This window comes from Citrobacter sp. VF227, assembly GCF_052950715.1.
On the sequence record NZ_JBRFVF010000011.1, the window covers coordinates 1 to 115,343 of the forward strand.

A 115,343-nucleotide genomic window follows, 5' to 3' on the forward strand; every position below is an offset into this window, starting at 1 on the left:
CTCAGAGACTTGGTATTCATTTTTCGTCTTGCGACGTTAAGAATCCGTATCTTCGAGTGCCCACACAGATTGTCTGATAAATTGTTAAAGAGCAGTTGCGACGCGCTTTAGCGCTCTGTCGCGAGGTCCCGTATATTACGTTTTCCTCATTCAGAGTCAAGCATTTATTTTTGCTTTTCTCTACGAAGTTCTCAGTGGAACCCCGCTGACCCGGCGGCTTGTAATCCGTTGTTCCGTGTCAGTGGAGGCGCATTATAGGGAGTTATTTCAGGCTGACAAGGGGAAATTTAAAATAACTTTCCGAACGCGTATTTTTTCATCAAAACTACCTAAACTGCCAGTTTTTCGAGCGTCTTAAAGCCATAACGCTGCAGTACGGGCAATAGTTGTTCAGCTTCTGTCGTCATTGCCATACAGAATGCGACATTCTCGTCGGATGATTTTGCATCTGGTGCTTCATGTTCTAATAACCAGGCCGTGCGACGCGCAATCGCAGCACCAGAATCAACCAGCCGCGTCCCCTCGGGCAGAACCTGTAAAAGCTCTTCCTGTAATAGAGGGAAATGAGTACACCCGAGCACCACTGTGTCAGGGGGTTCCGACATCCGCAGCCACGGACGCAGAATGCGGCGCAGCTCTTCCAGAGAAACTGTTTCACCGTGCAGCTTCGCTTCAGCCAGTTCCACCAGCTCGGCAGAACCCAGCATCGCTATCTGACATTCGTTTGCAAACCGCGCAATCAACTCATGAGTATATGAACGTTTCACCGTTGCACGCGTAGCCAGCAACCCCACCACGCCATTCGCCGTGAGTCGCGCCGCCGGTTTAATCGCAGGCACCACGCCAACTACCGGAAAAGCAAATTTCTCCCGTAACGCAGGGAGCGACACCGTGCTTGCCGTATTACACGCGATAACCGCAAGAGAGAGGGGATAGCGCTGCTGGACCGCAGTCACAATCTCAACAACGCGCTCAACGATAAACGCCTCGCTCTTCTCTCCATAAGGAAAGGCGACGTTATCAAAAGCGTAGATATAGTGGAGATCCGGGAGAAGACGCCGGATCTCGTCATAGACCGACAACCCACCGACGCCGGAATCAAACACCAGCACGGTGGGACGTGGATCAGAAGGTGTAGCTGCCAGACAAGGTGTATTCCCGTCCTGCAGTTGCGTAGCCATAAACTGTCTCGTAATCTTTATCGAACAGGTTGGCGATTTTACCACGAACTGTCAGCTGTGAGGTGATTGGATATGATAATCCGATATCCCATAAGCTGACGCCGCCCAATTTAACATCACGATTATTGTCAAAATCATTATCGTAACGTTTACCTATATATTGATACGCAACGTTCCAGCCCAAATCCTGGACCTGTCCGGTTAACTCATACTTAACCTGCTGTTTTGCACGGCGATAGAGCACCTTGTTTGTGTCATCATCACGCGGGTCAACGTATTGTAGCGTCAGATTATGTTCTACGGGGCCTGTCGTAAAGTTTCCGGTCCATTCCAGCCCTTTAATCGTGGCTGATTTAACGTTGACGTACTGATTATTCTTGTAGTCGATCAGGTTTTGAATTTCATAGTGGTATGCGGAAAGACGCCAATTAAGCGGCCCTGTCAATCCATCAATTCCTGCTTCCCACTGTTTAGATTCTTCCGGTTTCAGATTCGGGTTGGCAGCGATACCCGGCCCATAGGATGAGGCAAAGCGCGTCGCCCCGTATTGCTGACCCAGCGAGGGCGCCAGGAAACCAGTACCGTAAGAGAGCGTTGCACGATAACCATCAACAAACTCCCAGCCAGCTGCGGTCTGCCAGGTACCATGCCAGCCGAATTGTTCGTCATGATCTTCACGGCCCGAGGCTTCCAGCGTGACGCTCTCAATTTGTTGCTGCCCGGTCAGATAAAGTCCCGTTGTATCACGTTTATAAGCATCTGATTTCGTCGTACTGCTGGATGTCAGCTTCTCTTGTTTCCAGTCGACACCGCCGCTAATTGCCCCATGCCCAACCGCAACGTTATTTCCCCACTGAATATAGCGTTGTTCCATATTATCCAGCGTAGCGTCTCCCGCATAACGGCCGAGTTCGTTGCTATAGTTGTAATCTTTGAGATGCTGGTAGTTAGCAATAAGTTGGGAGGAGTAGATACCAGAGCTGTAACGAAGACCTGAATCCCAGGACTGCGTGTAATTCTGGGCTTCGTCATTCCCTCCAGGATTACCCCACGAACCCTGGTCATAATCACTATTAGCGGTATATCCATAACCACGGAAGAAGCCGGAGACGTTATCGCTAAATTTGTGTTGAACGCCGCCCCAGAACAGCTTATTGCGATAACCATCGCGGTCGCTGTCACCGCTGTAGGGTGAGTCGGGTTGAATGTTAAAACCTTTCGTCGTCTGGTAAGCACCAGCCGCCGTCACCATCGTGTCACCAAACCGCTTATTAACCGAGCCGTCATAGGTTTGATAACCATCAGTCCCCATACCCGCGTTGATCTGCGATTTCTCTTCATCACTCATCGTAATGATGTTAACCACACCACCGATCGCACCAGAGCCGTACACTGCTGAACGGGGTCCGCGAATGTATTCAACACGCTGCACCAACGATACCGGAATCTGGCCAATGTCGATCGCATTGCCGATGCCGGCACGTGCCATCGGCACACCATCAATCAATACCAGAACGTGACGAGATTCAGTGCCGCGAACATACAGAGAGGAACTTTTACCCATACCGCCGCTCTGGGAGATATCTACGCCTGGCAATCGACGCATGACATCGTTCAGATCTTTTGACTGCCAGCGTTGAATATCTTCACGCGTGACCACATCGGTGGGGGCAAGAACAGTATTAACAGGCTGCTGAAAACGGTTGGCAGTGACGACGAGAGTATCCGGGCGAGTGTCCTGTGCCCAACCAGAAAATGCCGTGACGGACAACGCCGTGCACAGCAATGATTTTTTGATCATTGTAAAGCATCCACAATTTAAGAAGGATGCCGCAGGTCCCACCGATAGTACGCGATGATGAAGACCAGATGCGACGTTAGCCGGCAGGTCTTCGGGCTTGGAGGCGACATAAAGAGACGATGACTTCCCGCGGCAAGCCGCAGTGTCTGCACCAGGTGCGCTCATCTCTTACCTTCCTTACCGCTGCGCGTCAGCTCCAGATTTACACTGGATTCCCTTTTAACTCACAGGACCGGAAAACGGATGCTACAGTTTGTTACAACCTGGTGTCCAGACCGCATATCACATTATCGGAAATCATCAATGACTGGACATCTGTTGAGCAATCCCTACAATCCCCGCGTACTTTTATTTTTCAGGACGCATCATGACCCCCGAACACCTTCCGACAGAACAGTACGACGCCCAGTTAGCTGAAAAAGTAGTGCGTCTGCAGAGCTTAATGACGCCATTTTATGCACAGGCTCCGGAAGTGTTTCGCTCACCGGTCAGCCATTACCGTATGCGCGCCGAATTCCGCCTGTGGCATGACGGTGATGACCTGTACCACATCATGTTCGACAGCCAGACCAAAAGCCGTATTCGCGTCGACAGCTTCCCGGCTGCCAGCGAGCTCATCAACACGCTGATGACGGCAATGATCGACGGCGTTCGCAACAACCACGTCCTGCGCCACAAACTGTTTCAGATTGATTACCTCACAACCCTGAGCGATCAGGCGGTGGTATCGATGCTGTACCATAAAAAATTAGATGATGAATGGCGTCAGGAAGCCGAAGCGCTGCGAGATGCGCTGCGGGCGCAAAACCTGAACGTCCATCTGATTGGTCGGGCAACCAAAACCAAAATTGAGCTGGACCAGGACTACATTGACGAACGCTTGCCAGTAGCAGGTAAAGAGATTATCTACCGCCAGGTTGAGAACAGTTTTACCCAGCCGAATGCCGCCATGAATATCCAGATGCTGGAATGGGCAATTGATGTCACCAAAGGGTCAAAAGGCGATCTGCTTGAGCTGTACTGCGGCAATGGCAACTTCTCGTTAGCCCTGGCGCAAAACTTCAACCGTGTACTGGCCACCGAAATCGCCAAACCGTCCGTGGCTGCTGCGCAGTACAACATCGCGGCTAACCACATTGATAATGTACAAATTATTCGCATGGCGGCCGAAGAGTTTACTCAGGCGATGAACGGGGTACGCGAGTTCAACCGTTTGCAGGGAATCGATCTGAAGAGTTACCAATGTGAAACCATTTTCGTTGACCCACCGCGCAGCGGTCTGGACAGCGAAACAGAGAAAATGGTGCAGGCGTATCCGCGTATTCTGTATATCTCCTGCAATCCGGAGACATTATGTAAGAACCTGGAAACGTTAAGCCAGACGCACAATGTTTCACGTCTGGCTCTGTTTGATCAGTTCCCGTATACGCACCATATGGAGTGCGGCGTGTTACTGACCGCAAAATAAGTGATGACCTGGCCGGGAGCGCTTCGCTTGCCCGGCCGACAAAGATTACTCCACAATTTCCTGTTTACGGTTACGCACTTTAAAACCGATCCAGAACACCAGAATCACCGACAATACAGCCGGGAAGAAGTTAGAGCCAATATCCGGGTATTCAGCGCGTACCACGGTGCTGTACAACAGAACACCGAGAATAAAACAGGCGGCAGCCAGGCCCGGTAGTCCCACAGGCATGGTGCGGTTCTGATAGCGCTGATGCAGACAATAAACCGTCAGCACCAGCGAAATAATCGGGAATACTGAGAATGGCACAATGGAGCTAAACAGCGCCGCAAATGTGCCATTGATCGATAAGCCAGCAACCAGCGCCAGCAGCAGCGTACCTTTATCTTGACCTGACTGTTTCATTGCTTGTCCTTCTCGTTACTCGGAGTGGTGCGTCATCTTTTCTTGTTCACGGCGGTACCAATAGAATGCGCCTTTCGCGATCATGCGCAATTGCAATACCAGCCGCTCTTCCAGCTGCCGACGCTGTTCAGCGCCAACATCCAGTGCTTCTGCCCCGGCGCTGAACACAATGGTTACCATGGCTTCGGCTTGCGCTTCAGTAAACGCACGAGGCATATGGTTTTCGAGTTCCAGATAGTCCGCAAGTTCCGCAATGAAGTGCTGAATTTCACGTGCGACCGCTGCACGAAACGCTGCGGAAGTCCCCGAACGCTCGCGCAATAATAAACGGAAGGCGTTGGGATTGTTGCCAATGAACTCCATAAATGTTGAGACCGAGGTGCGGATCACACTCCCACCCTTAGCAATACGCTGACGCGCCTGACGCATCAACTGGCGCAGCATCAGACCACTCTCGTCCACCATCGTCAGGCCGAGTTCATCCACATCGCGGAAATGGCGATAAAACGAGGTTGGCGCAATGCCCGCTTCACGAGCGACTTCGCGTAAACTGAGGCTGGCAAAACTACGCTCAGCGCTGAGTTGACTAAATGCGGCTTCTACCAGCGAACGCCGGGTTTTTTCTTTTTGTTGCGCTCTAACGCCCATCACGATGTCTGAATCCTTCCACATACCTTGCTGGCACTATACCAGAGATTAGGCGGTTGGCATGGCTTTGTGAATGATTGTTTACGCGCAGTTTGTGCTTCGACTTCGCAAAAAAGCACAACGATAATTGGGTTATCCTGACAACGATGTTACTATTCTGTTGCTTTTATGTATAAGAACAGGTAAGCCTGACCATGTCACATTCCTACGATTACGATGCAATAGTAATAGGTTCCGGTCCCGGCGGCGAAGGCGCTGCGATGGGTCTGGTTAAGCAAGGAGCGCGCGTCGCGGTGATTGAGCGCTATCATAACGTCGGTGGAGGCTGTACCCACTGGGGCACCATCCCGTCGAAAGCTCTCCGCCACGCCGTCAGCCGTATCATTGAATTCAATCAGAACCCACTTTACAGCGACCACTCCCGACTCCTTCGTTCTTCTTTCGCCGATATTCTCAACCACGCTGATAACGTCATAAATCAGCAGACACGTATGCGGCAAGGATTTTACGAGCGTAACCACTGCGAAATTTTGCAGGGCAATGCCCGTTTTGTTGATGAACACACGCTCGCTCTGGAATGCCACGACGGCACGGTGGAAACGCTGACCGCGGATAAGTTCGTTATCGCCTGCGGTTCACGCCCCTATCACCCTGTAGACGTCGACTTTTCGCATCCCCGGGTGTATGACAGCGACTCGATCCTGAGCCTGCACCACGAACCCCGCCACGTTTTGATTTATGGCGCAGGGGTCATTGGCTGCGAATATGCATCGATTTTTCGTGGAATGGACGTCAAAGTCGATTTAATCAACACTCGCGATCGTCTGCTGGCGTTCCTCGATCAAGAGATGTCCGACTCGCTCTCTTATCACTTCTGGAATAGCGGTGTCGTCATTCGCCACAACGAAGAGTACGAGAAGATTGAAGGCTGCGATGATGGCGTCATCATGCATCTGAAATCCGGTAAAAAACTGAAGGCCGACTGCCTGTTGTACGCCAATGGTCGCACCGGTAATACCGATTCGCTGGCGCTGGAAAATATTGGTCTGAAAACTGACAGCCGCGGACAGCTGAAGGTCAACAGCATGTACCAGACAGCGTTACCGCACGTCTATGCCGTTGGCGATGTGATCGGCTATCCGAGCCTGGCATCAGCAGCCTACGATCAGGGACGCATTGCCGCCCAGGCGTTGGTAAAAGGCGAAGCGACTGCGCATCTGATCGAAGATATCCCGACCGGGATTTATACCATTCCGGAAATCAGCTCCGTCGGTAAAACGGAACAGCAGCTCACGGCAATGAAAGTTCCCTACGAGGTCGGTCGCGCCCAGTTTAAACACCTGGCACGGGCACAAATCGTCGGTATGAGCGTCGGAACGCTGAAGATTCTGTTCCATCGTGAAACTAAAGAGATTCTGGGGATCCACTGCTTTGGGGAACGCGCGGCCGAAATTATTCATATCGGTCAGGCGATTATGGAGCAAAAAGGTGGTGGTAACACCATCGAGTACTTCGTTAACACCACCTTTAACTACCCAACGATGGCGGAAGCCTATCGGGTAGCGGCGCTAAATGGCTTAAACCGCCTGTTTTAACGCACTGTCGAAATGGCCATCCATTGATCCACGGATGGCCTCTGCCAGCTGTTCATAACGACTGCGCAGCGGCGAACCTGGACGATACACCAGGCCAATCGTCCGGCGTGGTTCAGGCTTGATGCAGGGCAGATAAACAACACCATCACGCTTACGCTCAGACGGAACAGCCAGCGCAGGCAATAAAGTAATACCGCTGCCTGCCGCCACCATGTTGCGTAGTGTTTCCAGACTGGTTGCCCGAAAATGGGTATCCTCATCAGCGCCCGCTTCAAAGCAGAAGCCCATCGCCTGATCGCGCAGGCAGTGACCATCCTCCAGCATCAGCAGTTTTTCACCCGCCAGATCGGACATCGGCACACAATCCCGGTTTGCCCATGGGTGATCTTCATAGATCGCCAGCAACATAGGCTCATCAAATAACGGCACTTCGATGAACGCTTCACTCTCTTTCACCAGCGCCAGAATGACGCAGTCGAGCTTACCGCTGTCCAGTTGCGCCAGCAGTTGATGCGTCTGCGCCTCATGGAGATACATTTCCAGTTTTGGGAAGGTCTGGTGCAACATAGGAATAATATGCGGCAGCAGGTATGGCCCCACCGTTGGGATCAAACCAATATGCAGCGGGCCAGACATTGTCTCGCCTTGTTGGCTTGCCATCTCCTTGAGCACTTTGACCTCGCGCAGCACGGTACGCGCCTGATCCACCAGCAGTAAACCTGCCTGAGTGAACAGCACCTTGCGACTTGTACGCTCCAGCAACATAACGCCAAGCTCATCTTCCAGCTTACGGATCTGGCCGCTCAGCGTTGGTTGGCTTACGTGACAGGAGTCTGCCGCTCGTCGGAAGTGACGATGTTCGGCGAGTGCCACCAGGTATTCAAGATCACGAATATTCATTATTCATCCTCCATCGCCACGATAGTTCGTAGCGATAGGTAGCATAGCAACGAACGATTATCCCTATCAAGCTTTCTGTTTAATAATGCACCACAGAAACGGAACGGTACCCCTTTAACCCTTGAAGCTACTGTCCGTTCTCATACTCGAAATAACTAAAGCCAACGTGAACTTTTGCGGACCTTGTGTCCGCATTTTTTTTGCATAAAAAAGCCCGGCGTGGCGCCAGGCTCGAATCATTACCCATCAATTTACGCCAGACGCGCCTTCGCATAGTCGATCGCCTGCGCAACCTGCAGGGGCGAAACGCCGCCTTTCGCCGCACGTTTGTCTAAGCAAGATTGCAACGAGAGGATCGGGTAAACGTCATCGCCAATGACCTGGCTGAACCGTTGTAAATCGGCAAGCGACAGAGCTTCCAGTGGTTTGCCCTGCCGAATCGCCTCAACTACCGTTTCACCCACAATATGGTGCGCTTCGCGGAACGGAACACCTTTTGCCACCAGATAATCCGCCAGTTCAGTGGCGTTAGCATAGCCCTGCTGCGCAGCCTCCTGACAACGCGGACGTTTCACCTGAATGCCATCCAGCACCAGCGCGGCCATATGCAGGCAATCCAGCCAGGTGTCGAGCGCGTCAAACACCCCTTCTTTGTCTTCCTGCATATCTTTGTTGTATGCCAGCGGGAGGCCTTTTAACGTCATCATCATGCCGGTCAGCGCCCCCTGCACACGACCGCATTTACCGCGGATCAGCTCCAGTGCATCCGGGTTTTTCTTCTGCGGCATCAGAGATGAGCCCGAAGTCACACGATCGGACAGCTCAACAAAGCCCGCTTCCCCGGTATTAAAGAAAATAAGGTCTTCAGCAAAACGTGACAGATGCACCATACCGATAGAGGCGTCGGAGAGTAGCTCCAGCACGTGATCACGGTCAGAAACGCTATCCAAACTGTTGCGCGTCGCCGAGGCAAAACCCAGCCAACCGGCCAACTGCTCGCGATCGATTTCATATGCCGTACCCGCCAGCGCGCCACAGCCTAACGGGCTAACGTCTAAGCGTTTGAGTGTGTCCTGCAGACGGCTCTCGTCACGCGCCAGCATTTCAACATAGGCCAGGCACCAGTGGGCAAACGTCACAGGTTGCGCACGTTGCAGGTGGGTGTAACCCGGCATAACCGCGTCCTGGTTATTCTCTGCCGTCACCACCAACGCACTTTGCAACTGACGATTGGCCGACAGCAATTCAATAACCGTATCTTTACACCACAGTTTAAGATCGGTCGCGACCTGGTCGTTACGGCTACGTCCGGTATGCAGTTTTTTGCCAAGCTGGCCGACTTTATCGATCAGCTTTCCTTCTACCCAGCTATGAATATCTTCGGCATCGCTTTGCAGGATCTGCTGCGGATTCGCCCTAACCTCTTCCAGCAGAGTATTCAGCGCCTCTTCCAGCTGCAGCTGCTCATCGGCGGTCAGTACGCCAACTGTTACCAACGCTTTGGACCAGGCCACAGAGCCGACAATATCCTGTTCTGCCAGGCGGTAGTCAAAACGCAACGAGTCGTTGAACTGTTTGAACCGCTGATCTGCTGCCTGTGTAAAACGCCCACCCCAAAGTGCCATAACATCGTTCCTTTATTCATTAGTTCCGCCGGGTAGCGCTGCGCTTACCCGGCCTACAGTCATTCAATAAAAACTTACGCTAAAATCCGCGTACCAATTGGCGTGCCGTTAAACAGCGCCGGAAGTTGATCGGCATGACGCCAGGAGGCGATATCCACCGGACGGCCCAGCGTACGCGCAGCATCCAGTGCCGCATTGACCTTCACGATCATGCCATCAGTAATAATACCTTGTTCAATCAGTTGTTCCGCTTTGACGGCGGTCATTTCAGCAATACGCTGACCTTTACCATCCAGAATACCACTTACGTCAGAGAGCAGGATCAGATCCGCCCCCAACGTTGCTGCCAGCGCCGTTGCCGCCTGGTCGGCATTAACATTCATCAGTAGTCCGTCTTCAGTAACGCCAATGGAGCTCACTACCGGCAGAAAACCACCTTCCAGCAGCGTGTTAATCAGCTTAGGCGAACCCGGCTGCGCCAGTCCAACATGACCCAGCTCTTTATCGAGCGGCGTCACCTTTACGCTGTCACCATCGCCAAGATACAGACCCACAGACGCGATGTGATGTTTTTTTGCCCAGGCCAGTAAGGTTTTATTCGCTGTTCCCGCCAGGGCGCCGGTAATAATGTCAATTTGATCGGCTGGCGTGACGCGCAGGCCATTTTTCTTTTTTACCGGCAGATTGAGCTGCTTCATCAGCTCATCAACCACGCAGCCGCCACCGTGCACAATGACCAGTGGACGCTGATGCGACTCACGATAATTCACCAATGCGGTAAACAGACGCTCCAGCGCCTCTTCGCTATCCAGTAAAACGCCGCCCAGCTTGATAATTAATGGATTCATTGTTGCACCTTTACATAAGAGACTGCGTTTGGGCAAAGCCAAAACGAATATTTGCGCACTGCATCGCCTGTGCTGCCGCGCCTTTCAATAAGTTATCTTCAGTTGCCACCACGATCAGGTGCTCACCCTGTACAGCGAACCCGATATCACAGAACGGTAAGCCAACCACGTTCTTCAGCGCTGGAACGCCTTTGTCATACAAACGCACCAGTGGCTTATCGCCATACGCCTGTTGCAACGTCTGGGCCACTTGCGCATGGGTTACGCCCGTTTGCAAACGGCAGGTGATAGTTTCCAGGATGCCGCGGGGGAAGTTACCCAGATGCGGGGTGAAGATCACTTCCGCACCAAGGTGAATCGCGATTTCCGGCTGATGACGATGGGTAAACACGCCATACGGCTGTAGGCTCACCTCACAAAAGCTGTTGGAAATAGCCGCCTTACGCCCCGCGCCGCTCACGCCGCTGGTGGCGTTGATCACCGGCCACTGGCTGAGATCCAGCAGCCCGGCATCAATCAGCGGTTTAAGCGAAAGCTGCGCCGCTGTTGGGTAACAACCTGGTACGGCAATCAGATTCGCGTCTTTTAGTTGGTCTTCGCTCCACTCCGCCAGCCCATAAACGGCCTGCTCCAGCAGGTCAGGGTGCTGATGGGTAAAGCCGTAATATTTTTCATAGAACGCGCCGTCGTTTACGCGAAACGCGCCCGAAAGGTCAAACACCACGCATCCAGCCTGCAGGAACTGCGGGGCCAGGTCATGACTCACCTCATGAGCCGTTGCGAGGAACACAATGTCCACCCCTGCGCTAAACTCGCTGATATCTGACATTGGCTGCAACGGTAAATCGACAATGCCTTTCAACTGCGGATGCAAATCGGAGATTAATTTTCCTGCATCATTGCTTTGCGCTGAGACGGTCAAAGCGGTTATGTTCATATCAGGATGGCGATTTACATAGGTCACAAGCTCTGCGCCGGCATAACCACTGGCGCCCACAATCAGCGTATTCAACATCGGGGCTGCTCACCTTCTTAGATTCTGTTGCCAGGTATAAGCCTTTATCACCTCACCTTACACTTGGTGGGTTTTATTATGCTTAACGTTAATGTATTTTTATTCACAAATATTGCATGAATATTGATACTATCATGACCCGAGGTGTGTCAACAATGAAAAACAATTTACCGCCATTTATCGAGATTTACCGCGCTCTGATTGCCACACCGTCGATTAGCGCCACCGAAGAAGCACTCGATCAAAGCAATGCAGGTTTAATCACTCTGCTTGCGGGCTGGTTTAAAGATTTAGGCTTCAATGTAGAGGTCCAGCCGGTTCCCGATACGCGAAATAAATTCAATATGCTGGCGAGCATCGGGCAAGGGGCTGGCGGTCTGTTGTTGGCGGGCCATACCGATACCGTCCCGTTTGATGACGGACGCTGGACGCGCGATCCGTTCACTCTCACCGAGCATGACAATAAGCTCTACGGTCTGGGTACGGCGGATATGAAAGGCTTCTTCGCCTTTATCCTCGATGCGCTGCGCGACGTCGATGTCACGAAGTTGAAAAAACCCCTGTACATTCTGGCCACTGCCGACGAAGAAACCAGCATGGCGGGTGCACGCTACTTCTCTGAAACCACCGCACTGCGACCGGACTGTGCGATCATCGGTGAACCCACCTCCCTGCAACCGGTCCGCGCGCACAAAGGTCATATCTCTAATGCGATTCGCATTTTGGGGCAATCGGGCCACTCAAGCGATCCGGCGCGTGGCGTCAATGCGATTGAGCTGATGCATGATGCCATTGGCCATATCATGACTTTGCGCGACGACCTGAAAGAGCGTTATCACCATGATGCGTTTACCGTCCCGTATCCGACGTTAAATTTGGGTCACATCAACGGTGGCGATGCTGCCAACCGCATCTGCGCCTGCTGCGAACTGCATATGGATATTCGCCCCCTCCCCGGCATGACGCTCAACGATCTCAGTGGCTTACTTAACGATGCGCTGGCCCCGGTCAGCGAGCGCTGGCCGGGTCGCCTGACGGTGTCGGAACTGCATCCGCCCATTCCAGGCTATGAGTGCCCACCTGACCATCAACTGGTACAAGTGGTTGAGAAACTGCTGGGCGCGCAAACGGAAGTGGTGAACTACTGCACCGAAGCGCCGTTTATCCAGACGCTTTGCCCAACGCTGGTGTTGGGTCCTGGCTCCATTAATCAGGCGCATCAGCCGGATGAGTATCTGGAAACGCGTTTTATCAAGCCGACGCGGGAGTTAATTACCCAGGTAGTGCACCACTTCTGCTGGCATTAACCGCTTATCGCCTCGCTAACCCTTTAGTGGTAAGCGAGGTAATTTATTAACATTTCCATAAGCAACGCTTATTTGATTCGATGTGAATTAAATAACGTAAATTGCCGCCATTTTTTCGTTTGCTGAACCGATTTCGCAGCAATTGACGCCACGAGTTTTACGTGGCTTTATAAAAGACGGCTAAAAAGTTAAGTCCGAAAAATACAGGGCTAATAATTTCAAAATGGGGTGTCTGGGTTAATGAACGAACAATATTCCGCGTTGCGTAGTAATGTCAGTATGCTCGGCAAAGTGCTGGGAGAGACCATCAAGGACGCGCTGGGAGAGAACATTCTCGACCGCGTAGAAACAATCCGTAAGTTGTCCAAGTCATCCCGCGCTGGCAATGAAGTCAATCGCCAGGAATTGCTCACTACGCTGCAAAACCTGTCTAACGACGAGCTGCTGCCGGTTGCCCGCGCGTTTAGCCAGTTTCTGAACCTGGCCAACACTGCCGAGCAGCACCACAGCATTTCGCCAAAAGGCGAAGCCGCCAGCAACCCGGAAGTGATTGCTCGCACCCTGCGTAAATTGAAAGACCAGCCCAACCTCGATGAAGCCACCATCAAGAAAGCCGTGGAGTCTCTCTCGCTGGAACTGGTACTCACCGCCCACCCGACCGAGATCACCCGCCGCACGTTGATCCATAAAATGGGCGAGGTAAACGCCTGCCTCAAACAGCTTGACAACAAAGACCTCGTCGATTACGAACGCCACCAGCTGATGCGCCGTCTGCGCCAGCTGATTGCCCAGTCCTGGCATACGGATGAAATTCGTAAACTGCGTCCAAGCCCGGTTGATGAAGCCAAATGGGGCTTCGCGGTGGTTGAAAACAGCCTGTGGGAAGGCGTGCCGAACTATCTGCGCGAACTGAACGAACAGTTGGAAGAGCACCTGGGTTATAAGCTGCCGGTTGATTTTGTCCCGGTTCGCTTTACCTCCTGGATGGGCGGTGACCGTGACGGCAACCCGAACGTAACGGCGGATATCACCCGCCACGTGCTGCTGCTCAGTCGTTGGAAAGCCACCGATCTGTTCCTGAAAGACATCCAGTTTTTGATTTCTGAACTGTCGATGGTAGATGCCACACCGGAACTGCTGGCGCTGGTGGGCGAAGAAGGTGCGGCGGAACCTTACCGTTATCTGATGAAAACGTTGCGTTCACGTCTGATGGCAACCCAGGCCTGGCTGGAAGCCCGTCTGAAAGGCGAGAAATTGCCGAAGCCTGCGGGCCTTCTTACCCAAAACGAACAACTTTGGGACCCGCTGTATGCGTGTTACCAGTCTCTGCAAGATTGTGGCATGGGTATCATCGCCAATGGCGAACTGCTCGACACCCTGAGGCGCGTGAAATGTTTCGGCGTACCGCTGGTACGTATCGATATTCGTCAGGAAAGCACCCGTCATACTGAAGCTCTGGGCGAACTGACCCGTTATCTGGGCATTGGCGACTACGAAAACTGGTCAGAAGCCGATAAACAAGCTTTCCTGATCCGCGAACTGAATTCCAAACGTCCGCTGCTGCCGCGTCACTGGGAACCAAGCAACGACACCCGTGAAGTGCTGGACACCTGCCAGGTTATTGCCGAAGCACCGTACGGTTCCATTGCCGCCTATGTTATCTCGATGGCGAAAACGCCATCAGATGTGTTGGCCGTACACTTGTTACTGAAAGAAGCCGGTATCGGTTTTGCTATGCCGGTCGCACCGCTGTTTGAAACGCTGGACGACCTCAACAATGCCGATGACGTCATGTCCCAGCTCCTGAATATCGACTGGTATCGCGGCTTTATTCAGGGCAAACAGATGGTCATGATTGGCTACTCTGACTCCGCAAAAGATGCGGGCGTGATGGCCGCCTCCTGGGCACAATATCAGGCCCAGGATGCGCTGATCAAAACCTGCGAAAAAGCCGGTATCGAACTGACGCTGTTCCACGGTCGCGGCGGGTCCATTGGTCGCGGCGGCGCACCTGCCCATGCGGCACTGCTCTCTCAACCGCCAGGCAGCCTGAAAGGCGGCCTGCGCGTGACAGAACAAGGTGAGATGATCCGCTTTAAGTACGGCCTGCCGGAAGTGACCATCAGCAGCCTGTCGCTGTATACCGCAGCAATTCTGGAGGCCAACCTGTTACCGCCGCCAGAGCCGAAAGATAACTGGCGTCATATCATGGATGAGCTTTCCGATATCTCCTGTGAGCTTTATCGTGGATATGTGCGTGAAAATAAAGACTTCGTTCCTTATTTCCGCTCCGCGACGCCAGAGCAAGAACTGGGTAAATTGCCGCTCGGTTCACGTCCGGCAAAACGTCGCCCAACCGGCGGGGTTGAGTCTCTGCGCGCCATTCCGTGGATCTTTGCCTGGACGCAGAACCGCCTGATGCTCCCGGCATGGCTGGGTGCTGGTACCGCGCTGCAAAAAGTGGTTGAAGACGGTAAGCAAAGCGAACTCGAAGCAATGTGCCGCGACTGGCCATTCTTCTCCACGCGTCTTGGCATGCTGGAAATGGTTTTCGCCAAAGCGGATCTGTGGCTGGCAGAATACTACGATCAGCGCCTGGTCAAAAAAGAGCTGTGGCCGCTGGGCGAAGAACTTCGTCAGCGCCTGGAAGCCGATATCGATGTCGTGCTGGCGATTGCCAACGACTCACATTTGATGGCCGACCTGCCGTGGATTGCCGAGTCCATTCAGTTAAGAAATATTTATACCGATCCACTGAACGTCTTACAGGCTGAGCTGTTACACCGTTCACGCCTGGCCGAAGAGCAAGGACATGAACCGGATCCACGCGTTGAACAAGCGCTGATGGTGACTATCGCTGGTGTTGCCGCCGGTATGCGCAATACAGGCTAACACCCCTCCAGCTGTCGCCTTCGTGCTACTGTACGAAGGCGACAGTAAAAACCGCTGTTACAATCATTTCATTTTCAATATATTCCTGCCTGAACATATTCACTACGTGAATATTACAACAGCGAAACACGATCCTGAGATCGTGATGCTTCAGTTCCTCTTAATGTTTAGCCGCTACTCTTGGCGCTACAATTAAAGACAGGCTCATACTATGCAATCCTTACAACTCCAGTCTAAACCCGCGTTTAGCTGGAAAGCCCTGGGTTGGGCGCTCCTCTATTTTTGGTTTTTTTCCTCATTACTGCAGGCCGTTATCTATTTCAGCGGCTATAGCGGATCTACCGGCCTACGCGACTCCCTGCTGTTCAGCTCGCTGTGGTTGATCCCGGTATTTTTATTTCCAAACCGTATCCGCATTATTGCTGCCGTCATTGGCATAGTGCTATGGGCGGCCTCGCTGGCTGCTCTGAGCTATTACGTCATTTACGGGCAAGAGTTCTCGCAAAGCGTTCTGTACGTGATGTTTGAAACCAATGCTAACGAAGCCAGCGAGTACCTGAGTCAATACTTCAGTCTGAAGATCGTCTTAATTGCGCTGGCCTATACGGCAATAGCAATTCTGCTATGGACGCGCCTGCGCCCGGTACATATTCCATCGCCCTGGCGCTACCTGGTGTCGTTTGCGCTTTTATACGGTTTGATTCTGCATCCAATGACGGTGAACACCTTCATCAAACAAAAACCGTTTGAAAAAACGTTGGATGGCCTTGCTTCACGTATGGAGCCCGCCGCGCCGTGGCAATTCATCTCCGGGTATTATCAATATCGTCAGCAGTTGACCTCGCTCAATAGCCTGCTGAATGAGAACAATGCCCTGCCACCACTGGCCAACTTTAAAGACAGCTCAGGTGACGCACCGCGTACGCTAGTGCTGGTGATTGGCGAGTCAACGCAACGTGGCCGCATGAGCCTGTATGGCTACCCGCGTGAAACGACGCCAGAACTGGATGCGTTGCATAAATCCGATCCTAACTTCACCGTGTTCAATAATGTTGTGACCTCACGTCCGTACACCATTGAAATCCTGCAGCAGGCGCTGACCTTCGCTAACGAGAAGAACCCGGATCTGTATCTGACTCAGCCGTCTCTGATGAACATGATGAAACAAGCGGGTTATAAAACCTTCTGGATCACCAATCAGCAGACAATGACGGCCCGCAACACCATGCTGACCGTGTTCTCTAAGCAGACGGATAAGCAGTTCTATATGAACCAGCAGCGTACGCAAAGCGCACGCGAATATGACAGCAACGTGCTGGCACCATTTAAAGAAGTGCTGGCCGACCCGGCGCCGAAAAAGTTCATCATCGTGCACCTGCTGGGAACGCATATTAAGTACAAATTCCGCTATCCGGATGGCCAGGGTAAGTTCGACAATAATATCGACAATGTTCCCGCTGGCCTGAGTAACGATGAGCTGGAAGCCTACAACGATTACGACAGCGCGAATGTCTACAATGATCATATTATTGCCAGTCTGATCAAAGACTATAAAGCGACCGATCCGAACGGCTTCCTGCTGTACTTCTCCGATCATGGTGAAGAGGTTTACGATACGCCACCGCACAAAACGCAAGGTCGTAATGAGGACAGCCCAACGCGCCATATGTATACGGTGCCGTTCCTGTTGTGGACCTCGGAAAAATGGCAGGCCGCGCATCCACGTGACTTTTCACAGGATGTGAATCGTAAATACAGCAGCTCTGAGCTTATCCACACCTGGTCTGACTTAGCGGGCTTCACCTACGATGGTTTCGATCCAACTCGCGCCATTACCAACCCGCAGTTCAAAGAGACAACCCGCTGGATTGGCAATCCGTACAAGAAGAATGCCCTGATAGATTACGATTCCCTGCCTTACGGCGATCAGATCGGTAATCAGTAACTCTCGCACCGGCCACTCTTAAAGAGTGGCCTTTTTTTAGGATGGCGGTTACTGTTTCCCTGTCTGCTGCCTGCAAGGGATTAACATGTATCACGACGTAAGCCATCTTCTCTCCCGCCTGATTAACGGCCCCGCACCGCTGCGCCAGGTGTATTTTGCCAGCACCACTAGCACAACACCGGAACTGGCGTATCAGGTCGATTTTCCCCGGCTGGAAATTGTGCTGGAAGGTGAATTTGCGGATTCTGGCGTTGATAAGGTGCTTACCCCCGGCGATGTCTTGTTCGTTCCGGCTGGCGGCTGGAACTATCCGCAGTGGGTCACACCGGTCACAACACTCAGCATTCTGTTCGGCAAACAGCAACTGGGTTTCAGCATCGTCCAGTGGGACGGCAAGCAATATCAAAATCTTACCCGCCAACACGTCGCACGGCGCGGGCCACGTATTGGTTCTTTTCTGCTGCAAACGCTCCATGAGATGCAAATGCAGCCGCAAGAACAGCAAACGGCCAGGTTAATCGTTGCGAGCTTGCTGAGCCATTGTCGCGATCTGCTCGGCAGCCAGATCCAGACCGCATCCCGCAGCCAGGCCCTTTTCGAAGCCATTCGCGGTTATATTGACGAGCGTTACGCTGCGCCGCTCACCCGAGAATCCGTTGCGCAGGCGTTTTACATTTCACCCAATTACCTCTCCCACCTGTTTCAAAAAACGGGCGCAATCGGTTTTAACGAATACCTGAATCATACGCGACTGGAACACGCAAAAACGCTGTTAAAGGGTTACGAGCTGAAGATCAAAGAAGTAGCACACACCTGTGGATTTGTTGACAGCAACTACTTCTGCCGCCTGTTTCGCAAGAATACTGAACGTTCACCGTCAGAGTATCGTCGGCAGTATCACAGCCAGTTGACGGAGAAAAAAACTACTCCAGAGTAAGATGTGTGTGCTGCGGCGCTGACAGCAGCTTTCGTACTGCACTCATCACCCGTTGTGGTTCACGCAGAAAAGCGCTAATGCCCGACTGCACGTATCGACTCTGCGTAAAGCGTTCCGCCCCCGCAAGTTCAATATCGGTAATGAGCAACACCGCATCAGCGCGGTTAATATCTTCTTCCGTTAAGCGATTTTCGGTTCCCAGCGCGCCCTGAGTTTCAATCTTAATGCTCCACTTCTCTTGCTGGCAGAGCTTCTCCAGCCGTTCGGCAGCCATATAGGTATGTGCCACGCCGCTTACGCACGCGGTAACCGCAACCAGATATCGTACAGGTGCGACTGTCATATTAACCTCCTGTGGTTACCTGAAAACCAGCGCGTTCCGCCATCCCACGCAATGCAGCCAACTCTTGCGCCGATGGCGCGGGCACATCTTTCATCGACCAGGGCAGGCCGAGCAGGCTGTATTTCGGTTCGCCATACCGATGAAACGGTAGCAGATGAACCTGTTTTATGCCTAAGGATGTCAGCAGCGTCAAAGCTTGTCGCAGGTTTTCCGCATTGAGCGTATATCCAGGAATTAACGGCAAACGGGGAATCACATTGATTCCCTCCCTCACTAACAGCCGCAAATTTTCAAGCACGCGCTGCAGGTTCATATTGACCACCTCGCGCGCCTGCGCCACATCCATAATTTTGAGATCAAACAACACTTCATCGCATGCTTTTGCCAGCGGAAGCAGGCGGCTGGCCGGGGCGTCACCTGCAGTTTCAATAGCGCACCTAATCCCCAGCCGCTTCAGACGCTGTAAAAAGCGGATGGCAAAGGGCGCTTGCATCAGCACTTCACCACCGGAAAGCGTCACTCCGCCACCTGAGGTGCGAAAAAAGAGTTCATCTTTCAGCACCTCGCGTTCCAGCTCATCCAGCGTGATATCACGGCCAATATGTTCAAACGCCCCGGAAGGGCATTCATCAGCATCACGCAGGCAAGGCGCACAATGCAGGCATTTACTCTCTCGTCGTACCGTTTCAATACGTGGAGAGAGAGATTCGGGGTTAGCACACCACGGGCAGGTGTGCGGACAGCCTTTAAAAAAGACGACTGTGCGAATGCCTTGCCCATCATTTAGCGAGTAACGCTGAATGTTGAAGATGCGTGCGGCTTCATCGTCGCACTGCTCCACAACCTCACAGCTGATGCGCGGTGCGACGAATGATGTCATCCTGAATCTCCTTCGACAGCTCGACAAAGAAGGCGCTGTAACCCGCCACGCGCACCACCAGCCCGGCAAAATCTTGCGGACGATGCTGTGCCTCGCGCAATGTTTCGGCATTCACCACGTTAAACTGGATGTGCTGTAGCTTAAGTTGAGTAAACGCACGCAGGAAATCTGCCAACTTGCGTAATCCCACTTCTCCTTCAAGGGTAGCTGGCGTAAACTTCACGTTCAGCAAGGTACCGTTTGAAAGCAATGTGTTATCCAGCTTACTGACCGATTTCAGCACCGCAGTCGGCCCCTGCATATCCTGTCCCAGCATCGGCGACAGGCCACCGTCTGCCAGTTGCTCTCCGGTGAAACGGCCATCCGGCGTCGCCCCCACTACCGAACCCAGCGGCACGTGAGCAGAAACGGTATACGAACCTGGCGTAAATTGCCCACCGCGCGGATTTTGGTATTTTTCTACCTCTTTACAGTAAAAACGTAGCAGTTCAGCGCTGATGTTATCCACATCATCAATATCGTTGCCGTATTTTTCAAAACGGTTGATCAACCTGGCGCGTACCTTTTCACCTTCCGGCGTGGCAAAATTGTCTTTTAATACCGACAGCAGCTCGTCAAAACTTAAGCGCTGCTGTTCGAACACCAATCCATTAAGCGCATGTAAAGAATCACTCAGGTTGGCGATACCAATACCTTGCACGCCAGAGAAGTTATAGCGTGCGCCGCCGTCGGTAATATCACAACCTTTATCCAGGCAGTCGCTGATAAACGAAGAGAGCAGCGGTACCGGCGCCCAGTCACGATGGCCGATATCGCAGATATTGCTGCCCTCCACCATTAGCGTGATGTAGTGGCTAATTTTGGCGCGAATATGCGCCAGCAGACCGTCATACGTCAGCGCGCTGTTGCCTTCGTTCTCATACAGACTGATTTCCATCACTTTCAACAGGTTGAACATGGCAATGTCATGCAAGCCGTAAGTTCTGCCCGGAATCGACAGCTCCACACAGCCGACCACGGCGTAATCCCGCGCATCCTCCAGCGATACGCCACGGTTCAGAAACGCAGGCACCACTACTTCATCGTTAAAGATCTGCGGAATACCGGTGCCAAGACGAATGGTCTCCGCCGTCTTCATCAGGAAAGGTGTATCAATCAACGCATTGGTGCGCACGCCAAGATTTGGCTGCGGCAGTTGTACACTCTGGTAAGCATCAAGGCAGAGGAATGAGAGAACGTTTACCGCGCTGCGTCCGTTCTCCGTCAATCCGCCGAGCAGCGCGGTATATCCCGTCGGGAATCCAGCGAAATAACGCGCGCTACTGGTAGAACGCAACAATACGATGTCATTGCACTTTACCCACAATGATTCGAGGATCTCCTTTAAGAAAGCCGGATCGTCCCCCTGAGTCAGTGAGGTCTGGTAGAACGGCAGCATATACTGGTCGAAACGCCCCAGCGAAAGCGAGCTGGCGTTGGACTCATACTGCAAAATAATATTCATGTACCAGAACAGCTGGCATGCCTGCCAGAAGGTTTGCGGCTTGTGCTGCATGTTGTGGCGGGAGTTTGCGGCAATGGCGAGCAGTTCCTGACGACGCTGCGCATCCGGGCAATCTTCCGCCATTTTTTCTGCCAGCAGAGCGTAACGCAGAATATGGCTTTGCGAAGCTTCAAGCAGCAGCAACGCAGCCTGATAAAAGTGGTTATCCGGCTGCTGCTCGCAGTGTTGCCGCATCTGCGATATCAGTTCTCCCAGTCCATGATTCAGCAGGCGCGGATAATCAATAATGATATGTCCCTGCCCTTTGTCCGTCTGGTTAATGCTAAAAATCTGGGTGCTGACGGCGGCTTTTACCTCATCGGTCATCTGACCGTTGATGAAATCCTTCATCGAGCGCTTTTCCCAGTACGGGTACAGCACATCACGATAGAGACGTTTATCTTCGTCACTAATATCAAAACGGTCCTGCGGACGCGTCGGGAACTGGTCCAGCTCTTTCAACAGCCAGTACGGATCCATCTCCGGCGACATTATTCCCGCCCGCGGCTTAACGGTACGGTTGCCTGCAATCAGCTCTTCATCACGAATCGAAATTTCAACGTGCTCAAGGATATACGCGGTTGCTTTCGCCCGACGCAGAATGACCGGATCCCCTTCCGTCTGCTGATGGCTGGCGGTATACAGTTGCGCGCGCTCAAGTGAGATTTCACGATTATGTTGAAACAGAGCGGCTTTCAAACGTTGGATGCGATTGGTCATGAAAAACTCCTGTGGGCAAGCTTGTTGCCTGATGGCGGCGTGAACGCCTTATCTGACCTACAGGATTAATAGCGTAGGACAGATAAGCTTGCGCCATCGGGCATTCTAAAGTTAAGCGGTTTGCGCAAGGTGTGCGCCAATCTTGTTCATGATGGCGTCGGCGCGTTTCACTGCATCGCTGATGTTGACGCGAACGATAGTTTTGCCCGCAAAACGCTCTTCAAACTTAATACCAATATCCTTGGTCAGAATGACCATGTCGGCCTCAGCCACATCCGCCGGGGTCAGTTCGTTTTCCAGACCGATCGACCCCTGAGTCTCAACCTTTACGTCCCAACCTTTGGCTTTAGCGGCGCTTTCCAACGCTTCGGCTGCCATATAGGTGTGAGCAACGCCAGAAGGACATGCGGTTACTGCGATAATCTTAGTCATGACTCTTTCCTCACTTAATTCATTTCAAAATCTAAATCCAGATCGTCCTCTTTCTGCTCGACCTGAGACACTTTTTTCCGTGCCAGACTTTTCAGTACGTTAACGCACACGGCGGTCACCACAGCACCAACGGCAACCGCCGCGATATAACCCAGTTTTCCTTCCACAACGGGCAGAACAATCAGCCCACCCCAACCGGCATAACACTGCGCGCCAAACAGGGCGGCGGTTACTGTGCCACAGGCTGAGCCAACCATAATGGATGGGATAACGCGCAGCGGATCGGCGGCGGCAAATGGAATCGCGCCTTCCGTTACGCCAACGCAGCCCATCACTAGCGCGGCTTTACCGGCTTCACGTTCTTCAGAAGAGAAATTCTTGCGGCCAATCAGCGTCGCCAGCCCTAAGCCCAACGGAGGCACGCAGATCCCCACAGCGGCAATAGCGACCACGGTATAAACCCCTTGCGACACACAAATCAGCATGAAGGCATAAGCAACTTTGTTGACGGGACCACCCATATCAAATGCCAGCATGAGGCCTAAAATAACGGCCAACACGACAATGCTCCCCTGCTGCATCCCCTGCAGCCACTCGGTCAGACTCGTAGTTAATGCGCCAACGGGTTCTCCCAAGCCCCACATCATGATGCCTGCGGTAATAAACGTGCCGACGATAGGAATAACGAAGATAGGCATTACCGAACGCAATACCTTATGTACGGGGATTTTCTTCAGATAATGGACGACAATACCGCCAATAATCCCGGCGATTAGTGCGCCGAAAAAACCTGCGCCGAAGCTGTTTCCCACCCATGCGCCAATCGCACAAGGGGCCAGAGCGGAACGCTCGGCAATGGAATAACCGATATACGCGGCAAGGAATGGCACCATCAGCGTCAGCCCTGCAACGCCAATATCAAACAGCTTCTTGAGATTAGGATCCGTTGCGGCGTCCGGTACCGCGCCCTTGCCATACAGCATGACGGAGACCGCCAGTAAAATACCACCCGCCACGACAAAAGGGATCATATGCGAAACACCGGTCATCAGGTGCTGACGGGTATTTTTCAGGATCTGCACCAACTCTTTCATAAGTCGCTCCCGGGCTGCCTACAGCCCATATCCATAAGGTTGTTGGGGAAAACAATAGGCAATCCGTAGCGACGCAAACAGTGGATAAAAAGGCCATTTGCTGGATTTTTGTAATATCAGTACAAAAATGCGATCCGCCTCATAACTTGCGGCTTCTCGGAATTTATAAGGAACACACTGACTTGTGAGGGATATCTCACTTTGATGGTTACATTACATTTATCCAGTTTTTGGCAGATTTATCACATGGCAAGCTCAGGCGTTGCCCTTTTATCCTGTAGCGAGAACTCGTTATGGGAGAGAGGCGATGGCCCTGATTGTGGAATTTACCTGTGAGCTGCCCAATGGCGTACATGCCCGTCCGGCAAGCCACGTTGAGACACTGTGCAATACGTTTACCTCACACATTGAGTGGCATAACCTGCGCACCGACCGTAAGGGCAATGCCAAAAGCGCGCTCGCGTTGATTGGCACCGACACGCTGGCTGGCGATAGCTGCAAGCTGTTGATTTCAGGCGCTGATGAGCTGGCTACCCATCAGCGACTGAGCCAGTGGCTGCGTGATGAGTTTCCACACTGTGATGCGCCGCTGGCGGAGATCAAAAACAGCGAACTGGAGCCGCTTCCCGCATCGTTGACCAACCTGAATCCTCAGCTGTTTCGTGCTCGCGCCGTTTGCAGCGGCAGTGCAGGCGGTGTTCTGAACCGGCTTTCCTCACTGGATCTCAACGCGCTGGATTCCCTCCCATCCGCGAAAGACATTGAAACCGAGCAAGCAGCGCTGGATAACGGTTTAACGCTACTGATGAAAAACCTTGAATTCCGCTTGCTCGACAGCGACGGCGCGACCAGTGCGATTCTGGAAGCACATCGCTCGCTGGCGGGCGATACATCATTGCGTCAGCACCTGCTTGCCGGAGTATCACGCGGGTTAAGCTGCGCTCAGGCGGTTGTCGAAAGCGCCGGGCATTTCTGTGATGAATTCACCCGCTCCAGCAGCAGTTATTTACAGGAACGTGCGCTGGACGTACGCGACGTCTGTTTCCAGCTCCTGCAGCAAATTTATGGCGAACAACGTTTCCCCGCACCGGGGAAGCTGACCCAGCCGACTGTCTGTATGGCTGATGAACTCACACCCAGCCAGTTCCTCGAACTGGACAAAACACTGCTGAAAGGCTTGTTGTTGAAAAGCGGCGGTACCACCTCGCACACGGTGATTCTCGCCCGCTCATTCAACATTCCTACGCTGGTTGGCGTAGATATTGAAGTCTTGACGCCATGGCTGCAGAAAATGGTTTATATCGATGGGAACGCAGGCGCGATTATCGTTGCACCAGATGAACCCGTCGTACGTTACTATCAGCAGGAAATGCGTGTACAAAATGCTCTGCGTGAACAGCAACGTATCTGGCTGACCCAGGAGGCGCGTACGACGGATGGCATCCGCATGGAAGTCGCCGCTAACATCGCCCACTCCGTGGAGGCGCAATCCGCCTTTGGTAACGGTGCCGAAGCGGTTGGGTTATTCCGTACAGAAATGCTTTATATGGACCGTTCCTGCGCCCCGAATGAAAATGAGCTATACAACATTTTCTGCCAGGCGCTGGAGCCTGCACAGGGGCGCAGCATTATTGTACGCACCATGGATATCGGTGGTGATAAACCCGTTGATTACCTGAATATTCCTGCCGAAGCGAACCCGTTTCTCGGCTATCGTGCGGTGCGTATCTATGAAGAATATGCCGCGCTGTTCACCACCCAGTTGCGCTCAATCCTCCGCGCATCGGCCCACGGTAGCCTGAAAATCATGATCCCGATGATCTCCTCGATGGAAGAGATCCTGTGGGTCAAAGAGAAACTGGCTGAAGCCAAACAGCAGCTGCGTAATGAACACATCCCGTTTGATGAGAAGATCCAGCTTGGCATTATGCTGGAGGTTCCTTCAGTGATGTTCATCATTGATCAATGCTGTGAAGAGATTGATTTCTTTAGTATTGGCAGCAATGACCTGACGCAATATCTGCTGGCGGTCGACCGCGACAACGCCAAAGTCACCCGCCACTACAACAGCCTGAATCCGGCCTTCCTGCGCGCACTGGATTTCGCCGTGCAGGCGGTACATCGTCAAGGAAAATGGATTGGCCTGTGCGGCGAATTGGGCGCCAAAGGTTCAGTGCTACCCCTGCTGATCGGATTGGGGCTGGACGAGATCAGCATGAGCGCCCCGTCAATTCCCGCCGCTAAAGCACGCATGGCGCAACTCGACAGCCGCGCCTGCCGTCAGTTGCTGAATCAGGCGATGGCCTGTCGCACCTCACTCGAAGTGGAACATCTGCTGGCCCAGTTCCGCATGACCCAACAGGATACGCCTCTGGTTACCGCCGAGTGCATCACACTGGATAGCGACTGGCGCAGCAAAGAAGAGGTCATTAAAGGCATGACCGACAATCTGCTGCTGGCCAATCGCTGCCGTTACCCGCGCAAGCTGGAGACCGATCTGTGGGCTCGCGAAGCGGTGTTCTCCACGGGTCTGGGCTTTAGCTTTGCCATTCCACACAGCAAATCTGAACATATTGAGCAGTCGACCATCAGCGTGGCGCGCCTTAAAGCACCGGTACGCTGGGGCGATGACGATGCGCAGTTCATCATTATGCTGACGCTCAACAAGCACGCCGCAGGTGACCAGCATATGCGTATCTTCTCGCGCCTGGCACGCCGCATTATGCACGAAGAATTCCGCAACGCGCTGGTTAACGCCGCCTCTGCCGAGGCTATCGCCAGCCTGCTGCAACATGAACTTGAACTTTAAAGAGGGTGTTTTTGTATGGAACTTTACCTTGATACCGCCAACGTCGCGGAAGTTGAACGTCTGGCACGCATCTTTCCTATCGCGGGTGTCACCACCAACCCAAGCATTGTGGCAGCAAGCAAAGAATCCATCTGGAATGTGCTGCCGCGCCTGCAAAACGCCATTGGCAAAGAGAGCATTCTGTTTGCCCAAACTATGAGCCGCGACGCGCAGGGCATGGTGGAGGAAGCCAAACGGTTGAGTCACGCTATACCCGGCCTGGTAGTGAAAATCCCCGTAACGTCTGAAGGTCTGGCCGCAATCAAGATGCTGAAAAAGGAAGGTATCACCACGCTGGGAACCGCTGTGTACAGCGCCTCTCAAGGGCTGCTGGCAGCGCTGGCGGGAGCTAAATACGTCGCGCCTTACGTTAACCGTATTGATGCTCAGGGCGGCGATGGAATTCGCACGGTACAAGAACTGCAAACATTGCTGGAACTGCATGCGCCAAACAGCATGGTACTGGCGGCCAGCTTTAAAACTCCGCGTCAGGCGCTGGATTGCTTGTTGGCAGGATGTGAAGCAATCACTCTGCCATTAGACGTAGCGCAACAAATGCTCAATACCCCTGCGGTAGAGTCAGCAATAGAGAAGTTTGAGCAGGACTGGAACAACGCATTTGGTCACATCAACCTGTGAGGTAAATAAAGTATGGATCGCATTATTCAATCGCCTGGTAAGTACATCCAGGGTGCCGATGTTATTACCCGTCTTGGCAGCTACCTCAAACCACTGGCAGAGCGCTGGCTGGTCGTTGGGGACAAGTTTGTCTTAGGCTTCGCCCAGCCAGCACTGGAAAAAAGCTTCCAGGATGCCGGACTGACGCTGGAGATTGCACCATTTGGCGGCGAGTGTTCACAAAACGAAATCGACCGTCTGCGCGGCGTAGCGGAAAAAGCGCAATGTGGCGCAGTACTCGGTATTGGCGGCGGTAAAACGCTGGATACCGCCAAAGCGCTGGCGCACTTTATGAGCGTGCCTGTCGCCATTGCGCCAACCATCGCTTCCACCGATGCACCGTGTAGCGCGCTGTCCGTTATTTACACCGACGCGGGTGAATTCGACCGCTATTTGTTGCTGCCGAACAACCCGGACAGGGTCATTGTTGATACTAAAATTGTCGCGGGCGCACCGGCGCGTCTGTTAGCCGCGGGTATTGGCGATGCGCTGGCGACCTGGTTCGAAGCACGCGCCTGTTCGCGCAGCGGTGCCACCACTATGGCAGGCGGTCAATGTACTCAGGCGGCGTTGGCGCTGGCTGAGCTGTGCTTTAATACGCTGATAGAAGAAGGTGAAAAAGCGATGCTGGCCGCCGAGCAGCATGTGGTCACGCCTGCGCTGGAGCGTGTGATTGAGGCCAATACCTATCTGAGCGGCGTCGGTTTTGAAAGCGGTGGTCTGGCTGCGGCACACGCCATTCATAATGGACTGACGGCAATCCCGGATGCGCACCACTACTACCACGGTGAAAAAGTGGCTTTCGGTACGCTGACGCAACTGGTGCTGGAAAACGCGCCGGTCGATGAAATTGAAACCGTTGCGGCGCTGTGCCATTCAGTTGGTTTGCCAATTACGCTGGCGCAGCTAGATATCAAACAGGATATCCCGACGAAAATGCGCATTGTGGCAGAAGCCGCTTGTGCAGAAGGCGAAACCATCCACAACATGCCTGGCGGCGCAACCCCAGATCAGGTGTATGCTGCCCTGTTGGTGGCCGACCAGTACGGCCAACGTTACCTGCAAGAGTGGGAATAACCTGCCAATAAAAATCCCCGCAAATGCGGGGATTTTTTATTCCTACCATGCCGGACCCGCGCAAGCGGCATCCGGCATCGTCTGTTACAGCAGATCGAAACGATCCAGGTTCATCACTTTCACCCATGCGGCAACGAAATCTCTCACGAACTTCTCGTGGGCATCGCTACAGGCATAGACTTCAGCCACTGCGCGCAGCACAGAGTTAGAACCAAACACCAGATCGGCGCGAGTTGCGGTGTATTTTACTTCGCCGCTCAGACGGTCACGACCTTCAAACAGCTCTTTTGACTCATCAACCGCCTTCCACTCATGACGCATATCCAGCAGATTGACGAAGAAGTCAGTGCTGAGTACGCCAGGACGATCGGTAAAGACGCCGTGCTGGCTACCATCAAAGTTGGTGCCCAGTACGCGCATACCACCCACCAGCACGGTCATTTCCGGTGCGGTCAGCGTCAGCTGTTGCGCTTTATCGATCAGCAGCGACTCGGTGGTCGATACGTCAGGACGGGCGCGATAGTTACGGAAACCGTCAGCAATCGGCTCAAGCAGCTCAAACATCTCAATATCTGTTTGATCCTGACGCGCATCCACACGACCCGGCGCAAAAGGTACCTTAATGCTGACTCCCGCAGCGCTAGCCGCCTGCTCGACACCAACCACACCGGCCAGCACGATAATATCGGCCAACGAGGCGGTATGGGCAGACTTATAAATCCCTTCCAGCACAGGCAGAACGCGTGCCGCGGTGGCATTCACATCCCAGCCGCGCTGTGGGTCCAGTGCCAGACGCGCACCGTTAGCGCCGCCACGCTTATCTCCACCGCGGAAAGTCGATGCCGAAGCCCATGCTACCGATACCAGTTCGCCCACGGACAGCCCGGAAGCAGCGATGGTCGCCTTCAGTTTCAGGATATCTTCTTCGCTTGGGTTGAAGAACGCATGCGGCAGCGGATCTTGCCAAATCAGATCTTCTTTTGGCACTTCCGGTCCGATGTAACGCGCTTTTGGCCCCATATCACGGTGCGTCAGTTTAAACCACGCACGAGCAAACGCTTCGTTGAACGCCTGCGGATCGTTCAGGAAACGGCGGGAGATTTTCTCGAACTCAGGATCGAAACGCAGCGTCAGGTCGGTAACCAGCATCGTCGGCTTACGTTTTTTCGACGGATCAAACGGATCGGGAATAATTTCTGGCGCATCAACCGCTTCAAACTGAATAGCGCCTGCCGGACTGCGAGTTTGTACCCACTCATATTTGAACAGGTTCTCGAAGAAATAGTTGCTCCATTGGGTTGGCGTCTGCGTCCAGACCACTTCCAGACCGGATGTAATGGCATCCGCACCCGCGCCGCTGCCGTAGCTGCTGGCCCAGCCCAGGCCCTGCGCTTCAATCGGTGCGGATTCTGGATCGGCACCAACATGCGATGCCGGTGCAGCCCCGTGGGTTTTACCCAACGTATGACCGCCACCAATCAGCGCTACGGTTTCTTCGTCGTTCATTCCCATGTTACCGAAGGTCGCGCGAATAGCCGCTGCCGCTGAAAGCGGTTCGCCGCTATGGTCCGGCCCTTCCGGGTTCACATAGATAAGACCCATTTCGGTTGCGCCCAGCGGCGCCTTAGCCAGCTCTTCCGGGTGACGGTGGGTCAGCCAGGCTTTTTCATCACCCCAGTTTACGTCGAGATCCGGTTCCCAGACATCTTCACGACCGGCACCAAAGCCAAAGGTACGAAAGCCTGAGTTTTCCAGCGCCACGTTACCCGCGAGGATAAACAGGTCAGCCCAGGAAATCTTCTGACCATATTTTTGCTTAATTGGCCACAGCAGACGACGCGCTTTATCAAGGCTAACGTTATCCGGCCAGGAATTTAGTGGTGCAAAACGCTGCTGTCCGCGACCCGCGCCACCGCGTCCATCAATGGAGCGATAGGTCCCTGCACCGTGCCATGCCATGCGGATAAATAATCCGGCATAGGTTCCCCAGTCAGCTGGCCACCACGGTTGAGATTCGGACAGAAGGGCTCTGAGATCCCCTTTCAGGGCAGAGTAGTCGAGTTTGCTAAATTCTTTGCGGTAGTCGAAGTCCTCACCCAGCGGGTTAGAACGGTTGGAATGTTGGTTTAAAAGATCAACGCGCAGTTGATTTGGCCACCAGTCGCGGTTGTTCGTTCCAGCTCCCGCGCTCTGGTCGTGACCGCCCTGATGAAAAGGACACTTACCGGCAGTTGATGCGTTTTGGCTATCGTCGGACATGCTCATCTATATGCTCCCTTTACAGTGTTCTGACTACGATATACACCACCAGAGATAAGATATAGTCGAAATAACCCACAGATTCGATAGCTAATTCCTTTTATATTTTGCGTTACAGAGATGTAGATCAAAATGATCAAAAAAAGCCCTCCGTAGAGGGCTGAGTATCTGTTTAGTTCGGTCTTACACCCAGTGTATGACAAATAGCGTAGCTCATCTCGGCACGGTTGAGAGTATAGAAGTGAAAATCTTTCACCCCTTCGCGGCTGAGAATCTTCACCATGTCCATGGCGATATTGGCACCCACCAACTTGCGGGTTTCCGCGTCATCGTCAAGACCATCAAACATGGTCGACATCCACGCCGGAATGCGGACGTTGGTCATGTCGGCAAATTTTTTCGCCTGCTTGAAGTTAGATACCGGCAAGATGCCAGGAATAATTTCCACATCGATTCCCGCAGACACGCAGCGATCTCGAAAACGCAGATAGCTTTCTACATCGAAGAAAAACTGAGTGATCGCACGGTTCGCACCGGCATCAACCTTGCGCTTCAGATTCAGCAAATCAGCCTGAGCACTCTTCGCTTCCGGGTGCACTTCCGGGTAAGCCGCAACGGAGATATCAAAGTCTGCAACGTCTTTCAGCAGTGTCACCAGGTCAGAAGCATACATATCCGGTTTACCGCTTCCCGGCGGCAGGTCACCACGCAGGGCAACAATATGACGAATACCGTTATTCCAGTAGTCCTGAGCAATAGTACGCAGCTCATCACGGGTCGCATCAATGCAGGTCAGGTGCGGCGCTGCTTCAAGACCCGTGCGATCCTTAATACCTTTAATAATGCTGTGCGTACGGTCGCGCTCACCAGAGTTTGCACCGTAAGTGACTGAAACAAACTTCGGCTTCAGGCTGCTCAGGCGATCGATGGAGTTCCACAGGGTTTGCTCCATTTCACTGGTGCGCGGCGGGAAAAACTCAAATGAAACGTTAATCTGACCGGCAACTTCTGCCAGGCTCTGATTCAGGGCTTCCCGCTGGTTGGCGTGAAAAAAGCTCATACCTTACCTCATCAATCTTTTGTCGTTATATGTTGTGTTGTGAACTGCTATACGTTTAGACGTCTAGATGTAAAAATGACGGAAAAGCATGCTGGCGTCAACACAAAAATCATCGCCAAAGGTGAGGAATACTCAGCCAACGTGAAAAAAATTCACATCAGTCTGAATTGATGAGGGATTGCGTCATGACTGTCTGCAGCCACTCTAATTTTTTTACGTTTTCAGGCAACATCACCAACCCCGTACTGATACGCAATTCGCTATCGGTAAGCGGCAGGAATATCACCCCCCGACGTTGGATTGCGGAAAAGGAGGCAGGAAGCAGGCTCAGACCGTCACCCTGCGCGATCCGCGCCAACAACACGTCATGTTCCAGCGGTTCTTCAATACAGGCAGGAGAGTAACCGGCACGACTAAAAATGTGTCGGGTGTAATCAAAATAGGCGGGGTTACGTTCACGTTTGAACCAGAACAGCGGTCGGTGGCTTAGCGACGTTAACGAGAGCGAAGGCAGCGCCGCTTCTGGCCAGAACGCGGGTAAGGCGACGATCAACGATTCTTGCCAGCCAAGTGGCGTGACGCTAAGCCCCGAGGTCTCAAGCGGTAGCGCCACCAGCGCGGCATCCAGTTTTCCACGACGCACCTGGCGCGCCAGTTCAGGCGAACCATGACGGACAATATGTCGCTTCTGCACATGCGTAGTCAGCTGTGACTCAAGCGCAGCAAAAACGCCCTGTTCAAACGCCGTACTTAGCCCTAAGCGCAGAGATGGCTCCCCGGCTTGCGTTAACTGACTCAACGCAACGTAGGTTTTGTCCTGGAGATCAAGCAGCGGGCGCACCATTTCAAGTACGCGCTGGCCGTCCTCCGTCAGCGTTAATCCACGGGTATGACGGACAAAAAGCGTGACCCCCAGGCGATCTTCAAGCTGGCGAATGTGGCGGCTCAACGGCGGCTGCGACATGAACAAACGCTGCGCCGCGCGGCTCATATTGTTCTCTTGTGCCACAACGGCAAAGTAACGCAGCAGACGAATATCCAGAGAGTGTAATGGCGATGTTGTCATACCGAAAAGGTATCACGGAAACAGTATTATCCAAATCATTCTACGCCCCCTATTCTCTCGCCATACGCCACACCTACGAGGGGAAAATCATGGAATCAGAACGTTTTGTTACTGGCCAGAAAATGCTGCAACAGGTAGATGGTAAAGGGGGAGAGGCCGTCGTTGAGAGCCTGAAGGAAATCGCGCCGGATTTTGCCCGCTACCTGCTGGAATTTCCGTTTGGCGACATCTACGCACGGCCAGGTCTGGATCTGCGCAGCCGGGAAATTGCCACCATCGCAGCGTTAACGGCCATGGGCAATGCCGCCCCACAATTGAAAGTGCATATTGGCGCGGCATTACACGTTGGTTTAACGCAGGATGAGATCGTTGAAGTGATTATGCAGATGGCCGTATATGCCGGCTTCCCTGCAGCTCTCAATGGTTTATTCGCCGCGAAAGAGGTGTTTGCCTCTCACAGAGGCTAAAACAACAGGCCAGCGGATTATCTGCTGGCCTGAGCTCACTATGGTTTCACATCTGCCACACGCATGCCTTTAATCTGCTCATCCGTCAGCGTATTTCCCGCTTTGAAGTAATCAACGACAGCATTAGAGACATAATAACCGCCGGAGGTATTTCGCGCTTTACCTTCGGTAAATGCCGTAAAACCATCACCACCGTCTGCCAGGAAGCTATTGGTGGCTATGTGATAAACCGTGGCGTCCTCAATCGGTTTACCGTTTAACGTTAATACGGTGACTCGCTGGCCGACCGGTTTACTGCTGTCATACTTCATCTCCAGTCCTTTGGACACCTGCAATACACCGTTGCTTAAACCCGCACCGTGCTCCATCAAGCCACGCAACTGCTTACCGGTGAGTTCCATCGTAGCCAGCTCATTTGGGAACGGGAAGGTGCTAATGACTGCACCCATCGTGATAGCACCCGCTGGGATTTCATTCCGGATCCCGCCTGAGTTAGTGAGCGCCAACTGGGTATCTTTACCCGCCGCCGCCAACAGTGCATCCGCCGCCAGATTGCCCAACGAAGAAGATTCTCCGTAAGCACGCGTCAGCTCAACCGGAGAGTTTGCAACCGTCTGTTGTACCACTTTATCGAGCTTTTTATTCCAGCCATCAATGACCTGTTTCGTCTGTGGGTCTGGCTGCCATTCATCAGCAAAAATGGTCTTCAGCTCGAAGTTCTTCACGGTCAATCGATGCGGTTTCTGCTGATAATCCAGCACCAGTTTACCCACATCAATACCGCCGCTGTCGGTAGAAAGAATCAGGGTGTTACCGACTTTAATCGGCTCCGGCGTGCCAACATGCGCATGGCCGGTAATCAGGATATCCAGCCCCTGCACCTGGCCTGCGGTCTGGATGTCTTTATCCAGCGCACGACGCACATCAGTACCACCCAGACTGGACTGACGTGCTGGAGTGCCTTCATGGATCAACGCCACAGTGAGATCGACTTTACCTTTGAGCTCATCAATATAGCGTTGCAACCACTTCACTTCATCCCGCGCTTCAATACCGACACGTCTCGCAGCGGAAACCGTATCATCAAAAGCAAATACGCCGTGCAGGCCAATCACGCCAACCTTCACACCATCTTTTTCAATAATGGTGTAAGGCTTATCCCAGAACATTTTGCTGCTGTTTTGATAAAAGATATTACCCTGCACAATGGGGAATTTCGCCTGACTCAGCTGCAGCAGCGTATTGTCCCAACCGTGATCGAATTCATGATTACCTATGGTGACAGCATCAAAATTCATGGTGTTCATGATATCGATAATCGCCTTACCCTTAGTCAGACTGCTGATGTAAGGGCCCGTAAAGTAGTCGCCCGCATCAAAAAACCAGGTGGCGCTATTTTTCGCTTTCTCCTGCTTCACCATCGTGGCGATATTGGCCCAACCGCCAATATCGCGTGCGCCATTGGCAATCCATGGGACCTTATAAGGCTCAACGTGGGCGTGAAGATCGTTGGTGTAGATAATCGTGACATCTTTTGCCGATGCCCATAACGGCAGTGATACCAGAACACCAACAGCAAGCATTTTTAACTTCATAATCAATCCCTTTCAGTCATATAAAGAATCGCTACGTTACGTTCTGAAAGGTTTTTTTATGTGAGAAAACTCACATCCAGCTGTGATAGTTGCAGGTCAAAATCAACGACCATTAAAAATCGTTGGTAATACGATGACGTCGCTGTTCACCATCAATTGCTGTAAGTCTTTTGGCTGCAAAAATCTGGGGCTGGCGAGCTCACCAGATTACAGCTGGCCAGAGTATCGGTTGGGTTATGCTGCACTGCATTGCCGGGTATGCGGCAGTTATCCCCCGTTGTTTAATGAGGAACAGTTTCGTAGCTGGTTGTCGGAATATTTAACGGATTTTGCCGCCAAAAGCGGTCATTTTTGCCCACGTTGTTATCAGCGAGAAACCATCCGCTATGGGCATAATCCCCAGGGCAGCCAACGCCTTCAGTGCCGGAGCTGCAAAAAGGTCTGGACGCCAAAGCAGCAGCCGCTCGCCACCATTGTTCCACCAGAACAAATAGCAACGGTTCCCTTAATCGTCCCTTTTCAGGGAGCCTGCACCGAGCAGAAACTTTATGTATTATTCAGTTTTGATGCTATTCGTGGCAATGTTTTGCATATTTCCAGTAATTTCACGCCCCATCTCGTAGGGGATTCATTACGATACCGCTGGCGTGACAATGTTGAACCCGAAGTCATTCATGACGATATCGTTGAGCGAGTAAGACAGCGGGAAACCCTGTTTTTACGCCGTAGCCAGTTTGATGAAATCCAGTACGGTAGCGCCATGCTCAAACGGAGCGCCAACGGCGCGGTTTTACGTCCGGTCATTACCGCACACGGGCATTTCCGCATACTAAGTCACCTCTGGCCAGAGGTAAAAACACACATTATCTCTCACGAATGTTTTCTACGCGGCGCGACAATCACCGCTTGGGCAGAATCGTTTCGTAATCGTCACGCATCGCTGTGGTTTATAGATGAAGAGATAAATGACAATAAATGCACATTACCCTGGCAACTCCGGGGTAAAACGGACCAGGGATGGTGGCAGAACCAATGGCAGATTTTGGAGCAAGGCAGTAATCGTAAAATGGTATGTCTGCTAACAGAGGGGCACGTTGAAAAAGGGATATCAATAACTCTGGCGGCAGGCCGTAATTTTCTCGACTGGTTGCGGCAACAGACGGAATTTCAGTGCAGTGCCCGTTACTCTGCCCATTCTGTTTTTCAGGCGATAAGAGCGCTGACAGGGAAATACAACGCCCTCATTGATAAACGGTAATGCTGCCGGATAGTAATACTGACGCATTTTATCCGGCAACAAAAACTACAGCAGTTGCGCCAGACGGTTGATGTCAGACTGAATCGCCCCAGCGGTAACATCACGGCCCGCGCCCGGCCCACGGATCACCAGCGGGTTGTCGCGATACCAACGGCTTTCAATGGCAAACACGTTATCGCACGGCAACAACGCCGCCAGCGGGTGCTCAGGGCGTACCGCTTCAACACCAACGCGTGCTTTTCCGTTAGCGTCAAAACGCGCTACATAGCGCAGCACCAGCCCCATTTCACGGGCCGCTTCCAGGCGTTGCACCATCTGTTCGTTCAGCTCATCGCCATTTTCAAAGAAATGGTCAATGGAGCCTTCTTCACAGTGCGCAGGCACCAGTGACTCCACGCGTACCTGGTCCGGTTCGATGTCATATCCTGCCTCACGCGCCAGGATCACCAGCTTACGCATCACATCTTTACCCGAAAGATCCACGCGCGGGTCAGGCTCAGTCAGACCCTGCTGCCATGCCTGATCAACCAGATCGGTGAACGGGACCGTGCCATCAAATTGCAGGAACAGCCACGACAACGTGCCGGAGAAGATCCCGCTGATCGACAGAATGGTATCGCCACTATCAATCAGATCGCGCACGGTATGGTTGATCGGTAAGCCTGCGCCTACGGTGGCGTTATACAGCCAGTGGCGACCCGTCTTTTCGAAGGCATCATGAATCTGGCGGTAATTATTACTGCTGCTCGCCCCTGCCAGTTTGTTGGCGCTGATGACGTGGAAGCCATGACTGGCGAAATCCAGATATTGATCTGCCAGTTGCTCGCTGGCAGTGACGTCCAGCACCACTAAATCATCATACGGATGGGCGCGCATCCACAGGAATAATGATTCCTCATCCTGTTCTACCGCCTCGTCATCAAAAAAGGCCAACGCACGGCTGGCATCCAGCCCTTCATAATTCAGCAGGCTACGACGACTATCAACCACACCTGCCAGCACAAACTCTAATCCGGTGCGCGCAGAAAGCGTGCTCTGCTCGCGGGCAAACAGCTCCAGCCAGCGTGACCCAATATTGCCTTTGCCGAACAGCACCAGACCGATGCGTTTTTCAGCACGGAAGATTGACTGATGTAGCCCCTGGATCAGACTCTCCGTCGGCCCGGTACGCAATACCGCGACCAGGCTGATGCCCTCTTCCGATTGCCAGGTAAATTCAACCGGCTGACCTTTCAGCTGTTGCCAGAAACGGTGGCAATGCAGCGGATTACGCGTCACGCCCGCCCCAACCATCGCCACCAACGCCAGCCCCTGACGCAGGCGTAGCTCACCAGGCAGGCCTGCTTCATCAAGAATTTTCAGCGCGCCGTCGGCAACTTCGGAGGTGTAGCAAAATTGCAGCAGTTGGCGGTCAGGATGCACGCCCACCGCCAGCGGACGCACTTGGGCACGCTTCAGGATCTGGTCAATATCCTTATGCGCCAGCTTAAAGTCCTGGCTGGCAGGAACCTGAAACTCAATCAGGCAGACGTCGTCATGGCTGGTCACAATACGCGCCCCGGTACCAGAAGCCAGTACGCGTTCAATACGCGTCGATCCCTGATCCGGCGTGTAGCTACAACGCAACTGGAGGTCGATATCGCTGCCGGAAACCGGCTGTAAGGTGCGGGCATGCAGAACCGGTGCCGCCAGACGCGCCAACTCGCTGGCTTCATCCAGACGCAGCAGCGGCAGCAGGCACGCATCTTTCACTTTACGCGGGTCAGCGCTATATACCCCGGCAACGTCGCTCCAGATAGTGACGCGGGAAACACCTGCCAGCGCGCCAACCTGCGTCGCCGAGTAGTCCGAGCCGTTACGCCCCAGCAGTACCGTTTCACCCGCATTACTGCGGCTAATGAAGCCTGTTACTACCAGGCGCTTACCCGGATGCTGCGCCAGCAGTTGCTGCAATAATGGGTAAGAAAGACCTTCATCCACCTGCGGCTGAGCGCCGCGTTCAGCACGTAAAAAATCGCGCGCATCCAGCCAGGCCGACTCCAGCCCTTGTTGGTTAAGAACGGCAGACATCAAACGTGCGGACCACACCTCGCCATGCCCGACGACTTCAGCATAGACGGCATCGTTCACGCCGCTGTCGAGTAACCCGGCCAGGCGTTCCAGATCGTGAATAAACGCGCCGATCAACCCATCCGCCACCTCGGGGGGTAACAAACCGCTAATAAGCTCGCTTTGATAGCGACGTAACGCCTGTTGAACCTGATGCGCAGAGAGACGATCGGTCTGGCTTAACTTCAGCCAGCTAATCAACTGGTTAGTGGTACTGCCTGCGGCTGAAACAACCATCATGTCATCGGGCTGCGAGTACTCCGCCATAATGCCTGCGACACGCAGATAACATTTCACATCAGCCAGACTACTACCACCAAATTTGTGCAGTTGACGACCCTTCGTCCCTGCCTGCGCAATCACACTCATGTTTACCCCTTGTTTGCAGCCCGGAAGCCATTTTCCAGGTCGGCAATTAAATCTTCGCCATCTTCAATACCGGTGGAGATACGCAACAGCGTTTCCGAAATCCCGGCAGCAGCACGCGCTTCTGGCGCCATACCCGCGTGTGTCATGGTTGCAGCGTGGGAGATCAGACTTTCAACGCCCCCTAACGATTCCGCCAACGTAAACAATGACAACCCGCCCAGGAAGCGACGCAGCGTTTGCTCATCGCCATCCAGTTCAAAACTCAACATCGCGCCAAACCCTTTTTGCTGGCGCGCGGCAATCTCATGGCCCTGATTATCCGGCAATGACGGGTGATACAATTTTTTCACCAGCGGCTGAGTTTGCAGATAATCCACAATCGCCTGAGCATTACGTTGCGCCACCTCCATACGCGGTGACAGAGTACGCAGGCCGCGCAACAGCAGATAACTATCAAACGCGCCGCCGGTCACACCAATATTATTCGCCCACCATGCCAGTTCAGTGACCGTTTCCGGATCTTTCGCTATCACCACACCAGCCACCACGTCTGAGTGACCGTTTAAATATTTCGTGCATGAATGCAACACCAGATCGGCGCCTAATGCCAGTGGATTTTGCAGTGCCGGGCTTAAAAAAGTGTTGTCTACCACGCTGACCGCGCCAGCCTCACGCGCCAGTTGGCAGATTTTCGCAATATCCACCACGCGCAGTAGTGGGTTGCTTGGGCTTTCTACCAGCACCAGCTTCGGTTTTTCTGCCAGCGCCGCCTGCAATGCCTGCTCATCTCCTTGATCGACAAACAGTACGCGATAACAGCCACGTTTTGCCAGACTGTCAAACAGACGATAGCTCCCGCCGTAGCAGTCGTGCGGTGCAACCAGCAGATCGCCAGGCTTGAGGAATACCGTGGTCACCAGATGAATCGCCGACATACCGGTATTGGTCAGTACCGCTCCGGCCCCCCCTTCCAGTTCCGCCAGCGCACGCTGAACGACGTCACGCGTCGGGTTACCGCGGCGTGAATAGTCATGGGCGCGAGGCTCATTAAAACCAGTAAAATTATAGGTACTGGAGAGGTGAATTGGCGGGACAACGCAACCGTACTGTTCGTCGTCATTTAATCCGCTACGCACTGCGATGGTGGCCTGTTTACGCGTCATATTGAGGAGATCCTGGCTGAGTCGGTGAAAAGTCAGGCACCAGAGTAAACATTGTCACAATAGACGTCAATACATCTGGACATCTAAACTTCTTTGCGTATAGATTGAGCAAACTGGAAATAGCCGTTAAAATTATATGCATTAGCGCACACATGCGACGGCTAACATCGTGTCACAACCGCGCCACTACGGTAAACTACGCGCAATGCAATTATGGCTCGGGCTCAGGTTCCGGCCTCATTATTACTGACAAAGAGGATTAGGTATCTCATGGCTGAATGGAGCGGCGAATATATCAGCCCATACGCTGAGCACGGTAAGAAGAGTGAGCAAGTCAAAAAAATTACGGTTTCCATTCCTCTGAAGGTGTTAAAAATCCTTACCGATGAACGCACGCGTCGTCAGGTCAACAACCTGCGCCACGCCACCAACAGCGAACTGCTGTGTGAAGCGTTTCTGCATGCTTTTACCGGGCAACCATTACCCAACGATGAAGACCTGCGTAAAGAGCGCAGTGATGAAATCCCGGAAGAAGCAAAGGTAATCATGCGTGAACTGGGTATCAACCCGGAAACGTGGGAATACTGATTGTTAGAACAGATGAGAAAAGGCGGGATTACTCCCGCCGCTTCTCGCTATTTTACTTACTGATACCATTAAGTTTATTCAATGTCTCTTCCATTTTTAGCGTCTCTTTACGGTTCAATGGATAGAAATAAATCAGAATAACCGCGGCCAAAAACAGGCATAACGCTGGTAAAAGATTCGCCATTGTATAGATGTTTTCCTGTACGATGCTGGTTTGCACAGCGCCGCCCGTTGACGAAGATTGATAACCAATGATGGCCAGCATAAAGCCGCCAATGGCTCCTGCGCACGCCTGACCAACCTTGCGGGCAAAGAAGTTCACGCCATAGACGGTTCCATCCTCACGATCGCCGGTGACATACTGGTGATAATCACAAACATCGGTCATAAACGCCCAAATCATCAGGTTGAATAGTCCGGCCCCCAACGTCGCCAGGAACAGGAAAACCAAATAGACTTTCGCGTCGGTAATATGGATGAAGTACATAATCAAATACATCGCTACTGCAAAGAGTAGCGCGCCGACGCTGGCCTCTTTTTTACCAAACCGCTTCGTGAGCCAAGATGCCGATGGCGCCAGCAGAACCAGAGAGCCAAAGGTGAAGAGCAAGGCAACGGACATGGCCTCTTTGTTATGGAAATAGTCATTAAACAGGTAAGTCATGTTGGTACCAGACAACCCCTGATTAATTACGATCAGCAGATCCACAACCACTAAAACAATCAGCGCTTTATTGCGTAATAGCCCTTTCAACAGCACTGAAACAGGCATGCTCTCTTTTTTCTCTACGCGCACACGCTCCGTCGTTAACTGGCAGGTCAATGTTAAAAAGATAAACCCCAACACCGCACAACCGATGGCGATCCAGAAGAAATGCTGCCCGGAGATCACCTGACTTCCGTCCACCAGCGTGGTGTACATCAGGATTGGAATAAAAAAGCCGGTTGCGCCGCCGCCGATAGCTGACCCAACGCTGCGCCAGGTTGACAGCGAGACACGATCTTCCGGGTTCGAGCTAATGGCTGCAGACATGGCCCCATACGGAATGCTCACGGTCGATAACAGTGAACCGTAGATAAAATAAGAACAGCAAATGTAGATAATTTTCGCCGTATAAGAAAAATCATTCACAAACGGCAGGAACAGGACGACCGCAATGATACAGAACGGGTACTTCATACGGCGTACCCACGGATTAAACCGTCCATGTATCGTCAGTTTAGAGGTATCACATAAGCGCCCTACGCCAACGTCGACAAACGCGTCAAAGAGTTTGGTCACAAAATAGAGTGAACCAACAATAACACCGGAAATACCGAGTACGTTGGTGTAATAAATCATTAAAAAACTATTTACCAGACCAAGAATAAAACAGGTTCCAAGGTCGCCACACAAATAACCAAATTTATCTCTTAATCCGAAAGGTCTGACAGCAATACTTTGATGATTTTCGATCATAGTTCCATCATTAGACATGATGTTAACTCCTTAGACACATTATTCACGCAAACTATGCGTATATACCGATACTCAGCGTAATAAACTGATATGAAATGTATTAATGGTCAGAAGTTATAACCAAGACCAACGCGATAACGAGTCTGACGATCGTCTGTGGTTGTGGTGTTATACCCCGAGGAAACGTTACCAACTTCAACAAATGGAACCCAGGAACCAATTTTATAAGCCACGCGGAAATTATATTCGTAATCATCTTTTCGGTTATTATATAAATCTTCGCTGTCGGCAATTTTATAAATGCCGTTTAGCTCAAACATCCAGTCATTGATGTTATAACCGAGCCAGGCTTCCGGACGATAGACCATACGGTCATCCTTGCCGTCGGTGTTTCTGCGCATGTATTCCTGGCGATAGCGGAACGCGGTCCACCAGTTGTCATTGATGTTGTACTGCACGCGAATATACGGTTTATAAATCGCGATGTTATCACCCGTTTCAATCGCAATACCCGGTTGCCAGATAAGACCCTGCCAGGTGAACTGGTAGCTTGCCGTATACTCGTTACCATTACTCTCCATGTTATTCCACGCATCATTAGATTGCGTGTCTTCGGAACGTGAAATAGCTTCTACTGCCACGCCGAAACCTGTGGCAAAACGATGCGACATATAAACACGATCGTAATTACGACCATCATCATAATATTCATGCCGATAATCAACATAACCCGCTTGCGCGGCCGCAGAGAATAATGGAATCAGTAATAATGCGGTTTTAAATTTCATAGCCATCCCTCTTCACACTCAATCAAGGAAATTGCCCATCTCGTTTCGCCGATAAATGGAAAAACGATGAAGGATTAAGAATAATTTTATATTTCCACAAAAGTGTATTTTAGAAAGAAGAGAGAAACCTTTGGTATTTTGCCAAGAATTGGCTTAAGTGGCAAAAACCAGAAGATGAAAATGACGAAGATCACCAGTTGAAACAATTTATCGCAAAAATAAAAACACTGTTTTATTTATTAGATAATAGACATCATTCAATACATCAATACGAACTTCAGACTACAGGTGTAGAAACAAAAAAAGCGCCATATGGCGCTTTTTTCTGACAGCTGAAACTTATTTGCTGCCTGGGATGCTGAAACGCTTGTTGAAGCGATCAACACGGCCACCGGTAGCAACATCACGCTGCTTGCCAGTATAGAACGGGTGGCACTTACTGCACACGTCCAGGTTCAGATCGTGACCGACTGTAGAGCGGATTTTCATGACGTTACCGCAAGAGCAGTTTGCAGTAATTTCTTCGTATTTCGGGTGAATATCTTTTTTCATGGGAAAACCTCGGTTTAAGGCCGCGTCGCTCTTCCAGCCCTAACGCCAGACACCACGCGATGTTAATAGTATAGGCCTATGATACAAATTCATATCAAAGGCGGCGAATCATACAGAAATTAACCTGCTCTTGCAAACTGATCCGCATTCTGTCCTTCACTAATGTGTATACTAACCCGCCAGATTTCAAGTCAGGATGATTCAATGCCCGTTGCGCACGTTGCCTTACCCGTTCCGCTACCTCGCACCTTTGACTACCTCTTGCCGGAAGGCATGAGCGCCAAAGCCGGGTGTCGAGTACGCGTGCCTTTTGGCAAACAACAGGAGCGCGTGGGTATCGTCCTTTCCGTCAACGAAAGTAGCGAACTGCCGCGGAGCGAATTAAAAACCATTCTTGAAGTGCTGGACAGCGAACCGGTTTATTCGACCTCCGTCTGGCGTCTGCTGTTGTGGGCGGCAGACTATTATCACCATCCTATCGGCGACGTACTGTTTCATGCCCTGCCGATTCTGTTGCGCCAGGGACGCCCGGCGACTAACGCGCCCATGTGGTACTGGTTTGCCACAGAAGAAGGTCAGATCATTGATCTGAACAGCCTGAAGCGCTCTCCCAAGCAGCAGCAGGCGCTGGCTGCGCTACGCCAGGGAAAAATATGGCGCGACCAGGTCGCTGAACTGGAATTTAATGACGCCGCATTACAGGCACTGCGGAAAAAAGGACTGTGCGATCTGGCGAGTGAAACGCCAGGCTTTAGCGACTGGCGTACGCACTACGCCGTTTCCGGTGAGCGTCTTCGACTGAATACCGAGCAAGCCACCGCCGTCGGCGCGATTCATAGCGCCTCGGACAGCTTTAGCGCCTGGCTATTAGCGGGCGTGACGGGGTCGGGCAAAACAGAGGTCTATCTAAGCGTACTGGAAAATGTCCTTGCCCAGGGTAAGCAGGCGCTGGTGATGGTGCCTGAGATTGGCCTGACGCCGCAAACTATTGCCCGTTTTCGCGAACGCTTCAATGCGCCGGTCGAAGTCCTGCACTCCGGATTGAACGACAGCGAACGTCTTTCAGCCTGGCTGAAAGCAAAGAATGGCGAAGCGGCGATAGTTATCGGTACGCGCTCCTCGCTGTTTACGCCGTTTAAAAACCTCGGCGTGATCGTCATCGACGAAGAGCACGACAGCTCTTATAAACAGCAGGAAGGCTGGCGCTATCATGCGCGCGACCTCGCAGTTTATCGCGCCCACAGCGAGCAGATTCCGATTATTCTCGGCTCTGCAACCCCGGCGCTGGAAACGCTGTGCAACGTGCGGCAGAAAAAATATCGCATGCTGCGCCTGACGCGACGCGCCGGAAATGCGCGCCCAGCCACTCAGCACGTGCTGGATCTCAAAGGTCAGCAAGTGCAGGCAGGACTCGCCCCTGCGCTTATCACCCGCATGCGTCAACATTTGCAGGCAGATAACCAGGTAATTCTGTTTTTGAACCGCCGGGGTTTTGCCCCTGCGCTGCTGTGCCACGACTGCGGCTGGATTGCCGAATGTCCGCGCTGCGATCACTACTACACCCTGCATCAGGCGCAGCACCATTTACGCTGCCACCACTGCGACAGCCAGCGCCCAATACCGCGTCAGTGCCCTTCCTGCGGTTCGACGCATATGGTTCCGGTTGGCCTCGGCACCGAACAGCTTGAGCAGGCTTTGGCACCTTTTTTCCCCGGTGTGCCAATTTCACGCATCGATCGCGATACCACCAGCCGTAAAGGCTCGCTGGAGCAGCATCTGGCGGAAGTACATCGCGGCGGCGCGCGAATTCTGATCGGCACGCAAATGCTGGCTAAAGGCCACCACTTCCCGGACGTCACCCTGGTGGCGCTTCTGGACGTTGACGGTGCACTGTTCTCTGCGGATTTCCGGTCGGCAGAACGCTTCGCCCAGCTCTACACACAGGTCTCCGGACGAGCAGGACGCGCCGGGAAACAGGGCGAAGTGGTGCTGCAAACGCACCACCCTGAACATCCGTTGCTGCAAACCTTGCTGTATAAAGGTTATGACGCGTTTGCCGAACAGGCGCTGGCCGAGCGACAAACGCTCCAGCTTCCACCGTGGACCAGCCATGTGATCGTGCGGGCTGAAGATCATAATAACCAGCATGCGCCAATGTTCTTACAGCAGTTACGAAACCTGATTCAGGCCAGTCCACTGGCCGATGACAAACTGTGGGTGCTCGGCCCGGTTCCCGCTCTGGCACCAAAGCGCGGCGGTCGGTATCGCTGGCAAATTTTGTTACAGCATCCGTCGCGAATTCGCCTGCAGCATATCGTCAGTGGCACATTGGCGCTGATCAATACGTTACCCGATGCACGTAAGGTTAAATGGGTGCTGGATGTCGATCCCATCGAGGGATAATCCCTCACGATGCGAGGCGGATCGTAAAATTAAAGATCCATCACACTTTTTATGAAAATTCTGTAACCGCTTCCATTAACTATCTGATAAAAATGTTTCAGATGAAGGCTATTCAAGGACGAGTCTGTGCCAGCAGCTCTCTGGCGAGGAGAAAGAGTGAAACCGAATAAGCAGGTTGCCGCCGCTACGATGAAAGATGTTGCTCTGAAGGCGAAAGTCTCAACGGCAACCGTATCCCGCGCATTAATGAACCCGGACAAAGTCTCACAGTCAACCCGTAACAAGGTTGAGCAGGCAGCCCTGGAAGTGGGATATTTACCTCAATCGATGGGACGCAATGTTAAGCGTAATGAATCACGTACCATTCTGGTGATTGTGCCGGATATCTGCGATCCGTTTTTTAGCGAAGTGATTCGCGGCATAGAAGTGACCGCCGCAGAGCAAGGATATCTGGTGCTTATCGGCGATTGTGCGCACCAGAACCAGCAGGAAAAGACCTTCCTCAACCTCATAATCACCAAGCAGATCGATGGCATGGTGCTGCTCAGCTCGCGCCTGCCGTTTGATGCCAGCGTGGAAGAGCAACGCAACTTGCCGCCGATGGTCATGTCCAACGAGTTCGCGCCAGAGCTGGAATTGCCCACCGTGCACATTGATAATCTCACCGCCGCCTTCAACGCGATGAACTATCTGCTGGAGCTGGGGCACAAACGCATTGGCTGTATCGCTGGACCAGAGGATATGCCGCTGTGCCATTACCGTCTGCAAGGCTACGTTCAGGCACTACGCCGTAGCGGAATTACGGTCGATCCGCATTTCATCGCGCGTGGTGACTTTACCTATGCAGCGGGAGCCGATGCACTGAAGCAGCTTCTTGAACTTCCGCAGCCGCCTACCGCGGTCTTTTGCCACAGCGACGTCATGGCACTAGGCGCGCTCTCATATGCCAAACGTCAGGGCCTGAAGGTGCCTGACGATTTATCCATCATTGGCTTTGATAACATTTCGCTCACAGAATTCTGTGATCCACCCCTGACAACCGTTGCACAGCCGCGTTTTGATATCGGACGTGAAGCTATGCTGTTACTGCTCGATCAATTACAAGGGCAGAACGTCAGCAGTGGCTCACGTTTACTGGACTGCGAGCTAATTATTCGGGGTACTACCCGGGCACTGACGTAAAGTAAAGTGCTTTCGGACTCCCCTGTCTGGTCAAAGGCCCGCCGCTTAAGTAACATGGCGGGCTGACGAACGAATAAATACAGCGAAACGATAGTGGCACAACGAGATTATGTACGTCGCGGCCAACCGGCACCTTCGCGGCGCAAGAAGAGCACATCACGGAAAAAACAACGCAATACGCCTGCGGTATCGCCCGCTATGGTTGCTATTGCTGCAGCCGTACTCGTGACCTTTATCGGTGGTCTGTACTTCATTACGCATCACAAGAAAGAAGAGTCCGAAACGCTGCAAAACCAGAAAGTCACCGGCAATGGCATCCCACCAAAACCGGAAGAACGCTGGCGATACATCAAAGAGCTGGAAAGCCGCCAGCCTGGCGTACGTGCGCCTACCGAACCGTCCGCTGGCGGCGAGGTGCTGAACGCCGATCAGCTAACCAATGAGCAGCGACAGCTATTAGCGCAAATGCAGGCTGATATGCGTCAACAGCCAACGCAGCTCAACGAAGTGCCGTGGAACGAGCAAACGCCTGAACAGCGTCAGCAAACGTTGCAGCGCCAGCGTCAGGTGCAGCAACAGCAATGGGCCAACACGCAGCAGCAGGCTCAGCAGCCGCGCACGCAACCACGGGTAACGGAACAACCGTACCAGCAGCAGCAAACGCGTACGGCGCAAGCAGCTCCAGTACAACAACAGCCGAAAGCACAGCCAAAACCGGCGGCCCAACAGCCGTACCAGGACCTGCTGCAAACGCCTGCGCATACTACCGCCGCTCAGCCGAAAACGCAGCCGGCCGCGCCAATAACGAATGAAACCCAGCCGCCAAAACAAACGGCGGAGAAAAAAGATGAACGCCGCTGGATGGTGCAGTGCGGGTCATTTAAAGGCGCAGAGCAAGCAGAAACCGTACGGGCGCAGCTGGCCTTTGAAGGCTTCAATTCACGTATTACCACTAATAACGGCTGGAATCGCGTGGTCATTGGTCCGGTTAAAGGCAAAGAGAATGCCGACAACACCATCAGCCGCCTGAAGGTTGCTGGTCACACAAACTGCATTCGACTCGCTACTGGGGGTTGAAACCCCTAAAATCCCCCCCATCTATACTTACATTCTGCCCCGTACGTGGTACGGGGCCCCTACGTCCGTATTTGTAAGAAGGGGTCTGCTCGTGACAACAATAGTAAGTGTTCGCCGTAACGGCCACGTCGTAATCGCCGGTGATGGCCAGGCCACACTGGGCAATACCGTCATGAAAGGCAACGTGAAGAAAGTCCGCCGTCTGTACAACGACAAAGTCATCGCGGGCTTTGCGGGTGGTACTGCGGATGCATTCACGCTGTTTGAACTGTTTGAACGCAAGCTGGAAATGCATCAGGGTCACCTGGTGAAAGCGGCCGTTGAACTGGCAAAAGACTGGCGTACCGACCGTATGCTACGCAAACTCGAAGCGCTGCTGGCCGTCGCAGATGAAACGGCATCACTCATCATCACCGGTAACGGCGACGTCATCCAGCCAGAAAACGATCTGATTGCCATCGGCTCCGGCGGTCCCTACGCCCAGGCTGCTGCACGCGCTCTGCTGGAAAACACCGAGCTTGGCGCGCGCGAGATCGCTGAGAAAGCGTTGGATATTGCAGGGGATATCTGCATTTATACCAACCACTTCCATACCATCGAAGAATTGAACTCCAAAGCGTAAGGATCCCCCATGTCTGAAATGACCCCACGCGAAATTGTCAGCGAGCTGAACAAACACATCATCGGCCAGGATAACGCTAAGCGTTCCGTGGCGATTGCCCTGCGTAACCGCTGGCGTCGTATGCAGCTCAACGAAGAGTTGCGCCATGAAGTCACGCCGAAAAACATTCTGATGATTGGCCCGACCGGCGTCGGTAAAACCGAAATCGCCCGTCGTCTGGCAAAGCTGGCCAACGCGCCGTTCATCAAAGTTGAAGCAACGAAATTCACCGAAGTCGGCTATGTAGGTAAAGAAGTTGACTCGATCATCCGCGATCTGACCGATGCAGCCATCAAAATGGTTCGCGTTCAGGCGATCGAGAAAAACCGCTTCCGTGCTGAAGAGATGGCGGAAGAACGTATTCTCGACGTACTGATCCCACCGGCTAAAAATAACTGGGGACAGTCAGAGCAGCCGCAGGAACCTTCAGCAGCGCGTCAGGCATTCCGTAAAAAACTGCGTGAAGGCCAACTGGATGATAAAGAGATCGAAATCGATCTCGCGGCCGCACCGATGGGCGTTGAAATCATGGCACCTCCGGGAATGGAAGAGATGACCAGCCAGTTGCAGTCTATGTTCCAGAATCTGGGCGGACAGAAACAAAAACCGCGTAAGCTGAAAATCAAAGACGCGATGAAGCTGCTAATTGAAGAAGAAGCGGCCAAACTGGTGAATCCGGAAGAGCTAAAACAGGAAGCTATCGACGCCGTTGAACAGCACGGGATCGTGTTTATCGACGAAATTGACAAAATCTGTAAGCGCGGCGAATCCTCCGGCCCGGACGTATCCCGTGAAGGCGTTCAGCGCGACCTGCTGCCGCTGGTTGAAGGCTGCACGGTCTCCACCAAGCACGGTATGGTGAAAACAGATCACATTCTGTTTATCGCCTCTGGCGCATTCCAGGTGGCGAAACCGTCTGATCTGATCCCGGAACTGCAGGGTCGTCTGCCGATTCGTGTGGAGCTTCAGGCGCTGACCACCAGCGATTTTGAACGTATCCTTACCGAACCGAATGCCTCCATCACTGTGCAGTACAAAGCGCTGATGGCGACCGAAGGTGTGGACATTAACTTCACCGAGTCGGGCATTAAACGCATTGCCGAAGCGGCCTGGCAGGTCAACGAAACCACCGAAAACATCGGTGCGCGTCGTCTGCATACCGTTCTTGAGCGTCTGATGGAAGATATTTCCTATGATGCGAGCGATTTGAACGGCCAAAGCATCACAATTGATGCCGAATATGTGAGCAAACATCTGGATGCGCTGGTCGCAGATGAAGATCTGAGCCGTTTTATCCTATAATCGCGTTCAATGCATTTTCATCACTGTTGATGGGGCTGATAAAGCCCCATTTTTATTGGCGCTAAATATGACTGAACAACAACAAATTAGCCGCTCACAAGCCTGGCTGGAAAGTTTACGACCTAAGACCTTACCGCTCGCCTTCGCGGCGATCATCGTCGGTACGACATTAGCATGGTGGCAAGGGTTCTTTGATCCACTGGTCGCTCTGCTGGCACTCATTACCGCGGGACTGCTGCAAATCCTGTCGAATCTCGCGAACGACTATGGCGATGCCGTCAAAGGCAGCGACAAGCCCGACCGCATAGGACCGCTGCGCGGTATGCAAAAAGGGGTTATCACCCAACAGCAGATGAAGCGGGCGCTGATCGTCACCGTGGTGCTGATCTGCTTGTCCGGTCTGGCCCTGGTTGCTGTGGCCTGTCACACGCTGGCAGATTTTGTCGGCTTCCTGGTGCTCGGCGGCCTGTCGATCATTGCCGCAATCACTTACACCGTGGGCAATCGCCCTTACGGATATATCGGTCTGGGCGATATTTCCGTGCTGGTGTTCTTCGGCTGGCTGAGCGTTATGGGAAGCTGGTATCTGCAGGCGCATACGCTGATTCCGGCGCTCATTCTGCCTGCCACCGCCTGCGGCCTGCTGGCAACTGCCGTGCTCAACGTCAACAATCTGCGCGATATCAACAGCGACAGAGAGAACGGCAAGAACACGCTGGTCGTGCGTTTAGGCGCCGTCAATGCCCGCCGCTACCACGCCTGTCTGCTGATGGGCACGCTGGTCTGTCTGGCGCTGTTTAACCTGTTCTCACTGCAAAGCCTGTGGGGATGGCTGTTTGTTCTCGCCGCTCCGTTGCTGATTAAACAGGCGCGATACGTGATGCGTGAGATGAACCCTGAGGCAATGCGCCCGATGCTGGAACGCACCGTAAAAGCGGCACTGTTAACTAACCTGCTGTTTGTCGTTGGAATTTTCTTGAGTCAGTGGTCTCTTTAACTGACAAATATCAATTAACAATTGATGATTTTGCCAACAGTACACATAGCGCGATATACTAAAAATTCTCGCAGCAACTGAACGTTGAGCCTATGAAATACGATACATCCGAGCTTTGTGACATCTATCAGGAAGATGTCAACGTCGTGGAACCACTGTTCTCTAACTTTGGAGGGCGGTCGTCGTTTGGCGGACAAATCATCACGGTAAAATGTTTCGAGGACAACGGGTTGCTGTACGATCTGCTCGAACAAAACGGCCGTGGTCGCATTCTGCTGGTCGATGGCGGCGGTTCTGTCCGTCGTGCGCTGGTCGATGCCGAACTGGCTCGACTGGCCGTACAGAATGAATGGGAAGGTCTGGTCATCTACGGCTCAGTCCGTCAGGTAGACGATCTGGAAGAACTGGATATCGGCATTCAGGCGATTGCCGCAATTCCGGTCGGTGCCGCAGGGGAAGGTATTGGAGAAAGCGATGTACGCGTCAACTTTGGCGGTGTAACGTTCTTCTCCGGCGATCACCTGTACGCTGACAACACCGGGATAATCCTCTCCGAAGACCCGCTTGATATCGAGTAAGTAAAAAAGGCCATCAGCAAATTTGATGGCCTTTTTTTCATTCATTTGATTCGTAATGAATGACTTTAATATCATACTTTTCATTTTTTTCTTCGGCAACGACGCTCATCATCTCACGACTGGCAGGATAAGTTTCGATATAAGCATTTAATTTATCCTCAGCTATCTGAAGGTCACTCTTTTGTATTCCGGTAAAAATTATTTCACTGAGTTGAAGATGGCTACCTTCATCTGAATAGCTTACAAAAAACCAGTCGCTGGATACCCTTGGAACCTGTTTAAGAGGTGTCGGTGTTAGCAGATGATAGAATAATAAATTCTGCTGTGTATAGATTTTTTCTGTAAAGATGCTCAACATGAAACAGCAATAAAGTAGCGAAATTAAAATCATAAATACAATAATAAAACCTGATTTCCTGAACTTCATATGCGGAGTTCCCGAACATAATTTGGATTCGCAACAGGTTTTATTATATCCATAAATAAAGGTAATTCCCCTGAGTAGGGTTCATGTTTCTTATTCTTATCTATTGGGTCAGGAAATAGTAACGGAATAACGCTTTTGTTTTTATACTCACCAACAGGACCATAGAAGTCCCAGATACGATAAGCCTTTTCTTTCGAACAGATCCGAAGACGAGAGGTGTAATCTGCATAATTTACAGCTTGGTAAAAACCAAATAAGTTCGATACCAAATCTTCAGCACTATAGCCACTATCCGTTAAATATACGTAAGGCCAAAAATCCTGCAAGGATTCGAAGCGATGTGACGTACCTAAGAATATCGATAAAGCAATACCTTGTAAGGTTCGTTCCGGTAATCCTCGTCGCACCATAAATCTACGATATATACCAGTATTAATATTTAGGCCATGAATGTTTTTGGACATACTTTGATGATAATTTACTTCATAAAATTCGCTATCACCACCACGAGCGCTTATCATTTCAAACCATAATCTTTCAGCCCCTGCTGGATTAGCATGGCCTAAATCAATCCATCCTAGATTCTCTGTATAGATAAGGCCATATTTAATATCACTGGTGATAAATCGATCCGAATTATCAATAATATCGTTTCTTTTTGTCATATCGTATTCTTTGAAATTTAAAAGTTACGATATCCTAATATCTACATAGTAAAAAGGCATCCATTATGGATGCCTTTTTAAAGAAATCAGAATTAGACTTCTTCCATACGACCCAGGAGGGCATGCAGACGATCCTGCCAGCCATTCTGCTGTTCTTTCAGGTTGTTGTTCTCACGCTCCAGCTCTTCACGCTGCTGCTGTGCAGTCTGAACTTCCTGCGACAGTGAGTTGTTTTTTTCTTTCAGCTCTTCGATTTCCATCTGTAACAGCGTGATGGTATCAATCGCCTGCTGTACTTTTGCTTCCAGTTTCTCAAACACTTCTAATGACATCGTCATACCTCTCCTGAATTGCAAGGCGTTGATGGATAAAAATCCTCGTCCCGATAACCGGCGACGCCTTAATAAAAACGAGCGCACTCTACTTAGCTCCGATTGTATGAAGCCGCGCCATCGCTGTCCAGCGGCATCCCGCGCAGATTGCGGTTTGCAACACTTTTCGTCTTTCTCCTGGTGACATTACTGTCATAACTCTTAAGTGTTAACGAATTGATCATTGAAATGATTCAGCTCACACTATTTTTGTATAACAAATACCGCCAGATGGCGCGATAACGCTCATTTTGTTGATGCAGTACACACATTTTAATTTCGATATTTCTCGTTTTTGAGCGTTAACGATAAATTAACAGTGTGCCTACCGGCTCCGGGGATGTCAGTGACCTTCTCGCACATAAACATTAATCTCTCTTCAGGATCCGATTATGAGTCAAACCTCAACCTTAAAAGGCCAGTGCATTGCTGAATTCCTCGGTACCGGGTTGTTGATTTTCTTCGGTGTGGGCTGTGTCGCTGCACTCAAAGTGGCCGGGGCTACTTTTGGTCAGTGGGAAATCAGTGTCATCTGGGGCCTGGGGGTAGCGATGGCTATCTATCTGACCGCAGGCGTTTCTGGTGCACACCTGAATCCCGCGGTAACCATCGCACTCTGGCTGTTCGCCTGTTTTGATAAACGCAAAGTTATCCCTTTTATTATTTCGCAAATTGCCGGCGCCTTTTGCGCAGCGGCACTGGTTTACGGGCTTTATTACAATCTATTCCTCGATTTCGAACAAACTAACCATATCGTGCGCGGCAGTACCGAGAGCCTGGGTCTGGCAGGTACTTTCTCCACCTATCCGAACCCGCATATCAATTTTGTGCAGGCCTTCGCGGTTGAAATGGTCATTACCGCTATTCTAATGGGGCTGATTCTGGCTCTGACCGACGATGGTAACGGTGTACCTCGTGGTCCGCTGGCACCACTGCTGATCGGCTTGTTGATTGCCGTTATTGGTGCTTCCATGGGTCCGCTGACAGGTTTTGCGATGAACCCGGCACGTGACTTCGGACCGAAACTCTTCGCCTGGATGGCCGGATGGGGTGAGATTGCCTTCACGGGTGGTCGTGATATCCCTTACTTCCTGGTACCGGTGTTTGGCCCAATTACCGGCGCGATTTTGGGCGCATGGGCATATCGCAAACTGATTGGTCGCCATTTACCGTGCGATGTCTGCGTGATTGAAGAAAAAGACGCGGCGGCCAACACTCAACAAAAAGCTTCGCTGTAATGTGACTACGGGACAAAAATTATGACTGAAAAAAAATATATCGTTGCGCTCGACCAGGGCACCACCAGCTCCCGCGCGGTCGTAATGGACCACGATGCGAATATCGTTGCCGTTTCACAGCGCGAATTCGAGCAAATCTACCCGAAAGCAGGTTGGGTAGAACACGACCCAATGGAAATTTGGGCAACCCAAAGCTCTACGCTGGTTGAAGTTCTGGCGAAAGCCGATATCAGTTCCGATGAAATTGCAGCAATCGGTATTACTAACCAGCGTGAAACCACCATCGTCTGGGAGCGTGAAACCGGTAAACCAATCTATAACGCCATTGTGTGGCAGTGTCGTCGCACCGCGGATATCTGCGAAAAGCTCAAGCGCGATGGCATGGAAGAGTATATCCGTAACAACACCGGCCTGGTGATTGACCCGTACTTCTCCGGTACCAAGGTGAAGTGGATCCTCGACCACGTTGAAGGCTCACGTGAGCGCGCTCGTCGCGGCGAACTGCTGTTTGGTACCGTGGACACCTGGCTTATCTGGAAAATGACGCAGGGACGCGTACACGTCACGGATTACACCAACGCTTCACGTACCATGCTGTTTAACATCCATACCCTGGACTGGGATGACACGATGCTGGATGCGCTGGATATTCCGCGCGCCATGCTGCCAGAAGTGCGTCGTTCTTCTGAAGTGTACGGCCAGACCAACATTGGTGGTAAAGGCGGCATTCGTATTCCTATCTCCGGTATTGCCGGTGACCAGCAGGCGGCTCTCTTTGGTCAGCTGTGCGTGAAGGAAGGGATGGCGAAAAACACGTACGGTACCGGCTGCTTCATGCTGATGAACACCGGCGAGAAAGCCGTTAAGTCCGAAAACGGGTTGCTGACTACTATCGCCTGCGGACCGACCGGGGAAGTGAACTACGCGCTGGAAGGTGCGGTATTTATGGCTGGCGCATCCATTCAGTGGTTGCGCGATGAAATGAAGCTCATCAGCGATGCATTCGACTCTGAGTATTTCGCCACCAAAGTGAAAGACACCAACGGCGTGTACGTCGTTCCGGCATTTACTGGCCTGGGCGCACCGTACTGGGACCCGTATGCACGTGGCGCCATCTTCGGCCTGACCCGTGGCGTAAACTCCAACCACATCATCCGCGCAACGCTTGAGTCTATCGCTTACCAGACCCGCGACGTACTGGAAGCAATGCAGGCTGACTCCGGAATTCGTCTTCACGCCCTGCGCGTTGACGGCGGTGCAGTTGCCAACAACTTCCTGATGCAGTTCCAGTCTGACATTCTGGGCACCCGCGTTGAGCGCCCGGAAGTCCGCGAAGTCACCGCATTGGGTGCAGCGTACCTGGCTGGTCTGGCAGTAGGCTTCTGGCAGAATCTGGATGAGTTGCAAGAGAAAGCGGTCATCGAGCGTGAATTCCGTCCAGGCATCGAAACCACCGAGCGTAACTTCCGTTACAGCGGCTGGAAAAAAGCGGTCAAACGCGCAATGGCGTGGGAAGACCACGACGAGTAATACGTCATTGCCGGATGGCGACTGTGCCTAATCCGGCAATCTCTTCTTGCGGGGGCAACCCCGCACACACATCAATAATCTCGCCCCCTCCCCTGTGCTACACTTCGCGCCATTCCTTTCAGCTACGAGTTTGCAATGAGACGAGAACTTGCCATTGAATTTTCACGCGTGACCGAAGCGGCCGCGCTGGCTGGCTATAAATGGCTGGGCCGCGGCGATAAAAATACCGCTGACGGCGCGGCGGTGAACGCCATGCGTATTATGCTCAACCAGGTCAACATCGACGGCACCATCGTGATTGGCGAGGGTGAGATTGATGAAGCGCCGATGCTGTTTATCGGCGAGAAAGTCGGAACCGGTCGCGGTGATGCGGTCGACATCGCCGTCGATCCTATCGAAGGCACGCGCATGACGGCCATGGGCCAGGCCAACGCGTTGGCCGTACTGGCGGTTGGCGATAAAGGCTGCTTCCTCAACGCGCCGGATATGTACATGGAAAAGCTGATTGTCGGCCCAGGCGCAAAAGGGTCCATCGACCTGAACCTGTCGCTGGAAGCCAACCTGCGTAACATTGCTACCGCGCTCAACAAACCGCTCGGCGAACTGACCGTCACCATCCTGGCAAAACCACGCCATGACGAGGTTATTGCCGAGATGACAAAACTGGGCGTACGCGTCTTCGCCATTCCTGACGGCGACGTTGCGGCCTCGATCCTGACCTGCATGCCCGACAGCGAAGTTGACGTGCTGTATGGCATTGGCGGGGCGCCGGAAGGGGTGGTTTCCGCGGCTGTTATCCGCGCGCTGGATGGCGACATGCAGGGCCGTCTGCTGGCACGCCATGACGTCAAAGGCGACAGCGAAGAGAACCGTCGCATTGGCGAACAAGAACTGGCGCGCTGTGCTGCCATGGGCATTGAAGCGGGCAAAGCGTTACGTCTGGATGAAATGGCGCGCAGCGACAACGTCATTTTCTCCGCAACCGGCATCACCAAAGGCGATCTGCTGGAAGGAATTAGCCGTAAAGGTAATATCGCAACCACCGAAACGCTACTGATCCGCGGCAAATCGCGGACGATCCGCCGTATTCAGTCGATTCACTACCTCGATCGCAAAGATCCTGATGTGCAGGCGCACATTCTGTAATTGATTTGATCAATAGAGCCTTCCAGCCCATCCGGGCTGGAAATCTTTCGCCCAACGAACGAAGATAAGGCAATCAAAGCAGACAGGAGAAAACCATGGCAGATTGGGTAACAGGCAAAGTCACAAAGGTGCAGAACTGGACCGATGCCCTGTTTAGTTTGACCGTGCGAGCTCCGGTTCTTCCTTTTACCGCAGGTCAGTTCACCAAACTTGGCCTTGAGATTGACGGCGAGCGCGTCCAGCGCGCCTATTCATATGTTAATGCGCCTGACAACCCTGACTTAGAATTTTATCTGGTGACGGTTCCCGACGGCAAACTCAGCCCTCAACTGGCAGCGCTAAAGCCAGGTGATGAAGTCCAGGTGGTGAGTGAGGCAGCTGGATTCTTCGTACTGGATGAAGTCCCTGATTGCGAAACGCTATGGATGCTGGCAACCGGCACCGCTATCGGTCCGTATTTGTCGATTCTGCAGTTAGGCAAAGACCTGGATCGCTTTAAAAATCTGGTGCTGGTGCATGCCGCACGTTATGCCGCCGATTTGAGTTACCTGCCGTTGATGCAGGCGCTTGAAAAGCGCTACGAAGGTAAATTACGCATCCAGACGGTTGTCAGCCGGGAGACAGCTGCAGACTCGCTGACCGGGCGCGTACCGGCGCTGATTGAAAGCGGTGAACTGGAAAAAGCGGTAGGGCTGTCAATGGATAAAGAAACCAGCCACGTGATGCTGTGCGGAAACCCGCAAATGGTACGCGATACACAGCAACTGCTGAAAGAAACCCGGCAAATGACCAAACACCTGCGTCGTCGACCGGGCCATATGACCGCTGAGCACTACTGGTGAGGGCTTGCCGGATGGCGTTAACGCTTATCCGGCCTACGAGTCAGCTCTGTACTTCACGTCCTGCGTATCCTTCCCATATTTATTTTCATCCTGGGTGCCAATGAACGCGCCCAGATCGATTAGCATACCGACCAGAATCAACGTCGGCACAAAGCGACCAACCGCCCATTGCCAGACGCCTGGTAACATCGCCCAGTTCCCGGCCAGCAGCATCCACGCCAGAATCATCAACAGCGCCCATGCTCCTGAACGCCCCCTATCGTGCAGGCGTTTTACCGTCACCGCAGCCGTTGGCCACAGCAGACATACCAGACAAAATGCCGCCGTCTGAATATCGAGTAATTGTTTACTCGCCAGCGAAAACAAAACCAGCATTCCAACGATCCACAGGCCTATCCAAATCCAGAAATCACGGCGCCCGATGCGCCCTTTAAATGAGAATAACCACTGCTGTATGGTCATGTAAGTTCCTTTATTATTACCTTCCAGAACAGTTTACCCTTTTGACAAGCCCGACGGTTACCGTTTTAATCGTGAGCAGTGAGAATGAAAGGTACTATTGATGAAGCAAGGATTTATACTGTTTTTATTATTGTTTTCAGCCTTAACAGCCAGTGCTGCGGCACGGGCGGAAGAGCCATCGACAGCAACCACGGCCCCCTATTTACTGGCGGGTGCGCCAACCTTTGACCTGTCGATCAGCCAGTTTCGCGAAAACTTTAATACGCAGAATCCGAAGCTTATCCTGAATGAGTTCCGCGCCATCGACAGCAGTCGCGATCGAGCAAATCTCACCCGCGCAGCCAGTAAAATTAATGAAAACCTGTATGCGTCCTCCGCACTTGAGCGCGGCACCTTAAAAATCAAAAGTATGCAGATAACCTGGTTGCCCATTCAGGGGCCAGAACAAAAAGCGGCCAAAGCGAAAGCGCTGGAATACATGATCGCCGTTATTCGCACCGTCGCGCCGCTACAGACGAAAGAACAGAGCCAGAAAAAGCTACAAAAACTGCTCGCTGCCGGCAAAGGCAAGCGCTATTACGCAGAAACAGAAGGCGCAATTCGCTATGTTGTTGCAGACAACGGTGAAAAAGGACTGACCTTCGCTGTTGAACCGATTAAGCTGGTACTATCAGAAAGTCTTGAGAAGGCGAATTGATGACAAAAAGCAAAGCCTTTCAGGGGATGAATCTCTATACTGTTTCACAGACCATGCTGCCCTCACGGGCGGCCATATTCCTTAATTCGCTGACAAGCGTGGAGAAATGAAATGCGACATCCTTTAGTGATGGGTAACTGGAAACTGAACGGCAGCCGCCATATGGTAAACGAACTGGTTGCTAATCTGCGTAAAGAACTGGCTGGCGTTGCTGGCTGTGCAGTAGCGATCGCTCCGCCGGAAATGTATATCGACCTGGCAAAACACGCCGCTGCCGGTAGCCACATCATTCTGGGCGCGCAGAACGTTGACCTAAACCTGTCTGGCGCATTCACCGGTGAAACTTCTGCTGAAATGCTGAAAGATATCGGTGCGCAGTACATCATTATCGGTCACTCTGAGCGTCGTACTTACCACAAAGAGTCTGACGAGCTGATCGCTAAAAAATTCGCTGTGCTGAAAGAACAGGGTCTGACTCCGGTTCTGTGCATCGGTGAAACCGAAGCAGAAAACGAAGCGGGCAAAACTGAAGAAGTTTGTGCACGTCAGATCGACGCCGTTCTGAAAACTCAGGGCGCGGCAGCATTCGAAGGCGTGGTTATCGCTTACGAACCAGTATGGGCTATCGGTACCGGTAAATCAGCAACTCCAGCGCAGGCTCAGGCTGTTCACAAATTCATCCGTGACCACATTGCTAAAGCTGACGCGAAAATCGCTGAACAAGTTATCATCCAGTACGGCGGCTCCGTAAACGCAGCAAACGCTGCTGAACTGTTTGCTCAGCCGGACATCGACGGCGCGCTGGTTGGCGGTGCTTCTCTGAAAGCTGACGCCTTCGCCGTGATCGTTAAAGCAGCAGAAGCCGCTAAACAGGCGTAATGCGCGTTAATGCCTGATGGCGCTATGCTTATCAGACCTACGGAATCATGTAGGCCTGATAAGACAACGTCGCCATCCGGCATTTATTACAATTTCCCCAACACATTAAACCAGGCGTAATCCAACGGCAGAAGAAGCAGATACGTTGCCGCCGCCAGCGCGATACACAGCAGCATTCCCGCCCTCGCAGGCACTTTCCCAAGCGCCATCGCTACCACAATCGGCGAAGCCTGATACGGCAACAACGGTGTGGAATAACCCAATACCTGGATCATAATCACCGACAGCAGCGGGAACCCTGTTGCATCAGCAAAACTTTGCGCCAGCGTGGTATACAGCGCCGGAACGCCGTTTGCCGTCATAATAAAGTTGAGCGCGGTGGTAATGCCAGTCAGCGCGAGAAAGCTGGTAAACGGTTTTTCTGCATCCAGTGGCATCACCTGCAGCAACGCTTCGCCCACCGCACTGCCAATGCCGGTCTGGGTAACGGTAATCGCCAGCCCCAGAATGCCCGCCACGTAAATACAGGTCCGGATATTTACCCCAGAGGAAAACTCCTCGCCATTGATAAAACCAACCCGTGGTAGCAGAGTGATAACCGCCGCCGCCAATCCGGTCCACGCGGGGCCAATGCCGTGCCAGCTTTCGCTTACCCAAAGAAGCAACACCACCGCTAACATCCAGGCCAGACGTTTTTCATCTCCGCTCATCGGTTCCGATGGCGTGAGATCGCGCGGCGCATGAGGCTTGCCAGGGAACAGCCAGCAGATAAGCGCGATGAGAACCGCACCTTTGAGCCAGCCCAGCACCGGTGTATGCAACAGCAAATAGGGAAGATAATTGAGATGGATACCGTAAGAGCCTTCCGCCGCGCCGCTCATCACCAGATTCGGGACGTTGGCGGGTAAAATCGTCGCGGAAAGCTGGAATGTCCCAAACCCGACGGCCAGCGCCAGACCATACCAGGCGCGCGTACCATCATTAATTCCGGCTCGTTTCGCCATCGCCGCGACAATCGGCATCAGTAATGCAATACGCCCCATGTTGGACGGCATCACAAACGCCAGCGCGTAACTGAGCAGCACCACACTCGCCACCATCAACGGCCAGGAATCGGTCAACCGCGATGACAGCGCCCTCGCCGCCCTGTCCGCCAGCCCCGTTTTGCGAATCGCGATCCCCAGCACAAAGCCACTAAAGACCAGCCAGAACGCCGACGATGCAAAGCCGCCAAAAATCACATCCGCTGGCGCGATTTTGGCCACCATTGCCACGGCAAAGAACAACAGCGCGGTGATAAATTCCGGCAGCAGCGACGTAGCCCAGAGCAGGATGGTGATACCAACCACCAGAGAGGGGATAAACAGAGGGTGTGTAAGCCAGATCGACATGCCTGTCTCCTGTTGTTTTTTTCAACAAGAATACGGGGACAGGCATGCGGAGTAAACGCCAGATTAGGTGGGGTTAACGCAGAATATCACATTGATGATCCTGAATTTCCTCAGCGGAGGCGAGATTGAGCGCCAGCAGATTGCGCTGGGTTGCCAGCAGAACAAAAGACTCATCGCTCTGACGCACCATCGCCAGCGCATAGCTGCCCATATGTTCACGCGCATCCGGCACCTCTTCTGCCAGCATCATAAATGGACTGCGTTGCGCCAGTTCATTTTCCGTGACGCGACGCGCCAGATATTCATGACCGCGCAGTCCACCCGGTAAAGGCAGCCAGCGAGTACTGATTTTCGCCAGGTTGTCATCAAGCTGTTGTCTGACATCGGTTCGCAGGCAGGAGATATGAATATGCAGATGATTTTGTGTACGCCCGCTACGCGAGTTAATGGTCAGAGAGACCGCTTTGTCAGGGATTTCGTGGCCGTATTTTTGGCTCATAAAGCTACGCGCCTGCCAGGCCAACCAGAAAAAGTTCGGCGTGCCTGATTTTAACAGCAGTGGGCTTTCTGTACCGTTGATGCGGTAAGTGGGCATCAACAAATATTGCAAAGGGCCATTTCGGTCTTTGAACACCGCATATCCGGCATCTGGCTTCACTTCTGCGCACGGCGCAGGATCCTGCTGCTGCAACTGGTGTGGCAGGCATTGCTGAAGAACAATCTGGCGTAATGCGTCCGGGTTGCCGGTAAATTTCCAGTACCCGATACCTGCAGCGACGGCAACAACCATTACCGCCAGAAAAAGATAACCTGCTTTTTTCATTACGCGTTTCCTGTATCCCATTGAAGGGCAAGAGTAACGCAAAACCATGACAAATAAAAAACCCGGTTGCGTTAAGCCACCGGGTCGGTAAATCACAGAATTATTTAGCGTTTGCTGATCTGATCGAACGTACCGCCGTTAGAAAAGTGCTCTTTCTGCGCTTTTGTCCAGCCGCCAAACTCTTCGTCGATGGTGAACAGCTTCAGCTTCGGAAATGCGTTTTCGTATTTCTTCGCAACGTCTGCATCACGTGGACGATAGTAGTTTTTCGCTGCAATTTCCTGACCTTCCGGGGAGTAGAGATACTTCAGATAAGCCTCCGCCACCGCTTTGGTGTCTTTCTTTTCCACCACTTTATCGACCACGGAAACGGTCGGCTCCGCGAGGATAGATTCACTCGGCGTCACTATCTCGAATTTGTCTTTGCCCAACTCGTTCGTTGCCAGCAGCGCTTCGTTTTCCCAGGCGATCAGCACATCACCGATACCGCGTTCTACAAAAGTATTGGTTGAACCACGCGCACCGGAATCCAGCACTTCAACGTTCTTATACAGGGCCTTCACGAAGTCTTGTGCCTTGGCCTGATCGTTGTTGTTGTGGTGTAAAGCGTAGCCCCATGCCGCCAGATAATTCCAGCGTGCGCCACCTGAGCTTTTCGGGTTCGGCGTAATAACCGACAAGCCGGGTTTGATCAGATCGTTCCAGTCATGAATTTGTTTAGGATTCCCTTTGCGGACCAGAAACACGATGGTGGAGGTATAAGGCGCGGAGTTATCCGGCAGGCGCTTAATCCAGTTTTTATCGATACGACCACGTTCAGCAATGGCATCAACATCATAAGCCAGTGCGAGCGTCACAACATCGGCTTCAATGCCGTTGATGACGGAGGTTGCTTGCTTACCCGAACCGCCGTGCGACTGACGGATCACAACGTTGTCACCTGTTTCTTTCTTCCAGTGCGTGCTGAAGGCTTTATTGTACTGCTCGTACAGCTCACGCGTTGGATCGTACGATACGTTAAGTAGCTGAATATCCTTTGCCAGAACGCTGGTCGATGCCAGCAATAATGTTAACCCTACGCCCCATTTGTTCATCGCCCAGCTCTCTTATGTGATGTTGTAATGAGCAAAGCGTGCCAGAAAGGCATCCAAACATTAAAGAATAAAAAAAGATTTGCTATAACTTCGAGGAATAAAACTGAGGGGTTGCCGGATGGCGGCTAGCGCCTAACCCGGCCTACAACGTGTACTCTTGTCGGCCCGGTAAGCAAAGCGCCACCGGGCAACAAAAAGCAATCAGTACAGTTTTTTCGCGCAGTCCATCCAGTCACCTTTGAACGGACGCTTCATATTTTCGATAGCGTCGATGATGTCGTGGTGAACCAACTGCTCGTTCTGAATACCAACACAGCGACCGCCGTGACCTTCCAGCAGAAGTTCGATGGCATAGGCGCCCATGCGGGATGCCAGAATACGGTCGTAAGGAACCGGGGAACCACCACGCTGAATGTGGCCCAGCACGGTTGAACGCGTTTCGCGGCCCGTTTCCTTCTCGATGTAATGCGCCAGTTCGTCAACGTCACACATGTGCTCAGTGATCGCTACGATTGCGTGTTTTTTGCCCTTCGCGATGCCGGCTTTGATTTCAGCAACCAGATCGTCACGGCTGAATTCCACTTCCGGAACCACCACGAACTCACAACCCCCGGCAATTGCAGCCGCCAGGGTCAGATCGCCACAGTAGCGCCCCATCACTTCAACGATGGAAATACGCTGGTGAGAAGAAGAGGTATCACGCAGACGGTCAATCGCTTCAACTACGGTACCCAGCGCGGTGAAGTAACCGATGGTGTAGTCAGTACCTTTGATATCGTTGTCGATAGTGCCCGGCAGACCGATGCAGGGGAAGCCCATTTCAGTCAGGCGTTTCGCCCCCAAATAAGAACCGTCACCACCGATAACAACCAGCGCATCAATGCCACGCTTTTTCAGGTTTTCGATAGCCACCGCACGGACGTTTTCGTCGCGGAATTCCGGGAAACGGGCTGAACCGAGGAAAGTACCGCCACGGTTGATCATGTCGGACACGCTATAACGGTCAAGTTGAACCATACGGTCTTCATACAAACCCAGGTAGCCATCATGGATCCCCATGACTTCCAGCCCTTCCGTCAACGCTGCACGTACAACACCACGGATTGCTGCGTTCATGCCCGGCGCATCACCGCCGCTTGTCAACACACCGATTTTCTTAATCATGACTACCTCTGAACTTGGAATGCAAAATGAAATCTGCTGCCGGAAGTCGATTCCGCATATCGAAACGATCCAACGAATATGCAGATAGTATAACAATCACTTTCTGCTGAATTGATTCAGGTCAGGCCGAATGGTGGTAATTTATACACAAAATGCTGGCCTGGTTCACTTTTTTTACAACGAATCATGAAAGCTTAAACATCTTGCCTTCCTTGGGTACGACCGAACAGGGATCCTGATGAATGATGACATCTGATCCCGGGAAACGCCGTAAAATTGCCTGCTCAACCTCTTCAGCCACTAAATGCGCCTGAACGAGCGGCAGATTATCTTCCATTTCCAAATGAATCTGAATAAAGCGGGTCGGCCCTGACTGCCGCGTGCGAAGATCATGGGCGCCACTGACTCCAGGCCATGACGTCACGATATCAATAATTTCCTGACGTTCTTCATCGGGTAAAGCGCGATCCAGCAAGGACTGCACCGCCTCATATCCCATGCGTAATGCGCTAAATAAAATATAGATGCCAATCCCAAGCGCAAACAAGGCATCAGCACGATGCCAGCCGTACCATGCCAGGCCAAGCGCCAAGAGAATTGCACCGTTCATCATAACATCAGACTGATAATGAAGCATATCCGCCCGAACGGCCTGACTTTGCGTGCGTTTCACCACCCAGCGCTGAAACGAGACCAGAATGATTGTACACACTAACGCAATGATGGTGACCGCCACCCCAACACCAGGATCTTTCATTGGCGTGGGTTGGATGAGATGCTGAATCCCGGTCAGGAATAAAAACAGCGCCGAACCGGAAATAAACATGCTTTGCGCCAGTGCAGCCAGTGATTCCGCTTTTCCGTGTCCGAACGTATGTTCATCATCGGCCGGTTGCAGCGAATAGCGCACCACCAACAGGTTGGTTAACGACGCCGCGATGTCCACCAAAGAATCCACCAATGCAGCCAGAATACTGACCGATCCGGTGTACCACCACGCAAAAATTTTGATCAAAAGTAACAGCGTTGCCATCACGGTAGCCGCGATTGCTGCCCGGCTAACCAGCCGTCCATAAGTATGATTCATAAACACTCCCGCCAGAATATGCCGCTAGTATAACGGATGAAGTAAAACAGTCAGGCAATAACCGAGTGACAAATTTTGGGCAAAAAAAACCACATCATGTGGGGGAAGACAGGGATGGAATGTTGTAGCAATACATAACACACTTAAATTAGAAATTTATTCTAATAAAAAATCTACATTACGGCCTATCTTACAGCCGGATCAGCATGATCCATACACCACCTGAATACGTTTTATTCTGAATTTTTGAGACCTCTCTATAACTCTTCCAATGCTCATTTACTTTAGATGTACGATAAACACTCAATCAACATATCTTGAGGGATTAAGATGGCGTATTACCCTAATTCTATTGACTGGCAACCGATCAAGGAAGGAGGTCTGCGTAGGCTAAGGCTTGGCGAGATAAATCTTGCAAACTCGCTCTTTGGCTTCAGCATTCTTTACCAGCAAGTTTGGGTTCATCTGGAAAGTTATCTTCCTTTTGATAGTCAAAACCCCGGCCAGGCGATGACGCCCAATGGCGAAATGTGGTTTAGAAAAATAAAATACGAAGATGATTTCTCGATGCCTACAAAACAGCCAACTCCAAATGCCCAGCATCTATTTTTACATGAAATGATGCATGTTTGGCAGCACCAATATGGAATGTGGGTACGAACACGCGGAGCGTTCTGATGGGCAGCTGATTATACATACAGTCTAAATGAGAAAAACTTACTTGATTACGGACTGGAGCAGCAAGCATCCTTAGTCAGCGATTACTGGTTGTTAAAGCATTATGGGTTTGATGGGCATAGCGATCTGTATGTTTACCGTGATTATGACCCAGAAGAACCGGTGCTGGAGTTAATTCAGAAATATGAAAAGGTACTAGGGGACTTTCCGATATGAAGAAATCGATCACTTTTCTCCCTTTACTTTTATTTCTCGCCGGGTGCCCAGGGAAAGATAGAGAGGGTGCAGAGTCCGGCGAAAGACGGGCGATCTACGTAGACAACAATCGTGTTTGCTTTACCACTGATAAAAACGATGTGTTAAACCGCTATATTCTGTCAACTAATAGTATAGAAAATAAAAAATTATTAGTTGGCGATTTTAAGCATCTCACCTACCCAAGTACCTGCTTTACGGTAAATTTAGAAAAAGGGTTAGTGTATGGCGCAAGCTATACCTTAAATGGAAAAAATCACTACTACACCTTTATCATTACCAATGATGGCATTGTGTTGGATTTAGGAAAAAGCTAAGCATTATTATCAGAGTACACGGCCCTACATAGAGGCAGTAAGTTACATTGAGGTCAGCCACACATAACAAAAGCGTTTATACGCTCCAAATATCTTCTGTAAGTAGCTGCTTGTCTTTGGTAATTCGCTGTAATTTGGGCAAAAAAAACCCCCACATCATGTGGGGGAAGACAGGGATGGTGTCTATGGCAAGGAAAACAGGGGTACTACTGGGAACGTGAGTTGCTACTACTCAATAAATTTAACGATGAGCTTTGTTTCCATTGCGCTACGTCGCGCAGTTGCTCCATTCGTTGTTCATGTTTCTCATTTAAAACCGCTTGCTGCTCGGGCGTTAACAGGCGATACATCTGATTGCGAATCCTGGCTATTTCAACCTGGCGAGCAACCTGTTCTTGCGCCATTCTTTCTGCCTGAGCGCGCACAGCGCTTTCATCAAATTTCTCTGCGGTGACAAGGCGATGCATTGTCTCCATTTCGCTAACATTAACAGGAGGCTGTTCGTGTCTTGCCTGCTGCATTAAATCTCGCATCTGTTGACGTTGATGTTCGGTTAAACTGATACCGTCAAACATGTGGCTCTGTACGCTGCGTTGCGATGAGCCATCACCCAGGTGCCAGTGATCGCCTGTGACGACTTCAGCTGCATGGCTTAAAGTACTGAATGCCAGCGTTGAGGCCATGACGGCAGCGGTAACTTTGCCCATCACTTGCTCCCAAAATCTTTTCTGTCGCGATTCAACGAGAGACAGTTTACGATTCGGGCTGCAAACATGCGTCAGGGGGTGTAAAACAACGTAAAGTCATAGATTAGCGACGCCTGATGACGTAATTTCTGCCTCGGAGGTACGTAAACAATGAATAAAATCCTGTTAGTTGATGATGACCGAGAGCTGACTTCCCTGTTAAAGGAGCTGCTCGAAATGGAAGGTTTCGATGTGCTGGTTGCCTATGATGGGGAACAAGCGCTTGAGCTTCTTGATGACAGCATCGATTTACTTTTGCTCGACGTCATGATGCCGAAGAAAAACGGTATTGATACGCTGAAAGCACTTCGTCAGACACACCAGACTCCCGTAATCATGCTGACCGCTCGCGGCAGCGAATTGGATCGCGTACTTGGCCTTGAACTGGGTGCGGACGACTATTTACCTAAACCGTTCAACGACCGTGAACTGGTCGCGCGCATCCGCGCTATTCTGCGTCGCTCGCACTGGAGTGAGCAGCAGCAGAACAGCGACAACGGTTCGCCGACGCTGGAAGTGGATGCGTTAAGCCTTAACCCGGGCCGCCAGGAAGCCAGCTTTGATGGGCAAATCCTGGAGTTAACCGGCACCGAATTCACCCTGCTCTATTTGCTGGCACAGCATCTTGGTCAGGTGGTTTCGCGTGAACATTTGAGCCAGGAAGTCCTGGGCAAACGCCTGACGCCTTTCGATCGCGCGATCGACATGCATATCTCGAACCTGCGTCGTAAGCTGCCAGAGCGTAAAGACGGACACCCGTGGTTTAAAACTCTGCGTGGTCGCGGCTACCTGATGGTCTCCGCTTCATGATAGGGAGCTTAACCGCACGCATCTTTGCCATCTTCTGGTTGACGTTGGCGCTGGTGTTGATGTTGGTGCTGATGTTACCCAAGCTCGATTCACGTCAGATGACCGAGCTACTGGACAGCGAGCAGCGCCAAGGGTTGATGATTGAGCAACACGTTGAAGCTGAACTGGCGAACGACCCACCCAACGATTTGATGTGGTGGCGTCGCTTGTTTCGGGCAATAGACAAGTGGGCGCCGCCAGGACAGCGGTTATTGCTTGTTACGACGGAAGGACGCGTGATCGGCGCAGAACGCAACGAAATGCAGATCATTCGTAACTTTATTGGTCAGGCCGATAACGCTGACCATCCGCAAAAGAAAAAATACGGTCGCGTTGAGATGGTCGGGCCTTTCTCCGTCAGAGACGGGGAAGATAACTACCAGCTGTATCTCATTCGACCTGCCAGCAGCTCACAATCAGATTTTATCAACCTGCTGTTCGACCGACCGCTGTTGTTGCTGATTGTCACTATGTTAGTCAGCTCTCCGCTATTGCTCTGGCTTGCCTGGAGCCTGGCGAAACCGGCGCGAAAATTGAAAAATGCGGCGGATGAAGTGGCCCAGGGCAACCTGCGTCAACATCCGGAACTGGAAGCGGGTCCGCAGGAGTTTCTGGCGGCAGGCGCCAGCTTTAACCAGATGGTGACGGCGCTGGAGCGAATGATGACCACGCAGCAACGCCTGCTGTCGGACATCTCTCACGAATTGAGAACGCCGTTAACCCGTCTGCAACTGGGCACTGCGCTGCTGCGCCGTCGTAGCGGTGAGAGTAAAGAGCTGGAGCGTATTGAAACCGAGGCGCACCGGTTGGACAGCATGATCAACGACCTGCTGGTGATGTCTCGCAATCAGCAGAAAAACGCGCTGGTCAGTGAAACGGTGAAAGCCAATCAGCTGTGGGGCGAAGTGCTGGATAACGCCGCCTTTGAAGCGGAGCAGATGGGTAAATCGCTCACGGTGAATTTCCCGCCGGGTCCGTGGCCGCTGTATGGTAACCCAAATGCGCTGGAAAGCGCGCTGGAAAACATTGTGCGCAATGCCCTGCGCTATTCACACACGAAGATCGAAGTGGGCTTCGCGGTGGATATCGACGGGATCACCATCACTGTTGACGATGATGGCCCGGGCGTAAGCCCTGAAGACAGAGAACAGATTTTCCGTCCGTTCTATCGTACCGATGAAGCCCGCGATCGCGAGTCTGGCGGAACTGGTCTGGGTCTGGCGATTGTTGAAACCGCAATCCAGCAGCATCGCGGCTGGGTGAAGGCCGAAGACAGCCCGCTGGGTGGTTTACGGCTGGTGATTTGGTTGCCGCTGTATAAGCGTTCTTAACAGACTTCCCCGGTAATTATATTACCGGGGAAACTCTCACCTTATGCCGCTGCCGTTGCAGCCGCCAACTTTTGCTTTTTAATCCGCTTCACCAGAATAGTCGAGCAGACAAAGCCCATTAAGCTGAACGCAATCATTACGCTAAATACATAGTTGTATCCCGTGATGCCACTATTAGTATCCAGAAGATAGCCGTATAACGTATACGCAAACATGGCTGGCATGTAGCCAATGATACAGCCAAACGCCATTGCCGAACCGGCATACTCGCGCGGGGTACCAATCTCATCCATCGGCGCGAAGAAAATGGCACGCTGGGAGAAAATAATCGCCCCAAACCCTAATGTCGCCGCCATACCGATATACACATTCATTGTTTGATGCGGCAATTGCATGAAAACAAGCATCGCCACGGCGGAAATCAGAAATGTCCACTTCAGGTATATTGTCGGCGATTTAGCCACCTTGTCCGCCAGTAGCCCACCAATCGGCCCTCCCACCATTTTCAACGCATACTGATTGATGATGCCGTAAGCGCCAACGAGGGCTACCGGAAGCATATAGATATCTTTCAAGAACGGGATGAAGTAGGTCAGCCCACAGTATGCAGCGTAAACGAAGAAAATCCCTAGTGAAGCCAGCCAGACGTTAGGACAGGACAACACATGCTTGATACCCTTTAACACTTCCATGTTGGCACTGGTTTTCTCGCCACCTTTAACTTCGTCATTATCGACAATAAAGTACGTCACAATACCTGCCGCAATGGTGATGAGCGTATAAAACAACAGCCCCGCCTGCATGCCTGCTTTCCCCTCACCAAACTGGACGAAGACAAACAGGGCACCAGAAGCGACAATGACGTCTACCACACCGCGTCCGGCCTCTAAAAAGCCAAACATGCGACCTTGTTCTTCTTTCGTGCCCAGCAGACGTACGGCTTTCAGCAATACCGGCCAATAAACCACATCGGCAAAGAACGCCATTGCAGCAAAGCAAATGAGATAACCGGTAAATGATGGTAGCGTCGCCAAATATAAGCCGCAAAGCCCAACACCAATGAGACCTAATGGTAATAATATTTTCTTAGAATAACGATCTGCGATATAGAGCGAAAGAAAAAGCCCGGTTGTCTGAACAATCGTATAAACCGTAAAACTCAAGCCAATTTGCGTATTGGTTAAGCCCCAGTCATTTTGCATTGGCACATAGAAAACATCTTTCATACTTGAAAGTTTAAATATTGTGCCGCCGCCTAAAATTAAAAAACAGAGTCTTGCCCATTTATTCATGAACATGATTAAACCCTCATTGCTTGTTGAGAGAAATATTCAGTTAAAAATATTTAACTAATAAAGTAGATAGACTATTTGCATAATCCTTTTTACATATTAATAATATTAAGGAAATTTATTGATTAGTTATAAATTTATCGCATAAAGTACGAATATATTTTATTTGTGCAAGAGCATGTTCTTTTTCCAACGCTAGTCGCGCGTCAATCTTGTCACTCTCGGGCAGCGGTGTATAACTTGCATCACGCCATGGGATCCAGGGGTTATCACCTTCATCATCGAAGCGAAATGCTGGAGCATAATATTCAACTTCTTCTTCCAGACCAAAAGCATAGACTTGCGGCTTATCTTCACCTAAAAGTAATAATGCCTTAAGCATCTCTTCCATTGGTAAGTCACCATACCCTGATCGACAAGCCTCATGCCCCCAACCTTTACCTTCTTTAATAATTTTAGCGTCTTTGATATGCACCTGAGTGATCAAAGGAGACATGATTTCTAACGCAGAAAGCGGCTGCTCATTGGCATTAATCATGTTGCCAAAATCAAACAGAATAGAGAGATTCTTCATTCCACTATTTTTAACCAGCGTCACCAACTCATGACTTTGCAGGTCTTCATGTTGTTCGATAGTAAAGCTTAGCCCGCAGTCGTCATACCGGGACAACCACGCGATATCTTTAGCAATCTTCACCATAACATCGTTGAGATGCCCTTCATAGCGCGGGTAGAAACGTACTGACGTTGCGCCAGTCGCCATCGCAATACGGATCGCATCCGTCAACGTCTCTTGGTCCGATGCGCTCGTTTCAATATGTACATCCAGGTTATGTTGTTTGGCTTTCTCTTTAAAGTCGTGTAACTGCCGATCGTTCAGTTTCTGTAGTGATTGGGATTCACCATCTTCAACATGTATTTTCACGCCCTTTAATTTTTGCTGGTGCGCAATATCCAGAAGATCGCCCGGAAGGACTCTCTCATAACGCATATTCAGATGAAAAGCATAAGCATGTAGATACAGTGGTATATTTCTCGCACGTTCAGCAAGAAGTTCCTGGTTAAATTTATCCATTATTTCTCTCATTCATCACGAATAACAAGTTCCACTGATTCAAGTCGCCAATACTCAAAGTCAACCTGAACCACTTTTTTATCTCGGGTGGCCCGATGTTTTTCTACTAAAATTCCATACGTATTAGGTGCAACGCCCAGTTCTTTGCAGGCCACTTCTGGCATATTGACCGGTTTAAAGATCATTTCTTTGATGTTTAAAATATGACCATATACATCTTCCCAGACGCTTGCAAAAGACTGAGTACCCAGTTTGTTAATAAATTCTGGCGCAATATCGGCATCAATATAGGATTCATGGTAAAACACTTTATGCGAATCAAGCCCACACCAGCCGGTAACTAAATAACGTTCGCCGGAGGAGAGAAAAACCTCTTCAACATGATGCGGAACGGTCTCAATCGTTTCTTTGGTTAAATAATCCCAAAAAGGTTTACGACCCTGAGCACAGGCTTCAGCATTGAAACTGGAAAGTGATTTAGGGTTATAAATAAATCGCTTCGACGAAATAAACCAACCACTGCGGTTCTTTCGGAAAATACGTGCATCGATCTCAAGCTCAATCAGAACCTGACGTAAGGTCATGCGCTTCGCATCCAGCAACTCACATAACTCTCTCTCTGAGGGCAACTTGGAGCCCGCTGGCAAATTATTCTCGTTTAACCAGCTTTCAAAGCGCTCTCTGAGAACATCAACATTGTTTTTCTTTTTCATTTTTCTCAATCTGGTTTAAACCAATTTGAAGCTAAGATATTTGAGTGCAGGAAATACTCAAGTTTTTTTTCAACGCAGAGTTTCTTTTTGTGGGCCAGGTATCAAGAATGCCCTGAAAGCATGGTGTGGCAGGGGGGGTTTTTACCCGCTTTAGTACGCAGAGATAAGTGCTACGAGAGAAGTAAATCAGGTGTCACCACCTGATTTAATTGCATGAACAGAGTGAGTCTATTTTCCCCACAAACGGCGGGAATTGTCTTCGATTTTGCCGCTTAAACGACGCTTTTGCATCGTTCTGGTCCAGCTTTTCGATAGCCCGGCAGCCGACAATAAACGGTGATATTGCGAGTCATCAAACGGCATATGCCAGGCAATAGCAATCGCCTCCCGCACACTGACGTCGCTCACGCGTGACGCCAGGATCAACGGCGCGTCTGCCGATACCAGCCCGGGCGCGATAACGCTGCACAGCCAGCCTGTCTTGCCCGCATCCTGCATCTGGCTGGCCATATCGCTGATGCCAAAATGGAAATTTAGCTTGAAGCACGGCGAGCGTGGCTGCGTGACCTGAATCAACGCTTCCCCCCACTGGAAAATATCGCCAATATACACATTATCTTCCGTCAGCCCCTCAGTAGAGAGGTTCTCACCAAAAGCAGGCGCAACGAACAATTCCGTCTGTTCAGGAAAGGCTTGTTTCCAGTGCTGATAGTGTTCACGCGGATAGTGACACAAGGCGCGATCTGGCCCGCCGTGAATTTTCTTTTCCGCCTGCTCATCACCCGTCAGCCCCAGTTCAGTCAGCATCAACTCGCCGTCAACCTGAACCTTAGCAATCGCACTGGGACGGCTTCCCGTGTAGTCCCGAACTTTGCCTGTAAAAACATCGACCGGATATCGCATCTGTTCCCTCTCCCGATAAATTTCCACCATTACACCACATTTATTTTATCCCAGTCGCTCAAAATGAGAGCACGGTTCACATGAAAGTTAGGGACACATGCTATCAATACAAGCTGGTTTTGAAACATCATTTCAAATAAGGAGTTGACAACGTGATTGGTCAATCGCAATTTGCTGGCGTCTGGTGTCCTTCCATTACGCCAATGGACAATGACGGCAAGATCGATCTTAACGGTCTGAGCCAGCATCTTAAACGCCTTACCGAAGCCAACATCGACGTGATTTTGTTGATGGGCAGCATCGGGGAATTTGCCTCCTTTACGCTCGAGGAAAGATTGCTGCTAATCCGCGAGGCTCGCGCTATGAGCTCGCTGAAGATGGTCGCCAACGTCTCATCCACCTGCCAGAATGATGTGCTGTTGATGGCACAGGAAGCGTATCGCGCCGGTTACGATGCCGTGATGATCCTGCCGCCTTACTATTACGGGCAAACGGCGAAACAGCTACTGAGCTACTTCCGTCAATTGGGGCAGAAACTCAGTGGGAAATGGTTTGCCTATAACTTTCCGGCACGTACCGGTTGCGATTTAACGCCCGAGCTGGTTGCCACCCTTGCTTCTGAGTTCCCCAACTTCGCAGGCATCAAAGATACCGTCGACTGCCAGTCCCATACCCGTAGCATGATCCAGACCACCCGCGCCGTACGCGAAGATTTTGCGGTGCTGTCCGGCTATGACGAATACTATATTCCTAACCTGTTGGCAGGCGGCGCGGGTATTATTTCAGGATTAAACAACGTCATGCCGGAGTTGTTTGTCTGCGCACGAGAAGCGTTTAAGCAGGGTGACCTGGCTGCACTTCGCGATATTCAGGACCAGATTGGCACCTACATGTCTATCTACGCCATCGGTGAGGATTTCGTCACCACCATCAAAACCGTAGTATCGCGTAAGTTTGGCTATTGCACCGGGGTTTCGCGTAATGCAGGCGGGGAGCTGAATGAAAGTGAGTGTCGAACAATTGATGAGGTGTTTGTAATCAAGGGTTAAAACAGTTATGCCGGATGGTACAAACCATCCGGCATAATCACGTTACTTCACCGCGCTGCGCATATCGATTGCCACCGCTCTGGCTTTGGCTCTTTTTGACCAGATAGAAGTGATAATCGGCACGAGGATGGAGGTTACAATCACTGACGTCGCCACCAGAGAGGTTGCCGCCGGCGCCATGGGTTTAAACGCCGGGACCATTTCCGCAATCAGTACCGGCGTGGCGACCGCTGCCCCCGCAGAGCTGGAAGCCGCAATCCCCGCCGTTCCATCGCCGCCGCCGATCAGTTTATCAGCGATAATCAATGGAATGCCGGTGATGATAATCACCGCCACGCCCAGCAGAATCCCCAGTACGCCGGTCTGTGCAATCACGCTCAAATCAATAGTGTTACCTAATGCGAAGGCGAAGAAAGGGATCAACGTCTGCACCGCTTTGCTGAAGAACTCCCGCAGCTCAGGGTCCAGATTCCCCAGTGCAAAGCCGATCAAAAACGGTAATACGGCACCCACAAACACGTGCGGTTCAAACGAAGCGATCCCGGCAGTTCCCAGAATCACCATCGTCATCAACGGGCCAGACTCCAGCGACATCAGGACAAACGCCCCGGCCTCTTCTTTGGTGCCATACTGCTGCATAATCGAGGCATACAGCCCACCGTTGGTCATATCCATGGCCGCCACCAGCGCCAGCGTGGAAAGTCCGGCGAAGAATCCAACCTCCACGCCATGTTCCGGCAGAATGCGTGAGGCAATCGCCGCAACCACCCACGCCACCAGAATCTTGGTTATCACTAACGTGCCGGACTTACGCAGCACGGTGCCAGTGGCGCTTAACTTAATCGACGCACCCATGCAAAAGAACCACACCGCCAAAATCGGCACCGTACCGGTGATCATGCCGTTGGTAAAGGAGCCGAAGTATTTCCCGGCTCCGGGGGAGAAGGTGTGACATAACGCACCCAGAAACAGCGGCACCAGCATCATACCGCCTGGGATTTTCTCTATCGTACGTTTGATCTGCATTTCCATCACCTGTAGACATAAAAATGGCGCAATCTTTATGGGCGGCTGCATAGTGCTTTTGAGATGCGCCGTCTTGATGAAAAGAAGATAGACATTCGCAGAGACTATAAAAGTGATCCCACTCGCACAATAAAACATTGTTTCATTTTAAATGGATCATTGTTTTTATATTGATTTTGATCACAAAAAAACCCCCACAAGCATTGCTTGCAGGGGCTTAATTAACGCGTCGGACTTATTTTTTCGCGGCGAAACGTGCAGCAGCTTCCTCCCAGTTCACCACGTTCCAGAACTCTTTGATGTAGTCCGGGCGACGGTTCTGGAATTTCAGGTAGTAAGCGTGTTCCCAAACGTCCAGGCCCACAATCGGGAAGCCGGAAGCGCCAGAGATTGCTTCACCCATCAGCGGGGAATCCTGGTTAGCAGTGGAAACAACAGCCAGTTTGTCACCTTTCAGCACCAGCCACGCCCAGCCGGAGCCAAAACGGGTTGCCGCAGCTTTTTCAAATTCAGCTTTGAAGTTGTCCACGGAGCCGAAATCACGTTCGATAGCCGCTTTCAGGTCACCCTGCAGCGTAGTACCGGTTTTCAGGCCTTTCCAGAACAGGCTGTGGTTAGCGTGACCACCCGCGTTGTTACGCAGTACGGTTTTCTTGTCTGCTGGCAGTTGATCCAGTTTGGTGATCAGTTCTTCAGCGGACAGGCTGGCGAATTCTGGCAGGCTTTCCAGCGCGGCGTTCGCGTTGTTAACATAAGCCTGGTGGTGTTTGGTATGGTGGATTTCCATCGTCTGCTTATCGAAGTGCGGTTCAAGGGCATCATAAGCGTACGGCAGGGATGGCAGTGTATAACTCATAATCATCTCCAGTATTGTCGGGCGGCCAGTGTTAACGCCGCGTAAGCAGTTGGGTCATTATAGTTAATTAAATGATATTGAAAATGATTATCAATGCCGTACTTTTTACATGGCTATTATGAGGTAAAAGTGTGAGCATTACCGGGAGAATCAGGCAGATTTTGCCAATTGGCTAGAAAACAGGCAGCGACATGAAGGACATGGGAGATAAAGCACGACATAGTCTGAGAATTATCTCACAAGGAAATATTGCTATGTCTGTCAACATCGCCCTTTTTGGTATCGGCCTCGACACATACTGGCCCCAGTTTACAGACCTGGAGTCACGTCTTCAGGGCTATCTGCAAGCAATTGATGAGCGTCTGACGGCGCAACAAGCCACCGTGATTAATGGCGGCCTGATTGATAACGTCGATAAAGCCGATGCCCTTACCAGACGGTTGCAGCATCAGCCGGTCGATGCGGTCTGCCTTTACATCAGCACCTACGCGCTCAGCTCAACGGTGCTACCCCTGGTGCAAAGTATCAATAAACCGGTCATTATTCTGGCCCTACAGCCAGAACCAGGATTGCCCTATTCAAAAATCCGTCAGATTCCCGATCGGGGCGGTCGTACTGGAGAATGGCTGGCGCACTGTCAGGCCTGCAGCGCTCCCGAACTGGCGAACGTCTTTAACCGCGCGAATATCCGTTTTCAACTTATTGTGGGTGCATTACAGGGCGATGAGTACGTCTGGCAACAAACGGCGCAGTGGCTACAGGCCCTTAACGCTCGTCAAATGCTGGCAAATTGTCAGGTTGGCGTACTCGGACACTATTATGACGGTATGGTGGACGTTTACAGCAATATGACGAACTTATCCGCGAAAATGGGCGTACGCTTTAAGCCACTGGAGATGTGTGAGCTGGCGGAATATCGCGAGCAGGTCAGCGAGGCAGACCTCAACGCCAAACAACAGGAAATGCACCGTGTCCTTCAGTTGGATGCGACATGCGAACCTGCAGAGCTTGATCGCGCACTCACCACTGCCTGCGCCATGGATAAACTGATCGCTCAGAATAAACTCGGTGCATTAGCCTATTACTACGAAGGTCGTAACGGCAATGCTTACGAGAACATCATCACCTCAATAATTCTCGGCAACACGCTACTCACTCATCGTGGTATTCCTGTAGCGGGAGAATATGAAATCAAAAATGTGCTGGCGATGAAAATTCAGCAACTTCTGAGTGCTGGCGGTTCATTCTCAGAACCTTACGGTATTGAATTTAAAGATGATGTTGTTTTGTGGGGACATGATGGTCCGGCACACCCGTTGATGGCGGATGGTCCGGTGAGTCTGGTTCCGCTGCCAGTTTATCATGGTAAACACCGGTAAAGGTGTGTCTATCCAGATGACCGTGAAACCTGGCCCGGTAACCTTTCTTTCGGTAATTGAAGATGTCGAAAACGGGGTACGTTTACAGTATGCCGAAGGTGAAGCAGTGGCAGGTGAAGTTCTGGATATTGGCAACACCAACAGCCGCTATCGCTTCCCGTTATCGGCTCGCGAGTTCACCACGCAATGGTACATGGGCGGTCCAGCTCATCATTGCAGCATTGGCCTGGGACACCATGGCGAGGCACTGGAAAAACTCGCCTGGCTAATGGATATTCAGGCAGTAAGAATCTGCTAACCCTCAATATTTCCGCCCTTCTCAAAAAAGAGGGGCGGAACTGCATTTGTGATCAATATCCCTTTCATCCCGTGAATTTTGCCAGCATTACTCATCACGCGGCAGCATGCTGAAGGTTAGTTTATTGCTCACTCTTTAAACTTTTGAACATCAAAACGGTGATTTTCATCCTGTCAAATCGATAATTCAAAAGGAAACAGAATGGGTAATGCAATTACGATGGGGATAATATGGCATCTTATTGGTGCCGCTAGTGCCGCTTGTTTCTACGCCCCCTTTAAAAAGGTACAACACTGGTCCTGGGAAACCATGTGGTCCATAGGCGGTTTTGTATCATGGCTGATCCTTCCCTGGCTCGTCAGCGCGATCCTGCTGCCGGACTTCTGGGCCTATTACAGTTCATTCAGCGCATCCACACTGCTGCCGGTGTTTTTGTTCGGTGCCATGTGGGGGATTGGTAATATCAACTATGGCCTGACTATGCGCTATCTCGGTATGTCGATGGGGATAGGGATCGCCATCGGCATTACGCTCATTGTTGGCACCTTAATGACGCCAATCATAGCCGGTAAATTTGGCGTACTCATCGGCACGCCTGGAGGACGTATGACATTGCTCGGCGTGCTGGTCGCCCTGATCGGCGTGGCAATTGTAACCCGTGCCGGACAGTTAAAAGAGCGCAAGATGGGCATCAAAGCCGAAGAGTTCAATCTGAAAAAAGGTCTAATACTGGCGGTGATGTGCGGCTTTTTCTCCGCCGGGATGTCCTTTGCCATGGATGCGGCTAAACCAATGCACGAAGCCGCTGCTGCGCTCGGTATCGATCCGCTGTATGTCGCCCTGCCAAGCTATGTGGTCATCATGGGCGGTGGTGCAGTGATCAATCTGGGATACTGCTTCATTCGCCTGGCAAAAATGAAAAACCTGTCAGTAAAGGCCGACTTCTCGTTAGCAAAACCGCTGATTATCAGCAATATCCTGTTCTCGGCGCTTGCTGGTCTGATGTGGTACCTCCAGTTCTTCTTTTACGCCTGGGGCCACGCCAAAATTCCGGCACAGTATGACTATATGAGCTGGATGCTGCACATGAGCTTCTACGTCCTGTGCGGTGGTATCGTGGGCCTGATCATGAAAGAGTGGAGCAATGCCGGGAGACGCCCAGTCAGCGTACTAAGCCTTGGCTGCGTGGTGATTATTATCGCGGCAAATATTGTTGGACTGGGAATGGCCAGCTAATCATGTTGGGTGCTGAGATGACGCCACTGACTCGGCGTCATCCCGGTTTCCCGCGTGAATACCACCGAAAAGTAGTTACTGTCCTCAAAACCGCAGCGCATGGAAATCTCGCTAATCATCAACCGGCTATGTTTGAGCAGATACTGAGCATGGCAGACCCGTACCTGGCGCAGATACTGATTGATGGTCATCCCAGTCTGGCTACGAAACTGCTGGCGTAAAACCCGCTCGCTGCACTGCTCGCGCTCGCAAAATTTACCCAGTTCAAAGGCATGTTCATGGCTGCCGGCTAACGCGGTTATCAGTTTATCCAGCAGCGTTTCACTCGAGGTCGCCGGGAGCGTATCCGTGGCATAACGATGGCGTTTAAGGTGCGTGACCAGTTGTCCGAACAGCAACTCCGCCATGGTAAAAGCCTGCGCATCACGCTGATTACTTTCATGCTCAAGCTGGCTGATCACATGCCGGGCCTGTGTCATACCAACGCTGCCTAGCCGCCAGTGCGGCTGCCTCGGCGTACCGTTAAATCCGGGGATCGCAGCTTGCCAGTCAACATTTAGTGTCAGCCGCTCCGGGCAGTAGATGATATTTTGCAACACAAGGTCGTTAACGGAAGTGTATGAGTGTTTATCCTCGGCACGAATGTAAAAAAGATCGCCACGGGTTATCCGATACGGGCGATCGTTAAGGACATGCAGACCATTGCCGCGCCAAACCAGCACCAGCTCGCAAAACTCGTGAGTATGCTCAGCGAAGGCATCCTGCGGATAACGATCGGCCACGGCGACAGCCTGCTGCTCATGCGCAAAAAAGTCTGATTTCAAAAGGATTAGCTGATTCGCCATCACATAACCTCAACCTGAACGCACCCGCCATCTGGCATGAAAGGCTATGATTATCAGCAAACTGACGGTAAAAAACGTTGATAGCTTTCGCGTTACTGGAGGCTGTCGCCCGCGATAAGATCACGCCCTTGACGAATATCGCGCGGCGACCACTCGAACTCACGGCGAAACAGCGTCGAAAAGTGGTTACTGTCGCCGAAACCGCAGAGATAAGCGATATCTGTCACGCTGTCATCACTGTGACGTAGCAGATGCCTGGCTTTAATCAGCCGCAAACGGTTAAGGTAGCGTTGCGGCGTCAACCCTGTTTGTTGTTTAAGCTGACGGTGTAAAGTGCGTAAAGAGAGCGAAAACTTCTCCGCCAGCGCTTCCCAACACACCTCGTCGGCAAAGTTATCTTCCAGCCATGCCATCAGAAGGTTAAGCCGTGCATCGTTATCAGTCGCCGTTTCCATCAGACTGGTTTTACGCAGCAGTACCAGCAACTGCATAAACAGAATCTCGCGATTTGCCGCCGTCGGCGTATCCATTCCCTCGCCAAGCGCTTCCATCTGCCCCACCAGATGACGAACCTGCTGCAATACATTCTGATTTACGCGCCAATGGGAGGGATACTGCCCATTTTGTTCCTGAGGCAAAAGCTGATTCAGCCCAGCCAGAAATTGAAACGCCTCCGGGGAACGATACAGAACATTGGTCAGACACAGATTGTCAGTATGTTCGTATAAATGCCTGTCATGATCGCGAACGAAACACACCGTTCCGCCGCTAATGGTGTAAGGCTGTCCGTTAAACACATGGATCCCCGTACCATGTTCGACCACCACAATTTCATGAAAATCATGATGATGCTCGGGAAACGCGGGTTGGGGAAGCCGTGGTTCAATAGCCACTGTCGCTTTACCTGTCGGAAAAAAATCCACGCAATGCAGTACGGTCATGACGGCTCCCCCTGATTAACGAATATGGCTGAATAGTAATTAAGGGTTACTACCCTCACCTTAAATTTTTGACGCCAAAGTGCGTAAACAGGGTTAATTCTTCAAGAAATGGCGGGAAAGATCGGGAAATGCGGAAGGCGTCACATCCACCCAAATACACACTATTAGCGGAAACTGTGAACAGCATCACGTTCACCTTTGCCACGCTGCCAGCCGATTATTGTGGCTGTCACTAACAAGAAGGTACGCCTTTTCAGGGGTTCTTAGACTGAGTGCAATAAAACTCAGAAGGATCTCGCTATGACTTTTCGCCATTGTGTCGCTGTCGATCTGGGCGCATCCAGTGGACGCGTAATGCTGGCGCGTTACGACAGTGACCACCGCACTCTGACGCTGCGTGAAATCCATCGCTTCGTTAACTGCCTGCAAAAAACAGAGGGTTTTGACACCTGGGATATCGACAGCCTGGAAAACGACATTCGTCTGGGGCTGAAGAAAGTCTGCGATGAAGGCATTCTCATTGACAGTATCGGCATCGATACATGGGGCGTGGATTACGTTCTGATTGATAAAAACGGTCAGCGCATCGGCCTGCCAGTTTCCTATCGCGACAGTCGCACGACCGGCATTATGTCACAGGCGATGGCGCAGCCCGGAAAAGGCGAAATCTACCGTCGCAGCGGCATTCAGTTTCTGCCCTTTAACACCTTGTATCAACTGCGTGCGCTGGTCGAACAGCAGCCGGAACTGCTCCCGCAGATAGCACATGCTCTGCTAATCCCCGACTACTTCAGCTTCCGCCTGACCGGCAAAATGAACTGGGAATACACCAACGCCACCACCACCCAGTTAGTCAATATCAACACCGACGACTGGGATGACACGCTGCTGGCATGGACCGGGGCAGACAAAGCCTGGTTTGGGCGTCCAACACACCCGGGGAACATAATTGGCCACTGGATTTGCCCGCAGAAAAACCAAATTCCGGTCGTAGCCGTCGCCAGTCACGACACTGCCAGCGCGGTCATCGCATCGCCGCTGGCCGATGAAAATAGTGCGTATCTCTCATCCGGTACCTGGTCGCTGATGGGCTTCGAGAGCAGAACACCGTATACCAACGATGCGGCGTTGGCGGCGAACATTACCAACGAAGGGGGCGCGGAAGGGCGCTACCGCGTACTGAAAAATATCATGGGACTGTGGTTGCTCCAGCGCGTTTTAAAAGAGCGTCAGATTACAGACCTGCCAGCACTTATCGCCCAAACGCAAGCGCTGCCGGCCTGTCAGTTCCTGATAAACCCAAACGACGATCGCTTTATCAATCCCGACGATATGAGCGCGGAAATTCAGGCGGCCTGTCGTGAATCAGGTCAGCCCGTTCCCCAACAAAATGCCGAACTGGCACGCTGTATCTTCGACAGCCTGGCATTGCTGTACGCCGACATCCTGCAAGAACTTGCAACGCTGCGTGGCGCAGCATTTAGCCAACTGCACATCGTGGGTGGCGGCTGTCAGAACGCCTTGCTGAACCAGCTGTGCGCGGATGCCTGCGGTATACGCGTGATGTCCGGGCCAATTGAGGCCTCCACGCTCGGCAATATTGGCATCCAGTTGATGACGCTGGACGAGCTTAACAACGTCGATGATTTCCGTCAGGTGGTGAGCGCCAACTACGACCTGACCACCTTCATTCCCAATCCTGAAAGTGAAATTGCCCGCTACCAGGCGCAGTTTCAATCACTACGACAGACAAAGGAGCTTTGCGCATGACCACTCAACTTGAACAAGCCTGGGAACTGGCAAAACTGCGTTTCGCCGCGGTAGGCATTGATGTCGAGGCGGCCTTGCGCCAACTCGATCGTCTGCCGGTCTCCATGCACTGCTGGCAGGGCGATGATGTCGCCGGTTTCGAAAATCCGGAAGGTTCGCTCACTGGAGGTATTCAGGCTACCGGTAACTATCCGGGCAAAGCACGCAACGCCACCGAACTGCGGGCCGATCTGGAGCAGGCGCTGAGCCTGATCCCGGGTCCAAAACGTCTGAATTTGCATGCGATCTATCTGGAGTCTGAAACGCCAGTCGCCCGCGACAAAATCAAACCTGAACACTTTAAAAACTGGGTTGAGTGGGCGAAAACGAACCAGTTAGGGCTTGATTTCAACCCGTCCTGCTTCTCGCACCCGCTGAGTGCAGACGGCTTCACGCTGGCTCACGCCGATGAAACCATTCGCCAGTTCTGGATTGACCACTGCAAAGCCAGCCGCCGCGTCTCGGCGTATTTTGGCGAGCAGTTGGGTACGCCGTCGGTGATGAACATCTGGATCCCGGACGGCATGAAAGACATCACCGTTGACCGTTTAGCACCACGCCAACGCCTGCTGGAAGCCCTGGACGAAGTGATCAGCGAGAAACTCGACCCGGCGCACCACATCGACGCCGTCGAGAGCAAACTGTTTGGTATTGGCGCAGAAAGCTATACCGTCGGTTCCAACGAGTTCTACATGGGTTACGCCACCAGCCGCCAGACCGCGCTGTGCCTGGATGCAGGTCACTTCCACCCGACAGAAGTGATCTCCGACAAAATCTCCGCCGCCATGCTGTACGTGCCGCGCCTGCTGCTGCACGTCAGCCGTCCGGTGCGTTGGGACAGCGATCACGTGGTGCTGCTGGATGATGAAACGCAGGCGATTGCCAGCGAGATCGTGCGCCACAACCTGTTTGACCGCGTACACATCGGCCTCGACTTCTTCGACGCCTCCATTAACCGCATCGCCGCGTGGGTGATCGGCACCCGCAATATGAAAAAAGCCCTGCTGCGCGCGCTGTTAGAACCGACCGAGCAATTGCGTCAGCTCGAAGCCAGCGGCGACTACACCGCACGTCTGGCCCTGCTGGAAGAGCAAAAGTCGCTGCCGTGGCAGGCCGTCTGGGAGATGTATTGCCAGCGTCACGACACACCAGCGGGCAGCCAGTGGCTGGACAGCGTTCGCGCTTATGAAAAAGAGATTTTGAGTAAACGTAGCTAACCCTTTTTGCCGGATGGCGGCTTCGCTTTATCCGGCATTGAATAAGACAGGTATAAAATATGCAAAACATTACCACTTCCTGGTTCGTCCAGGGGATGATTAAAGCCACTTCCGATGCCTGGCTGAAAGGCTGGGACGAACGCAACGGCGGCAACCTGACACTGCGCCTGGATGAGGCAGATATTGCGCCATTTAGCGCCGATTTCCACGAAAAACCGCGTTATATCGCACTGAGTCAGCCGATGCCGCTGCTGGCGAACACACCATTTATCGTCACCGGTTCGGGGAAATTTTTCCGCAACGTCCAGCTCGATCCGGCCGCCAATTTGGGCGTGGTGAAAATCGACAGCGATGGCGCGGGTTACCACATTCTGTGGGGTCTGACCCACGAAGCCGTGCCGACCTCCGAACTGCCCGCGCACTTCCTTTCCCATTGCGAACGTATTAAAGCTACCAATGGTAAAGACCGCGTGATCATGCACTGCCATGCCACCAACCTGATCGCCCTGACCTACGTACTGGAAAACAACACCGCGCTAATGACCCGCAAACTGTGGGAAGGCAGCACCGAGTGTCTGGTGGTGTTCCCGGACGGCGTCGGCATTCTGCCGTGGATGGTGCCGGGTACAGATGAAATCGGTCAGGCCACCGCTGAAGAAATGCAGAAACATTCGCTGGTGCTGTGGCCATTCCACGGCGTGTTCGGCAGTGGACCCACCCTCGACGAAGCGTTCGGTTTGATCGATACCGCAGAGAAGTCCGCTGAAGTTTTAGTCAAAATCTATTCGATGGGCGGTATGAAGCAGACCATAACGCGTGAAGAGCTAATCGCACTTGGCAAACGCTTCGGCGTGACGCCGCTGGCAAGCGCACTGGCATTGTAAGGAGAATAGTGATGAGCTTTATGTTGGCACTGCCAAAAATTAGCCTGCATGGCGCAGGCGCAATTGCCGATATGGTGAACCTCGTGGCGAATAAGCAATGGGGTAAAGCGCTGGTCGTCACTGATGGTCAACTGGTAAAGCTGGGTCTGTTGGATAGCCTGTTTGCCGCGCTGGATGAACATCAGATGTCTTATCACCTGTTTGATGAGGTGTTTCCAAACCCGACGGAAGCGCTGGTGCAGAAAGGCTTTGCGGCATACCAAGGCGCAGAGTGTGATTACATCATCGCTTTCGGTGGCGGTAGCCCGATCGATACCGCCAAAGCGGTGAAGATCCTGACCGCCAACCCTGGTCCGTCTACCGCCTATTCCGGCGTGGGCAAGGTAAAAAATGCTGGCGTACCGCTGGTCGCCATCAATACCACCGCCGGAACAGCAGCAGAGATGACCAGTAATGCGGTTATTATCGACTCAGCTCGCAAGGTTAAAGAGGTGATCATCGACCCGAATATCATCCCGGATATCGCCGTGGATGACGCCAGCGTCATGCTGGACATCCCGGCTTCCGTCACCGCCGCAACTGGCATGGACGCCCTGACCCATGCGGTAGAAGCCTATGTTTCCGTTGGCGCGCATCCGCTCACCGACGCCAACGCGCTGGAAGCGATTCGCCTGATCAACCTGTGGCTACCGAAAGCGGTCGACGAGGGTCATAACCTTGAAGCCCGTGAACAAATGGCTTTTGGTCAGTATCTGGCGGGGATGGCATTCAATAGCGCTGGCCTGGGTCTGGTGCATGCGCTGGCACATCAGCCGGGCGCGACCCATAATCTGCCGCACGGCGTCTGCAACGCCATCCTGCTGCCGGTAATCGAAAACTTTAACCGCCCGAACGCCGTGGCGCGCTTTGCCCGCGTGGCGCAGGCGATGGGCGTTGATACGCGCAGTATCAGCGATGAAGCGGCAAGCATGGAGGCTATTAATGCGATTCGTGCCCTGAGCAAACGTGTCGGTATTCCTGCTGGCTTTAGTTCGCTTGGCGTGACGAGAGAAGATATTGAAGGCTGGCTGGATAAAGCGTTGGCCGATCCGTGTGCGCCGTGCAACCCGCGCACTGCCAGCCGCGACGAGGTTCGCGAGCTGTATCTGGAGGCGTTATGATCCGCAAGGCCTTTGTGATGCAGGTGAATACCGACGCACATGTTGAATATCAACGTCGGCACAATCCCATCTGGCCAGAACTGGAAGCGGTGCTGAAAGCACACGGCGCCCATCACTACGCGATTTATCTCGACGAAGAGCGCAATCTGCTGTTCGCCACCGTTGAGATTGAGTCCGAAGAGCGCTGGAATGCCGTCGCCAGCACCGACGTGTGCCAGCGTTGGTGGCAGCATATGCGCGACGTAATGCCGGCCAACCCAGACAACAGCCCGATCAGCGCAGAGTTAAAAGAAGTATTTTATTTACAGTAGTCTTGTAGGCCGGATAAGGCGCTAACGCGCCGCATCCGGCACAACTCAACATAACAGTTAGTTCTGCTCAGAAACCAGAATCGCTTGGGTGTCGGGCTCCAGCGCTTTAAATATATGCGCCTGGTCCGCGGGGTAACAAATATAGTCACCCTCGCCTAGCTCCTCCGGCGATTCCGTTAATCCCACCATCGCCTTACCCTGCGTCACGATGATATGTTCAACCGATCCCGGTGGATGTGGTTCTGAAATTCGATCCGCGCCCGGTTGCGTCAGCAGCAGATAGATATCCCGCCGCGCGCCCGGTGGGCAGGCCGCCAGTAAAATGGCCTGATAATGAGCCTGCTCAGCCACGACTTTTGTCCCTTCACCACGGCGAATCACCTGCGTTTTTTGCTCCTGCGGTTCCAGCAGGCGCGCAAAGGGAATATCCAATGCTACACACAGCGACCACAACGTTTCCAGGCTAGGATTTCCATTGCCCGCTTCCAATTGCGAGAGTGTCGATTTTGCAATTCCTGCACGACGGGCAATCTCCGCCAGCGATAAACCGGTGCGCTGACGTTCACGCACAAGACTTTTCGCGATCATACTGATGGGTTGGGTCATTCACGACTCCGCGTTCTTTATATCGAACAAATCGTTCGACTTGTAAATCAAACTTGTTGCGTTCATTATAATGGAAACTCGTTCGATACGGCTAAAACGGTATGAAACATTATTTTTCCAGTCTCAAAGGCGACACGATAAAAGCAATATTTTTAGTCTGTCTGGCCGTCGGGGTTGTGGGCATGTCTTACGGCTCGCTGGCGATGGCTTATGGCTTCCCGCTGTGGGTACCGTTTGTGCTCTCGGTTACGGTGCTGGCGGGCGCGTCCGAGTTTATGTTTATCGGTATCGTCGCCAGCGGCGGTAATCCACTGGCGGCTGCGGCTGCCGGTTTACTGGTTAACGCCCGGCACGTGCCGTTCGGCGTTACGGTGCGCGATCTGGTAGGGAAACGTGCCGCCAGCTACCTCGGCTGCCATATCATGAACGACGAAAGCGTGGTGTTTGGCCTGTCGCAAAAAACGCCAGAACAGCGTAAAGCCGCCTACTGGCTGTGCGGTCTGGGCGTCGCGGTTTTCTGGCCTGTTGGCACGCTGGTCGGCGCGGTCGTCGGCAGGCTTCTGCCCGCTCCGGAAACTATCGGTCTGGATGCCGTCTTCCCTGCCATTCTGCTGGCGCTAGTCGTCCCGGCATTTAAAAACCGTACGACGCTTATCCGCGCCTGCAGCGGTGCCACGCTGTCTCTCGCCGCCGTCCCTTTTGCACCGGTGGGTTTGCCGGTACTGCTTTCGCTGTTTGGCTTACTGACGAGGAAAAAATGATGGGCAATATGACGCTGTTTATCGTCGGTATCGCCGTGTTATCTCTGGGAACCTATTTAATGCGTTTAGGGGGAACTAAGCTGGGGAGCCGTTTAGCACTCTCAGAACGCTCGCAGGCGCTGCTTTCCGACGCTGCCACCGTATTACTGTTTTCCGTTGCGCTGGCGACCACCTTTTACGAAGGCGAACACTTTGCTGGCATGGCGCGCGTGCTGGGCGTGGCTTTTGCGGTGTTTCTCGCCTGGCGTAAGCTGCCGCTGATTGTAGTGATCGTTGCCGCCGCAGTGGTGACCGCGTTGTTAAGAATGGCAGGTATACACTAAAAAAGCGCCTCCAGGGCGCTCTTTCGGCAATACAAAAGTCTCTTATTTCAGCAGTTCTGCGGTCATATGCACGCGGTTACCGGTGTATGCCTGAGTGATTTTGTAATCGCTGGCACCTGCGCGTTCAGCCTGAGCGGCAATTTTTGCTTCAGCGCTTTCCAGCGTAGAACCGGTCGCGGTAACTGTCTGAGCAGCGAAAGAACCGAAAGAAGTAGCCAGAGCGATAACTACGACAAAAGTTTTGATGCTTTTCATGATATAAACCCTTTAACTTAGTTGTTTGAGTAAGGCACCGTGCCTTGATGTGATAAATAATAGCCCTCACATCACACAACTAAAAGCGGAAGGATTTGCCAGTCTTATTCAAATTAATTGAACACCTGTTATTCTGTTACCAGACGCTCGGGATGGGTATAAATCGTTGCCCTGCCCGGTTTACAAAAGCCCACCAGCGTCAGGTTACAGCGTTCGGCAACCTCTACCGCCAGCGTTGTCGCGGCAGACACAGCAAACAGAATCTCCACGCCGCACATCGCCGACTTCTGCACCATCTCGTAGCTGGCGCGGCTGGAGACTAATACCGCGCCCGGTCGCCAGGCTTCCCCTTCGATAGCACGTCGTCCCAGCAGTTTATCCAGCGCAACATGGCGCCCAACATCTTCATGTCCGCCCGCCAGATAACCTGACGGCTGTACCCAGGCAGCCGCGTGCGTGCAACCTGTCAGTTGCCCAACAGGCTGGAAATCAGGGAGATGCCTTAAAGCGTTATCGAGATGTGCCAGATCGAATGTCTGGGTAAACGGCAGAGGCTGGACCGGCTTGCCAATGTCATTGAGTTGTTCAACGCCGCAAACGCCACAACCGGTACGACCGGCCAGCGCACGACGTCGCTCCTTCAACCCCATAAAACGACGGCTGGACAGCTCAACCTGCACTTCTAATCCGTTACAAGAAGGAACCACTTCCATCCCGTAGATATCCTGTGGGCGCTCAATAATGCCTTCAGAAAGTGAAAAGCCCATCGCAAAGTGCTCAAGATCTTTCGGTGATGCCATCATCACCACGTGCGAAATCCCGTTATAAACCAGCGCAACCGGTACTTCTTCAGCGACGACATCCAGCTGAGGATGTAGCAAATCCTCGCGTTTCCAGAGGGTCAGTTGGCGCGATCCTGTCAAAATCATCACATTTTTGATGTTTTCTTGAATAATCTTATTCACTTTCTTTTAACCATATTGGAACACGCATACCAACATTGTGGTATTCTTTACAAACCCCTCCTGGAGGGAGGGAAATTCACCCAATTCTGGACCTTTGCGGTCCCGTCCGCAAAGAAAAATAACAACCACTTCCCTCACGCTCGAGTAACGGAAAAGTGAAGGGAACGTGACAATGTCGAAACAAGGAGCAAACCATGCAGGTCAGCAGAAGGCAGTTCTTTAAGATCTGCGCTGGCGGTATGGCAGGCACCACGGCAGCGGCACTGGGCTTTGCACCCGGCGTAGCGCTCGCGGAAACACGGCAATATAAACTGCTGCGTACCCGCGAAACCCGTAACACCTGCACTTACTGTTCCGTTGGCTGTGGACTGTTAATGTACAGTCTCGGTGACGGAGCAAAAAACGCCAAAGCATCCATCTTCCATATCGAAGGGGACCCGGATCACCCGGTGAACCGTGGCGCGCTGTGCCCGAAAGGGGCAGGACTTGTGGACTTCATCCACTCCGAAAGTCGCCTGAAATTCCCGGAATACCGCGCACCAGGTTCTGATAAGTGGCAACAGATTAGCTGGGATGAGGCATTTGATCGCATCGCTAAGCTGATGAAAGAAGACCGCGACGCAAACTACGTTGCACAAAACGCCGAAGGCGTAACCGTTAACCGCTGGCTTTCCACCGGGATGCTGTGTGCTTCCGCTTCCAGTAACGAAACCGGCTATTTAACGCAAAAATTCTCCCGCGCGCTCGGTATGCTCGCGGTCGACAACCAGGCACGCGTCTGACACGGACCAACGGTAGCAAGTCTTGCTCCAACATTTGGTCGCGGTGCGATGACCAACCACTGGGTCGACATTAAAAACGCCAACCTCGTTGTGGTGATGGGCGGTAACGCCGCTGAAGCTCACCCGGTCGGGTTCCGCTGGGCGATGGAAGCCAAAATTCACAATGGCGCGAAGCTGATTGTTGTCGATCCGCGCTTTACGCGAACCGCAGCGGTGGCTGATTTCTATGCTCCGATTCGTTCTGGTACTGACATTGCATTCCTGTCAGGCGTCTTGCTGTACCTGCTGAATAACGAAAAATTCAACCGCGAATACACGGAAGCCTATACCAACGCCAGCCTGATCGTACGTGAGGATTACGGTTTCGAAGATGGCCTGTTCACTGGCTATGACGCGGACAAACGCAAGTATGACAAAACCAGCTGGAACTACGAACTGGATGAAAAAGGCTTCGCCAAACGCGATGTCACGCTGCAACACCCGCGCTGCGTGTGGAACCTGCTGAAACAGCACGTTTCCCGTTACACGCCGGATGTCGTAGAAAACATCTGCGGTACGCCGAAGGCTGATTTCCTGAAAGTGTGCGAATACATCGCAGAAACCAGTGCAAAAGACAAAACCGCGTCGTTCCTGTACGCACTGGGCTGGACGCAGCACTCCGTTGGTGCACAGAACATCCGTACCATGGCGATGATTCAGTTGCTGCTTGGCAACATGGGGATGGCTGGTGGTGGCGTTAACGCTCTGCGCGGTCACTCCAACATTCAGGGTCTGACCGACTTAGGCCTGCTGTCACAAAGCCTGCCGGGCTATATGACCCTGCCAAGCGAGAAACAAACTGACCTGCAAACCTACCTCGCCGCCAACACGCCAAAACCGTTGCTGGAAGGTCAGGTGAACTACTGGGGCAACTACCCGAAATTCTTCGTTTCCATGATGAAGGCCTTCTTTGGCGATAAAGCGACAGCGGAAAACAGCTGGGGCTTCGACTGGCTACCGAAGTGGGATAAAGGGTACGACGTCCTGCAGTACTTCGAGATGATGAACCAGGGCAAAGTGAATGGCTATATCTGCCAGGGCTTTAACCCGGTAGCATCGTTCCCGAATAAAAACAAAGTTGTGGCTTCACTGTCCAAACTGAAGTTCCTGGTCACCATCGACCCGCTCAACACCGAGACGTCGACCTTCTGGCAGAACCACGGTGAGTCGAACGATGTGGATCCGTCGAAAATCCAGACCGAAGTATTCCGTCTGCCGTCCACCTGTTTCGCCGAAGAGAACGGTTCTATCGTCAACTCCGGTCGCTGGTTGCAGTGGCACTGGAAAGGCGCGGACGCCCCGGGGATTGCCGTTACCGATGGTGAAATCCTCGCCGGTATCTTCCTGCGCCTGCGTAAGATGTATGCCGAGCAGGGTGGTGCGAACCCGGAACAGGTGCTGAGCATGACCTGGAACTACTCCACACCGCACGAACCGGCTTCGGAAGAAGTGGCGATGGAGAGCAATGGTAAAGCACTGGCCGATATTACCGACCCGGCAACGGGTGCAGTCATCGTTAAGAAAGGCCAACAGCTTAGCTCGTTCGCCCAACTGCGTGACGACGGTACCACTTCCAGCGGCTGCTGGATTTTTGCCGGGAGCTGGACGCCGGAAGGCAACCAAATGGCGCGTCGCGATAACGCCGACCCGTCAGGTCTTGGCAATACGCTGGGCTGGGCATGGGCGTGGCCGCTCAACCGCCGCATTCTGTATAACCGCGCGTCTGCTGACCCGCAGGGGAATCCGTGGGATCCAAAACGTCAGATCCTGAAATGGGATGGGGCGAAATGGAGCGGGATGGATATTCCAGACTACAGCGCCGCCGCACCGGGCAGTAACGTTGGGCCGTTCATCATGCAGCCGGAAGGGATGGGACGTCTGTTTGCTATCGATAAGATGGCGGAAGGTCCGTTCCCGGAACACTACGAGCCGTTTGAAACGCCGCTGGGGACTAACCCGCTGCATCCGAACGTTATCTCTAACCCTGCCGCGCGTATCTTCAAAGATGACGCTAAAGCGCTGGGTAAAGCGGATAAATTCCCGTACGTCGGTACGACCTATCGTCTGACTGAGCACTTCCACTACTGGACCAAGCATGCGCTGCTCAATGCCATCGCACAGCCAGAACAGTTTGTGGAAATTGGCGAGAAGCTGGCGAATAAGCTCGGCATCTCTCATGGCGATACCGTCAAAGTCTCCTCTAACCGCGGCTACATTAAAGCCAAAGCAGTGGTGACTAAACGTATTCGCACGCTGAAGGCTAACGGTCAGGATATCGACACCATCGGTATTCCGATTCACTGGGGTTACGAAGGTGTGGCGAAAAAAGGCTTTATCGCTAACACGTTAACGCCATTCGTCGGTGATGCAAACACGCAGACGCCGGAATTTAAGTCCTTCCTCGTGAACGTGGAAAAGGTGTAACGGAGACGACCTATGGCTTATCAATCGCAAGACATCATTCGTCGTTCCGCCACTAACGGTTTCACCCCCGCGCCTCAGGCGCGGGATCACCAGGAAGAGGTGGCGAAGCTTATCGACGTCACCACCTGTATCGGCTGTAAAGCGTGTCAGGTGGCCTGTTCGGAATGGAACGACATCCGTGATGAAGTGGGCAGCAACGTTGGGGTGTACGACAACCCTGCTGATTTGACCGCTAAATCCTGGACGGTAATGCGCTTCTCAGAAGTGGAACAAAACGACAAACTGGAGTGGCTTATCCGCAAGGATGGCTGTATGCACTGTGCCGATCCGGGCTGCCTGAAGGCGTGTCCGGCTGAAGGCGCAATCATTCAGTATGCCAACGGTATCGTCGACTTCCAGTCCGAGCAGTGTATCGGCTGTGGCTACTGTATCGCAGGCTGTCCGTTCGACGTGCCGCGCCTCAATCCGGAAGACAACCGCGTGTATAAATGTACGCTGTGCGTTGACCGTGTCGTGGTCGGGCAAGAACCGGCCTGCGTGAAAACCTGCCCAACCGGCGCGATTCATTTCGGTACCAAAGAATCGATGAAAACGCTGGCGGGCGAGCGAGTGGCGGAGCTGAAAACCCGTGGCTACGAAAATGCAGGTCTGTACGATCCGGCAGGCGTTGGCGGTACACACGTGATGTACGTATTGCACCATGCCGACAAGCCGAATCTGTATCACGGCCTGCCGGAGAACCCGGAAATCAGCGCCACCGTGAAATTCTGGAAAGGCATCTGGAAACCACTCGCAGCCGTTGGCTTTGCAGCGACATTTGCGGCCAGTATCTTCCACTACGTCGGCGTAGGTCCAAACCGTGCGGAAGAGGAAGAAGACAATCTGCATGAAGAAAAAGACGAGGTGCGCAAATGAAACGACGTGACACCATCGTGCGCTACACGGCGCCGGAACGCATCAACCACTGGATCACCGCCTTCTGTTTCATTCTGGCGGCAGTGAGCGGGATGGGCTTTCTCTTCCCGTCTTTTAACTGGCTGATGCACATCATGGGCACGCCGCAACTGGCGCGAATTGTGCACCCATTTGTCGGCGTGATTATGTTTGCCTCGTTCATCATCATGTTTTTCCGTTACTGGCACCACAATCTAATCAATCGGGATGATATCTTTTGGGCGAAGAATATTCGTAAGATTGTCGTCAACGAGGAAGTAGGTGACACGGGACGTTATAACTTCGGCCAGAAATGCGTATTCTGGGCGGCGATTATCTTCCTGGTCCTGTTGCTGGTGAGCGGAGTGGTCATCTGGCGTCCATATTTTGCGCCTGCTTTCTCAATCCCGGTGATCCGATTCGCGTTAATGCTGCATTCATTTGCCGCAGTAGCGCTAATTGTGGTTATCATGGTGCACATTTACGCCGCCCTTTGGGTGAAAGGCACCATTACCGCGATGGTGGAAGGATGGGTTACCAGTTCATGGGCGAAGAAACATCACCCGCGCTGGTTCCGTGAAGTCCGCCAGAAACAGGAAAAGTCATCTGAATGAGTATTCGCATAATCCCGCAAGATGAGCTGGAGAAGAGCGAGAAACGCACGGCGGATATGATTCCGCCGTTATTATTCCCCAGACTCAAAAATTTGTATAACCGCCGCGCTGAACGTCTGCGCGAGCTGGCCGAAAACAACCCGCTGGGCGATTACCTGCGCTTTGCCGCGCTGATCGCCCACGCGCAGGAGGTGGTGCTGTACGACCATCCGCTGCAGATGGATCTGACCGCGCGCATCAAAGAAGCGAACGATCAGGGCAAACCGCCATTGGATATCCACGTCCTGCCCCGCGACAAACACTGGCAAAAGCTGCTGCAGTCGTTGATTGCTGAGCTGAAGCCGGAGATGAGCGGTCCCGCGTTAGCGGTGATCGAGAATCTGGAAAAAGCCTCAGAGCAGGAACTGGAGCTGATGGCCAGCGCGCTGTTTGCCTCTGATTTTGCCTCCGTCAGCAGCGACAAAGCACCGTTCATTTGGGCTGCCCTGTCGCTCTACTGGGCGCAGATGGCGAGCCTGATCCCCGGCAAAGCCCGTGCGGAATACGGTGAACAACGTCAGTACTGCCCGGTGTGTGGTTCAATGCCGGTCTCCAGCATGGTGCAAATCGGTACCACTCAGGGCCTGCGTTATCTGCACTGCAACCTGTGCGAAACCGAGTGGCACGTAGTGCGCGTGAAGTGCAGCAACTGCGAGCAGAGCCGTGATTTAAACTACTGGTCACTGGATAACGAACAGGCGGCAATCAAAGCTGAAAGCTGCGGTGACTGCGGGACTTACCTGAAGATTCTGTATCAGGAAAAAGACCCGAAAGTCGAGGCCGTGGCCGACGATCTCGCTTCACTGATGCTGGACGCGCACATGGAGCAGGAGGGCTTTGCCCGCAGTTCCATCAACCCGTTCCTGTTCCCGGGTGAAGGGGAGTAAGGTCTTCACACTACCGGGCGGCGTAAGTCGCCCGGGTTACAGTGTATACGGTGTAACCACACCAGATATGCCTGCAAAATCCTTAGTATTTCGCGTAACCAGCGTAAGACGATGAATCTGTGCTGTTGCCAAAATAATGGCATCCGGCAATTTCATCCCATATTCCTGCCTGATACCCACGCTTCGTTCAGCAATATCCTGTGAAACACCGATCACGTTAAATGCGCTCAACGCAACGCGTGTGCGGGATTCCTGATGGTATTTCTTTGCCGCAACCATCACTTCCATCCAAGTGATCAGGCTGATCGCATTCTGTGGCGGCCATGTTTCTATCGCTTGCTTTGCTTCACTCATTCCACTAAACAGGTCGATGAGGATGTTAGTGTCAAAAAGCGCGGATCCTTTGACCATTACCATTCCTCACGAAGTTTGCGTTGGTACTCAACGCCATCTTCCTCACAACCTTTCCAAAGTCCGAGAGCGCTGGAAATTGTGGTTGCAGCCTGATCCTGCCTTTCCAGATACTGCTCAACGGCCTCGCGCAAGAGTTCAGCACGAGGTAAGTTGCGCTGCACCTTGAGATCATCAAGACGTTTAATCACTTCATCTGATAAATCGAGTAATATTCTACCCATATCCATCCCAGTCATTATACTCATATATACCTCAAGTATATCATCAGCGATTAATTTCCACACAACATACACCTGAGAAAAGCGGGAAAATAGCCTTCACGTGAACGATTTTTACTTTTGCGAGCCACTTTCCAGAATCATACCCTCCCCCATTTTCATTCATGCCAATCCAGGTTATAAAACTGTATATCCATACAGATAAGAGTATTTAAAAATGGCACTGGAAAGCGGGATTGCGCAGTTAGTTGAGGCATTTATCGCGGCGGGACGTCCTTCTTCCCGTGAGCAGAATATTGATGACCGGAGAGCCAGCTATATTGCCAGTACAACATTGGCCGGAGAAACAGAAACCCGCGTACAGGTTGAAGATATTGAACTCGATACCATGACATTTCGCGTTGTTTCGCCTCTAAACACTGCGGGAACGCTACCCTGCGTCATTTACTATCATGGCGGATGTTTTGTCAGCGGTGGGTTTGCTACGCATGATAACCAGCTAAGGCAGCTCGCCTGGTTCAGCGGGTGTCGGGTCATTGCAGTACAGTACCGCCTTGCGCCAGAGCATACCTTCCCGGCAGCACATGATGACGCTGAAACCGGGGCCAATATCATCTGGAAGTATGCTGAAAAACTAGGTATTGATCGCGAGCGCATCACACTTGCTGGTGACAGTGCGGGTGGACACCTGGCGCTGGTCACTGCACTACGCCTGAAAGCGGCCAGGCAATGGCAACCTGCGCAGCTTATGCTGATCTACCCGATGCTGGACGCAACCGCCAGGTTTGCGAGCTATGAACATAATGGGCAGGATTACATTATCACCCGCGACACGCTACTTTCGGGCTACGAGATGTATATGCCGAAAATCGACCCGTTGCATCCCGAAGTCAGCCCGCTCTGGCGTGAAGACTTCAACGGTTTGCCGCCCACGCATATCATTACCGCTGAATTCGACCCACTGCGAGATGAAGGCGAGGCCCTGTATCAACGTATCCAGGAGCAGGGTGTAGAGTGTACTTGCCAACGCTATCTCGGCGTTATCCACGGGTTTTTCCAGTTGACAGGGGTGAGCCCGGCGGCAAGAAGCGCTATGCGGGATGTGGCCTGGCGGTTTAGCCAATAAGGGTATTCATGAGTTCTGAAATTAAGGAGGGTACTCATTAATACAACCACCGCCAGCATGCGTTTTTTATCAAAATGCGGATTATGGCGTTTTCATAATCCGCATTTTACATCAGCAAATGTACCCAATATTACATTTCAGCTACAGAAACTACTCTTCCTCATTCCCGCCTTCTTCATACGCGCCAAACGGTTTCGCGGGTAGCACAATATAGGTACCTTCAAACACGACACCCGGCGTGTCATCGCCAAACACCCCGACCTGCATCTGCACACGCGCCTTGCGGCCTCTTGCCAGACGGTCGAGGTCACCGCTCAGCGACCCCAGGTCGGCAATAGCAGTTGGTTTTCCGGTGATCGGCCTGCTGTATCGGATATGCGCGTCGGCGAGGATGATCGTTCCACCCAGATGACGCTCGCGCAGCATCAGCCAGATCAGCCCCCAGCCCGTTAACGTCGCCAGTGAAAACAGGCTTCCGGCAAACAGCGTGTGGTGGGGATTCTGATTGCCTGTCTCGGGCATCGTGGTGATAAATTTCTGCCCGGTGTACTGCTGAATGCGCACGCCCATTTTCTCGCTCAATGGTATATGTTCGTACCAGGCTTGCTGTAGCTGTCCACACCAGTCCCCGCGATGGAGAATATCGTCCAGCGTCGCAATGGGCTTAATCATCAAAAAGTGGCGCACAGGCGTGGTTTGCGGTGTGGTGATTTCCCCCTGGCTCACAAAACCGAGCTTGGCGAAAAATTCGACAGCATCTTCACGGGCGCTACAAGTGACGCGCTTTACCCCTTCCTGACGCGCCACAGACTCCAGGGTCATCGCCATCAGCGTGCCCAGCCCTTTCTCTTGCACGGAGGGGTCTACGGCCATAAAACGTATGGAGGCTTCGTTATCCGCATTGATATACAGACGCCCTACCGCAACCAAATTCCCCTCTTCGTCCACCACCATCTGGTGATGCGCCATCGCGTCCCAGGCATCCCGTTCGGAGCCTTTTGGCTGGTGCAATGGTTTACGCAGCATCTCCCAGCGAAACTGGTAGTAGCGCTCCAATTCTTCTTCTGTTTGCGGTACTCGAAGGTGATACATAGTCGTATTCTCTCTTGTTGTCCGCGGCCATACCGGTAGCTGGTTCATACTTGTAACCAGAACGTCACGGGACCATCATTAACCAGTGAAACCTGCATATCCGCAGCGAATCGACCGGTTTGCGTATTCATTTCCTGTTGGCGGCAACGCTCAACAAAGTATTCATACAGCGCTTCTGCCCGCTCGGGCACTGCGCCTTTAGAAAACCCCGGACGCATGCCGCGCTCGGTATCTGCCGCCAGCGTAAACTGTGAAACCACCAGCACGCTGCCGCCTGACTGCTGCACGTTGAGGTTCATTTTGCCTTCGGCATCGCTAAAAATCCGATAGCCGAGTACGCGCTCACACAGACGGTTCGCTTTCTGTTCGTCATCATCCCTTTCGACACCTAACAGGACCAAAAGTCCCGGGCCAATTTCACCCGTCACCTCGCCCTCCACGGTGACGCTGGCACGGGTTACGCGCTGAATTAATGCAATCATGGTTGCTCTGCTTCTTCTTCTTTTGCGGCTTGTTTAAGTTTGCGGTATTCCCCGAGAGTGACAGTTATTTCCGCGCCTAGCAAGACGATACACCACGTCCAGTATACCCAGACAAATAAAATGGGAATCACTGCCAGAACACCGTAAATGAGCTGATACGACGGGAACATCGTGATGTAGAGCGCAAATCCTTTCTTTCCGGCTTCGAACAACACGGCGGCCACAAAGGCGCCAATAACCGCGTCACGGTTGGGCACACGCGTAGTCGGTACAATGCTGTAAAGCAGCCAGAATGAGAGCCAGGAAAGCACCAGCGGGAAAATACGCAGGACGTTATCAATCACCGTGTTGAGATCGCTGGCCCAGCGCAGTGACAACAGATAAGAACTGATCGCCAGACTGGCTCCCGCCAGCAGTGGGCCCAGCGTTAAAATCATCCAGTAAACGGCGAAAGAGTAAACTTTAGGGCGAGTGCGTTTACTGCGCCAGATAGTATTCAGCGCATTATCAATGGCATACATTAACAATAACGCTGTGACAATCAGCCCACATGCCCCGACTGCCGTCATTTTATTCGAGTTGGCGACAAACTGTTCGATATAACGTTGAATGACGTCTCCCGTCGCCGGGATAAAGTTTGCGAAAATAAAATGACGTAACTGGACACTGACGTCGGAAAACATCGGAAATGCGGCGAAAAGCGCAAATACGACGGCAATAAGCGGCACTAATGAGAGCAATGAAACGTAGGCAAGATTCCCTGCCAGCGTCGTCATGTTGTCCTCATCAATCCGCTGCCATAGTAGCTTCAGCCAGTCTCGTACAGGACGCGTATGATGCCTGGCTTGCTGCTGAACATTTTTTAGCATAACAACGTCGCGAAATAGTCAGGAATGGTCTTTTTATCGACGACCTGGATACTGGTGATCCCTAACCGGTTAGCCCCTTCAATATTATCGGCGTTATCGTCAAAAAAGACGGCATCGTGCGCAGAAAAACCTTCAGACTGCAGGACGTGCTGGTAAATTCGCGCTTCCGGTTTACGCATGCCCAGTTCCTGGGAAAGGTAAATATGATCAGCAGCCTGACGGATCTCGGGGTATTCATCCGGCCAAAACGTGGTGTGCAGGCGGTTGGTATTTGACAAGACCACCACCCGATGCCCCTGCTCACGCAGCTTTTGCATGATGTCGATAACCTCAGGGCGCAAGGCGACAAACACGGCCTGCCAACCGTGAGAGAACTGCTCGTAACTTAGCGGCAGCGCCATCTCATGACATAGCGCCTCGGCGAAAGCTTCATCCGTTATTTCGCCTCTCTCGTGCTGGTGAAAAGCCTCTCCCATGGTGAAACTTTGCTTTAGCGAAGCCAGTGGTACACGGCTTAGATCGCTCCATGTACCCAACACGCGGTTGAAGTCGATATCGACAATCACATTACCCAAATCAAAGATATAGAGCATGCCCTTCTCCTTATTCGCCGTGGATGAATAACTGTAGCGGGAAAGGAGAAGTTTGACTATGCGTCCCTGTCGGGATTATTGGCTAAGCCATCAGAATTCCTGTGTAAATTGCCAGCGCGACTCAATCACCAACGGAAGACCTGCACTGACAAACTGCGGTGTCCTATTTATCGCATTTGGCGCCTGAGTAAGCGGATTGACACATGTTGCGTCGGGCTGTTTGTCAAAGATAACCAGACTTTGCGCACTCGATGTCATCGTCATACTCAGCTTACCTGGCCACTGTAATCTGACATTGAGACCGTCATTAAAACCAAAGCAGTCATCCCACGGACCTGATTGCGGAGGGATTTTATTACCTGTTGGTAACTCATTATTCCCGGCTTCTTCCTGCCAGTTGGCCTTAAAACATACCAGTAATTCATCTTCTTCATTCTGCTGGCCCAGTTGTTTTACAAACCAGGGGTGCCATCCAGCAGATGCCGGAAAAGTTTCAGACATGGTGTGAATTTCAAGTCGCAGAATTAACGCATCGTCTTCAAGAGTCAACGTCTGCAGGACCTCTCCTTGCCAGGGCCAAGGAGCGCCAAGTGGCATGCGCAGTTTCAAGGTGTCTGCTTTATGTTCGACAATTTCCCATGATGAATAACAGGCCATACCATGTAGAGCATGGGGCGGTTTGTTAGCAGGTAATGCGTACTGCTTCTCCCCCATTGTTAACGTTGCATCGCCAAGGCGGCCTGCCCAAGGAACCATAGGAAAGCAGCCATACTGAAATGCTTTACGCTGTGGCTCCCATTGACGTAACACTTCAAAACCAAATGCCTGTAGCGAGGTGATTCTGGCACCATCACGCGGAAAAACTTGCAGATGTAAATGTCCTTTTTCCAGCAAAATAGGTTGGCCGATCGGTCCCGGCCAGGCGGTATCAAAAGCACGCTGTAATGCTTGATAATGCTCAGTATTCAATTCATTGTTCATGTTATTGCTCTCTGATATTTCGGTAAGAAGTTAAATGTTATTAGCGTCATTTTTATTGCCTGAATGTGGCTCTATAAGCCAGACGCAAATGAATGAAAGTATTGAGATAACAAACAGAAACAGTGCTACATACCACGGTTTCCCGCCTCCCAGTGCCAACAAGCTGGAAGCAATTAGCGGGCTTAACCCACCCAGAATTGCTGAGAACTGATAGGCAAATGAAAGACCCGTATAACGCACTCGTGTTCCGAACATACGGGTAAATAAGGTGGGCTGTACAGCAAACATCATCGTTGGCCCCAGGTTATAGCCAAGAATCATGCAGCACCAAATAATGAGTGTGCTTTTTGTATCCAGGAGCATGAAGAATGGAAATGCGAAAAGGATGCAAAAACCAGCGCCAAACAAATACATCCGCCGTTGCCCAACGCGGTCGGAAATCCAACCAATTAATGGACAACATACAATGCCAATTGCCGAAGCGATCAACATACCGTTGAGTGGAATATCCCTGGATAACGCCAGCTGACTAGAAATATAGACAATCCCAAACGCATTAATAATATTCGACGAAACGCTCTCTGCCAGTCTCGCGCCAAGCGCCAATAAAATATTACGTGGATGTTTGCGGAAAAGTTCAATCAACGGCGGCGCTGATTTTTTCTTCGATACAGCCGTTTTTTGTTTCTTAAAGTCCAGAGTCTCTTCAGTATGCAGTCGTATGAACATCCCAACAATTAACATGATGGCAGACAGCCAAAAAGGGATACGCCAACCCCAATCCAAAAACTCTTCTTGGGTTAGAAAGTGATTACATATTGCAAACACCCCTGTCGCCAGCATAATCCCAACCGAGGCTGCCGTTTGTGGAAGCGAACCTAAAAATCCTCGTTTTGCTTCAGGCGCAGATTCAATAGTCATTAATGCGGCTCCGCCATATTCCCCACCTAGACCGAATCCCTGCACCAGACGCAAAACCATCAAAATAATCGGAGCCCAGATACCAATGTCCTTATATGTTGGTATGAAGCCGATTAAAAACGTTGATGAACCAACAATCGCTAATGTCCAAATCAACGTTATTTTGCGACCGACTTTATCGCCAAAGTGGCCAAAAACAATGCCCCCTAACGGACGTGATAAGAAACCAACACCAAAAGTCGCGAATGCGGCGATCAGACCAATAAAAGGATCGCTATCAGGGAAAAATAGAGGAGCGAAGATAAGCCCCGCTGCCGTTCCGAAAATGAAAAAATCGTACCATTCCATCAGTGCGCCAGCGAAACTTCCCATGACAACGCGCCTCATGGCTTTGCCGGATAGTTCTTTCCCTTGTGCCTGTACTATTTCAGCCATAATTTTCCTCTCCGGGTCGGCGAGAAATCTGCGCAATAAAATCACTAAAAAAGCGGCGGATTTATACGAAAAAGCGCGTCGACATTTTGCGACGCGCTTGCTTGTTATTTATCCAGCTCAGCCAGTACCTCAGCGTCTTCAGCGTCAACGTTTGCACCAAGTGGTTCCCACTTGATCAATACGCATGTCAGGAAACCAAGGAAAGGAACAACTGCCAGCCAATAGAATGCATCTGTCTTTAGCGCTCCCCATAACATAGGCCAGAAAATAAGTCCGGCAATTGCCCCTGTACGCATAATGGCACGAGCAAATCCTACGCCGGTCGGGCGAATAGATGGTGGATAAGAAAGTGTGGCAATGGTCATTCCCAGGCCGCCCGGGCCCGCTGAATGGAAGAAAATGATTGCGCCCAACAAACCTAAAGAAAGCCATGGGTTGGTGGTTGCTAATGCACCTAAAGCCAGTAATGCAACCGTTACGACGGCGAAACCATACATCGACTGAAAGCGAGTACCCAAACGCTGGAGGATAAGTGAACCAATCAATCCACCTGTAATGCCACACAGGGCATTCACTACCGCAGAACCGCTAAGAGCCCCAGTTAATCCACCGCTCAGTATTCCCGCCAAAGTCAGAGGTAAATAAACACCCACGGCGTTATATTGCCAGGCTTGCATCGTCGCCACAACGCAGCCGAGAATAGTACGTTTGCGATAACGTGAGTTAAATAAAATCCCATAACCACCATGAAACTTACTTTCTGTTTTTTCAGCAGAAAAATCATCGCTTTTTGGTTTGGCAGCAACGCGAGCATGAACACCATAGCGTTTAGCCAGAATATCGCAGGCTTTATCATAACGTCCGACTCGTGCGGCCCACATTGCAGACTCACCGATGAAGAAATAACGCAGGATCATGATAATGACGGCAAAAATAGCACCAATGAAAATACCATAGCGCCATAATTGCTCTTCTGCGATACCCGACAACAACAGTGGAAGCAGCACAAGATAGACGACCGTAGTTGATACATACCAGGCCATTTGCCAGAGATTAACTGACGAACCGGTTTTCTTAGATGTTGAGCCGCGTAGTTCTGCCACCGCATTTGTTGCCAGCGGGAAATCAATACCCAAGCCAAATCCCATGATTACGCGACACACCAGCACCCACCAGATGTTCGGGGCTATCGCGACGGCTGCGGCACCTATTGTGCACAGGCCCATTCCGATGATAAAAGCACGCTTTTGACCAAAGCGGTTAATCACACGGTTCGCCAGTAATCCACCAATCAGGGCGGCGACTAAAACAGAGGCGTTAACCGTCGCCGCCAGCCCCGGTGAAATACCAAATTGCAATGCAATATATTTATTACCAAACCCCACCATCGCCGCCTGATAGGCATCAATTAGAATGCCGCCAAGAGCGATAAAAATGACGCCGACACTGGTGTTTACTGCTGAATGTTTGTTAACAATATCAATCACGTCCTGGGGACGGCCGATCGAGTAAGGTGTAGGACTGGTGATGTGACTCATCGCAGCATCCTTTTTCATTGTTGTAGGATGGCGCTACCCATAAGCAGCGCCAGACAGAGGGTTACAGCATCAAACCTCAGCAAATTGCAGCATGACTTTTATAGAGTCATTTTGCTGCGCACGTTCAAACGCCTTATCCGCATCTTCGACAGGGAAGAGATCAGTCACCAGTTCGCTGGTGTCAAACCGCCCATCCGCAAGCCATTCAATCACGGCATCGAAGTCTTCCGGGATATACATGCCGGAATTCAACAAATCGCGTTCGAAGCGCTGCATCATCGGAAGAGGTATTTCACGTGGGCCACTCGGTACCCCCATGCACACTACCGTTCCGCCAGCATAAACGTGGGTAAATGCATCATTCAGCGTGGTCTGGGCAGCAACAACATCAATTGCCCCCGTAAAACGGACCTGTGCATCCAATTCCCCCGGAGCCCAGACTTCGGTGGCACCTAGCTTTAACGACAACGCGCGCTTGGCGGCATCAGGTTCGATGACGGTGATCTTTCCCGCGCCCATGATGCGCAATGCTTGAACGATGGATAAGCCTATTGTCCCTGCACCTATCACTAGTACACTTTCCAATGACGCTTTCGGCATACGGCTCACGCAATGACGCGCGCAGGCTGCGGGCTCAGCGAAAGCCAGTGTTTTTAGTGGTAACGAAGCAGGTGCAACATGGCAATTTCGTGCAGGTACAATGTGCTGCGAGCGGGCAAAACCCGGTGCCCGGAAGCCTGCAACCTGTGGCGGCTCACAGAGATTAAAGCGGCCCGCTTTACAAGCACGACACTCCATGCAGGCCATTATCGGGTCGACTACGACATGATCGCCCGGCTTAACATTCGTTACTTCACTGCCCACTTCAGTTACGCGTGCCGCAATTTCATGTCCAGGCACAACCGGAGGTTTTGCAAATGGGTGTCCTCCTTTCAGTACATGCAGATCAGAGCCACATATTCCGTAAAACACCGGAGCAATGCGGACTTCTTGCGGTTTAAGTTCCTGGTGCGGCAGCTCAACATATTGGGTGGTCACCTTCCCAATATCAGAAAATAGAACTTGGGTAATCTTATCCATGGTTCTTCTCCAGATTCGTTAAAATGGGTGATTAACGCTGAGAAATCCCTTCATCGACGATTTCTGCCAGACGTTGTAAGCGTGGAACCGACACATCACGCAACATTGTTTGCGGATCTTGAGCACCAACAACCGATGCCCAAACGGCACGCCCTGCCAGGAATCCGGAAGCTCCACCCTTTATGGCGATACGGACCGCGCGGCCAAAAATATCCGCATCAACACCAGAAGAGAGAATGACCCACGGCATTTTCATTTGTTCATGCAACTTTTGACACGCAGCAAGTAGGGTCTGTTCATCACCTTTGCCGCCTAATGGCATTTCAGCTTTATAGAGGTCAGCATCGGTGCAACCGAGTTCAGCCGCTGCGGCAACGATGGCACTTTCCCGGTCAAATTCCCAACCACGACGAGGAGGTCGGACGACCGGTTCAATGATGCTGACCAACCCTGCGCTACGGCAGCGTTGAACAAACTCAGCCACCATAGCCAAACGTTCTTCTGCAGGTTCATCTTCACGCCACAGCACCAACAACTTCATGGCTTTCGCACCCATTTCGCGGGCTTTATGCGGATCAATCGCTCTGTCAATTTCGACACTATCAACTGGAATACCATTACCCGGAACAAAATGGTCAGCCGCCACAATCAGTCCACATGAATCAGCCACTGCACCTTGAGAGACAATCTGATCGAGACAAAATTGTTTATCTGCCAGAACCGCTGAAGCGTAAGGAGACAGAATTTGTGTTGCTGCAACTTTAAAATCAGTCAATACGCTGTCGGCAACCGGTTTAGGGTGTCCAGACGCTGCAAACATCAGGCGCATTGCTTCACGCTGATCAACGGCCAGCATGGCAAATCCACCGCCAGGGCGAGAAATATCTTTCAGCGTGTATGGGGTATTGTGGGAAGACATAATAACTCCTGTAACTGTTTAAAATTTAGAGTGAATCTGGTCGGCCAGCCTGCTGACGAACCTGAGATAACAGTGCACTCCAGTCCTGACGGCCTCGACCGTTCTCGCTGGCACGGGTGTAATAGGTTTCTGCTGCAATGCCCATATTGAGCGGCGCGCCGGTCTGACTAGCGACATCGACGGCAATGCGCAGGTCTTTCAACGCGAGGTCCACCATGAATGCCGGAGAAAGGTCTCCTTTAAGTACCTTGCCAGGCCAGGTTGTCGTAAAGTGCCCCTTGCCTGCGGCAGTGCCGCTCATGACTTTAATGGCCACATCAAGGCTCAAACCCAATGATTCGCAAAGAACAGCGGCTTCCGCTGACAAGGCGTTCAGCGCAATACTCATATAGTTATTGATGAGCTTTACGCGGATCCCCATACCGGGACCGCCAGCTTCCACCAGCTCATTCCCCATACACATCAGCACAGGGCGAGCACGTTCAACCTGTTCAGGCGTTCCGCCAGCAAGAATCAGCAGCGTGCCGTCAATCGCGTTAACTGACGTCCTGCCCACGGGGGCATCCATCATGCTGATGCCTTTCTCTTTCATCTCATGGATCAATGCATCGGTCTGCAATGGATGAATCGTGGACATGTCAATAACCAATGCATTGGGAGACAGGCCTTCGCTTACGCCATCTTTACCCAGCAGAACTTGCCGAACGATGTCGCCATTTGGCAGCATAGTGATAATGAATTCGGCATCTTTAGCGGCTTCGGCAGGTGTTTGAGTAGCAGTCGCACCTTTTTGTACTAATTCATTGACTGCCTGTTGGTTTACGTCGAACACACGCAAAGCATGTCCCTTTTGCAACAGATTATTAGCCATTGGGCTGCCCATCTGGCCCAAGCCCAAAAATGCAACGGTTGTCATGAATGCTCTCCTGTCTCAGGTTGACAAAATAATTACAATTAAAAAATCGTTTTCGTCTGTTTTTGAGCATATTTGTAATTTATGACTAAAAACAAGACACACGTCACTAATTTGATCATTTATGTCATTAAAATGAACAAAAGAAGACAAGATCACACAGGACTAACCAAATATGACCAGAATTGCATGTGTTGGAATCACCGTTCAGGACCGTATTTATTCTCTGAACAGCCTGCCCGATGGCGGGGGGAAATATCAGTCAAATCAATATCTGGAGACAGGTGGCGGCCCGGCAGCAACGGCAGCTGTCGCCATTGCCCGGCTTGGTATTGACGTTGATTTTATAGGACGTGTAGGCGATGACAGTTGTGGGGATACCTTGCTTAACGAGCTTCAGAGCTGGGGGGTCAATACGGCGTTCTGCCGGCAATACCCGAACTCCCGTTCATCCCAGTCCGCAATTTTGGTCGACCAGCATGGCGAACGCATCATCGTGAACTATCCAAGCCCAGATCTCGATACGGATGCAGGGTGGCTGGAGTCGATTGATTTTTCCCGTTATGACATCGTTCTGGCCGATGTACGTTGGCATGAAGGAACGTTGAAATCCTTCGAACTGGCACGTGCCGCTGGAGTTCCAACGCTGTTGGATGCCGATATGACACCACAAGATATAACCCCATTGGTGGCGCTGGCCGATCATGCCGTTTTTTCAACTCCAGGTCTGAAAAGAATGACCGGGCAAGATGATGCACAACAGGCACTTAAACTGGCCGCTGAGCAAACCAATGGTAAAGTGTACGTTACGCTTGGTGGCGAAGGGTCACTATGGGTCGAAAATGGGCATATGTGTCAACAGACTGCATTTTCTGTCAATGTTGTGGATACAACCGGTGCAGGCGATGTTTTCCATGGTGCAATGGCAGCAGCTCTTGCAGAGCAAATGCCGACTGACCAGGCGATTCGCTTCGCAAGTGCGGTGGCGGCGATGAAATGCACTCAGGCGGGTGGACGAGCCGGAATTCCTAATCGTGCGCAAACCGAATCATTTTTGTCACTTTATGCGTAAAATAGCCAACAATTACGGGGAAGAAGTCCAGGAGTATTCATGAGCATCATTGAAGTCACCGGTAATCCGCGACACGATCAACTTGTTCATTACATTACAGAACGCGGCTATATGAATATCGAAGAGCTCGCACAATTGCTGGACGTGTCCACGCAAACCGTGCGCCGGGATATTCGTAAATTAAGCGAACAGGGCTTGATCACCAGACATCATGGTGGAGCCGGACGTGTATCCAGCGTCATGAATACCGCCTTTGAACAGCGAGAGTTGTCCCTTACCCAGGAAAAAGAAGCGATTGCGGAGGCGGTTGCTGATTATCTTCCTGAACGCTGTACGGTATTTATTACCATTGGTACAACGGTGGAAGCCGTCGCACGAGCTTTGCTGAACCGCCGGGATCTCCGCATCATTACTAACAGTCTTCGTGTTGCACAGGTCTTATATAAGAATCAAGATCTTGAGGTCATGGTGCCCGGTGGAACGCTACGTGCTCATAATGGCGGTATTGTTGGTCCAGGAGCAGTGAACTTTATTGAAGGATTCAGAGCCGACTATTTGATTACTAGTATTGGTGCCATTGAAGAAGACGGCACCCTATTGGAATTTGACGTTAACGAAGCGCTTGTCGCCAAAACGATGATTAAGCATGCACGTAATACGCTGTTAGTTGCTGATCATACTAAGTTTACTGCCTCAGCCGCTGTATCCATCGGTAATATGCGTAAAATTCGAGCATTTTTTACCGATTCCCAGCCACCCAATTCATTCAAGCAATTGCTTGATTTAGAAAATATTGAGCTAGTCATTGCAGAGCAGGAAACGACCTGATCTTTTAGATAAAAAAAGCCGCTGATAATCAGCGGCTTTTTTATGCTTACCTGAGAAAGAGCGTTAATTACTCTTCTTTCGCGCCACGCATTGCACGGCGACGATCGTTTTCAGTCAGGTGACGCTTACGAATACGGATAGAGGTTGGAGTAACTTCTACCAGTTCGTCGTCATCGATGAATTCCAGAGCCTGCTCCAGAGTCATCTTAACCGGCGGAACCAGAACCGTTGCTTCGTCAGTACCGGACGCACGCATGTTGGTCAGTTTCTTACCGGTCAGGCAGTTTACAGTCAGGTCGTTAGAACGGCTGTGAATACCGATGATCTGGCCTTCGTAAACTTCAGCACCGTGGCCCAGGAACAGCTTACCGCGGTCCTGTAGGCTGAACAGTGCGAACGCAACTGCTTTACCCTGGCCATTGGAGATCAGTACGCCGTTCTGACGCTGACCCACATCACCCGCACGAACATCGTCGTAGTGGCTGAAGGTGGAGTACAGCAGACCGGTACCGGAAGTCATGGTCATGAATTCTGAACGGAAACCGATCAGACCACGGCTTGGGATCACGTAGTCAAGACGTACGCGGCCTTTGCCATCTGGATTCATGTTTTTCAGGTCGCCTTTACGCTCACCCAGAGCCTGCATGACAGAACCCTGATGCTGCTCTTCGACGTCCAGCGTTACGTTTTCGAACGGCTCTTGTTTACGGCCATCGATTTCGCGGAAGATTACTTTCGGACGGGAAACCGCCATTTCGAAACCTTCACGACGCATGTTTTCAATCAGAACAGACAGGTGCAGCTCACCACGACCGGATACACGGAACGCATCCGCATCTTCGGTTTCTTCAACGCGCAGCGCAACGTTGTGCACCAGCTCTTTGTTCAGGCGGTCAAGGATCTGACGAGAGGTAACATATTTACCTTCTTTACCACAGAACGGAGAGGTGTTTACGCAGAAGAACATGGTTACGGTCGGTTCATCAACGGACAGAGCCGGCAGCGCTTCGACGTTCTGCGGATCGCAGATGGTGTCGGAGATGTTCAGTTCGCCCAGACCGGTGATCGCGATGATATCACCGGCTTCGGCAATATCACTCTCGATACGTTCCAGACCCAGATGAGTCAGGACTTTACCGACTTTACCGTTACGGGTTTTGCCTTCGCTATCAATGATAGTGATCTGCTGGTTCGGTTTAACTTTACCGCGTTTAATGCGGCCAATGCCGATTACGCCAACGTAGTTGTTGTAGTCCAGCTGAGAGATTTGCATCTGCAGCGGGCCATCAAGATCTACGTTCGGAGCCGGTACACGATCAACGATGGTCTGATACAGCGGAGTCATGTCTTCAGCCATATCTTCGTGATCCAGACCTGCGATACCGTTCAGCGCGGAAGCGTAAACGATCGGGAAGTCCAGCTGCTCGTCGGTAGCGTCGAGGTTAACGAACAGGTCGAATACCTGGTCAACAACCCAGTCAGGACGCGCGCCAGGACGGTCAACTTTGTTGATAACAACAATTGGCTTCAGGCCATGGGCAAAGGCTTTTTTGGTCACGAAGCGCGTCTGCGGCATCGGACCATCCATTGCATCCACCACCAGCAGCACGGAGTCGACCATGGACATTACACGTTCAACTTCACCACCGAAGTCGGCGTGCCCCGGGGTATCAACGATGTTGATACGGTAGTCATTCCATTTGATAGCGGTGTTTTTAGCGAGGATGGTAATCCCACGCTCTTTCTCCAAATCGTTGGAGTCCATCACGCGCTCTTGGGTTTCAGCACGTGCATCGAACGTACCGGATTGTTGGAGCAGCTTGTCTACCAGGGTCGTTTTACCATGGTCTACGTGCGCGATGATGGCGATGTTACGCAAATTTTCGATCACAACTTTGCCTCAGGCATTTTAGAAATAGCGCGTTATTGTACACGGATTAATCGCAGTACAAAACAGGATCACAAACATCCTCCGCAAACAAGTATTGCAGAGTTTCTTTGTGATCACATTCACGGAGCGTTAAAAGGGGTAATCTGACATGCTTTGCACCAATATGGTGCTTAATGTTCACATTAAAGCACTATAATGGTGCAATACAACCTTCATGGTGCAGCCCCTTTGCACGATAGTGCGCATGATAACGCCTTTTAGGGGCAATTTAAAAGTTGGCACAGATTTCGCTTTATATTTTTTACGGCGACACGGCCAATTTTTTGCAGAATTGAAGACTTCGTTACCACGACGACCATGACCAATCCGGGAGAGTAAGTATGTCCGCTGAACACGTTTTGACGATGCTGAACGAACACGAAGTGAAGTTTGTTGATTTGCGCTTCACTGATACTAAAGGTAAAGAACAGCACGTCACTATTCCTGCTCATCAGGTAAATGCCGAATTCTTTGAAGAAGGCAAAATGTTTGACGGCTCCTCAATCGGTGGCTGGAAAGGCATTAACGAATCAGACATGGTTCTGATGCCAGATGCATCTACTGCACTCATCGACCCGTTCTATGAAGAGTCTACTCTGATCATCCGTTGCGATATCCTGGAACCCGGTACGCTGCAGGGCTATGACCGCGACCCGCGCTCCATCGCAAAACGCGCTGAAGAGTATCTGCGTTCTACCGGCATCGCAGACACCGTTCTGTTCGGGCCAGAGCCAGAGTTCTTCCTGTTTGACGACATCCGCTTCGGCGCATCTATCTCCGGTTCTCACGTGGCTATCGATGACATCGAAGGCGCATGGAACTCTTCCACCAAATACGAAGGTGGTAACAAAGGTCACCGCCCTGGCGTGAAAGGCGGTTACTTCCCGGTTCCTCCGGTAGATTCTTCTCAGGACATCCGTTCTACCATGTGTCTGATCATGGAAGAGATGGGCCTGGTTGTTGAAGCACATCACCACGAAGTGGCGACTGCTGGCCAGAACGAAATCGCGACCCGCTTTAACACCATGACCAAAAAAGCGGACGAAATTCAGATCTACAAATACGTTGTGCACAACGTTGCGCACCGTTTCGGTAAAACCGCGACCTTTATGCCAAAACCGATGTTCGGTGATAACGGTTCCGGTATGCACTGCCACATGTCCCTGTCAAAGAACGGCGTAAACCTGTTCTCTGGCGACAAATATGCGGGTCTGTCTGAGCAGGCGCTGTTCTACATCGGCGGCGTAATCAAACACGCTAAAGCGATCAACGCCCTGGCTAACCCGACCACGAACTCCTATAAGCGTCTGGTCCCTGGCTACGAAGCGCCGGTAATGCTGGCTTACTCTGCCCGTAACCGTTCTGCTTCTATCCGTATTCCGGTTGTTGCTTCTCCGAAAGCGCGTCGTATTGAAGTGCGTTTCCCGGACCCGGCTGCTAACCCGTACCTGTGCTTCGCAGCACTGCTGATGGCCGGTCTTGACGGTATCAAGAACAAGATCCACCCGGGCGAAGCCATGGACAAAAACCTGTATGACCTGCCGCCGGAAGAAGCGAAAGAGATCCCACAGGTTGCTGGTTCTCTGGAAGAAGCACTGAAAGAACTGGATCTGGACCGTGAGTTCCTGACTGCAGGCGGCGTGTTCACCAATGAAGCGATCGATGCATACATTACGCTGCGTCGCGAAGAAGATGACCGTGTGCGTATGACTCCGCACCCGGTAGAGTTTGAGCTGTACTACAGCGTTTAATCGTTTGAGTTGTACTTTCCAGATAAGGTCGCGTCACGCGCTGGCGCGATAACCTGGAATTGAGTTGCCGTGGAACTTTTAGCCCATCACACGATGGGCTTTTTTCTCCACTAACAACCTGCTTTCTCGCGCTTTTTATGCGTAAAAAGCTATAATGCACTAAATTGGTGCAACACTTTTCAGGAGACTGCTGAATGGCAACCGGCACGCTGCCCGATGCTGGGCAGATCCTCAATTCTTTAATCAACAGCATTTTACTCGTCGACGATGAGCTGGCGGTACATTACGCCAACCCTGCGGCACAACAGCTGCTCGCCCAAAGCTCCCGCAAACTGTTTGGTACCCCGCTTCCCGATCTGTTGAGTTATTTCTCCTTAAACATCGGATTGATGCGAGAGAGCCTGGAAGCGGGCCAGGGCTTTACGGATAACGAAGTGACGCTGGTGATAGACAGCCACTCCCATATCCTCTCAGTGACTGCTCAGAGGCTGCCTGATGGCCTTATCCTGCTGGAGATGGCGCCAATGGATAACCAGCGTCGTCTGAGCCAGGAGCAGCTCCAGCACGCCCAGCAGATTGCCGCCCGCGATCTGGTGCGCGGTTTGGCGCACGAAATCAAGAACCCGTTGGGTGGATTACGCGGCGCGGCGCAGCTGCTCAGCAAAGCGCTTCCGGACCCGGCGCTGACCGAATATACCAAAGTCATTATTGAGCAGGCCGACCGTCTGCGTAATCTGGTCGACCGTCTGCTGGGACCACAACAGCCGGGTATGCACGTCACGGAAAGTATTCACAAGGTGGCGGAGCGCGTAGTGGCGCTGGTCTCAATGGAGCTCCCGGAAAACGTCACGCTGATTCGTGATTACGACCCGAGTCTGCCCGAATTACTGCACGACCCGGATCAGATCGAGCAGGTTCTGTTAAACATCGTGCGCAATGCTTTGCAGGCGCTGGGACCGGAAGGCGGTGAGATCATTCTGCGTACCCGCACCGCGTTTCAGCTCACGCTGCACGGCGTACGTTATCGCCTGGCAGCACGGATTGATGTTGAGGATAACGGTCCGGGTATTCCCTCGCATTTGCAGGACACGCTGTTCTACCCAATGGTCAGCGGTCGCGAAGGCGGTACCGGCCTTGGATTATCCATTGCCCGTAATTTGATTGATCAACATTCCGGCAAAATTGAATTTACCAGCTGGCCGGGTCATACCGAATTCTCGGTTTACCTGCCTATCAGGAAATAAAGGTGACGTTTATGCAACGAGGAATAGTCTGGGTAGTTGATGACGATAGTTCCATCCGTTGGGTGCTTGAACGTGCGCTCGCAGGGGCAGGACTAAGCTGCACAACATTTGAAAGCGGTAAAGAGGTGCTGGACGCGCTGGCCAGCAAAACGCCTGACGTACTGTTGTCGGATATTCGCATGCCGGGCATGGACGGTCTGACGCTGTTAAAACAGATCAAAGCGCGGCATCCGATGCTTCCGGTCATCATAATGACCGCACACTCCGATCTGGATGCTGCAGTCAGCGCCTACCAGCAAGGGGCGTTTGATTATCTGCCCAAACCTTTTGATATCGATGAAGCCGTAGCGCTTGTCGAACGTGCCATCAGCCATTATCAGGAACAGCAGCAGCCGCGCAATGTTCAGATCAACGGCCCAACAACTGACATCATCGGCGAAGCGCCGGCAATGCAGGATGTCTTTCGCATAATTGGCCGACTGTCCCGGTCGTCAATCAGCGTATTGATTAACGGAGAGTCCGGGACCGGTAAAGAGCTGGTCGCCCATGCGTTGCATCGTCATAGCCCGCGCGTCAAAGCGCCATTTATCGCGCTGAACATGGCGGCTATTCCGAAAGACTTGATCGAGTCTGAGCTGTTTGGCCATGAAAAAGGGGCGTTTACCGGGGCGAATACGATTCGCCAGGGACGCTTTGAACAGGCTGACGGCGGTACGCTATTTCTCGATGAAATAGGTGATATGCCGCTGGACGTGCAAACGCGTTTACTGCGCGTATTAGCCGACGGCCAATTTTATCGCGTTGGCGGCTATGCGCCCGTGAAGGTGGACGTACGTATTATCGCCGCCACACACCAGAATCTGGAACTGCGCGTACAGGAAGGCAAATTCCGCGAAGACTTATTCCATCGTCTGAACGTCATCCGCGTACATTTGCCGCCGCTGCGTGAACGTCGGGAAGATATCCCACGTCTGGCGCGTCATTTCCTGCAGGAGGCCGCGCGCGAACTGGGCGTTGAAGCCAAACAATTACACCCGGAGACCGAGGCGGCGCTGACCCGTCTGGCCTGGCCGGGTAACGTGCGTCAGCTTGAGAACACCTGCCGCTGGTTAACCGTCATGGCCGCCGGACAGGAGGTGCTGATTCAGGACTTACCGGCCGAGCTGTTTGAAACCACCGTGCCTGACGCACCGTCCCATATGCAGCCAGACAGCTGGGCAACCCTGTTGGCACAGTGGGCAGACCGGGCCTTGCGTTCCGGTCATCAAAACCTGCTTTCTGAGGCTCAACCGGAAATGGAGCGCACGCTGTTGACCACCGCGCTACGTCATACCCAAGGGCACAAACAGGAAGCCGCACGCCTGCTTGGCTGGGGCCGCAATACCTTGACACGTAAGTTAAAAGAACTCGGAATGGAGTGACGATTTGTCACTGTGTAAAGATTGATAATTGAGCGCAAATTGCTGCTATTTTGCGCTTTACTGTTCCGATGAGTTAAGTATGATCGTGCCCGGCAAACGGGGGAAGTCATCATGCTGGAATCAATGATTAATCTGCTGTCGAGCGGTGCGGTCGAAAGCCATACGCCACAAACTGCGGTTGCCGCAGTGCTGTGTGCGGCGCTGGTAGGGCTGTTCAGCTAAGCAGTTTGCCCGGTGGCGCTGGCGCTACCGGGCAAAACGTTAAATCACCCGTGAGAACTGCTGCATCCGCGCTTTCTGACGCAGATAAGCATCAAAGCACATGCAAATATTACGGATCAACAGGCGCCCCTTCGACGTAACCTGAATCCCCTTCTCATCCACATCCACCAGCCCATCTTTCGCCAGTGGTGCCAGCAGTTTCAGGTCTTCGGCAAAATAGTCAGCGAAGTTCAGATCCCATTGCTGTTCCACAGCGGCATAGTCGAGGCGGAAGTTGCAGATCAAAAGCTTAATCACATCCCGACGAATGCAGTCGTCGCGGGTCAGCGTAATTCCACGCCACAGCGCGTTCCCCTGCTCGTCGACCTGCTGGTAATAGTGCTTCAGCTCTTTCTGGTTCTGCGCGTAGTTGTCGCCAATCATGCTGATAGCCGATACACCCATCCCCAGTAAATCAGTATCGCCCTGGGTGGTATACCCCTGGAAATTACGATGCAACACGCCTTTGCGTTGAGCAATGGCCAGTTCATCGTCCGGGCGGGCAAAGTGATCCATGCCAATGAAC

Annotated in this window: 105 protein-coding genes, 2 pseudogenes and 1 riboswitch (1 of these 108 running past the window's edge); of the genes and pseudogenes, 50 read left to right on the forward strand and 57 right to left on the reverse strand. The window is 52.0% G+C overall.

Annotation, left to right across the window (positions count from 1 at the left end):
* Positions 1–329: 329 nt before the first annotated feature.
* Both murI and btuB read right to left on the reverse strand, forming a co-directional pair.
* Entirely contained in the window at positions 330–1,181 is an 852-nt protein-coding gene (murI, locus tag ACU8YC_RS21780; RefSeq protein ID WP_151218475.1) for a glutamate racemase, read from the reverse strand.
* Entirely contained in the window at positions 1,126–2,982 is a 1,857-nt protein-coding gene (btuB, locus tag ACU8YC_RS21785) for a TonB-dependent vitamin B12 receptor BtuB (RefSeq protein ID WP_187260213.1), read from the reverse strand. The genes murI and btuB overlap by 56 nt, the downstream gene beginning before the upstream one ends.
* 65 nt (positions 2,983–3,047) lie before the next feature.
* Positions 3,048–3,234, reverse strand: a riboswitch (cobalamin riboswitch).
* 115 nt (positions 3,235–3,349) lie between these two features.
* Here btuB and trmA point away from each other — a divergent pair.
* On the forward strand, positions 3,350–4,450 hold the full coding sequence (trmA, locus tag ACU8YC_RS21790) for a tRNA (uridine(54)-C5)-methyltransferase TrmA (RefSeq protein ID WP_151218473.1): 1,101 nt from the start codon (positions 3,350–3,352) through the stop codon (positions 4,448–4,450).
* A 45-nt stretch (positions 4,451–4,495) separates the two neighbouring features.
* Here trmA and ACU8YC_RS21795 read toward each other — a convergent pair whose 3' ends face one another.
* Together ACU8YC_RS21795 and fabR are read right to left on the reverse strand one after the other, a co-directional pair.
* Entirely contained in the window at positions 4,496–4,855 is a 360-nt protein-coding gene (locus ACU8YC_RS21795) for a YijD family membrane protein (RefSeq protein ID WP_003028863.1), read from the reverse strand.
* 15 nt (positions 4,856–4,870) lie between these two features.
* Positions 4,871–5,506: an HTH-type transcriptional repressor FabR gene (gene fabR / locus ACU8YC_RS21800; RefSeq protein ID WP_003028862.1), complete on the reverse strand. Its 636-nt coding sequence runs from the start codon at positions 5,504–5,506 to the stop codon at positions 4,871–4,873.
* Between the two features lie 191 nt (positions 5,507–5,697).
* Here fabR and sthA point away from each other — a divergent pair, with 191 nt between their 5' ends.
* The gene (sthA, locus tag ACU8YC_RS21805) at positions 5,698–7,098 is read left to right on the forward strand and encodes a Si-specific NAD(P)(+) transhydrogenase (RefSeq protein WP_114683787.1); all 1,401 of its coding nucleotides are present in this window, start codon (positions 5,698–5,700) and stop codon (positions 7,096–7,098) included.
* Here sthA and oxyR read toward each other — a convergent pair.
* The 4 genes from oxyR to argC all read right to left on the reverse strand — a co-directional run bounded on the left by oxyR (position 7,081) and on the right by argC (position 11,486).
* Positions 7,081–7,998, reverse strand: coding sequence for a DNA-binding transcriptional regulator OxyR (gene oxyR, locus ACU8YC_RS21810; RefSeq protein WP_151218472.1), 918 nt, complete (start codon positions 7,996–7,998; stop codon positions 7,081–7,083). The genes sthA and oxyR overlap by 18 nt on opposite strands.
* 251 nt (positions 7,999–8,249) lie before the next feature.
* Positions 8,250–9,623, reverse strand: coding sequence for an argininosuccinate lyase (gene argH / locus ACU8YC_RS21815; protein ID WP_151218471.1), 1,374 nt, complete (start codon positions 9,621–9,623; stop codon positions 8,250–8,252).
* A 74-nt stretch (positions 9,624–9,697) separates the two neighbouring features.
* On the reverse strand, positions 9,698–10,471 hold the full coding sequence (gene argB, locus ACU8YC_RS21820; RefSeq protein WP_151218470.1) for an acetylglutamate kinase: 774 nt from the start codon (positions 10,469–10,471) through the stop codon (positions 9,698–9,700).
* A 10-nt stretch (positions 10,472–10,481) separates the two neighbouring features.
* Positions 10,482–11,486, reverse strand: coding sequence for an N-acetyl-gamma-glutamyl-phosphate reductase (gene argC, locus ACU8YC_RS21825; protein WP_151224170.1), 1,005 nt, complete (start codon positions 11,484–11,486; stop codon positions 10,482–10,484).
* A 155-nt stretch (positions 11,487–11,641) separates the two neighbouring features.
* Between argC and argE the strand changes: the two genes are divergently transcribed.
* From argE to ACU8YC_RS21845, 4 genes are all read left to right on the forward strand, one after another.
* The gene (gene argE, locus ACU8YC_RS21830; protein ID WP_446895740.1) at positions 11,642–12,793 is read left to right on the forward strand and encodes an acetylornithine deacetylase; all 1,152 of its coding nucleotides are present in this window, start codon (positions 11,642–11,644) and stop codon (positions 12,791–12,793) included.
* Between the two features lie 240 nt (positions 12,794–13,033).
* Entirely contained in the window at positions 13,034–15,685 is a 2,652-nt protein-coding gene (ppc, locus tag ACU8YC_RS21835) for a phosphoenolpyruvate carboxylase (protein ID WP_446895741.1), read from the forward strand.
* Positions 15,686–15,896: 211 nt separating this feature from the next.
* Positions 15,897–17,630, forward strand: coding sequence for a phosphoethanolamine transferase CptA (locus ACU8YC_RS21840; protein WP_151218467.1), 1,734 nt, complete (start codon positions 15,897–15,899; stop codon positions 17,628–17,630).
* Between the two features lie 85 nt (positions 17,631–17,715).
* Entirely contained in the window at positions 17,716–18,567 is an 852-nt protein-coding gene (locus ACU8YC_RS21845; RefSeq protein ID WP_151224168.1) for an AraC family transcriptional regulator, read from the forward strand.
* Here ACU8YC_RS21845 and ACU8YC_RS21850 read toward each other — a convergent pair.
* The 5 genes from ACU8YC_RS21850 to ACU8YC_RS21870 all read right to left on the reverse strand — a co-directional run bounded on the left by ACU8YC_RS21850 (position 18,554) and on the right by ACU8YC_RS21870 (position 23,579).
* Positions 18,554–18,910, reverse strand: coding sequence for a PTS fructose-like transporter subunit IIB (locus ACU8YC_RS21850; RefSeq protein WP_151218465.1), 357 nt, complete (start codon positions 18,908–18,910; stop codon positions 18,554–18,556). The genes ACU8YC_RS21845 and ACU8YC_RS21850 overlap by 14 nt on opposite strands.
* Before the next feature lies 1 nt (position 18,911).
* On the reverse strand, positions 18,912–19,790 hold the full coding sequence (locus ACU8YC_RS21855; protein WP_446895742.1) for a [formate-C-acetyltransferase]-activating enzyme: 879 nt from the start codon (positions 19,788–19,790) through the stop codon (positions 18,912–18,914).
* Positions 19,756–22,053 (reverse strand): formate C-acetyltransferase, encoded by a 2,298-nt coding sequence (locus ACU8YC_RS21860; protein WP_446895743.1) that lies wholly within the window; start codon positions 22,051–22,053, stop codon positions 19,756–19,758. The genes ACU8YC_RS21855 and ACU8YC_RS21860 overlap by 35 nt, the downstream gene beginning before the upstream one ends.
* 111 nt (positions 22,054–22,164) lie before the next feature.
* Entirely contained in the window at positions 22,165–22,485 is a 321-nt protein-coding gene (locus ACU8YC_RS21865) for a PTS fructose-like transporter subunit IIB (RefSeq protein WP_187254038.1), read from the reverse strand.
* A 14-nt stretch (positions 22,486–22,499) separates the two neighbouring features.
* The gene (locus ACU8YC_RS21870) at positions 22,500–23,579 is read right to left on the reverse strand and encodes a PTS fructose transporter subunit EIIC (RefSeq protein ID WP_151218462.1); all 1,080 of its coding nucleotides are present in this window, start codon (positions 23,577–23,579) and stop codon (positions 22,500–22,502) included.
* A 307-nt stretch (positions 23,580–23,886) separates the two neighbouring features.
* Here ACU8YC_RS21870 and ptsP point away from each other — a divergent pair, with 307 nt between their 5' ends.
* The 3 genes from ptsP to gldA are packed head-to-tail and all read left to right on the forward strand — an operon-like array spanning position 23,887 to position 28,182.
* Positions 23,887–26,388 (forward strand): phosphoenolpyruvate--protein phosphotransferase, encoded by a 2,502-nt coding sequence (ptsP, locus tag ACU8YC_RS21875; RefSeq protein WP_446895744.1) that lies wholly within the window; start codon positions 23,887–23,889, stop codon positions 26,386–26,388.
* Positions 26,389–26,403: 15 nt separating this feature from the next.
* The gene (gene fsa / locus ACU8YC_RS21880; RefSeq protein ID WP_446895745.1) at positions 26,404–27,066 is read left to right on the forward strand and encodes a fructose-6-phosphate aldolase; all 663 of its coding nucleotides are present in this window, start codon (positions 26,404–26,406) and stop codon (positions 27,064–27,066) included.
* Between the two features lie 12 nt (positions 27,067–27,078).
* Positions 27,079–28,182 (forward strand): bifunctional L-1,2-propanediol dehydrogenase/glycerol dehydrogenase, encoded by a 1,104-nt coding sequence (gene gldA, locus ACU8YC_RS21885; RefSeq protein ID WP_151218459.1) that lies wholly within the window; start codon positions 27,079–27,081, stop codon positions 28,180–28,182.
* A gap of 84 nt (positions 28,183–28,266) precedes the next feature.
* On the opposite strand, the gene katG is transcribed toward gldA, so the two are convergent.
* The 3 genes from katG to ACU8YC_RS21900 all read right to left on the reverse strand — a co-directional run bounded on the left by katG (position 28,267) and on the right by ACU8YC_RS21900 (position 32,567).
* Positions 28,267–30,447 carry a catalase/peroxidase HPI gene (katG, locus tag ACU8YC_RS21890; protein WP_151218458.1) on the reverse strand — a complete coding sequence of 727 codons (2,181 nt, stop codon included), beginning with the start codon at positions 30,445–30,447 and terminating at the stop codon, positions 28,267–28,269.
* A 166-nt stretch (positions 30,448–30,613) separates the two neighbouring features.
* Positions 30,614–31,501, reverse strand: a complete 888-nt coding sequence (metF, locus tag ACU8YC_RS21895; protein WP_003028830.1) for a methylenetetrahydrofolate reductase — start codon at positions 31,499–31,501, stop codon at positions 30,614–30,616.
* 157 nt (positions 31,502–31,658) lie between these two features.
* Positions 31,659–32,567, reverse strand: a complete 909-nt coding sequence (locus ACU8YC_RS21900; RefSeq protein WP_187260220.1) for a LysR family transcriptional regulator — start codon at positions 32,565–32,567, stop codon at positions 31,659–31,661.
* An 89-nt stretch (positions 32,568–32,656) separates the two neighbouring features.
* Here ACU8YC_RS21900 and ACU8YC_RS21905 point away from each other — a divergent pair, with 89 nt between their 5' ends.
* Positions 32,657–33,034, forward strand: coding sequence for a carboxymuconolactone decarboxylase family protein (locus ACU8YC_RS21905; protein ID WP_151218457.1), 378 nt, complete (start codon positions 32,657–32,659; stop codon positions 33,032–33,034).
* A gap of 38 nt (positions 33,035–33,072) precedes the next feature.
* Here the strand turns inward: ACU8YC_RS21905 and ACU8YC_RS21910 are convergent, their stop codons facing one another.
* Positions 33,073–34,629 carry a bifunctional metallophosphatase/5'-nucleotidase gene (locus ACU8YC_RS21910; protein WP_446895746.1) on the reverse strand — a complete coding sequence of 519 codons (1,557 nt, stop codon included), beginning with the start codon at positions 34,627–34,629 and terminating at the stop codon, positions 33,073–33,075.
* A 133-nt stretch (positions 34,630–34,762) separates the two neighbouring features.
* Between ACU8YC_RS21910 and ACU8YC_RS21915 the strand changes: the two genes are divergently transcribed.
* The gene (locus ACU8YC_RS21915; RefSeq protein ID WP_151224165.1) at positions 34,763–35,887 is read left to right on the forward strand and encodes a cytoplasmic protein; all 1,125 of its coding nucleotides are present in this window, start codon (positions 34,763–34,765) and stop codon (positions 35,885–35,887) included.
* Positions 35,888–35,932: 45 nt separating this feature from the next.
* Here ACU8YC_RS21915 and metL read toward each other — a convergent pair whose 3' ends face one another.
* Positions 35,933–38,365 carry a bifunctional aspartate kinase/homoserine dehydrogenase II gene (metL, locus tag ACU8YC_RS21920; protein ID WP_151218454.1) on the reverse strand — a complete coding sequence of 811 codons (2,433 nt, stop codon included), beginning with the start codon at positions 38,363–38,365 and terminating at the stop codon, positions 35,933–35,935.
* A gap of 2 nt (positions 38,366–38,367) precedes the next feature.
* The gene (gene metB / locus ACU8YC_RS21925; RefSeq protein WP_003028818.1) at positions 38,368–39,528 is read right to left on the reverse strand and encodes a cystathionine gamma-synthase; all 1,161 of its coding nucleotides are present in this window, start codon (positions 39,526–39,528) and stop codon (positions 38,368–38,370) included.
* Positions 39,529–39,798: 270 nt separating this feature from the next.
* Between metB and metJ the strand changes: the two genes are divergently transcribed.
* Positions 39,799–40,116: a met regulon transcriptional regulator MetJ gene (gene metJ, locus ACU8YC_RS21930; RefSeq protein WP_003028816.1), complete on the forward strand. Its 318-nt coding sequence runs from the start codon at positions 39,799–39,801 to the stop codon at positions 40,114–40,116.
* A 52-nt stretch (positions 40,117–40,168) separates the two neighbouring features.
* Here metJ and ACU8YC_RS21935 read toward each other — a convergent pair whose 3' ends face one another.
* The 3 genes from ACU8YC_RS21935 to rpmE form a co-directional block, all read right to left on the reverse strand.
* Complete coding sequence (locus ACU8YC_RS21935; RefSeq protein WP_151218453.1) at positions 40,169–41,593, reverse strand: MFS transporter; 1,425 nt, start codon at positions 41,591–41,593, stop codon at positions 40,169–40,171.
* An 89-nt stretch (positions 41,594–41,682) separates the two neighbouring features.
* Positions 41,683–42,363: an oligogalacturonate-specific porin KdgM family protein gene (locus ACU8YC_RS21940; protein ID WP_151218452.1), complete on the reverse strand. Its 681-nt coding sequence runs from the start codon at positions 42,361–42,363 to the stop codon at positions 41,683–41,685.
* Between the two features lie 339 nt (positions 42,364–42,702).
* Entirely contained in the window at positions 42,703–42,915 is a 213-nt protein-coding gene (rpmE, locus tag ACU8YC_RS21945; protein WP_151218451.1) for a 50S ribosomal protein L31, read from the reverse strand.
* 204 nt (positions 42,916–43,119) lie between these two features.
* On the opposite strand from rpmE, the gene priA reads away from it, so the two are divergent.
* The 7 genes from priA to rraA all read left to right on the forward strand — a co-directional run bounded on the left by priA (position 43,120) and on the right by rraA (position 51,115).
* Entirely contained in the window at positions 43,120–45,318 is a 2,199-nt protein-coding gene (gene priA, locus ACU8YC_RS21950) for a primosomal protein N' (RefSeq protein ID WP_151218450.1), read from the forward strand.
* Positions 45,319–45,474: 156 nt separating this feature from the next.
* Complete coding sequence (gene cytR / locus ACU8YC_RS21955) at positions 45,475–46,500, forward strand: DNA-binding transcriptional regulator CytR (RefSeq protein ID WP_151218449.1); 1,026 nt, start codon at positions 45,475–45,477, stop codon at positions 46,498–46,500.
* Positions 46,501–46,593: 93 nt separating this feature from the next.
* A complete protein-coding gene (ftsN, locus tag ACU8YC_RS21960; protein WP_210905501.1) occupies positions 46,594–47,577 on the forward strand; it encodes a cell division protein FtsN in 984 nt (327 codons plus the stop codon).
* Positions 47,578–47,668: 91 nt separating this feature from the next.
* Entirely contained in the window at positions 47,669–48,199 is a 531-nt protein-coding gene (hslV, locus tag ACU8YC_RS21965; protein ID WP_003028805.1) for an ATP-dependent protease subunit HslV, read from the forward strand.
* A 9-nt stretch (positions 48,200–48,208) separates the two neighbouring features.
* Positions 48,209–49,540, forward strand: a complete 1,332-nt coding sequence (hslU, locus tag ACU8YC_RS21970; RefSeq protein ID WP_003028803.1) for an HslU--HslV peptidase ATPase subunit — start codon at positions 48,209–48,211, stop codon at positions 49,538–49,540.
* Between the two features lie 67 nt (positions 49,541–49,607).
* Complete coding sequence (gene menA, locus ACU8YC_RS21975) at positions 49,608–50,537, forward strand: 1,4-dihydroxy-2-naphthoate polyprenyltransferase (RefSeq protein WP_278238596.1); 930 nt, start codon at positions 49,608–49,610, stop codon at positions 50,535–50,537.
* Between the two features lie 92 nt (positions 50,538–50,629).
* Entirely contained in the window at positions 50,630–51,115 is a 486-nt protein-coding gene (gene rraA, locus ACU8YC_RS21980; protein ID WP_003028798.1) for a ribonuclease E activity regulator RraA, read from the forward strand.
* 37 nt (positions 51,116–51,152) lie between these two features.
* Here the strand turns inward: rraA and ACU8YC_RS21985 are convergent, their stop codons facing one another.
* The 3 genes from ACU8YC_RS21985 to zapB all read right to left on the reverse strand — a co-directional run bounded on the left by ACU8YC_RS21985 (position 51,153) and on the right by zapB (position 52,545).
* A complete protein-coding gene (locus ACU8YC_RS21985; RefSeq protein ID WP_151218447.1) occupies positions 51,153–51,542 on the reverse strand; it encodes a hypothetical protein in 390 nt (129 codons plus the stop codon).
* Positions 51,539–52,207: a hypothetical protein gene (locus ACU8YC_RS21990; protein WP_151218446.1), complete on the reverse strand. Its 669-nt coding sequence runs from the start codon at positions 52,205–52,207 to the stop codon at positions 51,539–51,541. Before ACU8YC_RS21990 ends, ACU8YC_RS21985 begins: the two co-directional genes overlap by 4 nt.
* A gap of 92 nt (positions 52,208–52,299) precedes the next feature.
* On the reverse strand, positions 52,300–52,545 hold the full coding sequence (gene zapB, locus ACU8YC_RS21995) for a septal ring assembly protein ZapB (protein ID WP_088732415.1): 246 nt from the start codon (positions 52,543–52,545) through the stop codon (positions 52,300–52,302).
* A gap of 425 nt (positions 52,546–52,970) precedes the next feature.
* Here zapB and ACU8YC_RS22000 point away from each other — a divergent pair, with 425 nt between their 5' ends.
* The 4 genes from ACU8YC_RS22000 (at position 52,971) to fpr (ending at position 57,334) form a co-directional block, all read left to right on the forward strand.
* A complete protein-coding gene (locus ACU8YC_RS22000; protein ID WP_151218445.1) occupies positions 52,971–53,816 on the forward strand; it encodes an MIP/aquaporin family protein in 846 nt (281 codons plus the stop codon).
* Positions 53,817–53,837: 21 nt separating this feature from the next.
* Complete coding sequence (gene glpK, locus ACU8YC_RS22005) at positions 53,838–55,346, forward strand: glycerol kinase GlpK (protein WP_151218444.1); 1,509 nt, start codon at positions 53,838–53,840, stop codon at positions 55,344–55,346.
* A 135-nt stretch (positions 55,347–55,481) separates the two neighbouring features.
* Entirely contained in the window at positions 55,482–56,492 is a 1,011-nt protein-coding gene (gene glpX / locus ACU8YC_RS22010) for a class II fructose-bisphosphatase (protein WP_151218443.1), read from the forward strand.
* A 95-nt stretch (positions 56,493–56,587) separates the two neighbouring features.
* Entirely contained in the window at positions 56,588–57,334 is a 747-nt protein-coding gene (fpr, locus tag ACU8YC_RS22015) for a ferredoxin--NADP(+) reductase (RefSeq protein WP_151224163.1), read from the forward strand.
* Between the two features lie 33 nt (positions 57,335–57,367).
* Here the strand turns inward: fpr and ACU8YC_RS22020 are convergent, their stop codons facing one another.
* Positions 57,368–57,796, reverse strand: coding sequence for a DUF805 domain-containing protein (locus ACU8YC_RS22020; RefSeq protein WP_151224162.1), 429 nt, complete (start codon positions 57,794–57,796; stop codon positions 57,368–57,370).
* 100 nt (positions 57,797–57,896) lie between these two features.
* On the opposite strand from ACU8YC_RS22020, the gene ACU8YC_RS22025 reads away from it, so the two are divergent.
* On the forward strand, positions 57,897–58,493 hold the full coding sequence (locus tag ACU8YC_RS22025; RefSeq protein WP_151218440.1) for a DUF1454 family protein: 597 nt from the start codon (positions 57,897–57,899) through the stop codon (positions 58,491–58,493).
* A gap of 111 nt (positions 58,494–58,604) precedes the next feature.
* Complete coding sequence (tpiA, locus tag ACU8YC_RS22030; protein WP_003028783.1) at positions 58,605–59,372, forward strand: triose-phosphate isomerase; 768 nt, start codon at positions 58,605–58,607, stop codon at positions 59,370–59,372.
* Positions 59,373–59,458: 86 nt separating this feature from the next.
* Here the strand turns inward: tpiA and ACU8YC_RS22035 are convergent, their stop codons facing one another.
* The 5 genes from ACU8YC_RS22035 to fieF all read right to left on the reverse strand — a co-directional run bounded on the left by ACU8YC_RS22035 (position 59,459) and on the right by fieF (position 64,931).
* Positions 59,459–60,763 (reverse strand): SLC13 family permease, encoded by a 1,305-nt coding sequence (locus ACU8YC_RS22035; protein WP_151218439.1) that lies wholly within the window; start codon positions 60,761–60,763, stop codon positions 59,459–59,461.
* Positions 60,764–60,836: 73 nt separating this feature from the next.
* A complete protein-coding gene (locus ACU8YC_RS22040) occupies positions 60,837–61,586 on the reverse strand; it encodes a CDP-diacylglycerol diphosphatase (RefSeq protein WP_187260227.1) in 750 nt (249 codons plus the stop codon).
* Positions 61,587–61,690: 104 nt separating this feature from the next.
* On the reverse strand, positions 61,691–62,680 hold the full coding sequence (gene sbp / locus ACU8YC_RS22045) for a sulfate/thiosulfate ABC transporter substrate-binding protein Sbp (RefSeq protein ID WP_446895747.1): 990 nt from the start codon (positions 62,678–62,680) through the stop codon (positions 61,691–61,693).
* A gap of 201 nt (positions 62,681–62,881) precedes the next feature.
* A complete protein-coding gene (pfkA, locus tag ACU8YC_RS22050) occupies positions 62,882–63,844 on the reverse strand; it encodes a 6-phosphofructokinase (RefSeq protein ID WP_151218433.1) in 963 nt (320 codons plus the stop codon).
* 184 nt (positions 63,845–64,028) lie between these two features.
* Positions 64,029–64,931 carry a CDF family cation-efflux transporter FieF gene (gene fieF / locus ACU8YC_RS22055; protein WP_151218432.1) on the reverse strand — a complete coding sequence of 301 codons (903 nt, stop codon included), beginning with the start codon at positions 64,929–64,931 and terminating at the stop codon, positions 64,029–64,031.
* A gap of 330 nt (positions 64,932–65,261) precedes the next feature.
* Between fieF and ACU8YC_RS22060 the strand changes: the two are divergent.
* Together ACU8YC_RS22060 and ACU8YC_RS22065 are read left to right on the forward strand one after the other, a co-directional pair.
* Positions 65,262–65,825: pseudogene (locus tag ACU8YC_RS22060) on the forward strand (type IV secretion protein Rhs).
* A complete protein-coding gene (locus tag ACU8YC_RS22065; RefSeq protein ID WP_151218431.1) occupies positions 65,822–66,181 on the forward strand; it encodes a putative T6SS immunity periplasmic lipoprotein in 360 nt (119 codons plus the stop codon). The pseudogene ACU8YC_RS22060 and the gene ACU8YC_RS22065 overlap by 4 nt, the downstream one beginning before the upstream one ends.
* A 206-nt stretch (positions 66,182–66,387) precedes the next feature.
* Here ACU8YC_RS22065 and cpxP read toward each other — a convergent pair whose 3' ends face one another.
* Positions 66,388–66,888: a cell-envelope stress modulator CpxP gene (gene cpxP / locus ACU8YC_RS22070; protein WP_151224158.1), complete on the reverse strand. Its 501-nt coding sequence runs from the start codon at positions 66,886–66,888 to the stop codon at positions 66,388–66,390.
* Positions 66,889–67,038: 150 nt separating this feature from the next.
* Here cpxP and cpxR point away from each other — a divergent pair, with 150 nt between their 5' ends.
* Entirely contained in the window at positions 67,039–67,737 is a 699-nt protein-coding gene (cpxR, locus tag ACU8YC_RS22075; RefSeq protein ID WP_003028763.1) for an envelope stress response regulator transcription factor CpxR, read from the forward strand.
* Entirely contained in the window at positions 67,734–69,107 is a 1,374-nt protein-coding gene (cpxA, locus tag ACU8YC_RS22080) for an envelope stress sensor histidine kinase CpxA (protein WP_003840485.1), read from the forward strand. Before cpxR ends, cpxA begins: the two co-directional genes overlap by 4 nt.
* A gap of 41 nt (positions 69,108–69,148) precedes the next feature.
* On the opposite strand, the gene ACU8YC_RS22085 is transcribed toward cpxA, so the two are convergent.
* The 4 genes from ACU8YC_RS22085 to yiiM form a co-directional block, all read right to left on the reverse strand.
* Positions 69,149–70,399, reverse strand: a complete 1,251-nt coding sequence (locus tag ACU8YC_RS22085) for an MFS transporter (protein WP_151218478.1) — start codon at positions 70,397–70,399, stop codon at positions 69,149–69,151.
* 118 nt (positions 70,400–70,517) lie between these two features.
* Positions 70,518–71,474: a sugar phosphate isomerase/epimerase family protein gene (locus ACU8YC_RS22090; protein WP_252838848.1), complete on the reverse strand. Its 957-nt coding sequence runs from the start codon at positions 71,472–71,474 to the stop codon at positions 70,518–70,520.
* An 8-nt stretch (positions 71,475–71,482) separates the two neighbouring features.
* Positions 71,483–72,187, reverse strand: coding sequence for a GntR family transcriptional regulator (locus ACU8YC_RS22095; RefSeq protein WP_187254020.1), 705 nt, complete (start codon positions 72,185–72,187; stop codon positions 71,483–71,485).
* Between the two features lie 228 nt (positions 72,188–72,415).
* Positions 72,416–73,090 carry a 6-hydroxyaminopurine reductase gene (gene yiiM / locus ACU8YC_RS22100; protein WP_151218428.1) on the reverse strand — a complete coding sequence of 225 codons (675 nt, stop codon included), beginning with the start codon at positions 73,088–73,090 and terminating at the stop codon, positions 72,416–72,418.
* 152 nt (positions 73,091–73,242) lie between these two features.
* On the opposite strand from yiiM, the gene ACU8YC_RS22105 reads away from it, so the two are divergent.
* On the forward strand, positions 73,243–74,139 hold the full coding sequence (locus tag ACU8YC_RS22105; protein WP_151218427.1) for a dihydrodipicolinate synthase family protein: 897 nt from the start codon (positions 73,243–73,245) through the stop codon (positions 74,137–74,139).
* Positions 74,140–74,181: 42 nt separating this feature from the next.
* Here the strand turns inward: ACU8YC_RS22105 and kdgT are convergent, their stop codons facing one another.
* The gene (kdgT, locus tag ACU8YC_RS22110; RefSeq protein ID WP_151218426.1) at positions 74,182–75,165 is read right to left on the reverse strand and encodes a 2-keto-3-deoxygluconate transporter; all 984 of its coding nucleotides are present in this window, start codon (positions 75,163–75,165) and stop codon (positions 74,182–74,184) included.
* 235 nt (positions 75,166–75,400) lie between these two features.
* A complete protein-coding gene (gene sodA, locus ACU8YC_RS22115) occupies positions 75,401–76,021 on the reverse strand; it encodes a superoxide dismutase [Mn] (RefSeq protein WP_446895748.1) in 621 nt (206 codons plus the stop codon).
* 254 nt (positions 76,022–76,275) lie between these two features.
* Here sodA and ACU8YC_RS22120 point away from each other — a divergent pair.
* A pseudogene (locus ACU8YC_RS22120) lies at positions 76,276–77,698 on the forward strand (arabinose isomerase).
* Between the two features lie 201 nt (positions 77,699–77,899).
* Complete coding sequence (rhaT, locus tag ACU8YC_RS22125; protein ID WP_151218424.1) at positions 77,900–78,934, forward strand: L-rhamnose/proton symporter RhaT; 1,035 nt, start codon at positions 77,900–77,902, stop codon at positions 78,932–78,934.
* Here the strand turns inward: rhaT and rhaR are convergent.
* Together rhaR and rhaS are read right to left on the reverse strand one after the other, a co-directional pair.
* Positions 78,931–79,779 (reverse strand): HTH-type transcriptional activator RhaR, encoded by an 849-nt coding sequence (gene rhaR / locus ACU8YC_RS22130; RefSeq protein WP_151218423.1) that lies wholly within the window; start codon positions 79,777–79,779, stop codon positions 78,931–78,933. The two genes, rhaT and rhaR, sit on opposite strands and share 4 nt — an antisense overlap.
* Positions 79,780–79,871: 92 nt before the next feature.
* Complete coding sequence (gene rhaS, locus ACU8YC_RS22135) at positions 79,872–80,720, reverse strand: HTH-type transcriptional activator RhaS (RefSeq protein ID WP_151218422.1); 849 nt, start codon at positions 80,718–80,720, stop codon at positions 79,872–79,874.
* Between the two features lie 300 nt (positions 80,721–81,020).
* Between rhaS and rhaB the strand changes: the two genes are divergently transcribed.
* Genes rhaB through rhaM form a run of 5 tightly spaced genes read left to right on the forward strand, consistent with a single transcriptional unit; the run spans position 81,021 to position 86,101 of the window.
* Positions 81,021–82,490, forward strand: coding sequence for a rhamnulokinase (rhaB, locus tag ACU8YC_RS22140; RefSeq protein WP_151218421.1), 1,470 nt, complete (start codon positions 81,021–81,023; stop codon positions 82,488–82,490).
* Complete coding sequence (rhaA, locus tag ACU8YC_RS22145; RefSeq protein WP_151218420.1) at positions 82,487–83,746, forward strand: L-rhamnose isomerase; 1,260 nt, start codon at positions 82,487–82,489, stop codon at positions 83,744–83,746. The genes rhaB and rhaA overlap by 4 nt, the downstream gene beginning before the upstream one ends.
* A gap of 59 nt (positions 83,747–83,805) precedes the next feature.
* Entirely contained in the window at positions 83,806–84,630 is an 825-nt protein-coding gene (gene rhaD, locus ACU8YC_RS22150) for a rhamnulose-1-phosphate aldolase (RefSeq protein WP_086523527.1), read from the forward strand.
* Positions 84,631–84,641: 11 nt separating this feature from the next.
* Positions 84,642–85,790 carry a lactaldehyde reductase gene (fucO, locus tag ACU8YC_RS22155; protein ID WP_446895749.1) on the forward strand — a complete coding sequence of 383 codons (1,149 nt, stop codon included), beginning with the start codon at positions 84,642–84,644 and terminating at the stop codon, positions 85,788–85,790.
* Positions 85,787–86,101 (forward strand): L-rhamnose mutarotase, encoded by a 315-nt coding sequence (gene rhaM, locus ACU8YC_RS22160; RefSeq protein ID WP_151218418.1) that lies wholly within the window; start codon positions 85,787–85,789, stop codon positions 86,099–86,101. Before fucO ends, rhaM begins: the two co-directional genes overlap by 4 nt.
* Before the next feature lie 57 nt (positions 86,102–86,158).
* Here the strand turns inward: rhaM and ACU8YC_RS22165 are convergent, their stop codons facing one another.
* Entirely contained in the window at positions 86,159–86,707 is a 549-nt protein-coding gene (locus ACU8YC_RS22165; protein WP_151218417.1) for a helix-turn-helix domain-containing protein, read from the reverse strand.
* 101 nt (positions 86,708–86,808) lie between these two features.
* Between ACU8YC_RS22165 and ACU8YC_RS22170 the strand changes: the two genes are divergently transcribed.
* Positions 86,809–87,468, forward strand: a complete 660-nt coding sequence (locus ACU8YC_RS22170; RefSeq protein WP_151218416.1) for an AzlC family ABC transporter permease — start codon at positions 86,809–86,811, stop codon at positions 87,466–87,468.
* On the forward strand, positions 87,468–87,791 hold the full coding sequence (locus ACU8YC_RS22175) for an AzlD domain-containing protein (RefSeq protein ID WP_151218477.1): 324 nt from the start codon (positions 87,468–87,470) through the stop codon (positions 87,789–87,791). The genes ACU8YC_RS22170 and ACU8YC_RS22175 overlap by 1 nt, the downstream gene beginning before the upstream one ends.
* A 42-nt stretch (positions 87,792–87,833) precedes the next feature.
* On the opposite strand, the gene ACU8YC_RS22180 is transcribed toward ACU8YC_RS22175, so the two are convergent.
* The gene (locus tag ACU8YC_RS22180; RefSeq protein ID WP_426045864.1) at positions 87,834–88,046 is read right to left on the reverse strand and encodes a YdgH/BhsA/McbA family protein; all 213 of its coding nucleotides are present in this window, start codon (positions 88,044–88,046) and stop codon (positions 87,834–87,836) included.
* Positions 88,047–88,174: 128 nt separating this feature from the next.
* The gene (gene fdhD / locus ACU8YC_RS22185) at positions 88,175–88,975 is read right to left on the reverse strand and encodes a formate dehydrogenase accessory sulfurtransferase FdhD (RefSeq protein WP_446895756.1); all 801 of its coding nucleotides are present in this window, start codon (positions 88,973–88,975) and stop codon (positions 88,175–88,177) included.
* 230 nt (positions 88,976–89,205) lie between these two features.
* Between fdhD and fdnG the strand changes: the two genes are divergently transcribed.
* Genes fdnG through fdhE form a run of 4 tightly spaced genes read left to right on the forward strand, consistent with a single transcriptional unit; the run spans position 89,206 to position 94,729 of the window.
* Positions 89,206–92,256, forward strand: coding sequence for a formate dehydrogenase-N subunit alpha (gene fdnG, locus ACU8YC_RS22190; RefSeq protein WP_151224153.1), 3,051 nt, complete (start codon positions 89,206–89,208; stop codon positions 92,254–92,256).
* A 12-nt stretch (positions 92,257–92,268) separates the two neighbouring features.
* Entirely contained in the window at positions 92,269–93,171 is a 903-nt protein-coding gene (fdoH, locus tag ACU8YC_RS22195) for a formate dehydrogenase O subunit beta (protein WP_106107909.1), read from the forward strand.
* Positions 93,168–93,803 carry a formate dehydrogenase cytochrome b556 subunit gene (gene fdoI, locus ACU8YC_RS22200; RefSeq protein WP_446895750.1) on the forward strand — a complete coding sequence of 212 codons (636 nt, stop codon included), beginning with the start codon at positions 93,168–93,170 and terminating at the stop codon, positions 93,801–93,803. The genes fdoH and fdoI overlap by 4 nt, the downstream gene beginning before the upstream one ends.
* The gene (gene fdhE, locus ACU8YC_RS22205) at positions 93,800–94,729 is read left to right on the forward strand and encodes a formate dehydrogenase accessory protein FdhE (RefSeq protein ID WP_003028685.1); all 930 of its coding nucleotides are present in this window, start codon (positions 93,800–93,802) and stop codon (positions 94,727–94,729) included. Before fdoI ends, fdhE begins: the two co-directional genes overlap by 4 nt.
* A gap of 36 nt (positions 94,730–94,765) precedes the next feature.
* Here the strand turns inward: fdhE and ACU8YC_RS22210 are convergent, their stop codons facing one another.
* Positions 94,766–95,140: a type II toxin-antitoxin system VapC family toxin gene (locus ACU8YC_RS22210; RefSeq protein ID WP_151218414.1), complete on the reverse strand. Its 375-nt coding sequence runs from the start codon at positions 95,138–95,140 to the stop codon at positions 94,766–94,768.
* A complete protein-coding gene (locus ACU8YC_RS22215; protein WP_187254043.1) occupies positions 95,140–95,382 on the reverse strand; it encodes a ribbon-helix-helix domain-containing protein in 243 nt (80 codons plus the stop codon). Before ACU8YC_RS22215 ends, ACU8YC_RS22210 begins: the two co-directional genes overlap by 1 nt.
* A 196-nt stretch (positions 95,383–95,578) precedes the next feature.
* Between ACU8YC_RS22215 and ACU8YC_RS22220 the strand changes: the two genes are divergently transcribed.
* On the forward strand, positions 95,579–96,487 hold the full coding sequence (locus tag ACU8YC_RS22220; RefSeq protein ID WP_187254013.1) for an alpha/beta hydrolase: 909 nt from the start codon (positions 95,579–95,581) through the stop codon (positions 96,485–96,487).
* Positions 96,488–96,637: 150 nt separating this feature from the next.
* Here the strand turns inward: ACU8YC_RS22220 and fabY are convergent, their stop codons facing one another.
* The 10 genes from fabY to yihU form a co-directional block, all read right to left on the reverse strand.
* Complete coding sequence (fabY, locus tag ACU8YC_RS22225) at positions 96,638–97,579, reverse strand: fatty acid biosynthesis protein FabY (protein WP_003825286.1); 942 nt, start codon at positions 97,577–97,579, stop codon at positions 96,638–96,640.
* Positions 97,580–97,623: 44 nt separating this feature from the next.
* Positions 97,624–98,061 carry a D-aminoacyl-tRNA deacylase gene (gene dtd, locus ACU8YC_RS22230; protein ID WP_151218412.1) on the reverse strand — a complete coding sequence of 146 codons (438 nt, stop codon included), beginning with the start codon at positions 98,059–98,061 and terminating at the stop codon, positions 97,624–97,626.
* Positions 98,058–98,930, reverse strand: coding sequence for a virulence factor BrkB family protein (locus ACU8YC_RS22235; protein ID WP_003028669.1), 873 nt, complete (start codon positions 98,928–98,930; stop codon positions 98,058–98,060). The genes dtd and ACU8YC_RS22235 overlap by 4 nt, the downstream gene beginning before the upstream one ends.
* A complete protein-coding gene (gene yihX / locus ACU8YC_RS22240; protein WP_003028663.1) occupies positions 98,924–99,523 on the reverse strand; it encodes a glucose-1-phosphatase in 600 nt (199 codons plus the stop codon). Before yihX ends, ACU8YC_RS22235 begins: the two co-directional genes overlap by 7 nt.
* Positions 99,524–99,613: 90 nt before the next feature.
* A complete protein-coding gene (locus tag ACU8YC_RS22245; protein WP_071696215.1) occupies positions 99,614–100,504 on the reverse strand; it encodes an aldose epimerase family protein in 891 nt (296 codons plus the stop codon).
* 30 nt (positions 100,505–100,534) lie between these two features.
* Positions 100,535–101,860: an MFS transporter gene (locus ACU8YC_RS22250; protein WP_446895751.1), complete on the reverse strand. Its 1,326-nt coding sequence runs from the start codon at positions 101,858–101,860 to the stop codon at positions 100,535–100,537.
* Positions 101,861–101,964: 104 nt separating this feature from the next.
* Positions 101,965–103,398: an MFS transporter gene (locus ACU8YC_RS22255; RefSeq protein ID WP_071696214.1), complete on the reverse strand. Its 1,434-nt coding sequence runs from the start codon at positions 103,396–103,398 to the stop codon at positions 101,965–101,967.
* 69 nt (positions 103,399–103,467) lie between these two features.
* Positions 103,468–104,478: a zinc-dependent alcohol dehydrogenase gene (locus tag ACU8YC_RS22260; RefSeq protein WP_446895752.1), complete on the reverse strand. Its 1,011-nt coding sequence runs from the start codon at positions 104,476–104,478 to the stop codon at positions 103,468–103,470.
* A gap of 31 nt (positions 104,479–104,509) precedes the next feature.
* Positions 104,510–105,397 carry an aldolase gene (locus tag ACU8YC_RS22265; RefSeq protein ID WP_071696212.1) on the reverse strand — a complete coding sequence of 296 codons (888 nt, stop codon included), beginning with the start codon at positions 105,395–105,397 and terminating at the stop codon, positions 104,510–104,512.
* Positions 105,398–105,422: 25 nt separating this feature from the next.
* The gene (gene yihU, locus ACU8YC_RS22270) at positions 105,423–106,313 is read right to left on the reverse strand and encodes a sulfolactaldehyde 3-reductase (RefSeq protein ID WP_446895753.1); all 891 of its coding nucleotides are present in this window, start codon (positions 106,311–106,313) and stop codon (positions 105,423–105,425) included.
* Positions 106,314–106,485: 172 nt separating this feature from the next.
* On the opposite strand from yihU, the gene ACU8YC_RS22275 reads away from it, so the two are divergent.
* Positions 106,486–107,382, forward strand: a complete 897-nt coding sequence (locus ACU8YC_RS22275; protein ID WP_446895754.1) for a sugar kinase — start codon at positions 106,486–106,488, stop codon at positions 107,380–107,382.
* Positions 107,383–107,421: 39 nt separating this feature from the next.
* Entirely contained in the window at positions 107,422–108,210 is a 789-nt protein-coding gene (locus ACU8YC_RS22280; RefSeq protein WP_446895755.1) for a DeoR/GlpR family DNA-binding transcription regulator, read from the forward strand.
* Between the two features lie 67 nt (positions 108,211–108,277).
* Here ACU8YC_RS22280 and typA read toward each other — a convergent pair whose 3' ends face one another.
* Positions 108,278–110,101 carry a ribosome-dependent GTPase TypA gene (gene typA / locus ACU8YC_RS22285; protein WP_003028641.1) on the reverse strand — a complete coding sequence of 608 codons (1,824 nt, stop codon included), beginning with the start codon at positions 110,099–110,101 and terminating at the stop codon, positions 108,278–108,280.
* Positions 110,102–110,481: 380 nt separating this feature from the next.
* Here typA and glnA point away from each other — a divergent pair, with 380 nt between their 5' ends.
* From glnA to ACU8YC_RS22305, 4 genes are all read left to right on the forward strand, one after another.
* The gene (gene glnA, locus ACU8YC_RS22290) at positions 110,482–111,891 is read left to right on the forward strand and encodes a glutamate--ammonia ligase (protein ID WP_003028638.1); all 1,410 of its coding nucleotides are present in this window, start codon (positions 110,482–110,484) and stop codon (positions 111,889–111,891) included.
* A gap of 194 nt (positions 111,892–112,085) precedes the next feature.
* Positions 112,086–113,135 (forward strand): nitrogen regulation protein NR(II), encoded by a 1,050-nt coding sequence (glnL, locus tag ACU8YC_RS22295; RefSeq protein WP_005121842.1) that lies wholly within the window; start codon positions 112,086–112,088, stop codon positions 113,133–113,135.
* A gap of 11 nt (positions 113,136–113,146) precedes the next feature.
* Positions 113,147–114,556 carry a nitrogen regulation protein NR(I) gene (gene glnG, locus ACU8YC_RS22300; protein ID WP_151224146.1) on the forward strand — a complete coding sequence of 470 codons (1,410 nt, stop codon included), beginning with the start codon at positions 113,147–113,149 and terminating at the stop codon, positions 114,554–114,556.
* A 111-nt stretch (positions 114,557–114,667) separates the two neighbouring features.
* Positions 114,668–114,778, forward strand: coding sequence for a YshB family small membrane protein (locus ACU8YC_RS22305; RefSeq protein WP_003028631.1), 111 nt, complete (start codon positions 114,668–114,670; stop codon positions 114,776–114,778).
* A 39-nt stretch (positions 114,779–114,817) separates the two neighbouring features.
* Here ACU8YC_RS22305 and hemN read toward each other — a convergent pair whose 3' ends face one another.
* Positions 114,818–115,343: the final stretch of an oxygen-independent coproporphyrinogen III oxidase gene (gene hemN, locus ACU8YC_RS22310; protein ID WP_252838838.1), read on the reverse strand. It continues 848 nt past the right edge of the window; 526 of the gene's 1,374 nt are visible here — the last part of the coding sequence; its start codon lies beyond the right edge, outside the window — the gene reads right to left on this strand; its stop codon occupies positions 114,818–114,820.

What these genes read in the sequence shown, in the direction of transcription:
- murI (WP_151218475.1), bottom strand. Translation starts at nt 1,181, where the DNA reads ATGGCTACGCAACTGCAGGACGGGAATACACCTTGTCTGGCAGCTACA.
- btuB (WP_187260213.1), bottom strand. Translation starts at nt 2,982, where the DNA reads ATGATCAAAAAATCATTGCTGTGCACGGCGTTGTCCGTCACGGCATTT.
- trmA (WP_151218473.1), top strand. Translation starts at nt 3,350, where the DNA reads ATGACCCCCGAACACCTTCCGACAGAACAGTACGACGCCCAGTTAGCT.
- ACU8YC_RS21795 (WP_003028863.1), bottom strand. Translation starts at nt 4,855, where the DNA reads ATGAAACAGTCAGGTCAAGATAAAGGTACGCTGCTGCTGGCGCTGGTT.
- sthA (WP_114683787.1), top strand. Translation starts at nt 5,698, where the DNA reads ATGTCACATTCCTACGATTACGATGCAATAGTAATAGGTTCCGGTCCC.
- oxyR (WP_151218472.1), bottom strand. Translation starts at nt 7,998, where the DNA reads ATGAATATTCGTGATCTTGAATACCTGGTGGCACTCGCCGAACATCGT.
- argH (WP_151218471.1), bottom strand. Translation starts at nt 9,623, where the DNA reads ATGGCACTTTGGGGTGGGCGTTTTACACAGGCAGCAGATCAGCGGTTC.
- argB (WP_151218470.1), bottom strand. Translation starts at nt 10,471, where the DNA reads ATGAATCCATTAATTATCAAGCTGGGCGGCGTTTTACTGGATAGCGAA.
- argC (WP_151224170.1), bottom strand. Translation starts at nt 11,486, where the DNA reads ATGTTGAATACGCTGATTGTGGGCGCCAGTGGTTATGCCGGCGCAGAG.
- argE (WP_446895740.1), top strand. Translation starts at nt 11,642, where the DNA reads ATGAAAAACAATTTACCGCCATTTATCGAGATTTACCGCGCTCTGATT.
- ppc (WP_446895741.1), top strand. Translation starts at nt 13,034, where the DNA reads ATGAACGAACAATATTCCGCGTTGCGTAGTAATGTCAGTATGCTCGGC.
- ACU8YC_RS21840 (WP_151218467.1), top strand. Translation starts at nt 15,897, where the DNA reads ATGCAATCCTTACAACTCCAGTCTAAACCCGCGTTTAGCTGGAAAGCC.
- ACU8YC_RS21845 (WP_151224168.1), top strand. Translation starts at nt 17,716, where the DNA reads ATGTATCACGACGTAAGCCATCTTCTCTCCCGCCTGATTAACGGCCCC.
- ACU8YC_RS21850 (WP_151218465.1), bottom strand. Translation starts at nt 18,910, where the DNA reads ATGACAGTCGCACCTGTACGATATCTGGTTGCGGTTACCGCGTGCGTA.
- ACU8YC_RS21855 (WP_446895742.1), bottom strand. Translation starts at nt 19,790, where the DNA reads ATGACATCATTCGTCGCACCGCGCATCAGCTGTGAGGTTGTGGAGCAG.
- ACU8YC_RS21860 (WP_446895743.1), bottom strand. Translation starts at nt 22,053, where the DNA reads ATGACCAATCGCATCCAACGTTTGAAAGCCGCTCTGTTTCAACATAAT.
- ACU8YC_RS21865 (WP_187254038.1), bottom strand. Translation starts at nt 22,485, where the DNA reads ATGACTAAGATTATCGCAGTAACCGCATGTCCTTCTGGCGTTGCTCAC.
- ACU8YC_RS21870 (WP_151218462.1), bottom strand. Translation starts at nt 23,579, where the DNA reads ATGAAAGAGTTGGTGCAGATCCTGAAAAATACCCGTCAGCACCTGATG.
- ptsP (WP_446895744.1), top strand. Translation starts at nt 23,887, where the DNA reads ATGGCCCTGATTGTGGAATTTACCTGTGAGCTGCCCAATGGCGTACAT.
- fsa (WP_446895745.1), top strand. Translation starts at nt 26,404, where the DNA reads ATGGAACTTTACCTTGATACCGCCAACGTCGCGGAAGTTGAACGTCTG.
- gldA (WP_151218459.1), top strand. Translation starts at nt 27,079, where the DNA reads ATGGATCGCATTATTCAATCGCCTGGTAAGTACATCCAGGGTGCCGAT.
- katG (WP_151218458.1), bottom strand. Translation starts at nt 30,447, where the DNA reads ATGAGCATGTCCGACGATAGCCAAAACGCATCAACTGCCGGTAAGTGT.
- metF (WP_003028830.1), bottom strand. Translation starts at nt 31,501, where the DNA reads ATGAGCTTTTTTCACGCCAACCAGCGGGAAGCCCTGAATCAGAGCCTG.
- ACU8YC_RS21900 (WP_187260220.1), bottom strand. Translation starts at nt 32,567, where the DNA reads ATGACAACATCGCCATTACACTCTCTGGATATTCGTCTGCTGCGTTAC.
- ACU8YC_RS21905 (WP_151218457.1), top strand. Translation starts at nt 32,657, where the DNA reads ATGGAATCAGAACGTTTTGTTACTGGCCAGAAAATGCTGCAACAGGTA.
- ACU8YC_RS21910 (WP_446895746.1), bottom strand. Translation starts at nt 34,629, where the DNA reads ATGAAGTTAAAAATGCTTGCTGTTGGTGTTCTGGTATCACTGCCGTTA.
- ACU8YC_RS21915 (WP_151224165.1), top strand. Translation starts at nt 34,763, where the DNA reads ATGACGTCGCTGTTCACCATCAATTGCTGTAAGTCTTTTGGCTGCAAA.
- metL (WP_151218454.1), bottom strand. Translation starts at nt 38,365, where the DNA reads ATGAGTGTGATTGCGCAGGCAGGGACGAAGGGTCGTCAACTGCACAAA.
- metB (WP_003028818.1), bottom strand. Translation starts at nt 39,528, where the DNA reads ATGACGCGTAAACAGGCCACCATCGCAGTGCGTAGCGGATTAAATGAC.
- metJ (WP_003028816.1), top strand. Translation starts at nt 39,799, where the DNA reads ATGGCTGAATGGAGCGGCGAATATATCAGCCCATACGCTGAGCACGGT.
- ACU8YC_RS21935 (WP_151218453.1), bottom strand. Translation starts at nt 41,593, where the DNA reads ATGTCTAATGATGGAACTATGATCGAAAATCATCAAAGTATTGCTGTC.
- ACU8YC_RS21940 (WP_151218452.1), bottom strand. Translation starts at nt 42,363, where the DNA reads ATGAAATTTAAAACCGCATTATTACTGATTCCATTATTCTCTGCGGCC.
- rpmE (WP_151218451.1), bottom strand. Translation starts at nt 42,915, where the DNA reads ATGAAAAAAGATATTCACCCGAAATACGAAGAAATTACTGCAAACTGC.
- priA (WP_151218450.1), top strand. Translation starts at nt 43,120, where the DNA reads ATGCCCGTTGCGCACGTTGCCTTACCCGTTCCGCTACCTCGCACCTTT.
- hslU (WP_003028803.1), top strand. Translation starts at nt 48,209, where the DNA reads ATGTCTGAAATGACCCCACGCGAAATTGTCAGCGAGCTGAACAAACAC.
- menA (WP_278238596.1), top strand. Translation starts at nt 49,608, where the DNA reads ATGACTGAACAACAACAAATTAGCCGCTCACAAGCCTGGCTGGAAAGT.
- rraA (WP_003028798.1), top strand. Translation starts at nt 50,630, where the DNA reads ATGAAATACGATACATCCGAGCTTTGTGACATCTATCAGGAAGATGTC.
- ACU8YC_RS21985 (WP_151218447.1), bottom strand. Translation starts at nt 51,542, where the DNA reads ATGAAGTTCAGGAAATCAGGTTTTATTATTGTATTTATGATTTTAATT.
- ACU8YC_RS21990 (WP_151218446.1), bottom strand. Translation starts at nt 52,207, where the DNA reads ATGACAAAAAGAAACGATATTATTGATAATTCGGATCGATTTATCACC.
- zapB (WP_088732415.1), bottom strand. Translation starts at nt 52,545, where the DNA reads ATGACGATGTCATTAGAAGTGTTTGAGAAACTGGAAGCAAAAGTACAG.
- ACU8YC_RS22000 (WP_151218445.1), top strand. Translation starts at nt 52,971, where the DNA reads ATGAGTCAAACCTCAACCTTAAAAGGCCAGTGCATTGCTGAATTCCTC.
- glpK (WP_151218444.1), top strand. Translation starts at nt 53,838, where the DNA reads ATGACTGAAAAAAAATATATCGTTGCGCTCGACCAGGGCACCACCAGC.
- glpX (WP_151218443.1), top strand. Translation starts at nt 55,482, where the DNA reads ATGAGACGAGAACTTGCCATTGAATTTTCACGCGTGACCGAAGCGGCC.
- fpr (WP_151224163.1), top strand. Translation starts at nt 56,588, where the DNA reads ATGGCAGATTGGGTAACAGGCAAAGTCACAAAGGTGCAGAACTGGACC.
- ACU8YC_RS22020 (WP_151224162.1), bottom strand. Translation starts at nt 57,796, where the DNA reads ATGACCATACAGCAGTGGTTATTCTCATTTAAAGGGCGCATCGGGCGC.
- ACU8YC_RS22025 (WP_151218440.1), top strand. Translation starts at nt 57,897, where the DNA reads ATGAAGCAAGGATTTATACTGTTTTTATTATTGTTTTCAGCCTTAACA.
- tpiA (WP_003028783.1), top strand. Translation starts at nt 58,605, where the DNA reads ATGCGACATCCTTTAGTGATGGGTAACTGGAAACTGAACGGCAGCCGC.
- ACU8YC_RS22035 (WP_151218439.1), bottom strand. Translation starts at nt 60,763, where the DNA reads ATGTCGATCTGGCTTACACACCCTCTGTTTATCCCCTCTCTGGTGGTT.
- ACU8YC_RS22040 (WP_187260227.1), bottom strand. Translation starts at nt 61,586, where the DNA reads ATGAAAAAAGCAGGTTATCTTTTTCTGGCGGTAATGGTTGTTGCCGTC.
- sbp (WP_446895747.1), bottom strand. Translation starts at nt 62,680, where the DNA reads ATGAACAAATGGGGCGTAGGGTTAACATTATTGCTGGCATCGACCAGC.
- pfkA (WP_151218433.1), bottom strand. Translation starts at nt 63,844, where the DNA reads ATGATTAAGAAAATCGGTGTGTTGACAAGCGGCGGTGATGCGCCGGGC.
- fieF (WP_151218432.1), bottom strand. Translation starts at nt 64,931, where the DNA reads ATGAATCATACTTATGGACGGCTGGTTAGCCGGGCAGCAATCGCGGCT.
- ACU8YC_RS22065 (WP_151218431.1), top strand. Translation starts at nt 65,822, where the DNA reads ATGAAGAAATCGATCACTTTTCTCCCTTTACTTTTATTTCTCGCCGGG.
- cpxP (WP_151224158.1), bottom strand. Translation starts at nt 66,888, where the DNA reads ATGGGCAAAGTTACCGCTGCCGTCATGGCCTCAACGCTGGCATTCAGT.
- cpxR (WP_003028763.1), top strand. Translation starts at nt 67,039, where the DNA reads ATGAATAAAATCCTGTTAGTTGATGATGACCGAGAGCTGACTTCCCTG.
- cpxA (WP_003840485.1), top strand. Translation starts at nt 67,734, where the DNA reads ATGATAGGGAGCTTAACCGCACGCATCTTTGCCATCTTCTGGTTGACG.
- ACU8YC_RS22085 (WP_151218478.1), bottom strand. Translation starts at nt 70,399, where the DNA reads ATGAATAAATGGGCAAGACTCTGTTTTTTAATTTTAGGCGGCGGCACA.
- ACU8YC_RS22090 (WP_252838848.1), bottom strand. Translation starts at nt 71,474, where the DNA reads ATGGATAAATTTAACCAGGAACTTCTTGCTGAACGTGCGAGAAATATA.
- ACU8YC_RS22095 (WP_187254020.1), bottom strand. Translation starts at nt 72,187, where the DNA reads ATGAAAAAGAAAAACAATGTTGATGTTCTCAGAGAGCGCTTTGAAAGC.
- yiiM (WP_151218428.1), bottom strand. Translation starts at nt 73,090, where the DNA reads ATGCGATATCCGGTCGATGTTTTTACAGGCAAAGTTCGGGACTACACG.
- kdgT (WP_151218426.1), bottom strand. Translation starts at nt 75,165, where the DNA reads ATGCAGATCAAACGTACGATAGAGAAAATCCCAGGCGGTATGATGCTG.
- sodA (WP_446895748.1), bottom strand. Translation starts at nt 76,021, where the DNA reads ATGAGTTATACACTGCCATCCCTGCCGTACGCTTATGATGCCCTTGAA.
- rhaT (WP_151218424.1), top strand. Translation starts at nt 77,900, where the DNA reads ATGGGTAATGCAATTACGATGGGGATAATATGGCATCTTATTGGTGCC.
- rhaR (WP_151218423.1), bottom strand. Translation starts at nt 79,779, where the DNA reads ATGGCGAATCAGCTAATCCTTTTGAAATCAGACTTTTTTGCGCATGAG.
- rhaS (WP_151218422.1), bottom strand. Translation starts at nt 80,720, where the DNA reads ATGACCGTACTGCATTGCGTGGATTTTTTTCCGACAGGTAAAGCGACA.
- rhaB (WP_151218421.1), top strand. Translation starts at nt 81,021, where the DNA reads ATGACTTTTCGCCATTGTGTCGCTGTCGATCTGGGCGCATCCAGTGGA.
- rhaA (WP_151218420.1), top strand. Translation starts at nt 82,487, where the DNA reads ATGACCACTCAACTTGAACAAGCCTGGGAACTGGCAAAACTGCGTTTC.
- rhaD (WP_086523527.1), top strand. Translation starts at nt 83,806, where the DNA reads ATGCAAAACATTACCACTTCCTGGTTCGTCCAGGGGATGATTAAAGCC.
- fucO (WP_446895749.1), top strand. Translation starts at nt 84,642, where the DNA reads ATGAGCTTTATGTTGGCACTGCCAAAAATTAGCCTGCATGGCGCAGGC.
- rhaM (WP_151218418.1), top strand. Translation starts at nt 85,787, where the DNA reads ATGATCCGCAAGGCCTTTGTGATGCAGGTGAATACCGACGCACATGTT.
- ACU8YC_RS22165 (WP_151218417.1), bottom strand. Translation starts at nt 86,707, where the DNA reads ATGACCCAACCCATCAGTATGATCGCGAAAAGTCTTGTGCGTGAACGT.
- ACU8YC_RS22170 (WP_151218416.1), top strand. Translation starts at nt 86,809, where the DNA reads ATGAAACATTATTTTTCCAGTCTCAAAGGCGACACGATAAAAGCAATA.
- ACU8YC_RS22175 (WP_151218477.1), top strand. Translation starts at nt 87,468, where the DNA reads ATGGGCAATATGACGCTGTTTATCGTCGGTATCGCCGTGTTATCTCTG.
- ACU8YC_RS22180 (WP_426045864.1), bottom strand. Translation starts at nt 88,046, where the DNA reads ATGAAAAGCATCAAAACTTTTGTCGTAGTTATCGCTCTGGCTACTTCT.
- fdhD (WP_446895756.1), bottom strand. Translation starts at nt 88,975, where the DNA reads ATGATTTTGACAGGATCGCGCCAACTGACCCTCTGGAAACGCGAGGAT.
- fdoH (WP_106107909.1), top strand. Translation starts at nt 92,269, where the DNA reads ATGGCTTATCAATCGCAAGACATCATTCGTCGTTCCGCCACTAACGGT.
- fdoI (WP_446895750.1), top strand. Translation starts at nt 93,168, where the DNA reads ATGAAACGACGTGACACCATCGTGCGCTACACGGCGCCGGAACGCATC.
- fdhE (WP_003028685.1), top strand. Translation starts at nt 93,800, where the DNA reads ATGAGTATTCGCATAATCCCGCAAGATGAGCTGGAGAAGAGCGAGAAA.
- ACU8YC_RS22210 (WP_151218414.1), bottom strand. Translation starts at nt 95,140, where the DNA reads ATGGTCAAAGGATCCGCGCTTTTTGACACTAACATCCTCATCGACCTG.
- ACU8YC_RS22220 (WP_187254013.1), top strand. Translation starts at nt 95,579, where the DNA reads ATGGCACTGGAAAGCGGGATTGCGCAGTTAGTTGAGGCATTTATCGCG.
- fabY (WP_003825286.1), bottom strand. Translation starts at nt 97,579, where the DNA reads ATGTATCACCTTCGAGTACCGCAAACAGAAGAAGAATTGGAGCGCTAC.
- dtd (WP_151218412.1), bottom strand. Translation starts at nt 98,061, where the DNA reads ATGATTGCATTAATTCAGCGCGTAACCCGTGCCAGCGTCACCGTGGAG.
- ACU8YC_RS22235 (WP_003028669.1), bottom strand. Translation starts at nt 98,930, where the DNA reads ATGCTAAAAAATGTTCAGCAGCAAGCCAGGCATCATACGCGTCCTGTA.
- yihX (WP_003028663.1), bottom strand. Translation starts at nt 99,523, where the DNA reads ATGCTCTATATCTTTGATTTGGGTAATGTGATTGTCGATATCGACTTC.
- ACU8YC_RS22245 (WP_071696215.1), bottom strand. Translation starts at nt 100,504, where the DNA reads ATGAACAATGAATTGAATACTGAGCATTATCAAGCATTACAGCGTGCT.
- ACU8YC_RS22250 (WP_446895751.1), bottom strand. Translation starts at nt 101,860, where the DNA reads ATGGCTGAAATAGTACAGGCACAAGGGAAAGAACTATCCGGCAAAGCC.
- ACU8YC_RS22255 (WP_071696214.1), bottom strand. Translation starts at nt 103,398, where the DNA reads ATGAGTCACATCACCAGTCCTACACCTTACTCGATCGGCCGTCCCCAG.
- ACU8YC_RS22260 (WP_446895752.1), bottom strand. Translation starts at nt 104,478, where the DNA reads ATGGATAAGATTACCCAAGTTCTATTTTCTGATATTGGGAAGGTGACC.
- ACU8YC_RS22265 (WP_071696212.1), bottom strand. Translation starts at nt 105,397, where the DNA reads ATGTCTTCCCACAATACCCCATACACGCTGAAAGATATTTCTCGCCCT.
- yihU (WP_446895753.1), bottom strand. Translation starts at nt 106,313, where the DNA reads ATGACAACCGTTGCATTTTTGGGCTTGGGCCAGATGGGCAGCCCAATG.
- ACU8YC_RS22275 (WP_446895754.1), top strand. Translation starts at nt 106,486, where the DNA reads ATGACCAGAATTGCATGTGTTGGAATCACCGTTCAGGACCGTATTTAT.
- ACU8YC_RS22280 (WP_446895755.1), top strand. Translation starts at nt 107,422, where the DNA reads ATGAGCATCATTGAAGTCACCGGTAATCCGCGACACGATCAACTTGTT.
- glnA (WP_003028638.1), top strand. Translation starts at nt 110,482, where the DNA reads ATGTCCGCTGAACACGTTTTGACGATGCTGAACGAACACGAAGTGAAG.
- glnL (WP_005121842.1), top strand. Translation starts at nt 112,086, where the DNA reads ATGGCAACCGGCACGCTGCCCGATGCTGGGCAGATCCTCAATTCTTTA.
- glnG (WP_151224146.1), top strand. Translation starts at nt 113,147, where the DNA reads ATGCAACGAGGAATAGTCTGGGTAGTTGATGACGATAGTTCCATCCGT.
- ACU8YC_RS22305 (WP_003028631.1), top strand. Translation starts at nt 114,668, where the DNA reads ATGCTGGAATCAATGATTAATCTGCTGTCGAGCGGTGCGGTCGAAAGC.